General features: G+C 67.8%; 106 protein-coding genes (1 of these 106 cut by a window edge). 57 read left to right on the top strand and 49 right to left on the bottom strand.

Annotated features, from left to right (window positions below; translation table 11 throughout):
- Positions 1-144: 144 nt before the first annotated feature.
- Positions 145-1,041: an HhH-GPD family protein gene (locus AC4AMJ_RS01790; RefSeq protein ID WP_489916910.1), complete on the bottom strand. Its 897-nt coding sequence runs from the start codon at positions 1,039-1,041 to the stop codon at positions 145-147.
- On the opposite strand from AC4AMJ_RS01790, the gene AC4AMJ_RS01795 reads away from it, so the two are divergent.
- The gene (locus tag AC4AMJ_RS01795) at positions 1,040-1,684 is read left to right on the top strand and encodes a carbonic anhydrase (protein WP_489897290.1); all 645 of its coding nucleotides are present in this window, start codon (positions 1,040-1,042) and stop codon (positions 1,682-1,684) included. The two genes, AC4AMJ_RS01790 and AC4AMJ_RS01795, sit on opposite strands and share 2 nt — an antisense overlap.
- Positions 1,685-1,799: 115 nt before the next feature.
- Positions 1,800-2,573, top strand: a complete 774-nt coding sequence (locus AC4AMJ_RS01800) for a hypothetical protein (RefSeq protein WP_489897289.1) — start codon at positions 1,800-1,802, stop codon at positions 2,571-2,573.
- A 68-nt stretch (positions 2,574-2,641) separates the two neighbouring features.
- On the opposite strand, the gene AC4AMJ_RS01805 is transcribed toward AC4AMJ_RS01800, so the two are convergent.
- Entirely contained in the window at positions 2,642-3,649 is a 1,008-nt protein-coding gene (locus AC4AMJ_RS01805; RefSeq protein WP_489897288.1) for a LacI family DNA-binding transcriptional regulator, read from the bottom strand.
- A 117-nt stretch (positions 3,650-3,766) separates the two neighbouring features.
- Here AC4AMJ_RS01805 and AC4AMJ_RS01810 point away from each other — a divergent pair, with 117 nt between their 5' ends.
- Positions 3,767-4,954 carry an acyl-CoA dehydrogenase family protein gene (locus AC4AMJ_RS01810; protein ID WP_489897287.1) on the top strand — a complete coding sequence of 396 codons (1,188 nt, stop codon included), beginning with the start codon at positions 3,767-3,769 and terminating at the stop codon, positions 4,952-4,954.
- A complete protein-coding gene (locus AC4AMJ_RS01815) occupies positions 4,951-6,111 on the top strand; it encodes a CaiB/BaiF CoA transferase family protein (RefSeq protein ID WP_489897286.1) in 1,161 nt (386 codons plus the stop codon). Before AC4AMJ_RS01810 ends, AC4AMJ_RS01815 begins: the two co-directional genes overlap by 4 nt.
- 221 nt (positions 6,112-6,332) lie before the next feature.
- Here AC4AMJ_RS01815 and disA read toward each other — a convergent pair whose 3' ends face one another.
- Positions 6,333-7,415: a DNA integrity scanning diadenylate cyclase DisA gene (gene disA / locus AC4AMJ_RS01820; RefSeq protein ID WP_489901045.1), complete on the bottom strand. Its 1,083-nt coding sequence runs from the start codon at positions 7,413-7,415 to the stop codon at positions 6,333-6,335.
- A gap of 70 nt (positions 7,416-7,485) precedes the next feature.
- Here disA and AC4AMJ_RS01825 point away from each other — a divergent pair, with 70 nt between their 5' ends.
- Positions 7,486-8,034, top strand: a complete 549-nt coding sequence (locus AC4AMJ_RS01825) for a PaaI family thioesterase (RefSeq protein WP_489897285.1) — start codon at positions 7,486-7,488, stop codon at positions 8,032-8,034.
- Between the two features lie 6 nt (positions 8,035-8,040).
- Here the strand turns inward: AC4AMJ_RS01825 and radA are convergent, their stop codons facing one another.
- Complete coding sequence (gene radA / locus AC4AMJ_RS01830; RefSeq protein ID WP_489897284.1) at positions 8,041-9,417, bottom strand: DNA repair protein RadA; 1,377 nt, start codon at positions 9,415-9,417, stop codon at positions 8,041-8,043.
- A 158-nt stretch (positions 9,418-9,575) separates the two neighbouring features.
- Positions 9,576-10,178: a copper chaperone PCu(A)C domain-containing protein gene (locus AC4AMJ_RS01835; protein WP_489897283.1), complete on the bottom strand. Its 603-nt coding sequence runs from the start codon at positions 10,176-10,178 to the stop codon at positions 9,576-9,578.
- 367 nt (positions 10,179-10,545) lie between these two features.
- Between AC4AMJ_RS01835 and AC4AMJ_RS01840 the strand changes: the two genes are divergently transcribed.
- The 7 genes from AC4AMJ_RS01840 (at position 10,546) to AC4AMJ_RS01870 (ending at position 17,619) form a co-directional block, all read left to right on the top strand.
- Positions 10,546-11,034, top strand: coding sequence for a CarD family transcriptional regulator (locus tag AC4AMJ_RS01840; RefSeq protein ID WP_005169342.1), 489 nt, complete (start codon positions 10,546-10,548; stop codon positions 11,032-11,034).
- Between the two features lie 129 nt (positions 11,035-11,163).
- Positions 11,164-11,850 carry a 2-C-methyl-D-erythritol 4-phosphate cytidylyltransferase gene (gene ispD, locus AC4AMJ_RS01845; protein WP_489916912.1) on the top strand — a complete coding sequence of 229 codons (687 nt, stop codon included), beginning with the start codon at positions 11,164-11,166 and terminating at the stop codon, positions 11,848-11,850.
- Positions 11,847-12,314, top strand: a complete 468-nt coding sequence (gene ispF / locus AC4AMJ_RS01850) for a 2-C-methyl-D-erythritol 2,4-cyclodiphosphate synthase (protein ID WP_489916914.1) — start codon at positions 11,847-11,849, stop codon at positions 12,312-12,314. Before ispD ends, ispF begins: the two co-directional genes overlap by 4 nt.
- 135 nt (positions 12,315-12,449) lie before the next feature.
- A complete protein-coding gene (gene cysS / locus AC4AMJ_RS01855; RefSeq protein WP_489916916.1) occupies positions 12,450-13,844 on the top strand; it encodes a cysteine--tRNA ligase in 1,395 nt (464 codons plus the stop codon).
- Position 13,845: 1 nt separating this feature from the next.
- Complete coding sequence (rlmB, locus tag AC4AMJ_RS01860; RefSeq protein WP_489916919.1) at positions 13,846-14,802, top strand: 23S rRNA (guanosine(2251)-2'-O)-methyltransferase RlmB; 957 nt, start codon at positions 13,846-13,848, stop codon at positions 14,800-14,802.
- Positions 14,803-14,996: 194 nt separating this feature from the next.
- Positions 14,997-15,758, top strand: a complete 762-nt coding sequence (locus tag AC4AMJ_RS01865; RefSeq protein WP_489916921.1) for a LamB/YcsF family protein — start codon at positions 14,997-14,999, stop codon at positions 15,756-15,758.
- A 310-nt stretch (positions 15,759-16,068) separates the two neighbouring features.
- Positions 16,069-17,619, top strand: a complete 1,551-nt coding sequence (locus AC4AMJ_RS01870; protein WP_489916923.1) for a carboxylesterase/lipase family protein — start codon at positions 16,069-16,071, stop codon at positions 17,617-17,619.
- 17 nt (positions 17,620-17,636) lie between these two features.
- Here AC4AMJ_RS01870 and AC4AMJ_RS01875 read toward each other — a convergent pair whose 3' ends face one another.
- Positions 17,637-18,434 carry an alpha/beta fold hydrolase gene (locus AC4AMJ_RS01875; RefSeq protein WP_489916925.1) on the bottom strand — a complete coding sequence of 266 codons (798 nt, stop codon included), beginning with the start codon at positions 18,432-18,434 and terminating at the stop codon, positions 17,637-17,639.
- Positions 18,435-18,718: 284 nt separating this feature from the next.
- On the opposite strand from AC4AMJ_RS01875, the gene AC4AMJ_RS01880 reads away from it, so the two are divergent.
- From AC4AMJ_RS01880 to AC4AMJ_RS01895, 4 genes are read left to right on the top strand one after another with little or no spacing between them, the layout of a single operon-like run.
- On the top strand, positions 18,719-20,608 hold the full coding sequence (locus AC4AMJ_RS01880; RefSeq protein WP_489916927.1) for a hypothetical protein: 1,890 nt from the start codon (positions 18,719-18,721) through the stop codon (positions 20,606-20,608).
- Between the two features lie 30 nt (positions 20,609-20,638).
- Positions 20,639-22,162 carry a hypothetical protein gene (locus AC4AMJ_RS01885; protein WP_489916929.1) on the top strand — a complete coding sequence of 508 codons (1,524 nt, stop codon included), beginning with the start codon at positions 20,639-20,641 and terminating at the stop codon, positions 22,160-22,162.
- Positions 22,159-23,673, top strand: a complete 1,515-nt coding sequence (locus tag AC4AMJ_RS01890; RefSeq protein WP_489916931.1) for a glycosyltransferase — start codon at positions 22,159-22,161, stop codon at positions 23,671-23,673. Before AC4AMJ_RS01885 ends, AC4AMJ_RS01890 begins: the two co-directional genes overlap by 4 nt.
- Positions 23,670-25,391 (top strand): ArnT family glycosyltransferase, encoded by a 1,722-nt coding sequence (locus AC4AMJ_RS01895; RefSeq protein WP_489916933.1) that lies wholly within the window; start codon positions 23,670-23,672, stop codon positions 25,389-25,391. Before AC4AMJ_RS01890 ends, AC4AMJ_RS01895 begins: the two co-directional genes overlap by 4 nt.
- Here the strand turns inward: AC4AMJ_RS01895 and AC4AMJ_RS01900 are convergent.
- Complete coding sequence (locus AC4AMJ_RS01900; protein ID WP_489901044.1) at positions 25,384-26,463, bottom strand: beta-mannosidase; 1,080 nt, start codon at positions 26,461-26,463, stop codon at positions 25,384-25,386. The two genes, AC4AMJ_RS01895 and AC4AMJ_RS01900, sit on opposite strands and share 8 nt — an antisense overlap.
- 85 nt (positions 26,464-26,548) lie before the next feature.
- On the opposite strand from AC4AMJ_RS01900, the gene AC4AMJ_RS01905 reads away from it, so the two are divergent.
- Positions 26,549-27,085 (top strand): DUF2599 domain-containing protein, encoded by a 537-nt coding sequence (locus tag AC4AMJ_RS01905; protein WP_489897271.1) that lies wholly within the window; start codon positions 26,549-26,551, stop codon positions 27,083-27,085.
- A gap of 362 nt (positions 27,086-27,447) precedes the next feature.
- On the opposite strand, the gene AC4AMJ_RS01910 is transcribed toward AC4AMJ_RS01905, so the two are convergent.
- From AC4AMJ_RS01910 to AC4AMJ_RS01930, 5 genes are all read right to left on the bottom strand, one after another.
- The gene (locus AC4AMJ_RS01910; protein WP_489916935.1) at positions 27,448-28,323 is read right to left on the bottom strand and encodes a metal ABC transporter permease; all 876 of its coding nucleotides are present in this window, start codon (positions 28,321-28,323) and stop codon (positions 27,448-27,450) included.
- Positions 28,320-29,198 (bottom strand): metal ABC transporter ATP-binding protein, encoded by an 879-nt coding sequence (locus AC4AMJ_RS01915; RefSeq protein ID WP_489916937.1) that lies wholly within the window; start codon positions 29,196-29,198, stop codon positions 28,320-28,322. Before AC4AMJ_RS01915 ends, AC4AMJ_RS01910 begins: the two co-directional genes overlap by 4 nt.
- A gap of 4 nt (positions 29,199-29,202) precedes the next feature.
- Positions 29,203-30,180, bottom strand: coding sequence for a metal ABC transporter solute-binding protein, Zn/Mn family (locus AC4AMJ_RS01920; protein ID WP_489916939.1), 978 nt, complete (start codon positions 30,178-30,180; stop codon positions 29,203-29,205).
- Between the two features lie 99 nt (positions 30,181-30,279).
- The gene (locus AC4AMJ_RS01925) at positions 30,280-30,888 is read right to left on the bottom strand and encodes a TetR/AcrR family transcriptional regulator (RefSeq protein WP_489916941.1); all 609 of its coding nucleotides are present in this window, start codon (positions 30,886-30,888) and stop codon (positions 30,280-30,282) included.
- Complete coding sequence (locus tag AC4AMJ_RS01930) at positions 30,881-32,128, bottom strand: cytochrome P450 (RefSeq protein ID WP_489916943.1); 1,248 nt, start codon at positions 32,126-32,128, stop codon at positions 30,881-30,883. The genes AC4AMJ_RS01925 and AC4AMJ_RS01930 overlap by 8 nt, the downstream gene beginning before the upstream one ends.
- 236 nt (positions 32,129-32,364) lie before the next feature.
- Here AC4AMJ_RS01930 and mshA point away from each other — a divergent pair, with 236 nt between their 5' ends.
- From mshA to AC4AMJ_RS01945, 3 genes are all read left to right on the top strand, one after another.
- Entirely contained in the window at positions 32,365-33,714 is a 1,350-nt protein-coding gene (gene mshA / locus AC4AMJ_RS01935) for a D-inositol-3-phosphate glycosyltransferase (RefSeq protein ID WP_489916945.1), read from the top strand.
- Between the two features lie 97 nt (positions 33,715-33,811).
- Positions 33,812-34,426 carry a type III secretion system chaperone family protein gene (locus AC4AMJ_RS01940; protein ID WP_489897264.1) on the top strand — a complete coding sequence of 205 codons (615 nt, stop codon included), beginning with the start codon at positions 33,812-33,814 and terminating at the stop codon, positions 34,424-34,426.
- 197 nt (positions 34,427-34,623) lie between these two features.
- Positions 34,624-36,228, top strand: a complete 1,605-nt coding sequence (locus AC4AMJ_RS01945) for an AMP-binding protein (RefSeq protein WP_489916947.1) — start codon at positions 34,624-34,626, stop codon at positions 36,226-36,228.
- Between the two features lie 84 nt (positions 36,229-36,312).
- On the opposite strand, the gene AC4AMJ_RS01950 is transcribed toward AC4AMJ_RS01945, so the two are convergent.
- On the bottom strand, positions 36,313-37,746 hold the full coding sequence (locus AC4AMJ_RS01950) for an APC family permease (RefSeq protein WP_489897262.1): 1,434 nt from the start codon (positions 37,744-37,746) through the stop codon (positions 36,313-36,315).
- Between the two features lie 111 nt (positions 37,747-37,857).
- Between AC4AMJ_RS01950 and AC4AMJ_RS01955 the strand changes: the two genes are divergently transcribed.
- The 5 genes from AC4AMJ_RS01955 (at position 37,858) to AC4AMJ_RS01975 (ending at position 42,026) form a co-directional block, all read left to right on the top strand.
- Positions 37,858-38,517 carry a DUF1361 domain-containing protein gene (locus AC4AMJ_RS01955; RefSeq protein ID WP_489897261.1) on the top strand — a complete coding sequence of 220 codons (660 nt, stop codon included), beginning with the start codon at positions 37,858-37,860 and terminating at the stop codon, positions 38,515-38,517.
- A 70-nt stretch (positions 38,518-38,587) separates the two neighbouring features.
- Positions 38,588-39,334: a phosphoglyceromutase gene (locus AC4AMJ_RS01960; protein WP_489916949.1), complete on the top strand. Its 747-nt coding sequence runs from the start codon at positions 38,588-38,590 to the stop codon at positions 39,332-39,334.
- A 76-nt stretch (positions 39,335-39,410) separates the two neighbouring features.
- Positions 39,411-39,764: a GNAT family N-acetyltransferase gene (locus AC4AMJ_RS01965; protein ID WP_489897259.1), complete on the top strand. Its 354-nt coding sequence runs from the start codon at positions 39,411-39,413 to the stop codon at positions 39,762-39,764.
- Between the two features lie 139 nt (positions 39,765-39,903).
- Positions 39,904-41,343, top strand: coding sequence for a sensor histidine kinase (locus AC4AMJ_RS01970; protein ID WP_489916951.1), 1,440 nt, complete (start codon positions 39,904-39,906; stop codon positions 41,341-41,343).
- The gene (locus AC4AMJ_RS01975) at positions 41,340-42,026 is read left to right on the top strand and encodes a winged helix-turn-helix domain-containing protein (RefSeq protein WP_489916953.1); all 687 of its coding nucleotides are present in this window, start codon (positions 41,340-41,342) and stop codon (positions 42,024-42,026) included. Before AC4AMJ_RS01970 ends, AC4AMJ_RS01975 begins: the two co-directional genes overlap by 4 nt.
- A gap of 352 nt (positions 42,027-42,378) precedes the next feature.
- Here AC4AMJ_RS01975 and AC4AMJ_RS01980 read toward each other — a convergent pair whose 3' ends face one another.
- A complete protein-coding gene (locus AC4AMJ_RS01980; protein WP_489901043.1) occupies positions 42,379-43,206 on the bottom strand; it encodes a DUF3109 family protein in 828 nt (275 codons plus the stop codon).
- 161 nt (positions 43,207-43,367) lie between these two features.
- Between AC4AMJ_RS01980 and AC4AMJ_RS01985 the strand changes: the two genes are divergently transcribed.
- The 10 genes from AC4AMJ_RS01985 to AC4AMJ_RS02030 all read left to right on the top strand — a co-directional run bounded on the left by AC4AMJ_RS01985 (position 43,368) and on the right by AC4AMJ_RS02030 (position 53,794).
- Positions 43,368-44,357, top strand: coding sequence for a Ppx/GppA family phosphatase (locus AC4AMJ_RS01985; RefSeq protein ID WP_489916955.1), 990 nt, complete (start codon positions 43,368-43,370; stop codon positions 44,355-44,357).
- A 98-nt stretch (positions 44,358-44,455) separates the two neighbouring features.
- On the top strand, positions 44,456-46,168 hold the full coding sequence (locus AC4AMJ_RS01990) for an Rv0497 family membrane protein (protein ID WP_489916957.1): 1,713 nt from the start codon (positions 44,456-44,458) through the stop codon (positions 46,166-46,168).
- A gap of 6 nt (positions 46,169-46,174) precedes the next feature.
- Complete coding sequence (locus AC4AMJ_RS01995; protein WP_489897254.1) at positions 46,175-47,080, top strand: sugar phosphate isomerase/epimerase family protein; 906 nt, start codon at positions 46,175-46,177, stop codon at positions 47,078-47,080.
- Between the two features lie 41 nt (positions 47,081-47,121).
- On the top strand, positions 47,122-47,979 hold the full coding sequence (locus tag AC4AMJ_RS02000; protein ID WP_489916959.1) for a thioesterase family protein: 858 nt from the start codon (positions 47,122-47,124) through the stop codon (positions 47,977-47,979).
- 55 nt (positions 47,980-48,034) lie between these two features.
- A complete protein-coding gene (gene proC, locus AC4AMJ_RS02005) occupies positions 48,035-48,904 on the top strand; it encodes a pyrroline-5-carboxylate reductase (RefSeq protein ID WP_489916961.1) in 870 nt (289 codons plus the stop codon).
- Positions 48,905-49,093: 189 nt separating this feature from the next.
- Positions 49,094-49,324 (top strand): helix-turn-helix domain-containing protein, encoded by a 231-nt coding sequence (locus AC4AMJ_RS02010; RefSeq protein ID WP_489897251.1) that lies wholly within the window; start codon positions 49,094-49,096, stop codon positions 49,322-49,324.
- A gap of 236 nt (positions 49,325-49,560) precedes the next feature.
- Positions 49,561-49,662 carry a 30S ribosomal protein bS22 gene (locus AC4AMJ_RS02015; RefSeq protein WP_003402602.1) on the top strand — a complete coding sequence of 34 codons (102 nt, stop codon included), beginning with the start codon at positions 49,561-49,563 and terminating at the stop codon, positions 49,660-49,662.
- Positions 49,663-49,846: 184 nt separating this feature from the next.
- Positions 49,847-50,902: an NAD-dependent epimerase/dehydratase family protein gene (locus AC4AMJ_RS02020; RefSeq protein WP_489897250.1), complete on the top strand. Its 1,056-nt coding sequence runs from the start codon at positions 49,847-49,849 to the stop codon at positions 50,900-50,902.
- A 187-nt stretch (positions 50,903-51,089) separates the two neighbouring features.
- Positions 51,090-52,283 carry a lysophospholipid acyltransferase family protein gene (locus AC4AMJ_RS02025; protein ID WP_489916963.1) on the top strand — a complete coding sequence of 398 codons (1,194 nt, stop codon included), beginning with the start codon at positions 51,090-51,092 and terminating at the stop codon, positions 52,281-52,283.
- Between the two features lie 347 nt (positions 52,284-52,630).
- Positions 52,631-53,794 (top strand): zinc-binding dehydrogenase, encoded by a 1,164-nt coding sequence (locus tag AC4AMJ_RS02030; RefSeq protein ID WP_489916965.1) that lies wholly within the window; start codon positions 52,631-52,633, stop codon positions 53,792-53,794.
- 278 nt (positions 53,795-54,072) lie between these two features.
- On the opposite strand, the gene AC4AMJ_RS02035 is transcribed toward AC4AMJ_RS02030, so the two are convergent.
- Entirely contained in the window at positions 54,073-55,125 is a 1,053-nt protein-coding gene (locus AC4AMJ_RS02035) for an HAD family hydrolase (RefSeq protein WP_489918355.1), read from the bottom strand.
- Positions 55,126-55,460: 335 nt separating this feature from the next.
- Between AC4AMJ_RS02035 and AC4AMJ_RS02040 the strand changes: the two genes are divergently transcribed.
- From AC4AMJ_RS02040 to AC4AMJ_RS02080, 9 genes are all read left to right on the top strand, one after another.
- Positions 55,461-55,718 (top strand): glutaredoxin family protein, encoded by a 258-nt coding sequence (locus tag AC4AMJ_RS02040; RefSeq protein ID WP_489916967.1) that lies wholly within the window; start codon positions 55,461-55,463, stop codon positions 55,716-55,718.
- 121 nt (positions 55,719-55,839) lie between these two features.
- Entirely contained in the window at positions 55,840-56,637 is a 798-nt protein-coding gene (locus AC4AMJ_RS02045) for a redox-sensing transcriptional repressor Rex (protein WP_489897247.1), read from the top strand.
- Positions 56,634-58,007 carry a glutamyl-tRNA reductase gene (locus tag AC4AMJ_RS02050; protein WP_489916969.1) on the top strand — a complete coding sequence of 458 codons (1,374 nt, stop codon included), beginning with the start codon at positions 56,634-56,636 and terminating at the stop codon, positions 58,005-58,007. Before AC4AMJ_RS02045 ends, AC4AMJ_RS02050 begins: the two co-directional genes overlap by 4 nt.
- A complete protein-coding gene (gene hemC, locus AC4AMJ_RS02055; protein WP_489897245.1) occupies positions 58,004-58,957 on the top strand; it encodes a hydroxymethylbilane synthase in 954 nt (317 codons plus the stop codon). The genes AC4AMJ_RS02050 and hemC overlap by 4 nt, the downstream gene beginning before the upstream one ends.
- Positions 58,958-59,069: 112 nt before the next feature.
- On the top strand, positions 59,070-60,749 hold the full coding sequence (locus tag AC4AMJ_RS02060) for a bifunctional uroporphyrinogen-III C-methyltransferase/uroporphyrinogen-III synthase (protein WP_489916971.1): 1,680 nt from the start codon (positions 59,070-59,072) through the stop codon (positions 60,747-60,749).
- Positions 60,750-61,217: 468 nt separating this feature from the next.
- The gene (gene hemB / locus AC4AMJ_RS02065; RefSeq protein ID WP_489916973.1) at positions 61,218-62,195 is read left to right on the top strand and encodes a porphobilinogen synthase; all 978 of its coding nucleotides are present in this window, start codon (positions 61,218-61,220) and stop codon (positions 62,193-62,195) included.
- Between the two features lie 68 nt (positions 62,196-62,263).
- The gene (locus AC4AMJ_RS02070; protein WP_489897242.1) at positions 62,264-62,944 is read left to right on the top strand and encodes a hypothetical protein; all 681 of its coding nucleotides are present in this window, start codon (positions 62,264-62,266) and stop codon (positions 62,942-62,944) included.
- A complete protein-coding gene (locus AC4AMJ_RS02075) occupies positions 62,931-63,359 on the top strand; it encodes a hypothetical protein (RefSeq protein ID WP_489916975.1) in 429 nt (142 codons plus the stop codon). Before AC4AMJ_RS02070 ends, AC4AMJ_RS02075 begins: the two co-directional genes overlap by 14 nt.
- Positions 63,356-63,985, top strand: a complete 630-nt coding sequence (locus AC4AMJ_RS02080; protein ID WP_489916977.1) for a DUF3093 domain-containing protein — start codon at positions 63,356-63,358, stop codon at positions 63,983-63,985. The genes AC4AMJ_RS02075 and AC4AMJ_RS02080 overlap by 4 nt, the downstream gene beginning before the upstream one ends.
- A 62-nt stretch (positions 63,986-64,047) precedes the next feature.
- Here AC4AMJ_RS02080 and AC4AMJ_RS02085 read toward each other — a convergent pair whose 3' ends face one another.
- The 3 genes from AC4AMJ_RS02085 to AC4AMJ_RS02095 all read right to left on the bottom strand — a co-directional run bounded on the left by AC4AMJ_RS02085 (position 64,048) and on the right by AC4AMJ_RS02095 (position 69,034).
- Positions 64,048-66,081 carry an acyl-CoA dehydrogenase family protein gene (locus AC4AMJ_RS02085; RefSeq protein ID WP_489916979.1) on the bottom strand — a complete coding sequence of 678 codons (2,034 nt, stop codon included), beginning with the start codon at positions 66,079-66,081 and terminating at the stop codon, positions 64,048-64,050.
- Positions 66,082-66,133: 52 nt separating this feature from the next.
- Positions 66,134-67,765 (bottom strand): DUF222 domain-containing protein, encoded by a 1,632-nt coding sequence (locus AC4AMJ_RS02090; RefSeq protein ID WP_489916981.1) that lies wholly within the window; start codon positions 67,763-67,765, stop codon positions 66,134-66,136.
- Between the two features lie 210 nt (positions 67,766-67,975).
- Entirely contained in the window at positions 67,976-69,034 is a 1,059-nt protein-coding gene (locus AC4AMJ_RS02095; protein ID WP_489916983.1) for a hypothetical protein, read from the bottom strand.
- 150 nt (positions 69,035-69,184) lie between these two features.
- Between AC4AMJ_RS02095 and AC4AMJ_RS02100 the strand changes: the two genes are divergently transcribed.
- Positions 69,185-69,907: a TetR family transcriptional regulator gene (locus AC4AMJ_RS02100; protein WP_489897236.1), complete on the top strand. Its 723-nt coding sequence runs from the start codon at positions 69,185-69,187 to the stop codon at positions 69,905-69,907.
- Between the two features lie 123 nt (positions 69,908-70,030).
- Positions 70,031-71,194: an acyl-CoA dehydrogenase gene (locus AC4AMJ_RS02105; RefSeq protein ID WP_489897235.1), complete on the top strand. Its 1,164-nt coding sequence runs from the start codon at positions 70,031-70,033 to the stop codon at positions 71,192-71,194.
- Positions 71,195-71,256: 62 nt separating this feature from the next.
- Here the strand turns inward: AC4AMJ_RS02105 and AC4AMJ_RS02110 are convergent, their stop codons facing one another.
- The 12 genes from AC4AMJ_RS02110 to AC4AMJ_RS02165 form a co-directional block, all read right to left on the bottom strand.
- Positions 71,257-72,195, bottom strand: a complete 939-nt coding sequence (locus AC4AMJ_RS02110; RefSeq protein WP_489916985.1) for a type IV toxin-antitoxin system AbiEi family antitoxin — start codon at positions 72,193-72,195, stop codon at positions 71,257-71,259.
- 143 nt (positions 72,196-72,338) lie between these two features.
- A complete protein-coding gene (locus AC4AMJ_RS02115) occupies positions 72,339-73,352 on the bottom strand; it encodes a zinc-binding dehydrogenase (protein WP_489916987.1) in 1,014 nt (337 codons plus the stop codon).
- Positions 73,328-74,848 (bottom strand): phosphonate ABC transporter, permease protein PhnE, encoded by a 1,521-nt coding sequence (gene phnE / locus AC4AMJ_RS02120; RefSeq protein WP_489918356.1) that lies wholly within the window; start codon positions 74,846-74,848, stop codon positions 73,328-73,330. Before phnE ends, AC4AMJ_RS02115 begins: the two co-directional genes overlap by 25 nt.
- Positions 74,849-74,925: 77 nt before the next feature.
- Entirely contained in the window at positions 74,926-75,750 is an 825-nt protein-coding gene (gene phnC, locus AC4AMJ_RS02125) for a phosphonate ABC transporter ATP-binding protein (RefSeq protein ID WP_489916989.1), read from the bottom strand.
- A 1-nt stretch (position 75,751) separates the two neighbouring features.
- A complete protein-coding gene (locus AC4AMJ_RS02130; RefSeq protein WP_489916991.1) occupies positions 75,752-76,720 on the bottom strand; it encodes a phosphate/phosphite/phosphonate ABC transporter substrate-binding protein in 969 nt (322 codons plus the stop codon).
- A gap of 35 nt (positions 76,721-76,755) precedes the next feature.
- On the bottom strand, positions 76,756-77,424 hold the full coding sequence (locus AC4AMJ_RS02135; protein ID WP_489916993.1) for a phosphonatase-like hydrolase: 669 nt from the start codon (positions 77,422-77,424) through the stop codon (positions 76,756-76,758).
- 65 nt (positions 77,425-77,489) lie between these two features.
- On the bottom strand, positions 77,490-78,410 hold the full coding sequence (locus tag AC4AMJ_RS02140) for a universal stress protein (RefSeq protein WP_489916995.1): 921 nt from the start codon (positions 78,408-78,410) through the stop codon (positions 77,490-77,492).
- A gap of 116 nt (positions 78,411-78,526) precedes the next feature.
- Positions 78,527-79,279 carry an SDR family NAD(P)-dependent oxidoreductase gene (locus AC4AMJ_RS02145; protein WP_489916997.1) on the bottom strand — a complete coding sequence of 251 codons (753 nt, stop codon included), beginning with the start codon at positions 79,277-79,279 and terminating at the stop codon, positions 78,527-78,529.
- Complete coding sequence (locus AC4AMJ_RS02150; protein ID WP_489897227.1) at positions 79,276-79,584, bottom strand: YciI family protein; 309 nt, start codon at positions 79,582-79,584, stop codon at positions 79,276-79,278. The genes AC4AMJ_RS02145 and AC4AMJ_RS02150 overlap by 4 nt, the downstream gene beginning before the upstream one ends.
- Before the next feature lies 1 nt (position 79,585).
- Positions 79,586-81,319, bottom strand: a complete 1,734-nt coding sequence (gene chcC2, locus AC4AMJ_RS02155) for a 4-oxocyclohex-2-ene-1-carboxylate 5-dehydrogenase (RefSeq protein WP_489916998.1) — start codon at positions 81,317-81,319, stop codon at positions 79,586-79,588.
- Between the two features lie 168 nt (positions 81,320-81,487).
- Positions 81,488-82,249 (bottom strand): IclR family transcriptional regulator, encoded by a 762-nt coding sequence (locus AC4AMJ_RS02160; protein WP_489917000.1) that lies wholly within the window; start codon positions 82,247-82,249, stop codon positions 81,488-81,490.
- Positions 82,250-82,267: 18 nt separating this feature from the next.
- Positions 82,268-83,620 (bottom strand): MFS transporter, encoded by a 1,353-nt coding sequence (locus AC4AMJ_RS02165; RefSeq protein WP_489897224.1) that lies wholly within the window; start codon positions 83,618-83,620, stop codon positions 82,268-82,270.
- Between the two features lie 145 nt (positions 83,621-83,765).
- Here AC4AMJ_RS02165 and AC4AMJ_RS02170 point away from each other — a divergent pair, with 145 nt between their 5' ends.
- Positions 83,766-84,488 (top strand): GntR family transcriptional regulator, encoded by a 723-nt coding sequence (locus AC4AMJ_RS02170; protein ID WP_489897223.1) that lies wholly within the window; start codon positions 83,766-83,768, stop codon positions 84,486-84,488.
- A gap of 50 nt (positions 84,489-84,538) precedes the next feature.
- Here the strand turns inward: AC4AMJ_RS02170 and AC4AMJ_RS02175 are convergent, their stop codons facing one another.
- The 3 genes from AC4AMJ_RS02175 to gabT form a co-directional block, all read right to left on the bottom strand.
- Positions 84,539-85,096: a YdcF family protein gene (locus AC4AMJ_RS02175; protein ID WP_489897222.1), complete on the bottom strand. Its 558-nt coding sequence runs from the start codon at positions 85,094-85,096 to the stop codon at positions 84,539-84,541.
- Between the two features lie 356 nt (positions 85,097-85,452).
- Positions 85,453-86,916: an NAD-dependent succinate-semialdehyde dehydrogenase gene (locus tag AC4AMJ_RS02180; RefSeq protein ID WP_489917002.1), complete on the bottom strand. Its 1,464-nt coding sequence runs from the start codon at positions 86,914-86,916 to the stop codon at positions 85,453-85,455.
- 277 nt (positions 86,917-87,193) lie between these two features.
- Entirely contained in the window at positions 87,194-88,558 is a 1,365-nt protein-coding gene (gabT, locus tag AC4AMJ_RS02185; protein WP_489897220.1) for a 4-aminobutyrate--2-oxoglutarate transaminase, read from the bottom strand.
- A 143-nt stretch (positions 88,559-88,701) separates the two neighbouring features.
- Here gabT and AC4AMJ_RS02190 point away from each other — a divergent pair, with 143 nt between their 5' ends.
- Both AC4AMJ_RS02190 and AC4AMJ_RS02195 read left to right on the top strand, forming a co-directional pair.
- On the top strand, positions 88,702-90,207 hold the full coding sequence (locus AC4AMJ_RS02190) for a PucR family transcriptional regulator (protein WP_489917004.1): 1,506 nt from the start codon (positions 88,702-88,704) through the stop codon (positions 90,205-90,207).
- Positions 90,204-91,124, top strand: a complete 921-nt coding sequence (locus tag AC4AMJ_RS02195) for an SGNH/GDSL hydrolase family protein (protein WP_489917006.1) — start codon at positions 90,204-90,206, stop codon at positions 91,122-91,124. The genes AC4AMJ_RS02190 and AC4AMJ_RS02195 overlap by 4 nt, the downstream gene beginning before the upstream one ends.
- Before the next feature lie 22 nt (positions 91,125-91,146).
- On the opposite strand, the gene AC4AMJ_RS02200 is transcribed toward AC4AMJ_RS02195, so the two are convergent.
- The 4 genes from AC4AMJ_RS02200 to AC4AMJ_RS02215 form a co-directional block, all read right to left on the bottom strand.
- On the bottom strand, positions 91,147-91,674 hold the full coding sequence (locus AC4AMJ_RS02200; protein WP_489917008.1) for a class F sortase: 528 nt from the start codon (positions 91,672-91,674) through the stop codon (positions 91,147-91,149).
- 82 nt (positions 91,675-91,756) lie between these two features.
- On the bottom strand, positions 91,757-92,137 hold the full coding sequence (locus tag AC4AMJ_RS02205; protein WP_489917010.1) for a hypothetical protein: 381 nt from the start codon (positions 92,135-92,137) through the stop codon (positions 91,757-91,759).
- 969 nt (positions 92,138-93,106) lie between these two features.
- On the bottom strand, positions 93,107-94,315 hold the full coding sequence (locus AC4AMJ_RS02210; RefSeq protein ID WP_489917012.1) for a PrsW family intramembrane metalloprotease: 1,209 nt from the start codon (positions 94,313-94,315) through the stop codon (positions 93,107-93,109).
- Positions 94,312-94,977: a hypothetical protein gene (locus AC4AMJ_RS02215; RefSeq protein WP_489897214.1), complete on the bottom strand. Its 666-nt coding sequence runs from the start codon at positions 94,975-94,977 to the stop codon at positions 94,312-94,314. Before AC4AMJ_RS02215 ends, AC4AMJ_RS02210 begins: the two co-directional genes overlap by 4 nt.
- Positions 94,978-95,103: 126 nt before the next feature.
- Here AC4AMJ_RS02215 and hemL point away from each other — a divergent pair, with 126 nt between their 5' ends.
- The 6 genes from hemL to ccsB all read left to right on the top strand — a co-directional run bounded on the left by hemL (position 95,104) and on the right by ccsB (position 101,440).
- Positions 95,104-96,423: a glutamate-1-semialdehyde 2,1-aminomutase gene (gene hemL, locus AC4AMJ_RS02220; protein ID WP_489897213.1), complete on the top strand. Its 1,320-nt coding sequence runs from the start codon at positions 95,104-95,106 to the stop codon at positions 96,421-96,423.
- 14 nt (positions 96,424-96,437) lie between these two features.
- Positions 96,438-97,067: a histidine phosphatase family protein gene (locus AC4AMJ_RS02225; RefSeq protein WP_489897212.1), complete on the top strand. Its 630-nt coding sequence runs from the start codon at positions 96,438-96,440 to the stop codon at positions 97,065-97,067.
- A 24-nt stretch (positions 97,068-97,091) separates the two neighbouring features.
- A complete protein-coding gene (locus AC4AMJ_RS02230; protein WP_489897211.1) occupies positions 97,092-97,721 on the top strand; it encodes a TlpA family protein disulfide reductase in 630 nt (209 codons plus the stop codon).
- Positions 97,718-98,524: a cytochrome c biogenesis CcdA family protein gene (locus tag AC4AMJ_RS02235; RefSeq protein WP_489897210.1), complete on the top strand. Its 807-nt coding sequence runs from the start codon at positions 97,718-97,720 to the stop codon at positions 98,522-98,524. Before AC4AMJ_RS02230 ends, AC4AMJ_RS02235 begins: the two co-directional genes overlap by 4 nt.
- The gene (resB, locus tag AC4AMJ_RS02240; RefSeq protein WP_489917015.1) at positions 98,521-100,344 is read left to right on the top strand and encodes a cytochrome c biogenesis protein ResB; all 1,824 of its coding nucleotides are present in this window, start codon (positions 98,521-98,523) and stop codon (positions 100,342-100,344) included. Before AC4AMJ_RS02235 ends, resB begins: the two co-directional genes overlap by 4 nt.
- Positions 100,345-100,423: 79 nt before the next feature.
- The gene (gene ccsB / locus AC4AMJ_RS02245) at positions 100,424-101,440 is read left to right on the top strand and encodes a c-type cytochrome biogenesis protein CcsB (RefSeq protein WP_489897208.1); all 1,017 of its coding nucleotides are present in this window, start codon (positions 100,424-100,426) and stop codon (positions 101,438-101,440) included.
- Between the two features lie 42 nt (positions 101,441-101,482).
- Here the strand turns inward: ccsB and AC4AMJ_RS02250 are convergent, their stop codons facing one another.
- From AC4AMJ_RS02250 to AC4AMJ_RS02260, 3 genes are all read right to left on the bottom strand, one after another.
- Entirely contained in the window at positions 101,483-101,953 is a 471-nt protein-coding gene (locus AC4AMJ_RS02250; RefSeq protein ID WP_489897207.1) for a helix-turn-helix domain-containing protein, read from the bottom strand.
- A 136-nt stretch (positions 101,954-102,089) separates the two neighbouring features.
- Positions 102,090-102,302, bottom strand: a complete 213-nt coding sequence (locus AC4AMJ_RS02255) for a hypothetical protein (protein WP_489897206.1) — start codon at positions 102,300-102,302, stop codon at positions 102,090-102,092.
- A 95-nt stretch (positions 102,303-102,397) separates the two neighbouring features.
- Positions 102,398-102,613 carry a BldC family transcriptional regulator gene (locus AC4AMJ_RS02260; protein WP_489897205.1) on the bottom strand — a complete coding sequence of 72 codons (216 nt, stop codon included), beginning with the start codon at positions 102,611-102,613 and terminating at the stop codon, positions 102,398-102,400.
- A 218-nt stretch (positions 102,614-102,831) separates the two neighbouring features.
- Between AC4AMJ_RS02260 and AC4AMJ_RS02265 the strand changes: the two genes are divergently transcribed.
- Positions 102,832-103,140 (top strand): DUF4229 domain-containing protein, encoded by a 309-nt coding sequence (locus tag AC4AMJ_RS02265; protein WP_489917017.1) that lies wholly within the window; start codon positions 102,832-102,834, stop codon positions 103,138-103,140.
- A gap of 7 nt (positions 103,141-103,147) precedes the next feature.
- Entirely contained in the window at positions 103,148-104,287 is a 1,140-nt protein-coding gene (gene cds1 / locus AC4AMJ_RS02270) for an L-cysteine desulfhydrase Cds1 (RefSeq protein ID WP_489917019.1), read from the top strand.
- A gap of 96 nt (positions 104,288-104,383) precedes the next feature.
- Here cds1 and AC4AMJ_RS02275 read toward each other — a convergent pair whose 3' ends face one another.
- The 9 genes from AC4AMJ_RS02275 to AC4AMJ_RS02315 all read right to left on the bottom strand — a co-directional run.
- A complete protein-coding gene (locus AC4AMJ_RS02275; RefSeq protein ID WP_489917021.1) occupies positions 104,384-105,175 on the bottom strand; it encodes an alpha/beta hydrolase in 792 nt (263 codons plus the stop codon).
- On the bottom strand, positions 105,175-106,071 hold the full coding sequence (locus AC4AMJ_RS02280) for a glycoside hydrolase family 16 protein (protein ID WP_489917023.1): 897 nt from the start codon (positions 106,069-106,071) through the stop codon (positions 105,175-105,177). Before AC4AMJ_RS02280 ends, AC4AMJ_RS02275 begins: the two co-directional genes overlap by 1 nt.
- Positions 106,068-107,375 carry a hypothetical protein gene (locus tag AC4AMJ_RS02285; protein WP_489917025.1) on the bottom strand — a complete coding sequence of 436 codons (1,308 nt, stop codon included), beginning with the start codon at positions 107,373-107,375 and terminating at the stop codon, positions 106,068-106,070. Before AC4AMJ_RS02285 ends, AC4AMJ_RS02280 begins: the two co-directional genes overlap by 4 nt.
- Positions 107,369-109,459: a hypothetical protein gene (locus AC4AMJ_RS02290; RefSeq protein ID WP_489917027.1), complete on the bottom strand. Its 2,091-nt coding sequence runs from the start codon at positions 109,457-109,459 to the stop codon at positions 107,369-107,371. Before AC4AMJ_RS02290 ends, AC4AMJ_RS02285 begins: the two co-directional genes overlap by 7 nt.
- 92 nt (positions 109,460-109,551) lie before the next feature.
- The gene (locus tag AC4AMJ_RS02295; protein WP_489917029.1) at positions 109,552-110,868 is read right to left on the bottom strand and encodes a glycosyltransferase family 2 protein; all 1,317 of its coding nucleotides are present in this window, start codon (positions 110,866-110,868) and stop codon (positions 109,552-109,554) included.
- Positions 110,865-112,250: a polysaccharide pyruvyl transferase family protein gene (locus AC4AMJ_RS02300; RefSeq protein ID WP_489917031.1), complete on the bottom strand. Its 1,386-nt coding sequence runs from the start codon at positions 112,248-112,250 to the stop codon at positions 110,865-110,867. Before AC4AMJ_RS02300 ends, AC4AMJ_RS02295 begins: the two co-directional genes overlap by 4 nt.
- Positions 112,247-113,563, bottom strand: a complete 1,317-nt coding sequence (locus AC4AMJ_RS02305) for a lipopolysaccharide biosynthesis protein (RefSeq protein WP_489917033.1) — start codon at positions 113,561-113,563, stop codon at positions 112,247-112,249. The genes AC4AMJ_RS02300 and AC4AMJ_RS02305 overlap by 4 nt, the downstream gene beginning before the upstream one ends.
- Positions 113,560-114,777 (bottom strand): glycosyltransferase family 4 protein, encoded by a 1,218-nt coding sequence (locus AC4AMJ_RS02310; RefSeq protein ID WP_489917035.1) that lies wholly within the window; start codon positions 114,775-114,777, stop codon positions 113,560-113,562. The genes AC4AMJ_RS02305 and AC4AMJ_RS02310 overlap by 4 nt, the downstream gene beginning before the upstream one ends.
- A gap of 25 nt (positions 114,778-114,802) precedes the next feature.
- A protein-coding gene (locus AC4AMJ_RS02315; protein WP_489917037.1) for a glycosyltransferase family 2 protein crosses the window boundary here: on the bottom strand, positions 114,803-115,343 show its 3' portion. It continues 251 nt past the right edge of the window; 541 of the gene's 792 nt are visible here — the last part of the coding sequence; its start codon lies off the right edge, out of view; its stop codon occupies positions 114,803-114,805.

The following is a 115,343-nucleotide window of genomic DNA, read 5'->3' on the forward strand; positions in this document are numbered from 1 at the left end:
AGGCTCCTCAGGGACCGGGTGGACGCTTGCAGGCTCGTTTGCAGCTCAGGGACCGGGTGGACGTCGCGGGCTCGCTGCTCAGGGGCCCGGGTGCGTTGCGGGCTCGCTCGTCAGGGACCGGGTGGAAGTCGCGGGCTGCCGGGGTCAATCGGCCTCCCCGGCAAGGCAATAGCGGCCGTTGTCGGTGAGCTCGACGAGCCCGTCGACGAGGAGGGAGTCGAGTGCGCGGTCACGCTGTGCCGTGTCGGTGGTCCAGACGACGTCGAGTTGTGCGCGCGTGACCGGTTTGTCGGAGCCGCGCAGAACGTCGAGCAGCAGTCCCCGTACCTGCCGATCGGTGCCGGCGAACTTCTGCACCTTGCGTGGGGGGCCGGTGTGGGCGGGACGGCCGAGTCGTACCCAGGTGCAGTCGGTCAGTGGGCACGCGTCGCAGCCGGGGTTGCGAGCGGTGCAGACCAGCGCGCCCAACTCCATGAGCGCCGCCGAGAATCGTGGGGCGTTGTCGGCGGGGGTGCCGTCGGCGTTCTGGGGGAGGAGCACCTGCGCGTCGCCGAGGTCGGCACGTGCGGGGTTGCCCGGCTGTTCGCGACCGTGCACCGCGCGGGCGATGACCCGGCGCACGTTGGTGTCGACCACCGGGACCGGCTGCCCGTAGGCGAAACAGGCGACGGCGCGAGCGGTGTAGTCGCCGATGCCCGGCAGCGTCAGCATCACCGCCACATCCTCGGGGACACGGTCGTCGTGCTCGGCGGCCAGAACGGTCGCGCACTCGTGCAGGCGGAGCGCACGTCGCGGATAGCCCAGCTTGCCCCACGCCCGCAGCACCTCGCCTGCCGACGCCGCCGCCATCGCCGACGGCACCGGCCAGCGCGTCACCCACTCGCGCCACGGTCCGACCACCCGGGAGACCGGGGTCTGCTGCAACATGATCTCGCTGATCAGGATCTGCCAACCGGACAGTCCGGGCTCGCGCCACGGCAGGTCGCGCTCGTGGAGGTCGAACCAGCCGAGCAGGGCGGCCGATGGCACACTATTCGTCATGACTGACCTGACACCCACCGAGGCCTGGAAGATCCTGCAGGACGGGAACGATCGGTTCGTTGCCGGCGATTCTCAACATCCCAGTCAGGGTATCGAGGACCGCGAACGACTGACCTCGGGGCAGCATCCGCATGTCGTGTTGTTCGGTTGCTCGGATTCGCGGCTGTCCGCGGAGATCATCTTCGATCAGGGCCTCGGTGACATGTTCGTCGTTCGTACCGCCGGCCAGGTCATCGACGCGGCGGTGCTGGGTTCGCTCGAGTTCGCGGCCGAGGTGCTCGAGGTGCCGCTGATCGCGATCCTCGGTCACGACAGTTGTGGCGCGGTCAAGGCCACCCTCAACGCTCTGGACAATCTGCAGATCCCCGGCGGATACATCCGTGAGCTCGTGGAAAAGGTGAGCCCGAGCATCCTCGCCGGACGCAGTGAAGGGCTGACCCGGGTCGACGAGTTCGAGGCGCGGCACGTGCTAGAGACCGGGCAACAGCTGATGGAACGCAGCCGGATCATCGCCGACCGGGTCGCCGACGGCCGCCTCGCCATCGTGGGATTGACCTACCAGCTCGGCGAGGGACGTGCGCATGTCCGCGGTGTCCTCGGCCAGATCGACGGCGTGGAGATCGTCGACGTCGCGCGCGGCTGACCCTTCTCGTCGGGGCTGAACCCCTACTTGAGACTTTCCGCCGGTCAGGGCCGGTTTCGCGACACGCCGAGCAGGGTCGGACGGTCGTTTCACGGCTGCCGTTAGCGTGGGGGCCGTGATCGAACCGCACGGCCCTCTGCCACCCGAGATCTATTGGCGACGTCGAGTCGTCGCGGTGGGTGGCGCAGTCGTCGTGATCGGTCTGATCATCGGTCTGATCATATGGGCGACCAGCAGTGGCGGCGGCGAACCGAAGAGCGCCGCGGCGGCGTCATCGGTCGCATCCTCGACGGCCTATTCCACCGAGTCCTCCGAACCGTCGGCGAGCGCCGAGGTGTCCGGCGGTGGCTCTGGTGGCGGTGTGGCGGGTGGCAACAACGCGGCCGGGGGCCCGAACGACGCGTCGGCATCGGCGTCGGGATCTGCGGTACCGGAGGCCGGTGACGCCTCGAGCACACCCGGACCGGTGCCGGCGTCAGGTCTGTGCCCGGACGCGAACATCTCGGTGGTCCTCTACACCGACAAACCCACCTACACCACCGGTGACCAGCCGGTCTTCACCATCGTGACGACCAATGCGGGCCTCACCGAGTGCACCCGTGACGTCGGCAAGGCCGCCCAGGACGTGGTGGTCCGCAACCTCGACGGCACCCGGACGTTGTGGTCGGCGCGGGACTGCTCGCCCCTGCAGACGGTGAACAACGTGAACCTCAAGCCGTCGCAGCAGGTGCGCGACACCATCACCTGGTCGGGCACCACCAGCAACCCCGGCTGCGACAAGCCGCGCGTGCCGATCCCCGTCGGTGCCTACCAGGCCATCGGCAAGATCGGCGAAAAGGAATCCGCGCCGATCACGTTCAACGTGGTCGCTCCGGCGCAGCGTCCCTAGGCCGGCCGCACTGGTCTCCGGTTCAGTAGAAGGCCGGTCGGGAAGCGAGCTGTTCTTCCGAGACCGGGCTAGGTGGTCGCGCGTGCCATCAGCGTGACCGGCAGGCGCATCGTCTCGGCTTCGCGGCCGTCCACCAGATCCAGAAGTCGGCGCACCGCGGCGACGCCGATCTCGTGGGCAGGGGAGCGGACCGTGGTCAACGGCACCGGCAATTGCGCAGCGACCGGTATGTCGTTGTAGCCGATCAAGGCGACATCGTCGGGGATGTGCAGGCCGAGGTCGCGGGCCACGCCCATCACACCGATGGCGATCGTGTCCGACACGGTGAAGATCGCGCGTGGGCGGTCGGCCCGGTCGAGCAGGGTGCGGCCCGCCTCGATCCCACCGTCGACCTCGAACGACGAGTGGACAATGCGGTCGGGTGGCAGTCGCACGCCGACGTCGGCGGCGGCCGCGAGGAAGCCTGCGAGCCGGTCGGACGCCGTCGTGGCGTGGGTGGGTCCTGCGATGACGGCGACGTCGGTGTAGCCGCGATCGATCAGGTGCCGGGCCGCCAACTGGCCGCCGTACCGGTCGTCCCCACCGACGAACGGCAGCCCGGAATCGGCGTGCCGGGTGACCGTCATCATCGGAACCGACCCGATCGACAACGAGTCGATGAAGGGTCGGGCAGGCGCGTGCAAGCTGCTGATGAGCAACCCGTCCACCTGCCGTCCCACCAGCAGTTCGATCGCCCGGCGTTGGGCGTCGAGATCATCGGGCGGGCTCGACAGCAGGACCGAATAGCCGGCTCGTGACGCTGCCTCCTCGATGCCCTGATAGGTCGTGGCGACCACCCCGTCGGTCAGGCGGGTCATCACCACGCCGAGCGTCGTCGTCTTGCGGGTGCGCAGGCTCGCCGCCCACAGATTGGGCTGGTAGCCGAGCTGCTCGGCGACTGCGCGGACACGTAGCGCCGACGCCGACCAACCGTCGGCGGGTTCCGGCTGGCGCAGGACGCGGGATGCGGTCGAGACGTGGACACCGGCGCGCTCGGCAATCTCCTTGAGCGTCGGCGCCCTGTTGGTCTCACGCATCCTCGGTTTGCCTCCCCGCGTCGACGGCCGGTTGTCGCACGTTGACGAACCACATCCGTTGGACTTACCTTAGTCGATGCAAACGTTCTTGCAATCGTTCTCACCACGGAGGCACCGATGTCCCGACCGCAGACCCTGACCGAGCTGTTCGCGCTCGATTCGCTCCTCGACTCCGAGGAGATCGCGATCCGCGACACCGTCCGGAAGTTCGCCGACGAGCGGCTGCGGCCGCATGTGGCGGACTGGTTCGAGGCCGGTGCTCTGCCGGCCCGTGACATCGCCAAGGAGCTCGGGTCGCTCGGCGCGCTCGGTATGCACCTCGAGGGCTACGAGTGCCCGGGTACCAGCGCGACCGCCTATGGTCTCGCCTGCCTGGAACTCGAGGCGGTCGACTCCGGCATCCGCAGCCTGGTCTCGGTGCAGGGGTCGCTGGCCATGTTCTCGATCCATCATTGGGGCAGCGAGGAGCAGAAGCAGGAATGGCTGCCTCGGATGGCCGCCGGTGACGCCATCGGTTGCTTCGGGCTGACCGAGCCCGATTTCGGGTCCAACCCGGCCGGCATGCGGACCAACGCGAAGCGCGACGGTGACGACTGGGTGCTCAACGGCACGAAGATGTGGATCACCAACGGATCCATCGCCGACGTCGCGGTGGTGTGGGCGCAGACCGATCTCGCCGACTCACCGCGCGGCATCCGCGGCTTCGTCGTCCCAACCGACACGCCCGGCTTCTCCGCGCCGGAGATCAAGAAGAAGCTCTCGCTGCGTGCGTCGGTGACCTCCGAGCTGGTGCTCGAGGACGTCCGGCTGCCGGCGTCGGCGATGCTGCCGAAGGCGGAGGGTCTGCGCGGACCGCTGACCGCACTGGGCGAGGCGCGGTTCGGCATCATCTTCGGCGCGATGGGGGCCGCCCGCGACTGCCTCGAGGCCGCCATCGACTATTCCCAGTCGCGCCACGTCTTCGACAAACCGCTTGCGGGATACCAGATCACCCAGACGAAGATCGCCGACATGGCACTCGAGGTCGGCAAGGGACACCTGCTGGCGTATCACCTCGGCCGGCTCAAGGACCGTGGCGAGATCACCCCGGAGCAGGTCAGCACCGGCAAGCTCAACAACGTCCGCGAGGCCATCGCCATCGCACGCGAGTGCCGGACCATACTGGGCGCCAACGGCATCACGCTCGAATACCCGGTGATCCGTCATGCGAACAACCTGGAGTCCGTGCTCACCTACGAGGGCACCTCCGAGGTGCACCAGCTGACCATCGGCAAGGCGCTGACCGGTGAGGGTGCCTTCCGGTGAGCAACGTCGACGGTCGCGTCGGCGCGCTCGCCGGCCTGGTCATCGCCGACTTCGGTCGGGTGTTGGCGGGACCGTACGCGACGATGTTGCTCGCCGACCTCGGCGCCGAGGTGATCAAGGTCGAGCGGCCGGGTAGCGGTGACGACACCCGTGCCTGGGGACCGCCCTGGGTCGGAGATCCCGACGCCGCCGAGTCGTCGTATTTCCTGTCGGTCAACCGCAACAAGGAGTCGGTGGCCCTGGACCTGACCGATGACCACGGGCGCAAGGCCGCGCGACAGCTCGTGGCGCGCGCCGACGTCGTGGTGGAGAACTTCATGCCCGGCACGATGGATCGGCTGGGCCTCGGATACGACGCGGTGTGCGAGATCAATCCGGACGTCGTGTACTGCTCGGTCACGGGATTCGGGGGCAACAATCAGCTGCCCGGCTACGACCTGCTGATCCAGGCGGTCGGCGGCCTGATGAGCATCACCGGGCCCGACCCGGACACGCCGACGAAGGTCGGTGTCGCGATGGTCGACGTCATCACGGGACTGCATGCCGCCGTGGGCATCCTGGCCGCTCTGCGGCACCGGGACCGCACCGGCGAGGGGCAGCGGATCGAGGTCAATCTGCTCTCGTCGCTGCTGTCCGCATTGGTGAACCAGACGTCGGGTTACGTGGCGGCCGGCGTCGTGCCGCACGCGATGGGCAACCGTCACCCGAGCATCGCGCCGTATGAGGTCTTTGCCGCCGCGGACCGGCCACTCGTACTCGCCGTCGGCAATGACCGTCAGTTCACCGCGCTCGTCGATGTGCTGGGACGGCCGGAACTCGCTGTCGACGAACGGTTCTCGTCGAACAAGGCGCGGGTGGCCCACCGGGAAGAGCTGGGGGAGATCCTGAACTCGTTGCTCGCCACCGACACCGCCGACGCCTGGTTCGCGGTGCTCACCGAGCGGCGGGTGCCGTGCGGCCCGCTCAACGACATCGCCGACGCGATCGCGCTGGCCGAGCGACTGGGACTGGACCCGGTCATCACCATCGACGATCCGCGGCGGGAGACCCCGATCCGGCAGGTGGCCAACCCGATCCGGCTCTCGGCGACCCCGGCTGCATACCGGTCGGCACCGCCGCGGCTGGGGGAGCACAACCCGGCTGCGCAGGAGGCGTAGCCGCGCAGCTTCACCTCTGCTGGCGACCGCCCCTGCTGAAAACGCCCCCTGCTGCTGACCGCCCCTGCTGGAAACCGCCTTGCTCGCGAGCCACTCCTGCTGGAAACCACCCTCCAGCGGCCCGCTGTCGGCGGATCGCCGACACCGGCCCGCTCGAGGGTGGTTTTCGGGTGGTGGCGGTGGGGGCAGACCAGCCGACCAGCCGGCCCGGCGCGGTCGGCCTACTCGTACCGCTCGATGCTGCTCTCCGCCAGCCGCGAGAGCCCCTCGCGGATGTGGCGGGCCCAGATGCTGCCGATGCCCTCGACCGCCTGCAGGTCGGCGGCACTGGTCGCGAGCAGCGCCTGCAGGGTGCCGAAGCTGCGCACCAGCCGGTCGATGTGGGCGAACTGCAGGCGGGAGATGCGGGCGAGCAGTCGGTAGCCGCGCGGACTCATCGCGGTGTCCTGCGCCTCGATCGTCGTCGGATAGCCGAATGCGCCGGCCAGCAGGGTGATGTCGAGCAGGTCGGCGTCGGAGAGCTCTTCGACCGTCTCGAGCGCCTGCCGGACCTCCTCGGTGCTGGCCGGTTCCGGGCTCGCGTAGTAGTCGCGCACCAGCAGTTCACGCATGGTGTCGTTGTCGCTGATCAATTCCTCGAGCTGCAGACTGACCTGGCGGCCGTTGACGCCGAGCTCGAGCACGTACTCCTCGATCTCGACCGACACCCGGCGGACCATCTCCATGCGCTGCGCCGTCGACATCGCATCGCGCAGCAGCACATAGTCCTCGATCTCGGCGCGGGAAAGCGCGGCGATCACCTCGTCGAGGCGCATCTTGTAGCGCTCGAGGGTCGCCAGCGCGACGTTGGCGCGGGACAGGATGGGATCCGGACTCTCGACGACCCGTCGCTGGCCGTCGACGTAGACGCTGACGATCGACATCGACGCACTCACCGAGATGACCGGATGCCGCGTCTGGATGGCGGTGCGCTCGGCGGCGCGGTGGCGCGTACCGGATTCCTCGGTCGGGATCGAGGGGTCCGGCACCAGCTGCACATTGGCGCGGACGATGCGTTTGCCGTCGGTCGAGAGGACCACGGCCCCATCCATTTTCGCGAGCTCGCGCAGACGGGTGGGGGCGAACTCGACATCGAGGTGGAAGCCGCCGTCGCAGATCTTCTCGACGTCCGAGTCGTGGCCGAGCACGATCAGCGCACCGGTGCCGCCGCGCAAAATGCGTTCGAGGCCGTCGCGCAACCCGGTGCCGGGTGCCACCCTCGCCAGGGTCTCCCGGGTCAACTCGGACTTCGCGATCTCGGCCATCTCGCCCTCTCTGCGGTACACGACGATGCGCTCACCCCGCACTGAACTGCTCCGACTAGGGTAACGGGACGTGAAGAGCAGTTTTGTGGTGCCCACCGAGCTCGATCCCGTCGAGCGCCATCCGAAGGCCGTCGGACCGGGCGAGCGGATGCGGATGCACAACCCGATGTGCTTCGGCTGCGGCGAGGAGTCGCCCGGCGGTCTCCGTCTCGAGATGTACGCCGGTGAGGGCTTTACGGTCGACGCCTCGATGACGGTGCAGCCCGGATTCGAGGGGGGCCCGGGCGTCATCCACGGCGGCATCCTCTCGACGGCCTTCGACGATGTGATGGGCATGGTGCCGCTGCTGGTCGGACCGTCCGCGGTGACCGTCCATCTCGAGGTCGACTACCTGCGCCCGATCCCGGTCGGCTCGGTCCTGCAGATCCATGCCGCGTTGCTCGGGCGGCAGCGTCGGAAGATCTACACCGAGGGAGTGGCGCACATCGGCGATCCCGATGCCCCGGTCGCGATGGCGCACGCGATCTTCGTGACGATCAACGCCCGCGAACACTTCGCCGAGCACTTCGAGAACAGTCAGCTCGCCGACGAATACAAGCAGCGGCTGTCGCGGCCCTGACGGTTCTCAGAACGGCGCGTCGACGACGCTGCTGAAACCGGCATTGACGGCCTGGTTCAGATCACCCACACGGGTGACCTTGATTCCCGACGGCTGGTTCTCGTCGGTGCCGGCCGGGATGATCGCATGGCGGAACCCGAGACGTTTGGCCTCGGCCACCCGACGGGCCACCGCCGACACCCGCCGGACCTCACCGGCCAGTCCGACCTCGCCGATGGCGACCGTGTCATGCGGCATCGGCCGGTTGTTCACCACGGAGTACACCGAGAGGGCGATCGCCAGGTCGGCGGCCGGCTCGGTGACCTTCATCCCGCCGACGGTGGCGACGTAGACCTCCTGGTCGGCGACCTTGGTTCCGAGGCGGTTCTGCAGGACGGCCAGGACCATCGCCACACGCGCCGAGTCCAGTCCGGAGACCGCACGGCGCGGCGTCGCCATCGTGCTCTTGTTGGTCAGCGCCTGGATCTCACCGACCAGGGCACGTTTGCCGTCCATGGTGACCATCGTCGTCGAACCGGTGACGTCGGCGTCGCGTTGATGCAGGAAGATCCCCGACGGGTCGGGCACCTGGTGGATGCCGTCGTCGCGCTGCTCGAAACAGCCGACCTCATCGGACGCGCCGAAGCGGTTCTTGATGCCGCGCACCATCCGCAGGCTCGAGTGGCGGTCGCCTTCGAAGGAGAGGACGACGTCGACGAGATGCTCCAGCGACCGCGGGCCGGCCACGGCCCCGTCCTTGGTGACATGCCCGACGAGGACGACGGCGATACCGCGATTCTTGGCCATCGACACCAACGCGGTGGTGACCGCCCGGATCTGTGTGACCCCACCGGTGACGCCGTCGCTACCGGTCGCGACGACTGTCTGTACCGAATCGACGATGACCAGCGAAGGATTGACCGCGTCGACGTGACCGAGGATCGTCGCGAGATCGGATTCGGCTGCGAGATAGACGTTCTCGTGCACCGCATCGGTGCGCTCGGCACGCATGCGCACCTGGCCGGCGGATTCTTCGCCGGTCAGGTAGAGCGCTGTCTGACCACGCTGGGCCCAGTGTTTGACGGTCTCGAGCAGCAGGGTCGACTTGCCGACGCCGGGTTCACCGGCGAGCAGGATGACCGACCCGGGGACCACCCCGCGTCCGAGGACACGGTCGAGTTCGTCGATGCCGGTGGCGATCGCATGTGAGCTGTTCGCGTCGATCTCGGTGATCGGTCGGGCCGGGCTGGTGGGCGTGATGCCGCCGACGCCGTTCGGTCGCGCGGCGGCCGCGGCCACCTCGTCGACCGTGCCCCACTCGCCGCACTCGGGGCAGCGGCCGACCCATTTGGCGACGGTGTGCCCGCAGGCGCTGCAGCGGAACGACGACTTGGGTTTGGCCACGCGATCACAGTACTGGCGCGGCCCGACAGCGAGGGTTCGGCCTTACCGAGGCCGACACGAACGAATCCACCCCACCTGTCGCGAGTCGGTTTCCGCGTGCGGAAGGTGACCGACGACAGAGGGGGTGGATCGAAAAAGCGATGGAGACCCGGAACGGCTCAGTGGCCGCCGGTGTGCTCGTCGGCGGGTGCCTCGGCCTCGCGGATCTTGTCCTGACGTTCCATGTAGGTACCGGCGTCGACCGGGGTGTTGACCGTGCCCGTGCCGGAATGCTGGAAGCGGAAGATCAGCGGGGTCGTGAGTCCGGGGGCCACGGTGTCGCCCGCGCCGGACAGTGTCACGGTGAGCCGCTTCTCCTCGTCGGTGTTCTGGACGCCCTCGGGCTCGAGCAGACCGACCGGTTTCCCCGCCCGCAGGGCCTGGCCGGCGTCGATCGAGGTGTCGCCCACGATGGTCACCTTGCCGCCCTTGGGGGCCTCGATGGCCATCAGACGGTCGTTCTCGATCGGGTCGATGTTGCTGATCGTGAACGCGATCTCGAACGGTCCGCCGTTGCCGAACACCTCGTCGGACTTCTCGGTCGGATACATGATCTGCACATCGCGCAATTGCATCGCACCGATGTTCGCGGTGTTGCCGTTGACCGCGGGCTCCTGATTCGCCGTCTGCGAGATCTGGCCCGCCCCACAGGCTGTGGTGCCGAGAGCGAGTGCGATACCGAACGCGGCAACCGCGGTGGCCTTCACCGCTCGCCCACTCACCGAACGCCCATCGACATTTCGCACAGCCGAACGCCGAGCGGTTTTCCGAAGCACTGACACCCGTTCCTCCCAGGTAATCGAAGGCCGACACGCACGTGACGCGAACCCTGCACTACGCAGCGTAGTGGGCCATGCCCGCAAAAGTCCGATCGGGTGTCGGATTGGTGTCTTGTCGCAGGGTGGACCGGGGGCAACCGCGACGACCTCAACGGGTGTCCGTGGGGGCCGACATCGCCCGGTTTGTGCCGGTCCGTACACTCGGTCAGGGCCTGCTCGCAGGCTGTTTCAGGGCGTTGACCTGCACCGTTGGGTGTGCCCTCTCGGACGCCCGTGCTAGACTGGCTGTACTCGAAAGGGGCATGGAACATTGAACTTCAAAGTTGGCGACACCGTTGTCTACCCCCATCACGGTGCTGCCCGAGTCGAAGACATCGTGACTCGGACCATCAAGGGTGAACAGATCGAATACCTTGTTCTCAAAGTCGCCGATGGTGACATGACCGTTCAGATCCCTTCGACAAAGCTGGAATACGTCGGCGTGCGCGACGTGGTCGGTGAAGAGGGTCTTGATCAGGTTTTCCAGGTGCTTCGCGCCCCGCATACGGAGGAACCCACCAACTGGGCCCGCCGATTCAAGGCGAACCAGGAAAAGCTCATCTCCGGCGACATTATCAAGGTTGCCGAGATCGTTCGCGACCTGTGGCGTCGTGAGCAGGATCGTGGACTGTCGGCAGGAGAGAAGCGCATGCTGACCCGTGCGCGTCGTGTCCTCGTCGACGAACTGTCACTGGCGCAGAACACCGATGACGAGAAGGCGACCAGCATTCTCGACGAGGTGCTCGCTGCAGCGTCCTGACGCAACTTCTGTGACCGTCATCCCGGCCGACGGGGTTCGTCCCCCTGGTCTTTGCTCGTCCCCCGCAAGTGTGCGGACGACGAACCGAAATCAGGCGGACGGACCGCGCGTAGGCAGTGAGCTGCCGGCATGTCGGTGAGTGTGATCATCCCGGCCGCAGGGTCGGGAACCCGGCTCGGCGAGTCGGTTCCGAAAGCCTTTGTCGACCTCGGTGGTCGGACCATCCTGGAAATGTGTGTTTCCGGGGTGTTCGACGCCGAGGTCGCTCAGTCTGTGGTGGTCGTGGTACCCGCCGAACTGATCGACGACGCCCGACGACTCGTGCCCGACGCCATCGTGGTGGCCGGCGGCGACCACCGGTCGGATTCGGTACGGGCGGGGATCGACGCCGCAGATGCGACATCCGACATCGTCCTGGTGCATGATGCGGCCCGGCCCCTGACGCCGCCTGCGGTCTTCGCGCGCGTCGTCGACGCCGTGCGGGGCGGGCATCCGGTCGTCGTTCCGGGACTCCCGGTCGCCGACACCCTCAAGCAGGTCGAGCCGGCCACGTCCGGTCCGGAGGCCGTTGTCGCCACCGTCGACCGCGAACGACTTCGCGCCATCCAGACTCCGCAGGGCTTCACCCGAGACGCCCTTGCGCGCGCGCATGTGGACGATTCGGGTCTGGCCACCGACGACGCGGGTCTGGCCGAGCGTTGTGGAATCCCCGTGCATGTGGTGGCCGGCGATCCGCTGGCCATGAAGATCACCACGCAATGGGACCTACGCATCGCCCGCGACATCGTCGCGGAGTCGTCGGCGGGGCACTCATGAGAGTCGGGATCGGGAGCGACGCCCATCGCGTCGATGCGGACTCCCCGTGCTGGATGGTCGGTCTGTACTTCCCCGACACGCCCGGGTGTGAAGGCCATTCTGATGGTGACGTCGGCGCCCACGCGCTGTGCGACGCCGTGCTGTCGGCAGCGGGTCTCGGCGACGTCGGATCGGTCTTCGGGACCGGACGGCCGGAATGGGCCGGGGTATCCGGAGTGGTGATGCTCGAGCACGTCCGCAGATTGGTGACCGAGGCCGGCTTTCAGGTCGTCAACGCCGCCGTCCAGGTGATCGGCAACCAGCCGAAGATCGGCCCGCGCCGGGACGAGGCGCAGCAGGTCCTCGGCGCGGCACTCGGCGCCCCGGTATCGGTGTCGGCGACGACGACCGATGGACTCGGTATGACCGGTCGCGGCGAAGGCGTGGCCGCGGTGGCCACGGCACTGCTGGACACCGCAGAGTGACCACAATCGTCCCCCGGACGGCCTGCCGACGGAAATATCCCTCGGATGCCCGTGTGGGAGACGATCTCGACCATCGGTACGGGCGACTCGCGGCGAGGGCGGGCCCAGGGGGCCGACCAGGTAGGATTGCACGTCGTGACCCTGCGCCTGTATGACACCGCTGCCCGAGAGGTGCGCGACTTCGTGCCGCTTCGCCCCGGCCATGCCTCGGTGTACCTGTGTGGCGCGACTGTCCAGGGCATTCCCCACATCGGTCACGTGCGCAGCGGCATCGCCTTCGACGTGCTGCGCCGCTGGCTCGAGCACAAGGGTCTCGACGTGCTGTTCGTCCGCAACGTCACCGACATCGAGGACAAGATCCTGCGCAAGGCGGCCGAGGCCGGTCGCCCGTGGTGGGAGTGGGCGGCGACCCATGAACGCGCCTTCGATTCCGCGTACGACGCGCTCGGCGTTCTGCCCCCGTCCGGGGAACCGCGCGCCACCGGGTTCGTCACCCAGATGGTCGAGTACATGGAGCGCCTGATCGACCGCGGGCACGCCTACGAGTCCGACGGCAACGTCTACTTCGACGTGCTGAGCCTGCCCGACTACGGGTCGTTGTCGGGGCACAAGCTCGAGGATGTGCACCAGGGGGAGAGTGCCGGCACCGGCAAGCGGGACCCGCGCGACTTCACCCTGTGGAAGGCGGCCAAGCCCGACGAGCCGTCGTGGCCCACACCGTGGGGTCCGGGGCGACCCGGGTGGCATCTCGAATGCTCCGCCATGGCGACATCACTGCTCGGTGCGGAGTTCGACATCCACTGCGGTGGAATGGATCTCATCTTCCCGCACCATGAGAACGAGATCGCCCAGGCGCATGGCGCCGGTGATCCGTTCGCACGTTACTGGCTGCACAACGGCTGGGTGACGATGAGCGGCGAGAAGATGAGCAAGTCCCTCGGCAACGTCGTCTCGATCCCCGCGATGCTCGAGCGGGTGCGCGCCGTGGAGTTGCGCTATTACCTGGGCAGCGCCCACTACCGATCGATGCTCGAGTACTCCGAGGGTGCACTCACCGAGGCCGCGGCCGGATATCGCCGCGTCGAGTCCTTCGTGACGCGCGTGTCGTCGCGGGTCGGAGACGTGGCCGTCGGCGACATCCCGACCGACTTCGCCGCGGCACTCGACGACGATCTGGGTGTGCCTGCCGCGTTGGCGACCGTTCACAATGTGGTCCGCCAGGGCAACACCGCACTCGAGTCCGGCGACGGCGCGGCCGCGTTGACGGCTGCATCGTCGGTGCGCGCGATGATGGGCATCCTGGGCGTGGACCCGCTCGACGACCATTGGGTCGACGAAGGCGCAGACGAATCGGCCGCCACCACCGCGCTCGACGTACTCGTGCGTGCCGAGCTGGCCCGCCGCGCTCAGGCGCGTGCCGACAAGGACTGGGCGACAGCGGACTCGGTGCGGGACCGACTCGCCGAGGCCGGTATCGAGGTCACCGACACCCCCGATGGTGCTCAGTGGTCGCTGAAGGGAACCTCCTGACATGGCCGGAAACTCCAAACGTCGTGGCGCAGTTCGTAAATCAGGTACCAAGAAGGGGCAGACCACCGGGTCCGGCGGGCAGCGTCGTCGTGGCCTGGAAGCTCGCGGGGCCACTCCGAAGGCGGTGGATCGGCCCTACCATCCGGCTCACAAGCGCGCGAAGGCCGCGTCGAAGTCGGTCGCCGGACGCAGCGGTGGTGGCCGATCACGCAAGGAAGACGGTCCCGAGTACGTCCTCGGCCGCAATCCGGTGCTCGAGTGTCTGCGCGCCGGCGTGCCGTCGACGGCGCTGTACCTGGCGACCAACTCCGAACCCGACGAGCGGGTTGCCGAAGCGGTGAAGATCGCCGGCGACAAGGGCGTGGCAATCCTCGAGGTCGGCAAGCCCGAACTCGACCGCCTGTCGGCGAATGGACTGCATCAGGGCATCGCGCTGCAGGTGCCCGAATACCGTTACGCGCACCCCGATGATCTGATGCGCGACGCGATCGACAGCGGTACGCCGCCACTGCTCGTCGCGCTCGACAACATCACCGACCCGCGCAACCTCGGCGCCGTGATCCGCTCGGTCGCCGCGTTCGGTGGACACGGCGTGGTGATCCCGCAGCGCCGCAGTGCGAGCGTGACCGCGGTCGCGTGGCGCACCAGCGCGGGTGCCGCCGCTCGACTGCCGGTGGCGCAGGCGGCCAATCTGACCCGGACGCTGAAGGATTGGGCGGCGACGGGTGCTCAGCTGGTCGGGCTCGACACCGAGGGGGATGTGACCCTCGACGACTACGACGGCACTGGACCGACTGTCATCGTCGTCGGCTCCGAGGGCAAGGGGCTCTCGCGCCTGGTCCGGGAGAATTGCGACTCGATCCTGTCCATCCCGATGGCCGGTGACGTGGAGAGCCTGAACGCCTCGGTCGCTGCCGGCGTGGTGCTGGCCGAGTTCGCCCGCCAGCGCCGCAGCTAGTCGCCGACAGAACCCCGAATCGCGCCGACAGAACCCCGAATCGCGCCGACGGAACCGGCTTCGTCGCCGACAGAACCCCGAATCGCGCCGACGGAACCCGCTTCGTCGCCGACAGAACCCCGAATCGCGCCGACGGAACCCGCTTCGTCGCCGACGGAACCGTCCGCATTCGTATCGCCACTAGAATTCGGACCATGGGCGAATCAGGACGAACCGGGCTCGTCATCGATCTGAACGCCGACCTCGGCGAGGGTGTCGGCGACGATGACGCGATGCTCGAGGTCGTCAGCAGCGCCAACGTCGCGTGTGGCTTCCACGCGGGCACGCCCGCCGTGCTGCTCGCGACCTGTCGTGCGGCCGCCAAGGCCGGTGTCCGGATCGGCGCACAGGTCTCTTATCCCGACCTTGCCGGGTTCGGCCGACGATTCATGGACATCGCGCCCGCCGACCTCACCGCGGACATCATCTATCAGATCGGCGCGCTCGACGCCGTCGCACGCTCGGTGGGAACCTCGGTTTCTTATGTGAAGCCGCATGGCGCACTTTACAATTCGATCGTCCACCACGAAACCCAGGCTGCCGCCGTGGTGGCGGCCATCACCGAACTCGGTGCATCGTTGCCGCTGATGGGGCTGCCGGGTTCCCTGTCACTGCGACGAGCCGCCGACGCCGGTATCCCGGTGATCATCGAGGCGTTCGCGGATCGCGCCTACCAGCCCGACGGGACATTGGTCTCCCGCACCGAGGTGGGGGCTGTGCTGACCGACACCGACGAGGTCGCCCGCCGCGTGGTCGGGCTCGTCGTCGACGGCACGGTCACCGCGGTCGACGGTTCCGTCATACGGGTCGAGGCCGAGTCGGTGTGCTTGCACGGCGACACACCCGGGGCGGTTGCGCACGCGCGTGCCGTACGGGACGCACTGCGCGACGCAAGTGTTTCCGTCTCGGCGCACTGACAGACATAGCCCCTTGCCCCGGTCCCTGAGGAGCCTCCGAGCCTGCGAGGATGCGTCACGAAGGGCCCTTCGTGACGGCCCTCCGCTAGCGTTCCGGGCCTTCTCGGGGGCCGGGTGGTGGCGGTGGGCGGCTGGCGTTCCGGGTCTTCTCGGGGGCCGGGTGGTGGCGGTGGGCGGCTGGCGTTCCGGGTCTTCTCGGGGGCCGGGTGGTGGCGGTGGGCGGCTGGCGTTCCGGGCCTCCTCCGGGGGCCGAGTGGTGACGGTCACCGATCCTGTGGGAGGGAGAGGCGCTTCGTCTATGTTGGGTTACATGACATCGATCGATAGCAGGGTTACCACCTCCGATGGCATCGTCGAGGGGGCCCGCGGCAAGCGCACACGGCGCGGCACGATCAGCTGGAAGGGCATCCCGTTCGCGGCGCCGCCGGTGGCGGGACTCCGGTTCCGCGACCCCCAACCGGTGCACCCGTGGCCCGGGGTGCGCGACTGCACCCGTTTCGGGAAGGCGCCCATCCAGGAGAAGCGCTTCACCGCGGTGGCGCCGGGGAAGTATCAGCCGATGGGTGAAGACTGTCTGACCCTCAACGTCTTCGCGCCCGACCGGCCGTCGTCGCGTCCGCGGGCCGTGATGGTGTTCATCCACGGCGGCGCCTACATCCTCGGTACCGCTGCGACACCCCTCTACGACGGATCGCTGCTCGCGCGGGCCCAGGACGTCATCGTGGTGACCGTGCAGTACCGGTTCGGCCCGTTCGGCTTCCTCGACCTGGGCGCATACTCCACCGACGACCGCACCTTCGACTCGAACCTGGGTCTCAAGGATCACGTGGCCGCACTGTCCTGGGTGCAGCGCAACATCGCCGCATTCGGCGGAGACCCCGACAACGTCACCATTTTCGGTGAGAGCGCGGGCGGAACGTCGGTGCTCACGCTGCTGAGCACCCCGGCCGCCGACGGGCTGTTCGCGCGCGCCATCGCGGAGAGTCCGGCACCGGACCTGCTCATGTCGCAGAAGTCGGCACGGCTGCACGCCGACGAGTTCCTGCGAATCCTGCGCGACCCGCAGCGCCGCGCCACGCGGGTCGACCCCGACGCCGAGCCGATGCCCGCCGAGGAGGCGCAGGCCCTGATCGCGCGCTCATCCGCCCAGGACCTGCTGCACGCCGGCAACCGGCTGATGCGGTTCGCCGCGGCCGCGGAGACCGGTGACGCGATCCCGTTTGCCCCGGTCGTCGACGGTGACTATCTGCCCGCGAACCTGCTGGAGAGCGCAGCGACCGGAATCACCCTCCCGGTACCCCTGATCATCGGCAGCAACCACGACGAGGGTCAGCTGTTCACCAAATTGTGGAATGTGCTGCCGGACGCCGAGAGGTCATTGGTGCGCGTCAACGACGAGCAGGATCGGCGCGAGATCAAGGCGTTGTACGACGGCGGGGACCACGACCTCGTGCGTCTGGCCGCGGATTCGGTGTTCTGGGCCCCGATGGTCACGTTCGCCGAAGGCCACAGCGCAGTCGCGCCCACCTACGTCTACCGCTACGACTTCCGGACCCGCGTGCTGTCGGCCACCGGCATGGGGGCCACGCACGCGACCGAGCTCTTCGCCGTGTTCGGCGCGTACCGGTCGGCGCTCGGAGCGGGCCTCGCGGTCGGGGACTGGCGCTCCACCGGCCGGGTCATCGCCGATGTGCAGGATCGGTGGGGTGCATTCGCGACGGGCGGCGTACCCGGAGTCGGATGGCCGGCATACGCCGCGGACAGCCGCAAGGTCCTCGTCATCGACGACCCCGACCGGGTCCAGACCGACCCCGACGGCGCCCGCCGCGCCGCGTGGCGCAAGGTCCACGCCACCGCCTGAGCGGCGGTCAGGTCACCTCACTTGTACGGCGCCCAATGGTCGGGCGGGTCTGCGGCCAGGAACGAGATCACCAGCGGGTTGAACAGTTCCGGGGACTCGATCGGCAACAGATGCGTCCCGGGCAGGATGGCCACCCGGCCCTTGGGCAGCACGCGGGAGAGTTCGACCACGTGCTCGAGGCGCGCCACCCCGTGATCGGCAGCGAGAACGAGAGTCGGAGCCCTGACGCCCGCGAACTCGGTCAGGTCGTAGTCGGGTTCGCGTGCCAGCATCGCGAGGGTCTTCTCGTAGACGGTGTCGAAGTGTTCGGGACCGTCGGGTGACACGCCGACGTAACCGCTGCGCAGGAACTCTACGGTCTCGGCGTGATGCTCGTTGATCATCGCGAAGAAGTCGTTGGCGTCCTGACCCGCCTGGTTGACGTAGTAGCCGACCATGACGACGCGGTTGACGAGGTCCGGGCGCTCCCGCGCGACGAGCAGCGCGATCATCGCCCCGTCGCTCCACCCCACCAGGTGGGCGGGTGCTCGTACCGCCGTCTCGAGGTACCTGATCGTCTCGGCGACCATGTCGGCGTAATCGAACGGACCGTCGTGGTCGGGGCTGTGCCCGTGACCGCTGCGTTCCGGAGCGAAGATGGACAGGCCGGCGGCGGTGAAATCGGAGAACTGGGCGCCCCAGGTCGAGGCCGCCCCGAATGCGCCGTGCAGCAGCACGGTCGGCTGCCCCGACGGGTCGCCACCATGGAAATGCCACACACGTCGATCACCGAGGTCGACGTACACGCCGCCGTCGATCTGTTCACCTGAGGTCATGTGGGACACCCCGCCATGCTGTCAGACGTCCCGCGGCCGTCGGGAAACGATTGTGCCTCGAATCCACAACGACACGACCCGATCTGGCTCGGCGATTGGTGATGTCGATTTGTGCGATTTCGATTAGGTTCTCTTACGAAGAACTTCAGAGCAAATCCGGTCGAGGATGCGAACGAGCCGTTCTGGCCGTCGCGCGCAGAGAGGGTCTGATGGACGTTCGTCGCAAGCCGGTCCGGAGAGTCGGTGTCGTTCGGATCGTGGCGGTTGCGGGCATTCTCGCGGCCATGAGTTTCTTCGCTCCGAGCGTCTCCGCGGCACCTGGCGATCCGCCGCCTCCGATGGGGCTGGACGACCTCGGCGCGTCGTCGACGATCTCGTTGCCCGGCCAGCAGGGCGAGGCCAGCCTGAGCCTGCCGGTCCCTCGTGACCTCACGCCGTCCGTGCTGCGCGGCAACCTGCAATTGCCCGCCTTCGTCACCGGAGGCAGTCTCGACGTTCTGCAGTCGGGCCGGCTGCTCTCGCGGACACCGCTGCCGACGGCACCGAACGCGCCGATCGAGTTGCCGCTGCGAGGTGTTCAGGTGCAACAGAACGCCGCCGACATCACGTTGCGTGCCTATCTCCGCGCGGAGGGGTTCTGCCAGTTCGATCCCGACCACGCCCTGCGTCTGGTCAACACCACCGTCACCTACACGGGCCGGGAGGCCATCCCGGACGTCGTGTCGGACTTCCTGCCGCCGGTCCTGCGTGGCCTGACGATCTATATTCCCGAGGACGTGCAGCAGGCCGAGGGGGAGGCCGCGGTCAACCTCGCGACCGCGGTGGTGTCCAACTACGGCGCGGCCGCCGTGCCGGTCGACACCGTCGCGATACCCCGCGGCAGCAGCCCGCGTACGGTGCCCGGTCCCCTGGAGCGCCAGGTCGTGATCAACACCGACGCGCCGACGGGGCTGACGCTCAAGGACAATGCCGGCACCGCCTATCTGGAGATCGGCGGTTCGGCCGACGAACTGCTCGCGCAGACACAGCTCCTCACCTCCGCACTCGCGCCGATCGCGCTGAGCTCGTCGGCGGTCGCCGGTTCGCTGCACGACGCCCCGCAGGTCCCGCGTGACGTGCAAACCCTGGCCGACCTCGGGGTGTCGGACCAGAGCGTCACCTCCGCCGCGTGGCCGACGATCACCTTCGGTATCGACCAGACGCGGTTGGGACGCCCGTCCCAGGGCATTCGGGTGCAGCTGTCGGGCTCCTACAGCCCGGGCCCGGCCGACGCCGACGGGGTGATCTCGGTGCGCGTCGGTGACCGCGTCATCGCGACCATCCCCACCGATTCCAGCGGCGCCTACAACACCTGGATCGACGTTCCGGATGACGTCGTGAAGCGTTACACGGCACTGACACTCACCCTGGAACGCGGCAACCTCAGCGAGGCGTGTGGCACCGGATACCGCAGCACACTGAGCCTGAGTTCGGCCGGCGAGGTGCAGGCCGACGAGTCCAACCCACCACAGCCGGATGGCTTCCAGTCGCTGCCGCAGGCACTGATGCCGCGCACCCAACTCGCCTGGAGCAAGGGCGATGTCGGCGACGTCACCCGCGCCGTGTCGATAGCGGTCGGACTGCAGCGGCTGTCGGCCGTGCCGCTGGGCGTCGACGTCGTCTCGATGGACACCGCGGGTTCGTCGGAGCAGCCGGCGATCCTGATCTCCGGCGACGGTGAGGGGCTGCCGAATCTGAATCTGCCGCTGCAATCCGACGGTCGCACACTCAAAGTCGTGTCCCGGTCGGGAGACTCCGAGCAGACGTCGTCGGTGACGCTGAATCCGGGGGTGAACTTCGGTGCGCTCGAGGTGACCCGCGACAACGGCCGCAGCCTACTGGTCGCGACGTCCACGAACGACGCATCCGACCTGGATGCGCTGCTGGATTGGCTGTCGACGGAACCGCGGTGGTCGGCGGTCGACGGTGACGCGATCCTCCAGGTGTCCGGGCACGATCCGGTGACCGTGGCCGCGAACGAGGTGAACGCCCAGGAACCCACCGACGGTGGACTGTCCGGCGCCTGGTTGGCGGTCCTCGGCGTCGTGATCGGCGTGGCGGTGCTCGCCGGAATCGTGTACGTGCTGACGGTCCTGCTGCGCAGACGCCGGCGCGGGCCCACCACCGGGCAGTGATCGGACAGACGTGATGTGCATGGGGATGCCATGACCGTCGACACCGCCGAGGCGCCCGCAGGTCGCGGACCCACGCTGTCCGAACGGCTCGCCGCCAATCCCGCAGCCGTGGTCGCACTGCGCTGGGCGCTGGTGCTGATCGCGACGGTGGTGGCGTTCTGGGGGACGCTGGACGCACTCGCCACGGAGATGGCGGCACAGACGATCATCACCTACCTGCCGGTCGTCGTGGTCCTCGTGGTGATCGCCGCGACCGGTGTCTCCTGGCGGCGCGGCACCGAGTTGCCCATCTACGATCGCCAGACCGACGTGATCATCGGGGTCGTGCTGCTCCTCATCGCGATCTCCGTGAAGGCGATGAACCTGCGGTACGCCGGCAGCTATCTGACCGCTCACGTGGACTTGTTGGCGATGTGGGTGTTCCTTCTGGGCAGCTGCATCATGGTGTTCGGGCTGCGACCCGTCGCGCGGTATCGGTGGGTGTGGGTGCTGCTGCTGATGATCTTCCCGGTGCCGTACCGGTTGATTGTCCTGCCCCTTGGTGGCGGGCCGTTCGCGTCGGGCGCGGTGATGGTGATCTTCGGTGCGGTCGCGACCGGGGTGGCGACCGGGCGGACCACCCGGCGAGGAGTGGCGGGCGCCGTCATCTCGCTGGTGGTGGGCACGGCCGTGTTGATCCTGGTGCAGGTGTTCTTTCCGGCCGCGCCCCGAGTGGTGTTCCAGACGATCCCGGCGGTGGGTGCCGCACTCGTGGCGAGTGCGTGGCTCTACGTCGACTACCGTCGCCAACACGGCGCATCGTGGAGTCCGCTCGGCCGTCCCATGTACCCGGTGTCAGTGCGCAAGGTCGGCCGGCCGGGGTGGGCCCTAATCATCGTGGCGATCGGGATGTTCTTCATCCCGGTTCCCGCATACAACGATTGGCCCAACACCGAGGTGCCGGGTCTGGCGACCCGGCCACCGTTGATCGTGCCGGCCGGATGGACGCAGGGCCGGGTCACGCAGTACGACTGGGTGTCTCGGCTGTATGGCCGGGATGCGGTCATGGTCACCCAGGATCTGTACCAGGATCGTGGCAGCGCCGAGTTCGACAAGTTCGCCCGACCCCGAAAGGTGGTGGTCGACGCGATCGAGACCGCGCGACCGTTGAGTCTCGAGGTCTATCCGGTGATCTTCGTGGTGGACCTGGTCGGGGACCGGTTCAGCAAGTCGGTCCCGGTCGACCTCCCGCATGGCGTCACGGGGTATCTGCAGACTGTCGTCGACGACGACAACTACCTGACCTACAACCGGCTCTACTGGGACTGGAACAACGGCGAGCGGACCCAGCAAGTGACCTTGGTGTCGGTCGACAACCACGACCCCGACGCGCCGTTCCCGCCGCCGAACATGACCGTCGGCCGCAACCTGAACACCTTCTTCACCGTGCTGTTCCGGGGCAACTCGGTCACCGTCGACCTCCAACCGCAGTTCAAGGACCGCGATCTGCTCGTCGGATGCGCCGAGGACCTCATCAACGCACAGGTCGACGCGATCGGGGAGGGGACGCGATGAGCGCGCGCGACGGTCGCTCCGTCGACGAGCTGATGGCCGATCCGGATTACTGTCAGGCCGCACTGTACGACGCCGTCGAACGACTCCGGGACGAAGACGCGGAGATGACCGCGTCGGTCCCGTTCAACCGCGGCCAGAAGATCGGCGGGATCACACTGCTCGTCGCCGTCGTCGTGCTGCTGGTGCTGTTTCCGATCGCCACGATCGCCGCACTGGTGTCGGTGGCGACCATCGTCTACATCCTGTCGCTCATCGACCGTCTCGTCATCTTCCGTCGCGGCCTGGTGAACGGGGCCATCGAGATCACCGACGAACAGGCGCGTGCGATCCCCGCCGACGACCTGCCGCCCTATACGGTCCTGGTACCCGCGTACGGGGAGCCGGAGGTCGTCGGCGATCTGATCGGGGCGATGGAGTCGCTGGAATATCCACGCGAGAAGCTGCAGGTACTGCTGTTGCTCGAGGCCGACGACGACCCCACGATCGCGGCCGCACGCGACGTCGGCGACAACGACATGGTGACCGTCGTCCTCGTGCCGCCCGCTCAGCCGCGCACCAAACCCAAGGCGTGCAACTACGGCCTGCACTTCGCGACCGGCGACATCGTCACCATCTACGACGCCGAGGACCTGCCGGATCCGCTCCAATTGCGCAGGGCGGTCGCGGCTTTCCGGGCCTCCGACGACTCGGTGGTATGCGTGCAGGGAAAACTGAACTTCCACAACGCGTATGACAACATGCTCACCGAGTGGTTCACCGCCGACTACGGGATCTGGTTCAGCTACCTGCTGCCCGGTCTGATGGTGAGTCGTGCGCCGATCCCGCTGGGCGGCACCTCGAATCACTTCCTACGCGACGTGCTCGACGACATCGGTGCCTGGGATCCGTTCAACGTCACCGAGGACGCCGACCTGGGGGTGCGGATCGCAGGGCACGGATACCGCACCGCCGTGCTGGATTCGCTGACACTCGAGGAGGCGAACATCGATGCGATCAACTGGGTCCGGCAGCGATCTCGGTGGTACAAGGGCTACATGCAGACGTGGCTGGTGCACATGCGCCGGCCCGTCGCGCTCTGGCGCATCCTCGGCCCGATCGGGTGGTACCGCTTCACCCTGCTGATCGCGGGCACGCCGCTGATCGCATGCATGAACATGGTGTTCTGGCTGATCATGGTGATCTGGATCGCCGGGCAGCCCAAGGTGTTCGCCGACATCTTCCCCGGACCCATCTACTACCTGTCGCTCGTCTCGCTCATCTTCGGCAACGGGGCGGCCATCTACATGAACCTGATCGCGATCCGAGAGGACGACCGCAGCAGACTCGTCTGGTCGGCTCTGCTGGTGCCGGCCTACTGGGTCATGATGAGCGTCGCCGCCATCAAGGGCATGTGGCAGATGTTGTTCAACCCGTCGTATTGGGAGAAGACCTTTCACGGGCTCGCGTCCGGATCGGATGAGGCGGACACCGCCGAGGATACGGCCGGCACGTCGGCGAGCGGATCGTCATGAGCCGCAAGCAGGTCATCGCATTGTTCGCGGTCGTCTGGCTGATCTATCTGGCCGTCGGTGTGTTCCTCGCCGTCGACGCGCGGTTCTACGTGGGCGACTCCCTGTCCCGGGTCCAGGCCGCGCAGAGCGTCCTGTTCAGCAGGGACCCGCACGTCTCGGCCATCGGTTTCATCTTCACACCGCTGACGGCGCTGGTGCAGTTGCCGCTGACCGCGCTGACGCCGCTGTTCCCGGCGATGACCACCTCCGCGCTGTCGGCGGCGATCATGACGTCGGCCTTCATGGCCGGCTCGGTCGTCCAGGTGTCCGGTATCGCACGGGATCGTGGTGTCGCGCCGTGGATCTCGATCGCCATCACAGTGTGTTACGCGGCCAACCCGATGATCATCTTCTACGCCGCCAACGGCATGAGTGAGGCGCCGTACCTGTTCTTCCTGGCGTGGGCCGCCCGGCGCGGCATCCGATGGATCGATACCGATGATGTGCACGATCTGGTCACCGCCGGTATGGCCCTGGGCTTCGCGTATCTGACCCGATACGACGGTGCGGCAGCAGCGCTGTTCTCCGGAATCGCGGTCGGCATCGTGACTTTTCGCCGATCTCAGAGCGACCGCTGGACCAGGACGATCCTCGATGTCGGGATCTTCGCGCTGCCCAGTGCGGTGGCGTTCGTCGTCTGGGCGATCACCAGTTGGCTGATCACCGGCGACTTCTTCGCCCAGATCTCCTCGCAATACGGCAACACCGCGATCCTGGAGTTCTCCGGCGGGAGTGGCTCGGACAATGCGTTCCAGGCCTTGGGATTCTCGCTGGTCGAGGTCCTCATTCTCGCGCCGCTCTTCCCACTCCTGCTCGCCCTCGTCATCGTCGTCCGAAGGCGCCGAGGGCGATTGGCCCCACTGCTGTCTCCGCTGCCACTGATCGGCGCTGTGCTGTTCTTCCAGATCCTCAGCTATGCACGTGGCTCGACGTTCGGATTTCTGCGCTTCTACATCACCGTGGTCGTGTTGGCCTCGGTCGTCGCGCTGCTCGGGGTGCCGGCACGCAAAGTGTCGCCGTCGCGTCGGTTGGGCACGAACGCGAATTTGCCGACGGTCGTGGCGCGGCGCGGAAAGAGTTATGTGGCACTGGGGATGGCCGCGATCATGACAATGCTGGTGGCCGTACCGGTGACCGCGTGGGGGATGACGTCGACGAAGTACGCACCCCAGGAGTATGCGCTCGAGTCGGTCGTGTTCCCCGACCGCGATTCGGTCAACGAGAAGTATCTTGACGCGCAGCGAGTCGCCCGGACGTTCTCCACCGAACGCTACCTCGCGCAGTACCTCGATTCTCTGAATCTGCCCGACGGGAGCGTGCTGAGCGACACCGTCTACGGCTTTGCGGTGATCGCCCAGTCCGAGCATCCGAAGCAATTCGTGATCCCCTCCGACCAGGACTTCTCCGAAGTGCTCAATGACCCTGTGGCCCATCATGTCCGATACATGCTGGCAGTTCCGCTGGAAGGGCGCGGCGCATCGGACGCGCTGAACATCAGGTTCCCGACGCTGTACGAGAACGGTGGCGGAATAGGAGTTCTGGTGTTGGAGGCCCCGAATCAGGGTGCCGACATGCCGGACTGGCGAATCTATCGGGTCAGTGCGGCGGCAGAGCGTACCGAAATCCAACAGACACAGAGCGAGCGCGAAGACGAGGCGGTCGGCACCGGCGTCAGCTGACCGTACCCGCGATGACCTGCCACGCCGGGTCGTCCGGGCCGATGTCGTAGGTGCACATACTCGGACGCGGGTCCGGGACAAACGCCCACAACAGCGCGCCGGCGGTTCCCTCCGACCGTTGTTCGGAGATCGTGTCGCGGAATTGGTCCGCGCGGGCCGACGTCGACAGGCAGGACCCGGCTTTGATGCCGATCTCGTTCACCATGATGGGTTTGCCGAGACGCCGCGCCTGCGAGATGCGGGTTGGCAAGTCGCTACCCGCCGGTCCGTAATCGGTGGGGCCGCCACCGTAGTCATGGAAGTCGAGGACGTCGAGCTGGGGTGACGAGCCGACTTCGGCGTAGTCGTCGCCTCGAAAACCGCATTGGTCGCCGCCGATGAATCCGGCGAAGACGGGACGTCGTGGATCGACTGTCCGCAGGAGTGCGCCTGCGTCGTCGAAGAAGGTTTTCAGCACCTGGGCGGCGCCGGCCGGACAGTTGCGGACCTGCCAGTCGCACCCGCGATCCGAACAGACGCTTGCCTCCGGTTCGCCGACGATCTCCCAACCCGCGACGACGGGTTGGCTCTTCCAGCGCGCCACCGCGGTCCTCAGCCAGTCGGCGAAGGTCATGCCACCCAGCGACTTCCGGGTACGCCAGCCGTCCTCGTACCACGACCGGTCCTTGAACTCACCGTCTTCGCAGATTCCGGTGCTGCCGGTGAGGACCGGCAGCAGCATCTGTTGGTGGCGGGTGGCCGCGGCGAACACCGCGTCGAGCGGGCCGAAGTTCGGCAACCCGCTCTGTGTGTCGACGGCGAACATCGAGAAGAGGCTGATGCGTGTCAACGCGCGTGGTGGGAGTGCGGCGAAGTAGGCGTCGAGGTCGACCTCCGCACCGCAGCCTCGGTTGACCGACCAGTCCGTCCCGAGTTGGTAGGCGTTGAATCCGGTGGGCCACCAATCGCGCCCGTCGAGCCGCAGACCGGTGGCGGTGGTGGTGACCCGGCCGCCGAAATCGTGCGTGATCGACGAACCTGCCGACGAAGTGCGGCCCGGCGTTTCGCATCCGGTCGCCACCACCAGCGCCATGAGGCCGGCGGCACACAGAACGGCGACCACACGGAGCCGGGACACACGGGGAGACTACTCCGCCGACGCAAGTAGGGTCCGGTATATGGATGCCGACCGGAACCCGGGCCGACGGCGCACCCCGGCCGTCGTCGGAGCCCTGTGTTGTGTGATCGCGGGCGCAGCCCTGGTGAGCGCCTGTTCGGATACCGCCGACGATGCCGGGCCGTCCGCCCCGTCGTCGAGAGCGGTGTCGAGCACAACCTCGACGGCACCGGTGGTCTCGTCGTCGGAAGCAGCGCCGATGGCGAGCGGGCCGACGACACCGGTGCTGCCACCGCCCTACGTCGACCATGTCGACTGGGTGCAGACCGCGGTCGGGCCGAGTCTGCAGATCCATCCGACGCCGGCAGGCCGTCGCACCGAGAACCCCCGCGGCGCGGACATCGCGTGGTCGGAGGTGCTGGCACTCGCCCCCGACGCCGACACCCCGGGCATGCGGGCCCAATTCGACTGCCATTGGGACTTTGCCCGGGCCGTCGAACCGGACAAGCCCAGCTGGAACCTCGAACCGTCGCGGCCCGTGGTGAGCGACCAGGTGATGATCGAGACCCGCTGCAATCCCGGGGCGCCGGAGGAGTGAGTTGGGCTGGCGGGCGTCACCACCAGCCGATCCCTGCGGAGGCTCGCGAGGATCGCGCGCACCACCACCTGGTACGTGAGGAGCTTCGCGGGGAATGAGCGCACCACCACCTGGTACGTGAGGAGCTTCGCGGGGAATGAGCGCACCACCACCTGGTACGTGAGGAGCCTCGCGAGGAATGAGCGCACCACCACCGGGTCCGTGAGGAGGTCGGAACAAACGAGCGCACCACCACCCGGTCCCTGAGGAGCCTCGCGAGGAACGAGCGATGCGTCACGAAGGGCCCTTCGTGACGCACGCTCACTTCGTTCGCGGGCTCCTCAGGGACCGGGGTGACGAATCTTCGAAGGACTCGCCGGCTCTCAGCGGGTGACGAACTCCCGACGGTGCCCGACCCAACGGCAGACCAGGTAGATCACGAACGAGATGGTCGTGACGAACACCGACACCGGCAGGCCCGGGGCGAGCGACAGGATCATGCCGCCCACGGAGGCGAGTTCGGCGAACACCACGGCCAGGATCATCACCGTCGTCGGGTTGGCGGTGAGTCGTGCGGCCGCGGCGGCGGGCGTGATCATCAGTGACATCACCAGCAGGGCGCCGATGATCTGCACGCCCTGGGCGCACGCCATACCCATGAGCACGGCGAACACGACCGACAACGTCCGCATCGGCACTCCGGATGCGGCGGCCAGCCGAGGATCGAGCGACGCGAACAGCAACGGGCGGTAGATGATCGCCATCCCGACGACGACCACGACCGTGGTGATCGCGATGGCGGTCAGGCCGCCGGTGCCCACGCTGACGACCTGTCCGGTGAGCATCGCGAAACCCGTACGAGCACTGCCGTAGAGCGACAAGAACAGCACCGCGAGTCCCAGGCCGAACGCCATGACCACGCCGATCACCGAATCACGTTCGCGTACACGGTTTCCGAGGAATCCGAAGACGCTCGCCGCGATGACGGCACCGATCACCCCGCCGACGTTGACGCTGATCCCGATCAGCAACGCCGCCGCCGCGCCGGTCACCGACAACTCGCTCACCCCGTGAACGGCGAACGACATCTGGCGCGCCACGATCAGGGGGCCGAGGATTCCGCCGAGCAGACCCAGTAATGCGATCGCCAGCAGCGACTGCAGGACGAAGTCACGGCCGAGCAGGTCGGCGGTGGTGCTGAAGTCCCAGAACTTGCTGACATCTATCTGCTCGGCCGCCAACGGGATTCGGTCGGTCATCGGGCGGCACCCGGGTCGGGGTCGTGGCCGACGTGGGCCGGGTTCATGGGTGGCTCGGCGAGATGATCACAGTGGTGGCTGTCCTCGCCGCCGATCACCAACAGCCTGCCGTTGACCCGCAGGACCTCGACGTCGCTGCCGTAGAGGTTGGACAGGGTGGCGGTTGTCATCACCTCGTCCGGCGTCCCGATCCGGAAGCTGCCGCCGACCAGGTACAGGACCCTGTCGACGTAGGGCAGGATCGGGTTGATCTCGTGCGTCACGAACACGACGGCGGTGTGGGCATTGCGTCGACGCTCGTCGATGAGTTCGACGACCCGCTGCTGATTCGTGGGATCCAGGCTCGACAGTGGCTCGTCGCACAACAGCAGCGCCGGGTCGGAGGTGAGTGCCTGCGCCACCCGGAGGCGTTGCTGCTCACCACCGGACAGCAGACCCATCGGTGCATCCGCGTAGGCGGTGGCGCCGACTTCGGCGAGCGCGGCGTCGACCAGGCGACGCCGACGAATCCGTCCACGCACACCCAGGCCCCACCGGGAACCGTCGACGCCGAAACCGACGAGGTCGCGGCCGCGCAAGGCCATCGGGTCGGCCTCGTCGGCGTGCTGCTGAGGGATGTAGCCGATGGCGTCGGTGACTTCGAGGTGTCCGGCGTCGAGTTCGTACTGGCCGAGCAGACACCGCAGGAACGATGTCTTGCCGGAACCGTTGGGTCCCAGGACCGCGATGAACTCGCCGTGTGCGATTCGCAGGTTCAGATCGTCCCAGAGCACGCGGGAACCGAAGCCAAGCCGTGCCCCCTCGAACGTGGCAACCGGAGCGGTGGGGTCGTGTATCACCGCTCGATGGTCGGCGTGATGGTCTGGATCAGCCATGACGTCAGTGTGCGGCATCGGTACTCAGTGCCGCACGCAACGCCTCGATCTGACCGGACTGCCAGGTGATGTAGTCGGTGACACCTTCGGGCAGGGTCTCGGTGAACTTGACGACCGGGACGTGCGCGCCGTCCGCGGTTTTGAGTATCGCCGTGGTGACCTGATCAACGGCCTGGGTGTTGTAGATGAGTGCGGCGACGGACCGGGACGTCAGCAGGTCCTCCATCGCGGCACGGTCGGCGGCCGAGGGTGATTGGCCTTCTTCGACGGATTGCGTGAATCCGGCGGGCGCGGTGTCGGTCAGGCCGGCGTCGTCGAACAGGTATCCGGCGAGGGGCTCGGTCTGGGCGACCTTGGTCCCGTCGTGGGCGGCCTTGATGGTGGCGAGCTGGCTGCGCAGACCGTCGATGCGTTGATTGAAGGCGTCGGCATTCGCCCGGAACTCGTCGGCGTTGGCCGGATCCTTGTCGGCCAGGGTGTCGCCGATCTTGGTGGCCACCTGCCCGACGACGTCGAGGTCGTAGAAGACGTGCTCGTTCATCGTTCCGTGGTCGTGATCGGTGCTGTCGTGATCGGCGCTGTCGTGATCCGAGGTGTCGTGACTGTCGTCGTCGCCGTGGCTGTCGCCCGAGATGAGGTCATAGGCGTTGATCGTCGTGACACCGGTGTCGCCGGCGGCGTCTTCCATGTACTGGTCGTAGTGCCCGCCGTTGACGACGGCGAGGTCGGCGTCGGCGACCTCGGCCGTGTCCGCTGCCGACGGCTCGAACTCATGGGGATCGCCCTCGGCGTTCGCGTAGAGCGCGGTCACTGTCGCTTTGTCGCCGGCCACCGCGGAGGCGACCGCGGCCCACACATTGGTGGAGGTGACCACTGTCGTCTCCCCGGATGCCGAGCTGCCGCCGCTACCGTCCGAACATCCGGCCAACACCAGCGCTCCCGCGCCGATCAATGCCAGGGTCGTCGTCAGTGTTCGCCTCATCGCCTCGCCCTCACGCAAATGACAATCGTTTCCGAAAGCAGTGTAGGGCACCGGCGTGATGAGCCGAAATCTCCGCCCTCGGCGGCGTCGGGTTCGACCTCAGGACGGGCCGAGTACCACCGGGACCACGAACCGCTCCAGGAGCTTCCGCTCGTCGTCGGCCGACGCTCCGGGACTCGTCAGCAGCGACGTGATGACGCGGACCAGCCAGCGCGCCCGGTCGCTCGGGTCCGGCGCGTTCGGCGCGATCTCGCCCAGGAGACCGACGGTGATCCGTTCGATCGCCGGTGACAGCAGCGCGAGATCGCTGGCCTGCCCGGCGGTGTTCGGCGCGAACCAGGCCGAGAGCGCCGGATTCGACCGGACCCCACTCACGGCCGTCATGACCGCGTCCACCAGACGCGCGCCCGGGTCGGACCGGTGTCGCACCGATGCCGACACCACGGCGCCCAGTTCGGCCGCCGAACGATCGACGTAGGCGGCGAGCACCTCGGCCTTGCCCGGGTAGTACCGGTACAGCGTGGCGCGGGAACACCCGACCGCGGCGGCCAGTCCGCGCATCGTCACCGCCGGCACCCCGTGCTCGACGAACAGTTCCTCGGCGACGTCGAGGATGCGCTGGGCACCGAGTTCGGCGCGCTCGGGCCCCAGCCAGTCGGCGGATCTCGGCGCCGGGTCCGCCCCCGCAGAGGGCGCTGCGTCAGACATGGAACGGGACATAGGTGGGGCGCCGCACATAGTTGCCGTCGGCCCACTCGATGCCGTCGACATCCACCGTGAACTCGGGATGCCGTGCGAGCAGCTCGGTGAGTGCGACCCGGGCCTGCATCCGTGCGGCGGCCGCGCCCAGGCAGTGATGGTTGCCGTGGCTGAACGTGAGGATGTTCCGCGGCCGTCGGGTGACGTCGAGGTCGTCGGCATCGGGACCGAACGCCGCCGGGTCGCGGTTGGCCGAGGCGTAGCCGAGCAGCACCTTGCGGCCGGCCGGGATGGTGACCGGACCGTCGGGGCAGTCGGTGTAGACGACATCGCGGGTCGTCGTGCGCGCCAAACCCTGGACCGGGGACGTGAGCCGGAGTAGTTCGTCGACGGCCCCGGCGATCAGGCCGGGCTCGGCGACGAGGCGCCGGCGTTGGTCGGGGAATCGATGCAGCAGGGCTACGCTGCCGCCGAGCATGCCGGTGGTGGTGTCGTTGCCGCCGGCGACCATCGTGAACGTGAACGCCAGGATCGACAGCAGTCCGCGCGGGTCGTCGGGGTCGTCGGCCAGCCCGGCCGCGACGAGTTGCGAGACGGTGTCCTCGGCCGGGTGGGACCTGCGGAACTCGATGAGTTCGGTGAAGTAGGCGAGCATCTCCATCGTCGCGGCGCCGGCCGACTGTGCGGCCGCGGCCATCCCGCCAACGCCCGACGTCGCGCCGACGACCGCCTGCGTCCAGCCGTCGAACCGGGCCCGGTCCTCCTCGGGGACACCGAGGTAGTGGGCGACGACCATGCTGGGCAGCGGCTTGAACAGCTCGCCGACGATGTCGGCCGGACCGTCGGCGGACAGGCGCTCGAGACGATCGACGACGAACTCGCGGACCTTCGGTTCGACCTCGACGACCTGCCGCGGGGTGAACCCGCGCGCCACGAGTTTGCGGAACTCCGTGTGGGTCGGCGGGTCCTGCATGACCATCGGCGGATGGTCGGCCATGCCGATGGCCTCCAGTTCGCCGTAGGTGACCGTCAGCCCGTGTGCGGAGGAGAAAGTCTGCGCGTCGTTCGCCGCGGCCAGCACGTCGGCGTGGCGGGTGAGCACCCAGAAGTCGGCATCCGGATCGCCTGGCGGTCGGACCCGGTGAACGGGTGAGTGCCTGCGTAGTGCCGCATACATCGGATAGGGGTCAGCCCACGTCGGTCCCGAGCGCAGTTCGAAGACAGCGCGCTCGGACACATCTGTCGTCATGTTGTGATGGTGAGACACTTTTGGGTAAGTGTCAATCACGTCGGCTCGTGTTCGGGCGCCCTTCGTGACGCATCCTCGCGAGCTCGGAGGCTCCTCAGGGGGCGGGTAGGTCGCGAGCTCGGAGGCTTCTCCGGGAGCGGGGGTGGAAGTCGCTCCGCGGCGAACACCTGGCGACGTTCGTGCACCTCGTGAAGGGCGGGGGCGGTGCGGTCGGCGACTTTCTCTAAGCTGGTGGGATGACCAGTTCCCCGATGCCGCGGCGCGTCGCACTCGTCTCCGTGCACACGTCACCGCTGGCCCAGCCGGGAACCGGCGACGCCGGTGGCATGAACGTGTACGTGTGGCAGACCGCGACGCGCCTCGCCCGACGCGGTGTGGAGGTGGAGATCTTCACGCGCGCCACGTCGTCGTCGGACGCGCCGGTCGTCGACGCGGCCCCCGGAGTGACCGTCCGCAACGTCGTGGCGGGCCCCTTCGAGGGCCTCGACAAACGCGACCTGCCGGCCCAGCTGTGTGCCTTCACCGCAGGCGTACTGCGTGCCGAGGCGATGCACAAACCCGGCTACTACGACCTGATCCATTCGCATTATTGGCTGTCGGGTCAGGTCGGCTGGCTGGCGCGCGATCGTTGGGGTGTGCCGCTGGTGCACACGGCGCACACGCTGGCGGCGGTGAAGAACGCGTCACTGGCCAAGGGCGACACCGCCGAACCGATGCTGCGGGTCATCGGCGAGCAGCAGGTCGTCGACGAGGCCGACCGTATGGTGGTCAACACCGAAACCGAAGCGAGCGAGCTGGTTTCGATGTACAACGCCGATCGGTCGCGCATCGACGTGGTGACCCCCGGGGCGGATCTCGACGTCTACTCGCCGGGGTCGCGGGAGGCGGCACGTGCCGAGCTCGGACTGCGACCCGACGAGACCGTGCTGACCTTCGTCGGCCGCATTCAGCCACTCAAGGCTCCCGACGTCCTGCTGGCTGCCGCCGCCCCGATCATCGAGCGATCCCGGCGTGACGGTCGCCCGGTGCGGGTGCTGATCGTCGGCGGACCATCGGGATCCGGGCTCGCGCAGCCGACCGCGCTGATCGACCTGGCCGACGAACTCGATATCTCCGATTCGGTCACCTTCCTGCCGCCCCAGCCGTCCGATCGGCTCGCACAGGTGTACCGCGCGTCGGATCTGGTTGCGGTACCGAGCTACTCGGAGAGCTTCGGCCTGGTCGCCATCGAGGCCCAGGCGTGCGGGACCCCGGTTGTGGCCGCCGACGTCGGTGGCCTCAGTGTGGCAGTGGCCGATGGTCGCACCGGTGTGCTCGTCGACGGCCACGACGTGGAGGATTGGACCGACGCCCTCGCCGGGATTCTCGCGCAACCCGACCGGCTGGCCGCGATGCGGGGCAACGCCCGCGCCCATGCCGAGCAGTTCTCCTGGGAGCACACCTCGACCCGACTGCTGAACAGCTACGCGGAGGCGATGCAGTCATTCGCGGCGCGCAATCCGGGCGCCGTCGGTGCCGCGTCGGTTCGTCGCGCGTCGCGACGGTGGCGTCGGCGCCGTCCGAGGGTGATCGTCGGTCAGGGCTGACCGGCGTTCGGACCAGCGACACTCCAACAGACAGCGACACTCCACCAGACAGCGACACTCCACCAGACAGTGACACTCCAACAGGCAAGGTGATCGGGTGAATCAGACCGAGATCGTCGAACTGCTCGAGTCAACGCTGAACGAGCGCGAGATCTCGTTCAGCCGCAAGGACTCCGGAGGTGCGCAGGCCGATCATCTCGTGCTCGAACTCCCCGGTGAGCGCAAGCTGAAGACCGTCGTGCTGCTGACTGCGGGCCCGCACGGTGTGCGTGTCGAGGCATTCGTCTGCCGGCGTCCCGACGAGAACCATGAAGGCGTCTACCGCTACCTGCTGCGACGCAACCGGCGGCTCTACGGCGTCGCCTACACCATCGACAACACCGGCGACATCTACCTGGTGGGCCGGATCTCCGCGGATGCGATCGGCGCCGACGAGATCGATCGCGTGCTTGGCCAGGTGCTCGAGGCGGCCGACGGCGACTTCAACACACTTCTCGAGATCGGCTTCCTGACGTCGATCCAACGAGAGTGGGCGTGGCGGGTGTCGCGCGGCGAATCGCTGCGCAATCTGCTCGCGTTCGAGCACCTCATCGACAAGGAGTCGCTGCCCGAACCCGGTGAGCCGCTGCCGGACCGATACGTACCGGGGGAGACCACGTCGTTGGATGCCGCCGGGGACGGGTCGGGCACAAGCTTTTCCGACGACGACTGACCGGTTCCTCGGGTACGACCGGTCACCGATGGGGTGGCACATGTCACACCTGATCGGGCGCCGTCGTAGAGTTGTGCGGTGCCGGACGTCGGACCTCCCGGTCCGCCGAAACCGGACTATGCGGACATTGCGCGCCGGACCGACCGTGACAACGAATGTTGTTACGATTACGTCCGGTATTCCCCAACGGAGGTGTCATGAGTTTCCAGAGCCCCTTTCCCGACGTCGAGATCCCGAACCTGAGCGTCTATGACTTCCTGTTCGGTTCGATAGCCGACGAGGACCTCGCCCGCGTCGCCCTGGTGGACCCGAAGACCGGCGACGAGACGACGTATGGGCGGCTGATCGGCCAGATCGACGCTGCGGCGGGAGCCTTGGCGGCGCGGGGGATCGCCGTCGGCGACGTGGTGGGCATCCTCTCGCCGAACATCCCGGCATTCGCCACCGTCTTCCACGGCATCCTGCGGGCCGGCGGCACGGCGACGACGATCAACGCGCTGTTCACTGCGCCGGAGATCGCCAAGCAGCTCAAGGACTCGCAGGCGAAGATGCTCGTCACGATCTCGCTGATGGCCGAGCAGGCCGCGATCGCGGCGAAGGAAGTCGGGATCGCCGACGAGAACCTGATCATCCTGGACGGCGACGGTGAGCAACAGTCCGGGCATCCGAACGCCGTCGACCTCCTCGGACCCAACCTGCCGGCTCCGGACGTCACCATCGACCCGGCCACACATGTCGCGGCCCTGCCCTACAGCTCCGGCACCACCGGCAATCCAAAGGGTGTCGCGCTCAGTCACCGCAACCTGGTGGCCAACGTCGCCCAGATCAAACCTCTGCAGGGCATGGGCGCCGACGACGTCGTGATCGCGGTGCTGCCGTTCTTCCACATCTACGGGATGACCGTGCTGCTCAACGCGGCGCTGTACAACCGGGGGCGGCTGGTGATCATGCCACGCTTCGACCTTCCCGAGTTCCTCGAGAACATCCAGAATCAGAAGGTCACGACCGCCTTCATCGCGCCGCCGGTCGCGGTCGCGCTCGCCAAGCATCCGATCATCGACAACTACGACCTGTCCTCGCTCGAGGTCATGATGTCGGGCGCGGCGCCTCTCGACGACGAGCTCGGCAAGGCGGTCGCCAAGCGACTCGATCTGCACATGCTGCAGGGCTACGGCATGAGTGAACTGTCCCCGGTCAGTCACCTGATACCGATCGACACCAAGGCCGTATTGGGTTACGACGAACCGCCGCTGTCGTCGACCGGTTGGGCGATCCCGAACACCGAGAACAAGCTCGTCGACCCGGCCACCGGTGACGAGATCGGTCTGCCGGCCGAGGGCCTGTCCGAGCCCGGAGAGCTCTGGGTGAAGGGTCCCAACGTCATGCTGGGCTACCTGAACAACGAGCAGGCCACGGCCGACACCATCGACGCCGACGGGTACCTGCACACCGGCGACATGGCGCGGGTGGACCCGACCGGCTGCGTCTACATCGTCGACCGGCTCAAGGAGCTGATCAAGTACAAGGGCTATCAGGTCCCGCCGGCCGAGCTCGAAGCGCTCCTGCTGACCAATCCGAAGATCGCCGACACCGCCGTCATCGGTGTCAATGACGCCGACGGGGAGGAGATCCCGAAGGCGTTCGTCGTCAAGCAACCCGACGCGGAACTGACCGAGGACGAGGTGATCGAGTTCGTCGCGGCAAAGGTGGCGCCGCACAAGAAGGTTCGCGCGGTCGAGTTCATCGACGCCATTCCGAAGTCGGCCTCGGGCAAGATCCTGCGGAAAGACCTGCGCAAGTAAGAGTTCACCCGGAGATGTCGACCCGGCGATGAAGCGGATCGTGCCGGAAACCGGCACGATCCGCTTCATCTGTCCCGAGTTCGGTCAGTTCACGTCTTCGAGGTGCCGGTCCCCGGCGATGTGACGGCGCCGTTGATGCCAATAGGTGATGGCCCACAGGATCACGCCGAGGAGCAGGAGCCAGCCGGCGATCACGTACTGCTCCGGGTCGCGGCCGGTGACCGGCAACGTCAAGTAGCCACATGTCACGGCGCCGAGCACGGCGACCGGTGTCCAGGTGCGGAAATGATTGTGCTGCACCGGCTTGCGGCGAAGCGCCAACACCGAGATGTTCACCACGGTGAACACGGCCAGGAGTAGCAGTGCGGTGGTGCCGCCGAGCAAGCCGACCACCGAGCTCTCCGGATCCGCGCTGACGTACACCAGCAGGCACAGGGCGATGACGGTGGTGAAGATGATCGCCGCGACCGGTGTCCGACGACCCGGATGCACGTAGGAGAGGAACGTCGGCAGCACTCCCTGCTTGGACATGCCGTAGAGCAACCGACTGGCCATCATCATGTTGATGAGTGCGGTGTTGGCGACCGCGAACATCGAGATCCAGGGCAGTAGTTCGCCGATCGGGAAGTCGGGGGCCGCGGCCTGGACCACGTCGACCAGCGGGGTCTCACTCTCGGCGAGGACGCCGACCGGAACGATCGCCACCGCGCAGATCGAGATCAGCACGTACACCACCGCGGTGATCGCCAGGCCGCTGAGCATCACCTTGGGGAAGATGCGGACCGGCTCCTTGCACTCCTCGGCCATGTTCACCGAGTCCTCGAATCCGACGAGCGCGAAGAACGCCAGTGACGTCGCCGCCGTGATGGCGATGAAGACGTTCTTGTCGTCGGGGGTCTCGAAGGCCACCACCGCATCCCAGTGCTCGGCGTTGCCGCCGACGATGAACCAGTAGCCGATGAAGATCACCATCAGCAGGCCCGACAGCTCGACCAGGGTCAGCACGACGTTGGTGCCCACGCCCTCGGCGACGCCGCGGAAGTTGATGAACATGACCACCAGCAGGAAGGCGATCGCGAAGAAGAGCAGCGCCGGACTGGCGGTGTCGGGCTTGTCGCCGCCGCTGAACGCGGTCAGCATGTTGACCGCGAACGCGCGAGACGCCGTCGTGGCCGATGTGATGCCCGAGCACATCACCGTGAACAGCACGATGAACGTGATGAAATGCACCCCGAATGCTTTGTGGACATAGAGCGCAGCGCCCGCGGCTTGCGGATATTTCGTCACCAGCTCGAGATAGGAGAAAGCGGTCAGCGTGGCCACGACGAACGCGATCAGGAAAGGCAGCCAGGCGGCACCGCCGACCTCGCCGGCCACCTGACCGGTGAGCGCGTAGACGCCGGTGCCCAGGATATCGCCGATGATGAAGAGCAGGAGTAACTTCCACCCGAGTACACGTTTGAGTTCGGGCTCGGGAGTGTCGGTGCCGGTGGCGCCGGCATCTGCGCTGGCGGTCATGACAGTGAAGTTAGACCCGTTTTGTCCGATTCGCGGGCCATTGGTCGCACGTCGACGGGTTCGTGACCTCATCGTGCGTCTCGATTCCGCGCCGCCGGGCAGACTGGTCCGATGACCCACGTGCACCGGGTGGTGCTCGCTGTCGCTTTGCTCGCGACGACCGCGCTCACCGTCGTGCTCGGCATCACCGATCCGGCATCACCGGAGTTCTACCCGACCCGGTTCCTGGTGTGGAACCTCTTCCTCGCCTGGTTGCCGATGATCTTCGCGCTCGGCTTCATCGCTGTCCGGCAACGAATCTGGCTGATCCCTCTCGGTCTCGGCTGGCTGGCCTTCCTGCCCAACGCGCCCTACCTGGTGACCGATCTCGTCCATCTGGCCGACGGCTACGACCTCTGGCGGCATGTGCTGCAGTACGGATTCGCCGCGTGGACGGGAATAATCCTCGGCGTGGTGTCGATGCTGATGGTGCATCGCCGGGTGGAGCGCGAGGTGGGTCCGGCCGCCGGGTGGGCGACCGTGATCGTCTCGGTGGGGTTGTGTGCGATCGGCATCGTGATCGGCCGTTTCCAGCGATGGAACTCCTGGGACCTGGTGACCCGGCCCGACGCCGTGGTGGCGTCCGCCCTGGAATGGGTGCGCTCTCCGTTCGCCCAGGTCGAATCCACCGGAGTGGCAATGGCTGTCGCCGCGTTCTTCGGCCTCGCCTATCTGACGGTGTGGGCCATCGGCGGCTCGACCGGTCGCTCCGGTGCGCGCCCGGATCGGTAGCCGCAAAGTCGGCGCCGCGGATGGGCCCGACGCCGAGACCGGCGCGGTCCCATGTGGGAAACTGACTGCCATGAGCAACGGCACCCTGATTCTGATGCGGCACGGCGAGAGCGAGTGGAATGCGTCCAACCAGTTCACCGGCTGGGTCGACGTGGCGCTCACCGAGAAGGGCGAAGCCGAGGCGGTGCGCGCCGGTGAACTCCTCATCGAGCACGACCTGTTGCCCGACATCCTGTACACATCTGTGCTGCGTCGGGCGATCCAGACCGCCCAGATCGCCCTCGATCGGTGCGATCGGCACTGGATTCCGGTGAAGCGTGACTGGCGGCTCAACGAACGGCACTACGGCAAGCTCCAGGGTCTGAACAAGACCGAGATCAAGGAAGAGTTCGGTGACGAGCAGTTCATGCTGTGGCGTCGCAGCTACGACACCCCGCCGCCGCCGATCGACCCCGACGCGGAGTACAGCCAGACCAAGGACCCGCGGTACGCCGATCTGGCCGAGGTGCCCCTGACCGAGTGCCTCAAGGACGTCGTCGAGCGCATGGTGCCGTATTTCCTCGACACCATCGCGGCCGACATCAAGGCAGGCAAGACGGTGCTGATCGCGGCTCACGGCAATTCTCTGCGTGCGCTCGTCAAGTACCTCGACGAGATCTCCGACGCCGACATCGCCGAACTGAACATCCCCACCGGCAACCCGTTGCGTTACGACCTCGACGACGACCTGAAGCCCCTCAACCCAGGCGGCACCTACCTCGACCCGGAAGCGGCGGCGGCCGGTGCCGCGGCCGTGGCGGCGCAGGGCCAGAAGTGAGCGAGAGCTCGTCTGTGAGCAGCCGTAATGAAAACTTCATGGTCCCGATGATGTGCGGCGCGCTACATTGGATGCCATGGCGAATGTCGGGACTCTCCGGATCAACCATTCCCCAGCTCAGGAGCGTTACGAAGCAATTCTGAGCCCGGGCCCCGCCGCAGACGCGACCGGCCAAGGGGATTACGGCAACGACGACGAACGGGTTGTCGGCTATCTCGACTATGTCTCTGAGCCGTATCAGGTGGTGTTGACGCACACCGTGATCCACGAACAGTTCAGTGGTCATGGATATGCCGGTGAGCTGGTCAAGGTGGTGCTCGACGACATCCGTGACACCGGCAAGCAGGTGGTGCCGGTGTGCTCGTATGTGCAGCGGTTCATCGCCCAGCATCCGGAGTATGCGGACATGGCGGTGCCGGTTCCGCAGTGAGCTCGGTGACGGCGGTCACCGGCCCGGATTAGCACTGTCGCGACAGTGGCGCGTGGGCTTGATCGAACAGTGCGTGAACAGCGGCCGAACAGTGACGATGGATGTGCGAAAGGCGTTCGTCGCGCCGTAAGCTGCGATGGTGACCGTTGCACTGCTATTCGCGGCGATCGCCATTGCATTGGTCGGTGGGGTCCTGCTGGGACTCAATCGACACGTGCGTGGCTGGGTCGAGCGGGCGATGCGTCGGTCCGGTACCGACGCATCCGGCTCCGACTCTGTCGCCGTGACCGAAGTCGTGGAGCAGCGGCCGATCACCGCCAACGCACCCCGAGAGGTGGCCGACACCGCCCGGCTCCGCGACTCCGACGTGTCGCTGACCACCGACGACGGCCGGATGACCAAGGCCGGGTTGCTCAGCCTCATCGTGCGTAACAGCGAGAATGCGGTGGCGGTCGTGGACCGCTTCCGCGACGTCGTGCTCTACAACAGCCAGGCCGTCGAGCTCGGGGTGGTGCGTGATCGCCTTCTGGCCGACGAGGTCTGGGATGCGGCAAAAGAGGTCCTCGACACCGCTGTGGAATCGCGCTTCGAATTCAGCCCCCCGCAGTCGGCTCTGGGTTTCGTCTCCACCGGGCGTGCGACGGCCCGCCACGTCGAATCGGTCCGCTGCCTGGTGCGTCTGGTGGCCCACGAGGACGAGCGGTACGCCGTCGTCTATGGCACCGACGACACCGAACACCGCCGCGTGGAGGCGACCCGTCGCGACTTCGTCGCCAATGTCTCCCATGAACTGAAGACCCCGGTCGGCGCGATCGGTCTACTGACCGAGGCGCTGCTGGAATCGTCGGATGACGAGGAATCGGTCCAGCATTTCGGTCGTCGGGTGCTCACCGAGGCCGATCGCCTGGGCAACATGGTCAGCGAGCTCATCGCGCTGTCACGGTTGCAGGGCGGTGAGACGCCGGCATTCACCACCGTCGACATCGACGAACTCATCTCCGAGGCCATCGACACCGCGACCACGACGGCCGAGGCCGCCTCGATCACGCTGCAGGCGGATGAACCCACCGGGCTGACGGTGCGCGGTGACCGGATGCTGTTGCTGACCGCGATCAGCAATCTCGTCGTCAACGCGATCGCCTATTCGCCTGCCGGCACCACCGTCTCCATCAGTCGTCGGATCACTCCGATCGACGGCCGTCCGATGGTCGCGATCGCCGTGACCGACCGCGGCATCGGCATCGCCGCGGATGACCAGGAGCGGGTGTTCGAACGTTTCTTCCGGGTGGACAAGGCGCGGTCGCGGCTGACCGGCGGTACCGGCCTGGGTCTGGCCATCGTCAAGCACGTCGCGGCCAATCACGGCGGGTCGATCGGCCTGTGGAGCAAGCCCGGCACGGGATCGACCTTCACTCTGTGCATTCCGCAGGATCTGACCGTCGACGTCGTCGAGTCCGGCGATTTCCCCAGTCTGGCCGCCGATCCTGCCGAGTCGCGCGAAACCGCAGTTTCCCCCCAGACCATTGATTCGGTGCGACGCACCGATCATCCATACGCGAAAGAGGAAATGCATCGGTGACCCACGTACTGATCGTCGAGGACGAGGAATCTCTGGCCGACCCGTTGGCCTTCCTGCTCCGCAAGGAGGGATTCGAGGCCAGTGTCGTCAACGACGGCGCGCACGCACTCACGGTGTTCGACCGGGTGAGTCCCGACATCGTCCTACTCGATCTGATGCTGCCGGGCATGTCCGGCACCGAGATCTGTAAGGCGCTGCGCGCTCGCTCCGGGGTTCCGGTGATCATGGTGACGGCCCGCGACAGCGAGATCGACAAGGTCGTGGGCCTCGAACTCGGCGCCGACGACTATGTGACCAAGCCCTACTCGGCGCGTGAGCTCATCGCGCGCATCCGCGCGGTGCTGCGGCGCGGTGGCGAGACCGGTGAGGAGGAACTCGCGATCGGCGTGATCGAGGAGGGGCCGGTCCGCATAAATGTGGAACGCCACACCGTCGCCGTCAACGGCGAGGCGATCACCCTGCCACTCAAGGAGTTCGACCTTCTCGAGTATCTGCTTCGCAACGCCGGCCGGGTGCTGACCCGGGGTCAGCTCATCGATCGGGTCTGGGGCGCCGACTACGTCGGGGACACCAAGACCCTCGACGTCCACGTCAAGCGGTTGCGCTCCAAGATCGAACCCGATCCGAGCAACCCGAAGCATCTCGTCACCGTCCGCGGCCTGGGCTACAAGTTCGAGCCGTAGGGGCCCGACGCTGGTTTCTTGCCGATGCGCCAGGGACCGGGCATGGAGCTCGTAGGCAACTTGACCACCGGTCCCTGAGGTCGTAGGCAACTTGACCACCGGTCCCTGAGGAGCGAGCTTGCGAGCGTCACGAAGGGCGCCCCTTCGTGACGCTTCCTCGCAGGCTCGGAGGCTCCTCAGGGAGCGGCGGGCAGGGCTCGCAGGTTCTGAGGTTGATCGGGGGCGGGTGCAGAGCTCGCAGGTTCTGAGGTTGATCGGGGGCGGGTGCAGAGCTCGCAGGCTCGGAGGTTGCTCGGGCGGGTGCAGAGCTCGCAAGCTCGCTGGCTCCTCAGGAACCGGGAAAGCGAGGCCCTCACTCCTCGATCAGATTGTATTTCTGATCCGTTTCGCGCCTGGTCGTGGCGGCGGCCGTCGCGGGGTGAATGGCGATGAGGCCCAAGCCGTTTCGGCGGCGGCAGGCCGCGGCCAGGGCGTCGTAGGCCGGCTTGCCGATCAGTTCGGTGAGCTCCGGGGCGTAGGACTCCCACACCTGCGTGGCGCCGACGTGGGCGTCGGGGGAGCCCGAGCAGTACCACTTGAGGTCGTGGCCACCCTCGCCCCAACCACGGCGGTCGTATTCGGTGATCGTGGTGCGCAGCACCTCGGTGCCGTCGGGGCGTTCCACCCAGTCCTGTTCGCGGCGGATCGGCAGCTGCCAGCAGACCTCGGGTTTGACTGTCAAGGGTTCGAGTCCGCGTCGCAGTGCCATCGAGTGCAGGGCGCAGCCGGGGCCGCCGGCGAAGCCAGGACGGTTCAGAAAGATGCAGGCGCCCTTGTGCTTTCGGGTCTTGAGCGCCGGTTCGTCGTCGAGGTCGCTCTCCTCGAGGTAGCCGCGTGGCCCGAGCGGATCCTTGCCCGATCCTTTCTTGTAGAACTGCCAATCGTCCTCGGTGAGCATCGCCATGGCCTTGGCCAGGTTCTTGCGGTCGTCCTTGTCGGAGAGGTACGCACCGTGGCTGCAGCAGCCGTCGTCCTCGCGGCCCTCGATGATGCCCTGGCAGGCCGGGGTGCCGAAGACACACGTCCAGTAGGAGAGCAGCCACGTCATATCGGCTCGGATCACCTGATCGGGATCGTCCGGATCCGCGAACTCATACCACTCGCGCGGAAAATCCAGATCGACCTCGGGTGCGGGGGTCATCCGCTTGCGCGCCGGCGCGGAGGCCTCGGTGCGCGATGCTTCGGTGCGTGTCACATATCAACGGTAACCGCCGTCGACGATCTCCGGCGGTCTCGGGCGGGTCGGCCGGATTTCCCCGCCGGGTCCCGGGCCTCAGGGCCGACGCAGTAGGGTTTGAGAGCGTGCGTCTAGGAGTGCTCGACGTGGGCAGCAACACGGTCCACCTGCTGGTGGTCGATGCCCATCGCGGTGGCCATCCCACCCCCATGAGTTCCACCAAATCAGTCCTGCGGCTCGCCGAGCAGATCGACGACCGCGGGCGCCTGTCCGACCGTGCGGCCGCCAAGCTCATCGAGTCGGTCGACGAGTTCACCCACATCGCCTCCACATCGGGCTGTGAACAGATCATGGCGTTCGCGACGTCGGCGGTGCGGGATGCGAGCAACAGCGACGAGGTGCTCGCCGAGGTCGCGAACAAGACCGGAGTCGCTGTGACGGTCCTGACCGGCCCCGACGAGGCGCGCCTGACCTCGCTGGCCGTGCGGCGCTGGAACGGCTGGAGCGCCGGCCGCATCCTCGCCCTCGACATCGGTGGCGGATCGCTCGAGATGTCCAACGGCGTCGACGAGGAGCCGGATGTCGCGCTGTCATTGCCGCTGGGCGCCGGCCGACTCACCCGGGAATGGTTGCCCGGCGACCCGCCCGATCGCCGTCGGGTGTCGGTGCTGCGCGACTGGCTCGACGCGGAGCTGCGACCCGCGGCGAAAGAACTGCTCGCGCCGGGCAAACCCGATCTCGCGGTCGGGACGTCGAAGACCTTCCGCAGCCTCGCCCGCCTGACCGGCGCCGCGCCGTCGAGCGCAGGCCCGCGAGTGAAACGCCAGCTCACCTCGAGCGGTCTGCGTCAGCTGATCTCGTTCATCTCCCGGATGACCCGTGACGACCGTGCCGAACTCGAAGGCGTCAGCGCCGATCGAGCCGGTCAGCTGGTGGCGGGAGCGCTCGTCGCCGAGGCGGCCATGCGAGCGATGTCAGTCGATACACTTGAGATCTGTCCGTGGGCGCTGCGTGAGGGGGTCATCCTGCGGCGGCTCGACGCCGAGCCGGTGCAGGTGGGGGCCCGCGGCACCGAGACGCGGGGAACTGCAGTCGCGGATCTCGGCGTTGGCTGATCGGTGCGCCGGTCCGTCGGCTGTCGGATGGGTGGACACTGCAAGCGAAGACGTCCGACGTGCGGGCGCGATGAACTCGAGGACGGAGAGCTCACTGTATGTCTGACGAATCGGGTTCCGGGAGCGGAGCGAACGGGCCGGAGAACACCGATTCCCGGCCGATCTCGGTCTCGGAGTTGCTGGCACGCAGCCGGGCCGAGGGCGGTCCGGCCGGCAGCGGTACCCGTGAGTCGAGGGGACGTCGGCGGGTCGGGCGCGAGGGATCGGTGTCGGTCTCGGAACTGACCGGCGAGATCCCGCGGATCGGCTCCGCCGACGCAGACAACACTTCTCCCAGGTCCGGCGGCAGGCGCTCGGACACCGGTTCCTTCCCGAGGTCGGCGACCCCGGTCGCCCGTCGGTACGCCGAGGATCAGCCGGTTCCCGACCGCGCGGCGCCACCACGCCGACCGGCCGCGACCCCGCCCACACCGGATCGCCCCACGCCGACGTCGGCGAGCGGGATGCCCGGATACGCCCAGCCCGCCACGCGCGACTTCCACGCCTCCGAGGTGGCTCGGCGTGCGGCGAAGGCCGAGGAGGCCGAGAACGCGAACGCCGTCACCGGCATCATCCCCGTCGTCGGTGACAACCGCGAGCGGCTCGTCGTGGTCGAACAAGACGATGTCGACGTCGTCGATCTCGCGTCGCCGGCGTCCGAGGATTCCCCCACCGAGGGAACCCCCACCGAGGAGCCATCGACCGCGGGGATGCGGGCTGGTTCGGGGGACAAGCGTTTCGCCGAGGTCGTGGACGGCGACGCCGCGGAAGACTTCGAGGCGTACCGAGCATTCGCCGACGTCGAGGAGGACGAGCCCGCGCCCCGCAAAGGCCTCTTCGGACGATTCAAGAAAAAGAACGTGGACCGCTCCGCCCGGCCGGCCGCCGCGCGGGAACGCGCCGCCCAAGCCGGCGGCGACTCCGCTGCGGCCGCCGAGACCGAGTCGCGCTCGGAGGTCGCCGACGTCGAGCCCGGCACCCCGGCGGACCGGCTCGACGACCGGATCGACGAGTCCGACACGCTCACCGCATCCGACCGCGGCGCGGCCGACGAGCCGTCGACGGGACAGACCGACGGTGATTCGGCGCGTCCGATGGGCGCCGGGATCGCGGTGACCGCAGCCGCCGGGGCCGCCATCGCCGCGGCCGCGAACGCCCGAACAGAGGCGATCGACACGGTGGAGACCGACCCGGTGGACACGGACGATGCGACGGATGTCGCGCCCGACGAGGTCACGCAGGTGCTCCCGGCCACTGCCGACTCGGGGGTCACCGCCGACATCGAGCGCGATGACCTCGACCACCACGATGTCGATGACCGCGACCTTCACGACCACGGCCTCGACGACCACGACCTTCACGACACCGACCTTCACGACGACCTTCACCACCACGACGATCATGAGCGCGACGTCGATGCCCGTGTCGATGACCGCGACGGGGGCGACAGCGGCGCCGTCGACCACACCGACACCGCCGAGGCACCCGCGACGGAGACCGCGAAGGGCGAGCACTCGCCGGCGCTGGCGTGGGCGCTGATCATCGGGCAGGCACTCGCCGGTCTGGCCGTCGGGATCGGCCTGTTCTGGGGCTTCACCGAGCTGTGGAAATGGAACGTCTATTTCGCGCTGGTGCTCGCGGTCCTGGTGATCTTCGGGATCGTCACGTTCGCGCACCTCGTGCGACGGACAAAGGACCTGACGACCACATTGCTGGCGATGGGCGTGGGTCTGATCGTCACGATCGGCCCGCTCGTCCTGTTGGCCACCTGAGGGACCGTGAATCCACCTCCGCAGATCCGCGACATCCCGATCGGACTCTCGACCGCCTCGGTGTACCCGCAGAACACCGAGGCCGCATTCGCCTACGCCGCGGAACTCGGTTTCGACGGAGTCGAACTGATGGTCTGGGGTGAACCGGTCAGCCAGGACATCGGGCACGTGGAGTATCTGTCGGAGCGTTATCAGATGCCGGTGCTCTCGGTGCACGCCCCGTGCCTGCTCATCTCCCAGCGCGTCTGGGGTCGTGACCCGCTGGTGAAGCTCGGGCGATCGATCCAGGCGGCCGAGGACCTCGGCGCGCAGACCGTCGTCGTACACCCGCCGTTCCGCTGGCAACGCTCCTATGTCGACGGGTTCGACGATCTGGTGGCCGAGCTCGAGGACGACAGCGGGATCGCGATCGCCGTGGAGAACATGTTCCCGATGCGGGCGGATCGACTGTTCGGTGCCGGACAGCGATCGGCCAAGCGTCTGCGCCATCGGGGCGGCGGGCCCGGGATATCGGCATCGGCGTTCGGCAAGTCGATCGATCCCACCGACGACGGCTATGCCCACTACACGCTCGATCTGTCCCACACCGCGACCGCCGGTGCCGACGCGATGGCGATGTACGAGCGGATGGGGTCGGCGCTGACCCACCTCCATCTCGCCGACGGCGACGGCGCCGCGACCGATGAGCACCTGTTGCCCGGCGACGGCAATCAGCCGTGCGCCGAGGTGTGCCGCCGACTCGCGGCCAGCGATTTCGCCGGCGCGGTTGTGCTGGAGGTCACAACGAGTTCGGCCCGCACCAAACCCGAACGCAGTGCGCTGCTGGCCCGTTCGCTAGATTTTGCGCGGCGGCATCTTGCCAGGGGGCTGCCGGCCGACGAGCCAGGGCGGGTCCGTTCCGAACGGAGTTGAGCCGACCGGTGCTCGACCCGACGACATCAACGAGCGGAACGATGAACCAGAAGCTTGCCGAGGTGCTGACCCTCACCGAGGTCGCCCGAGCCGGTGCCGACCGGATCACCTATCGGGGCGCCATCGATCCCGTCTTCACCATCGGGCCCAAGGTGCACGGCGGGAGTCTGCAGATGGTCGTCGCGCATGCCGCGCAGCGCGCCCTCACCGAACTCGCGACCGACGGTGAGTCGGGCGGGGACTTCGAGACCGACAAGATCCCGGTGGCGATCACCAGTGACTACCTCACGGCTCCCAACGCCGCGGAGATCGATCTCGAGGTGCTGGTCCGCAAACGCGGTCGTACCGTCACGGTCATGACCGTGGACGCGGTCCAGGGTGGTCGCACGATGGTGTCGTCGTCGATCACCTGTGCCCGCGCCGACACCGGCACCCCGCACCACTCCGGCCCGACGGCGCTCGACGGCACGCCCGCTGAGCCGCCGGCCGACGGCATCGGCCTGGACAACTCGCCGATCGCCGACGTCAATCATCTCGGTCCGGCTCTCGACCTGGTCCTCGATCACGAGACCTTCCCCGTGGCGCGCGGTGAGACCGGCGCCCCCGTCGTCCGGGGATGGGCCCGCCCGAAAGGCGGCGAGCCCGACACGAACTTCGCGGTGCTCGTGTGCGACATCTCGCCGCCGGTGGTGATGAATCTGGCGCTGTTCGGGTGGGCGCCGACCGTCCAGCTGACGACCTATGTCCGCCGGCACCCCGCGACGGGCTGGCTGCGATTCGCCGCCACGAGCACCGAGGTGGGACCCGGCATGTTCGAGGAGGACCACGTCGTGGTGGACTCGACCGGGACAGTTGTCGCCCAGTCGCGGCAACTCGCCCTCATCCCGCAACGTAGATAGCAACTCCGGACCCACCGCTGCGGGTCCGGCAAAGCAAGTCAGGAAGGCATCACACGTGACCGAACGCATCGCCATCGTCGGTGGCGGAAAGATCGGCGAAGCACTGCTGGCCGGCCTGATCCAGTCGGGCAAGCCGACCAAGGATCTCGTCGTCGCCGAGAAGATGCCGAAACGCGCCAAGGAGATCGCCGACGAATACGGTGTACTCGTCACCGACGTCGCCACCGCAGCCGAGGGCGCGCAGTACGTGTTCCTCGCGACCAAGCCCGACGACGTCGATTCGGTGCTGCGTCAGCTCGCGAGCACCGAGGACGCCGGTGAGTCCGAACGCGTCACGGTGACGTTGGTGGCCGGACTGCCGCTCAGCCGATACGAGAACGCGCTGCAGGCCGGTTCGCCGGTGATCCGCGTCATGCCGAACACCCCGATGCTCGTCAACGAGGCGATGTCGGCGGTGTCGGTGGGCCGCTACGTGGGCGACGACCAGCTCGCCGCCGTCGTCCGGCTGCTCGAGTCGGTCGGCAAGGTGTCGGTGGTCCCGGAGAAGCAGATGGACGCGGTGACCGCGGTGTCCGGATCCGGGCCCGCGTACGTGTTCCTCATGGCCGAGGCCATGATCGATGCGGGGGTCGCGCTCGGCCTCAGCCGCGTGCAGGCATCCGAGTTGACCGTCCAGACCATTCGCGGCGCGGGCCTGCTGCTCAGCGAGTCGGGACTGTCGCCGGTCGATCTGCGTGCCGCCGTGACGTCGCCGGGCGGCACCACCGCCGCGGCGATCCGGCAGTTCGAGGCCAACGGCTTCCGGCATGGCGTTTACGAGGCCACACGAGCCTCTGCAGCCGTCAGTGCCAAGGCCGGACATCGACCAGAGATTGAGGGTTTGAGCGGCCCGAACGCCGGGCGCGTCGAAGTCGACGCCCCATGATTTAGGGGTAATTCGCAGAGAAACCCCAGGATGTAGGGGTGCGACGTCACATCCGGCGCAATAACCACACAACTCACGTCGCTTTTTTCACATCAGCCACGCTAAGCTCCTTTAAGCACGTGCGTGTCTGGTGTCCGCCGGAGGGGAAGCCGGCGGCCGCGACGCGTGCTCCGGAGGTATGAGTAATTCATGGCTGCAGAAAAGCCTGGTGACAGGACCGGTGCGGTAAACAATGCGACCTCGGGTTCGCAGTTCCTCACGGTCGCCGAGGTTGCGTCGCTGATGCGCGTGTCGAAGATGACCGTGTATCGCCTCGTGCACAGTGGTGAGCTGCCCGCCGTTCGTGTGGGCCGATCGTTCCGTGTGCACGCCAAGGCTGTGCACGATTATCTCGAGACCTCGTATTTCGACGTCGGCTAGTCCGACTCATCGCAGCTGCAGGTTTCGGCCTGCTCGCTCTGCTCCCGACTCCCTCGGCGGGTCACACAACTGGTGTGATCGGCCGAGGGAGTCGTGGCTTTTGGCGACCGGATTTTTCCTGATCATCACCGACCGGTAATGTGGGAGGTCGCGTGCTGATGCCCGCGCGTGTGCGTCACGCCGGTTGGCACATCAGACCGTCAGAACAACCGCGTCAACCGTGAGGAAGCACCCCGATGGGTTCAGTGATCAAGAAGCGTCGCAAGCGCATGTCGAAGAAGAAGCACCGCAAGTTGCTGCGGCGGACCCGGGTGCAGCGCCGCAAACTCGGTAAATAGTCGGTGGGGGTCACAGACCCCTTCCGGCATTACCGAGAAGAACCCGCCGAGTGCGGGTTCTTCGTCTTTGTGGACCGGCCGACAATCGCACGGGCCACGGGGCCGATGATGCGCCACCAAGTTCGGTCGCCTGAGTTTCGCGACCGAACAGGCGGGTCTCAGAATGCCCCGTTAGCCTGTGAGGATGACCGACGAGTCGCCCGCATCGCCGCCCCGGACCGTCCTGGTGACCGGCGCATCCACCTTTCTCGGTGGCTACCTGGTCGCCCGCCTCGCGGCCAACCCGGCGATCGAACGGGTGCTCGCCGTCGATTCGCGCCTTCCTCGTAAGGACCTGATGCGGCGGATGGGCCGGGCGGAGTTCCTGCGGCTGGACATTCGTCGCCCGGCGATCGCCAAGGCGATCGCCGGCTACGAGGTCGACACCGTCGTGCACGCCGCGACGTCGATCATGGAGACGGCGCCGCATTCGTCGGCGATCAAGGAGTTCAACGTCGTGGGCGCCATGCAGGTGTGCGCCGCCTGCCAGCGCAGCCCGTCGGTGAAGCGACTGATCCTGCGGTCGACGGCGATGGTCTACGGTGCGAGTGCCCACGATCCGTCGCACTTCTCCGAGGAGACGCCGGCGCGCCGCGAACCCAAGCGCGGTTACGGTCGCGACCTCCTCGACATCGAGGGGTACGTCCGTGGGCTCGGGCGACGTCGCCAGGACATCGACGTGACCATCGTGCGACCCCAGGCGATCCTCGGGCCGCGCATCAACACGCGGATGGGGTCCTACCTCTCGCTACCCATCGTGCCCACGGTCATCGGCTATCAGCCCCGACTGCAGTTCCTGCACGAGGAGGACGCGTTGGCGGCGATGGAGCACGTGACGCTGGCCGGCAAGACCGGCACCTTCAACGTGTCGGGGGAGGGCGTGGTGACGCTGACCCAGGCGATCCGTCGTATCGGGCACGTCGAGTTACCGGTGCCGAGCAGTTTGATGGCGCCGATCACCGGGGTCTTCCAAGACCTTCGTTCGGCGAAATTACGGTCGAGCCAGACCGAGTACCTCACCTACGGGCGCGTTCTGGACACCACGCGCATGCGCAAGGAACTCGGCTTCGCACCCAGGTTTACGACGATCGAAACGGTTGACGACTTCATCGAACGAGGTGCCTCGACCGCGGTGATCGCACCGGATTCGTGGCGTTCGCTGGAGCGACGTGTGGTTTCGGCAGCGCATCAGCTGCAATGAAATCCACGGAAGTGAATCGCGATAAGGTTGGCGGTCGGCAACATGGCCTACAAGTGGGCACGAAGTCGATCAAGGCTCTAGACTTGGACAACAGACCCACTCCGATATACGCGTACCATGAATGCAGATTGCCAGCGTGGTCATCGGATGTGATCTTCAAATCAATTGTGACCCAGGGGTGAGAAGCTTGGCAGGTGGCGTGAGCGACGCACGTACCGCGAAGGTGATTCAGCTCTACGCATCCCCCGGAAACAGTGCCGAGGCACGTGGGGGAGCGCGTATGGCCCGTGAACAGGTACGTCAGCGACATCCCAGTCAGCAGCCCGCCGGGACCGCCACGCCCACGAAATCCACACCTGCGCAACGCAAGTCCCGGCAAAAGGCGCAAGTCGGACACCCGAACACCGACGATTTCGGCCAGCCTGCGGCGCCGGTGACCCCGATCAACGACGATGTGCGCCTCCCCGCGGAGTCCCTCGGCGTCGAACATCTCGGACCCTCACGTTCAAGTCCACTGTTCTCTCTGTCCGGTATCCGTGGAGCGGTCGCCGACTCGTTGACCGCAACCGCCGGGTTCATCAGGGAGCGGATGACCGGCGAGTACGAGGTCGACGAGTTCGGCTTCGATCCGCACTTCACCGAGTCGGTGTGGTTGCCTGCGGTACGTCAGGTGTACGAGAAGTGGTTCCGGGTCGAGGTGACCGGCATCGAGAATCTGCCCGTCGAGGGTGGTGCGTTGCTGGTCGCCAACCATGCGGGCACCATCCCCATCGACGCGATCATGACCTCGGTTGCCGTCCGGGACAATCATCCGACCGGCCGGTATCTCCGACTTCTCGCTGCCGACATGGCTTTTGACGCTCCGGGTGTGGGTGAGGTGGCGCGCCGCGTCGGTGCGACCCTGGCATGCAACCACGATGCGGACCGACTGCTGCGGGCAGGTGAGCTGACCGCGGTGTGGCCCGAAGGGTACAAGGGGATCGGGAAGCTCTACAAGGACCGCTACAAGCTGCAACGCTTCGGCCGCGGCGGGTTCGTCACCACCGCGCTGCGCAACGCGGCACCGATCATCCCGGTCTCGATCGTCGGTTCCGAGGAGATCTACCCGATGCTCGCCGACCTCAAGCCGCTCGCCAAGATCCTTGGGCTGCCGTACTTTCCGGTCACGCCTATCTTCCCGTGGCTCGGTCCGCTCGGGGTGGTCCCGCTGCCCTCGAAGTGGCACATCCACTTTGGGCGCCCGATTGAGACCGGGTCGTTCGACGAGGCCTCCGCCGACGACCCGATGGTGGTCTTCGACCTCACCGATCACGTCCGCGAGGAAATCCAGCAGACCTTGTTCCGGATGCTGAGCCGTCGCGGTAGCGTCTACTTCGGCTGACAGGGCGCGGGCGTCCTCGCCCCCGAGGAGCGAACTTCACCACCCGCTCCTGAGGAGCGAGCTTGCGAGCGCACCTCTCGGTCCCTGAGGAGCGAGCTTGCGAGCGCACCTCTCGGTCCCTGAGGAGCGAGCTTGTGAGCGTCACGAAGGGCGACCCTTCGTGACGCATCCTCGCAGGCTCGGAGGCTCCTCAGGGATCGGGGGACGCTTCCTCGCAGGCTCGGAGGCTCCTCAGGGATCGGGGGACGCTTCCTCGCAGGCTCGGAGGCTCCTCCGGGATCATGGGCACGTCACCACCCGCTCCCTGAGGAGCGAGCGTAGCGAGCGTCACGAAGGGGGACAACAACGTGAAAGCAGTGGCGTGTCAGGGCGGCGAGCTCTCGATCGTCGATCTACCCACACCCACGCCGGGGACCGGGCAGGTCCTCATCAGGGTCATCCGGGCGGGTATCTGCGGATCTGACCTACACGCGCGGACCTACGCGGATGCCAGCGCCGACGTCGCCGACGAGGTCGGCTATCACGCTTTCATGCGTTCGGGCGACTCGGTGGTCATGGGACACGAATTCACCGGCGACGTGGTCTCCTACGGCCCGGGATGCCGCCGCCGGTGGGCGCCCGGGACGTCGGTGGTGTCGGTGCCGATGATCAAGCACGGCGACGTCGCGCACCTGACCGGACTGTCGGCGCAGGCACCGGGTGCGTACGCCGATCTGATGCTCGTCGCCGAAGACATGACGATGCCGGTCCCCGACGGCGTGTCCGCGGAACTCGCCGCACTGACCGAGCCGATGGCGGTGGCCCGGCACGCGGTCCGGCGCGGCGAGGTGGGCAAACGCGACGTCGCCGTGGTCATCGGGTGCGGTCCGATCGGGCTGGCCGTCATCCTGATGCTCAAGGCCGCGGGCGTGCGAACGGTGGTGGCCAGCGACCTGTCGGCGGGTCGGCGCGACCTCGCTCGCCGCTGCGGCGCCGACGTCGTCGTCGACCCGCTCTCGGACTCGCCGTGGCAGGCGGGCAACCAGAAACACAAGTATCTGACAAGCGCCTCCGACCTGTTCGGCACCGCGTTCTCCGCGATGCACGACCTGCAACGCATTCCCGGCGTGCCCTGGGCGAAGGTGATGCGGGTGGCCGAACGCGTCGGCGCGACCCCGCAGGGACCGGTGGTGTTCGAATGCGTCGGCGTGCCCGGCATCATCGAGGACATCGTGTCGCACGCCCCGTTCCGCTCGCGGGTCGTGGTGGTGGGTGTGTGCATGCAGCCCGACACCTTCCGGCCGGCGATGCCGATCAACAAGGAGATCGAGCTACGGTTCGTCTTCGCCTACGACCCGGGCGAGTTCTACGAGACGTTGCACATGATCGCGGATGGCAAGGTGGACCCGAGTCCGTTGGTCACCGCGACGGTCGGTCTCGGCGGTGTGCCGGCGGCCTTCGACGCGCTGGGTAGCGCCGAACACCATGCCAAGGTCCTGATCGATCCGACGTCGGACGTCGTGACGCTGTAGCGCCCACAGCGCGACAGCACCCGGGATCGCGCCGACAGCACCCGGGACACCGCCGACAGAACCCGGGATCGCGCCGACAGAACCCGGGATCGCGCCGACGGAACCTCGAATCGCGCCGACAGAACCCGGGATCGCGCCGACCGCACCCAGGCTAGTGGCGATTCACTCTGCCCCAAAGACGGTCGGTACAACGGCCGTTGAGGGATCGGCGACCCGTGCAGTCGCGCAGTCGCGCGCCGCCAAGAGCTCTCGTCGAGTCGACCTCAAGGCAAGATGCCTCAGCCCCAGCGCTGCCGGATCAGCCGGGTGGCGGTCGCCGCGCCGACTCCGGCGGCACCGATCACCAGCGCCGACGTCGCCCCGTACTTGGCGGCCTTGCGGGCGGTGCGGAAGTCGTAGATCTCCCAGTCGCGAACCTTCGCGACGTCGCGAAGGTCGGCGTCCGGGTTGATCGCGACGGCGGTGCCGACCAGCGACAGCATCGGCACGTCGTTGTGCGAATCCGAGTATGCGGTGCAGCGCTTGAGGTTCAGGCCTTCGCGGATGGCCAGTGCCCGCACCGCGTGCGCCTTGCCGGGACCGTGCAGGATGTCGCCGACGAGACGGCCTGTGAACACCCCGTCGACGCTCTCGGCCACCGTGCCCAACGCCCCCGTCAGGCCGAGACGCTCGGCAATGGTCTGTGCGAGTTCCACCGGTGTCGCGGTCACCAGCCACACCTGCTGGCCGGCGTCGAGGTGCCGCTGGGCCAGCGCCCGGGTCCCCGGCCAGATCTTGTCGGCGATGTACTCGTCGTAGATCTCCTCGCCGAGTTGCACCAGTTCAGACGTCTGACGGCCCGCGATGAACGACAGTGCCTTCTCGCGCCCCTCGGCGACGTCCTCGGCGTTCTCCTTGCCGGTGATCTGGAACTTTGCCTGGGTCCACGCGAAATCGAGGATGTCGCCGTAGGAGAAGTACTTGTGCGCGGCCAGGCCGCGGGCGAAGTGGATGATCGAGGCGCCCTGGACCAGGGTGTTGTCGACGTCGAAGAATGCGGCGGCGGTCAGGTCGCGGGGTGCCTGCGTCTCCTCGTCGTCGGTGGGTGGGCGCGATCGCAGGGTGTCCACGGCGACTCGCGCGCTGGCCTCGCCGGCGAGTGATTGCCGCAGCTCCTGTGCGGTCTGTCGGAAACGCCCGCTGGTCGCCCTGGCCCGCTCGGAGATCCACGTCGCGACCCGGGAGGCGTCCTCGTCCTCGTCGTCGGTGTCGTCGGAATCCTCGTCCTCGTCGTCGGCGTGGTCCGGGCCGAGCGCGTCGGCGTGGGTCTCCCAGTCCTCGGCGTCGGTCACGTCGTCGTCGGCGATCGCACCGGCGACGACCTCGTCGGCGGAGACCGTCTCGTCGGCGACGATCCCGTCGTCGCCGACGGGCGCGCCCGTACTCTCGACGTTCGGTGCGTCGCCGTGCGTCGGGTCGACTCCGTCGGTATCACCGGAGCCCGAGACCTCCTCGGCCACGGCTCACCTCCACTCGCTCAGAACGTACCGGGCTCATGGAGTCCGGAACCCCACAGTAGCCACTCGAGGGCCACGAGCCAGCCTAGTGTGCGCCGATTGCGAGGGGTGACACACTGATGCCGGTGACACCGCCCGGCGAGGCGCACCACCGACCGAGGGAGGCCGACATGTCATTGACGCTGCTGACGCGAGCCGGATGCTCGGCCTGTGCCACGGCTCGCAGCGAATTGAGAAGTATCTGTGCGGATTTCGGTGTCGGGTTCGACGAGGTTGACGTCGATCGGGCCGCCGACGACGGCGATGTGGCACTGCGTGCCGAGTTCGGCGACCGCTTGCCGGTCGTCCTGCTCGACGGCGAGGAGCACAGCTACTGGGAGGTCGACACGACCCGGCTGCGTCAAGACCTCGAATCGCGCCGCGGTTGACGCGATCTGATGGGGGTAGTGAGAACCTGTTATCGCGCGGTATACGCTGAGATCGGGTATGGGGGTTCGCCAATGGGGCGATGGGTGGGACCCTTGACGGCCGGAAGAAGGTGACCAGGGCGTGAGCGGCGGTTCGGCGTCGGACGACTCCGAGATACCCGACGCGTCCGAGATTCCCGAGCCCACCGTCACACGTTTGGCGACCTATCTGTACATCCTGCGGTCCTTCAGCGAACGCGGCATCCTGGTGGCCTCAAGCGGCCAACTCGCCACCGCGGCCGGGGTCAATCCCTCCATCTTGCGCAAAGACCTGTCCCATGTGGGCGCCAACGGAGTGCGCGGAGTGGGCTACGACGTCGGGCGCCTGACCGCCCGGATCGCCATGGTCCTGCACACCGACAGCACCCACACCGTCGCGCTCGCCGGCGCCGGTCGACTCGGTCGGGCGCTGCTCGCTCACGCCGGGTTCGGTCGCGGATTTCGCGTGTCGGCCATGTTCGACTCCGATCCCGACGTGATCGGCACGGTCGTCGAACCCGGCGGGCCGCAGGTGGCGCCGCTGTCCGCGATCCATGATGTCTGCGCAGGTCACGGCGCTGAGCCGATCGAGATCGCGGTGATCGCGACGGCCGAGGCGGACGCCCAGGCGGCCTGTGACGCATTCGTCGGGGCAGGGGTACGTCAGTTGTTGAATGTAACGCCGACGACACTGAGCACGGACTCCGATGTTGTCGTGCGGCAGGTTGATCTAGCCTTGGAGTTACAGGTGTTGGCGTTCAATGCGTCGCGCTCGCGTCCCGGCACGGCCTCGGCCGGCCGCGCGGCGGGTGCGATCGCCACGAAGAGAGAACCCGGGATGCGGCCGACCGGCATGGATTCGGCATGGTCGGCGACGGGTGAGGAAACGGTGACGGCGTGAGTGTTTTGTTGTTCGGGGTCTCGCACCGAAGTGCACCCGTGGAGGTGCTCGAACGGTTGGCGGTCTCCGACCACGATCGACCCAAGCTCGTCGACGAACTGCTGTCGTCGCGGGCGATCTCCGAGGCGATGCTCGTGTCGACCTGCAACCGCGTGGAGATCTACGCGGTCGTCGACGCGTTCCACCCCGCGTTGGAGGCCGTCGGCAGCGTCCTGGGGGAGCACTCCGGGATGACCGTCAACGAGCTGACCCGCCACGCGTACGTCCGCTACTCGGAGGCGGCCGTGGAACATCTGTTCACCGTCGCCGCCGGTCTCGACTCACTGGTCGTCGGCGAGCAGCAGATCCTCGGACAGATCCGCAACGCCTACCTCAACGCCGACGCCAACGACTCGGCGGGTCGTGTGCTGCACGAGCTCGCGCAGCAGGCATTGCGTGTCGGCAAGCGGGTACACACCGAAACCGGCATCGACCGGGCCGGCGCCTCGGTGGTGTCGGTGGCGCTGCACCGCGCCCAGGCCCTGCTGGCGGCCGAGCAGCGCGGCGGACTGCGTTCGGCCGTGGTCGTCGGCGCCGGCGCGATGGGTGGCCTGGCCACGGCGCAACTGGCTCGTGAAGGCGTGCGCGACCTGGTCGTCGTCAATCGCACGGTCGCCAACGCCGAGCACCTGGCGGGCAACATCGCCGCCAACCACGGGATCGCGGTACGCGGTATGGGTCTGGCCCAACTGCCCGAGGCCATGGCGGCCGCCGACGTCGTCGTCACCTGCACCGGCTCGGTCGGCACGGTGGTCAGCGTGGGCGAGGTGCACTCGGCGCTCGCCGCCCGCAGCGACGGCAGCCCGCTGGTCATCTGCGACCTCGGCCTGCCACGCAACGTCGATCCGGCGGCGGGACGGCTGCCGGGCGTGCACATCGTCGACATCGAGGGTCTGCGTGGCGATTCCGAGACCCAGGCGGCGGAGAACGACGCGTCGGCCGCGCGGTCGATCGTCGCCACCGAACTCGCCGACTATCTCACTCACCAGCGGCAGGCCGAGGTCACACCGACCGTCGCGGCACTGCGTCAGCGCGCCGCCGACGTCGTGGAGGCGGAGATCCTGCGGCTCGATGCCCGGCTTCCCGACCTCGACGACCCGCAACGCGACGAGGTGGCGAAAACCGTGCGTCGCGTCGTCGACAAATTGCTGCACGCACCGACGGTCCGCGTCAAACAGCTCGCGTCGACCCCGAACGGCGACCACTACGCCGAAGCGCTGCGCGAACTGTTCGAGCTCAAGCCGGGCGCTGCCGAGTCGGTGTCGGCGCCGGAAGCGGCGACCGGACTCGGGGGCACACCCGATGCCGGCACCGGCCGGAACGACAAGTGAGCGCCCCCGGACGCGACGTGATCCGCATCGGCACCCGCGGGTCGCTGCTGGCCAGGACCCAGTCGCAGAAAGTCGCCGACGCGCTGACCGCCGCCGGGCATCCCGCCGAGCTCGTCATCATCCGCACGGCCGGTGACAACTCGCAGGCGCCCGTCGCCGAGATCGGGGTCGGGGTGTTCACCACGGCCATCCGCGTGGCGCTGCAGAACGACGAGGTCGACGTCGCCGTCCACTCCTACAAAGACCTGCCCACCGCACCGGAACCGGGCCTGGTGATCGCGGCCGTCCCGCCCCGGGAGGATTCGCGAGATGCCCTGGTCAGCAGGGGTGGGATGGTGCTCGGCGAGCTGCCGCCGGGGTCGACTGTCGGGACGTCGGCGCCGCGACGGGCGGCACAGCTTAGAGCATTGGGTCTCGGTTTGGAAATCCGCCCCCTACGAGGCAACCTTGATTCTCGGTTGGGCAAAGTCGCCAGCGGTGAACTCGACGCGGTCGTGGTCGCCAGGGCCGGATTGGTACGCATCGGGAGAGCCGATGAGGTCACCGAGGCATTGGACCCCGTGGTCCTGCTACCGGCACCGGCACAGGGCGCCTTGGCCGTGGAGTGCCGCTCCGACGATGCCGAACTGGTGAGAATACTCGCCGAGTTGGACGACGCGTCCACACGTGCGTCGATCGATGCCGAGCGCGCGGTGCTCGCGGCCCTCGAGGCCGGATGTACCGCACCGGTCGGAGCGATCGCCGAGGTGGTCGAGTCGATCGACGACGATGGACGGATCTTCGCCGAGCTGTCGCTGCGAGCGGCGGTGGCGGCCGAAGACGGATCGGATGTGATCCGCGCTTCGGTGGTGGGACCGATCGATCGTGCGGAGCAACTCGGCAAGAATCTCGCCGCCGAACTGCTGGAGCTGGGAGCGAACGAGCTCGTCGGCCGCGGTTCGCAAGCCTAGCGGCGCCCTCGGCGCCCGTGGTGAGCGGGTCGCGACTTCGGGTGCAGGCCGCCTCGCAACTCCGGTAGCAGAAGGAACTGCAGCTCCGACAGGGGCAGGAGAGTGCGAACTCATGAGCCGTGCGAAGAAGGTCAATCCGGGACGGATCCTGTTCGTCGGGTCGGGACCCGGTGACCCCGATCTGTTGACCGTCCGAGCCCGCACTGCGATCGAGAAGGCCACCACGGCCTACATCGATCCCGACGTCCCGGCCGGTGTGGTCGAGATGATCGGTGCGGCCAACCGAGACGAGGCCGCGGAGACTTCCCGATCGGGGAAGTCCGCCAGGAACGCCAAGAAGACGAAAGACGACGGTGCGACCGACGACACCGCCGTAGAGGCGACATCGACCGAGGGTGATGCCGCCGAGGCCGAGGAACCGTCGGTGGTCCACCCGGCCCTCGGCGATCCCGCCGAGGTCGCCAAGACCCTGGTCGCCGCAGCTCGCGGTGGCGAGGACGTGGTGCGCGTGGTGTCGGGCGATCCGCTCACCACCGATTCGGTACTGAGCGAGGTCAACGCGGTTGCGCGATCGTCGGTGCATTTCGAGGTGCTGCCCGGCCTGCCCGCCGCGTCGGTGGTGCCGAGCTACGCCGGCATGCCACTCGGGTCCACCCATACCGAGGCCGATGTCCGCGCCGAAGGTGTGGACTGGGCCGCGCTGGCCGCTGCGCCGGGACCGCTGGTCCTGCACGCCACGGCCGCCCATCTCGCCGAGACCGCGAGTGCGCTGACCGAGAACGGCATGGCCGCGCAGACCCCGGTCGCGATCACCGTCAACGGCACCACCTGTGCACAGCGGACCATCGAGGCGACGCTGGCCAGCCTCAACGAGCAGGGCAACGCCCTCGTCGGGCCGCTGATCCTGACCATCGGCAAGGTGGTCGCTCATCGCAGCAAGCTGTCGTGGTGGGAATCGCGTGCGTTGTACGGCTGGACCGTGCTGGTGCCGCGCACCAAGGACCAGGCCGGCGACATGAGCGAACGACTACGCAGCCACGGTGCCATCCCCAAGGAGGTGCCGACGATCGCGGTCGAACCGCCGCGCAGCCCCGCCCAGATGGAAAGGGCCGTCAAGGGTTTGGTCGACGGTCGCTACCAGTGGGTGGTGTTCACCTCCACCAACGCGGTGCGTGCGGTGTGGGAGAAGTTCGCGGAGTTCGGTCTCGACGCCCGCGCGTTCTCCGGGGTCAAGATCGCCTGTGTGGGTGAGGCGACCGCGGAGAAGGTGCGCACCTTCGGCATCGAGCCGGAGCTGGTGCCGTCGGGTGAGCAGAGCTCACACGGACTGCTCGACGACTTCCCGCCGTACGACGATGTCTTCGACCCGGTGAACCGAATCCTGTTGCCGCGAGCCGACATCGCCACCGAGACGCTGTCCGAGGGGCTGCGTGAGCGCGGCTGGGAGATCGACGACGTCACCGCCTACCGCACCGTGCGTGCCGCCCCGCCGCCCGCGGAGACCCGCGAGATGATCAAGACCGGTGGCTTCGACGCCGTCTGCTTCACCTCGAGCTCCACGGTCCGGAACCTGGTCGGCATCGCCGGAAAGCCGCACGCCCGCACCATCGTTGCGTGTATCGGTCCCAAGACCGCCGAGACGGCAACCGAATTCGGCCTGCGCGTGGATGTGCAGCCGGAGTCGGCGTCGGTGCCCGAGTTGATCGACGCACTCGCCGAGCACGCCGCCCGTCTGCGTGCCGAGGGCGCGCTGCCTCCGCCGCGCAAGAAGTCGCGACGGTCGCGGTCCTGACGGTCCCCGGTCGCCGAGGCGTGACCCCTCGGTCCCTGAGGAGCGAGCGATGCGTGACCACCCACGGTCCCTGAGGAGCGAGCTTGCGAGCGTCACCTCTCGGTCCCTGAGGAGCGAGCTTGCGAGCGTCACCACTCGGTCCCTGAGGAGCGAGCTTGCGAGCGTCACCACTCGGTCCCTGAGGAGCGAGCTTGCGAGCGTCACGAAGGGCGACCCTTCGTGACGGTCCTCCGCTAGCGCTCCGGACCTCCTCAGGGATCGGGGGGACGGCCGCTAGCGCTCCGGACCTCCTCCGGGAGCGGGGGACGGACGCCAGCGCTACCCGCTTGCGGTGCGTGACCACCCGGTCTCTGAGGAGACGCGAGGACGGTCACCACCCCGGTCCCTGAGGAGCCTCGCGAGGTACGAGCGATGCGTCACGAAGGGCCACACACACGCACAACCGAACACGTCCTGAGGAGAATGCAGATGGCACCCGTGATCCGTCCCCGTCGCCTGCGGTCCACCCCGGCGTTGCGCCGACTCGTCGCCGAGACGCACGTCGCGCCGCAGGACCTGGTGCTGCCGATGTTCGTCGCCGACGGCATCGACGAGCCGCGTGCGATCTCGTCGATGCCCGGTGTCGTGCAGCACACGTTCGATTCGCTGCGCAAGGCCGCCGACGAGGCGGTGCGCGCCGGAGTCGGTGGGCTGATGCTGTTCGGTGTCCCGGCGCCCGCCGACAAGGACGCCGTCGGGTCCGGCGCCGATGACGACGCCGGGATTCTCAACCGCGCATTGCGGGCGCTGTCGGACGATCTCGGCGACACGACCGTGCTGATGGCCGACACCTGCCTCGACGAGTTCACCGACCACGGGCACTGCGGAGTCGTCGACGCGCGTGGATGCATCGACAACGACGCGACGCTGGACCGGTATGTATCCATGTCGCTGGCACAGGCTCGTGCGGGTGCGCATCTGTTGGGGCCGAGCGGGATGATGGACGGCCAGGTCGCCGCGATCCGTGCCGGTCTGGACGCCGAGGGCTTCACCGACACGGGAATCCTCGCCTATGCCGCGAAGTACGCGTCGGCGTTCTACGGTCCGTTCCGCGAAGCGGTCGGGTCGTCGCTCGAAGGGGATCGGCGCACCTATCAGCAGGACGCCTCGAATCGTGTCGAGGCACTGCGGGAGATCCGCCTCGATCTCGACGAGGGTGCTGACGTGGTGATGGTGAAGCCCGCGATGAGCTACCTCGACATCGTCCGCGACGCCGCCGAGATCGCCGACGTCCCGGTCGCCGCGTATCAGATCAGCGGCGAGTACTCGATGATCACGGCCGCCGCCGAGCGCGGCTGGATCGACCGTGACGCCGCGATCCTGGAGTCGCTCACCTCGATCAAACGCGCCGGAGCGTCGATCATCCTCACCTACTGGGCCACCGAGGTCGCAGGTCGGCTCGGCTGAGCAACGGTCCGGATGGACGGCGCGGGCGGGGAGGCCGGTGCGGCGCGACCATTCACTAGGCTGGAGGCATGACCGCACCGATCCACGAGGCGCCGGCTGACCCGGGTGCCCGCCCCAAGCGGCCCGACGCCGTCTCCATCGCCACCGAACTGTGGGTGGTGGTCATCCTCGGTCAGATCGTCGCCTACATCGGCCAGTACCCGACGTTGCGTGACTCCTGGGATCGACAGATCGCCGGCCTACCGTCCGACACCCCGAGAGAGCAGGTCGATCTCCTCACCTCCAGTGCCACCCTGGTCATCGTGCTGGGGCTGTTCGGTCTGTTCCTGACGGTGGTCTCTGCCGGTCTGGTCCTGTTCACCCGCAGCGGTTACAACTGGGCGCGCCTCATCGTCGCCGCCATGGGTGTGTTCCTCGCGGTCAATCTGGTCTTCTCTCTGTTCGGTCACATCGAACCGCAGTGGGTGATGATCCCGATGGTGATCAGTGGTGTGGCCGCGATCGGCGCCTCGGTCCTGCTGCTCCGCCGTGAGAGCGAACAGTACTGCCGGGAGATGACCGCACATCGTCGCAGACCGCACCAGCCGCCCACCCCGCCACCCGGGCCGCCACCGTGGTCAGGGGGTTCGGGCTACCACCAGGGCACACCCCAGAGTTGGCCGTATGGTGGCGGGCAGCAGAATCGTCCGCGGTCTGAGCACGACCGTGGCCAGTCGAACGAAGGAAGCGAAACCCGTGGTGAGCCCTGACCCCGCCCGGCGGCCGAAACAGGTTGTGTGGGCCTACCGGTGCTGGACCGTTTCCGGCGGTCTCCTCGTTGCACTGGGAGTGCTGTTCATCGTGCTGGGCATCTTCACGTCCGGGCCGACGCTGCTCCCCATCGGGATCGGCGTGATCGTCGCCGCGATCGGTGCCGGGTTCATCGTCATGGGCAGCAAGGCCTTCGTCGGCGATGCACGGTGGCGATCCTCATTGGCCGCTCTCACGCTGGTCGTGGTGATCATGCTGCTCATCGTGAGCTTCGGCATCCCCATCCTGGCGTTCGCCCTGGTGGCCTCGCTGTTCGGCCTCTTCGGGTCACTGATGGCCTACCGTCCCGAGGCCGACGAGTGGTACTCGACGGCCGAACCCGAGAAGCCGACGAAGAACAGTCGCCGGAAGTGACGGTTCCGGACGGGCCGAAGGGCCCCGACGACGACGAGCTCGCGCCCTCCGACACCGACGACGCGACGCCACAGCCGAGCACCGACGATGCCGGTGACGAGCAGGCGGCCGAGCCCGACAAGGAGCCTGTCGACGAGGGCGAACTCCTGTTCTATGAACCGGGCGGAAGCTGGTGGGTCGTCGCCATCGGTCCGGTACTGATCGGCGCCGTCCTGGCCACCGAGATCGCCGGTCCCGGCCAGGTCCACTGGCCGGTGATGCTGATCTTCGCGGTCATCCTGATCGGCTTCTCACTCGTCCAGGTCCACGCCGCCCGCACGCACGTCAGCGTCCGCCTCACCGAGACCACCCTGCGTCAGGGTACCGGGAGAATCCCGCTTTCCGAGATCGCCACGATCTACCCGCCCAACAACGGACCCGAGCACCAGGCGTGGGAGAGCGCCCGTGCGCTAGGTGAGCTCCCCGCGGTCCCGCGGCGCCGCAAGGGTGTCGGCGTGAAGCTCGCCGACGGCACCCTCAGACAGGCCTGGGCCCGCGACGTCGACCGGTTCCGCCGCGAACTCACCGAGGCCCAGCAGGCAGTGGCGATGGGACTACCGCCGCGCGGCCACACCGACGACGACTGAGCGACGACGACTGAGCGACGACGACTGAGCGACGACGACTGGGCGACGACGGTCGGCCCACCTCAGCCGTTCTGCAGCATCGGCGCCGTCATCAACTCCTCGGGGATACCGAAAGCGTCGACGAGAGTGCGTACGTGCGGCCGTAGCTCCAGGCACAGTTCGTTCACGCCGCGTCGGATGGCCTTGGCCCGTTCCACCGACACGTGTCGATGCATCAGGAACCACGAGATGTCGTCCTCGAGCGCGGAGTAGACGAACAGGTCGCACACCTTGCCGAGCAGATCCGCCGCCGACCGCGAGTCGCAGTCGTTGATGGCCTGGACAAAGGCCTCCAGCACGATCCGTTCGGTGTGTGCCTGCCCCACCTTCAACAGGTGATCCTGGGCGTTGTTGAACACCTCGAACGGGTCGTTCGCGTCGTCGGTGGCCCGGCGCAACCGCTGTGCACAGGTGCGGACCAGGTGATCCTCGCGGTTACGGAACAGGCGTAGCTGCGTTCCGCGGTTGGTGAGGTTCGACTTCTCGGTGTCCTCGTCAGAGCTCTCCAGCAGCGTCTGGACCACCTGCCGCACGGCGGTCTTCTCGACGACGACGTCGCGGGCCATGCTCGCTATGAACTTCACCCAGCCACCCGCGGACAGCCCCTGCACATCCTCGGCATAGGCGGAGAGCAGTTCCTTGGCGACGAGCTGTGTCAGCACCGTGTTGTCGCCCTCGAAGGTGGTGAAGACGTCGATGTCGCCACGCATGATCGAGATCTGGTTCTCGTCCAGATAGCCTGCACCGCCGCAGGCCTCGCGGCTGACGTTGATGGCGTGCGACGCATGCCAGGTGGCATAGGCCTTCAGACCGGCTGCCGCCCCTTCCAACTCGCGCTGACGCCCCGCGTCGCTGTCATCCGGCGCCGACGACTGCACCTCGTGCAGCTCCTCGATGATCTCGTTCTGCGCGAACGCGATCGCGTACGACTTCGCGATGAGCGGGAGCAGTTTCCGCTGATGGCCGAGATAGTCCATCACGGTGATCTCGTTGTCGGCATCGGGCGCCTCGAACTGTTTACGGATCAACCCGTAGCGGCTCGCCAACGCCAGGGCCTTGCGGCCGGCCGCGCCCGCCGTGGCCGCGACGCTGACCCGGCCGCGGATGAGTGTGCCGAGCATGGTGAAGAACCGTCGGTTGGGATTCTCGATCGGCGACGTGTAGGTGCCGTCGGCCTCGACGTCCGCGTAGCGGTTGAGCAGGTTCTCCGCCGGGATGCGGACGTGGTCGAACATGAGGCGACCGTTGTCGACACCGGCCAGGCCGCCCTTGTAGCCGCAGTCGCTGGTGGTGACACCGGGCAGGTCGTCGCCGTTGTCATCGCGGATCGGGACGACGAAACAGTGCACGCCCTGGCTCGACGGCTCCTCGCCCGGTCCACCCGTGATCAGCTGCGCGAACACCGCCGCCACCCGGGCATGTTGGGCGGCGCCGCCGATGTAGTCCTTGCGCGACGACGGGGTGGGGGAGTCGATGATGAACTCCCGCGACTCCGGGTCGTAGGTGGCGGTGGTCTCCAGCGCCTGCACATTCGAGCCATGACCCGTCTCGGTCATGGCGAAGCATCCCAGTAGGTCGAGGCCTATGATGTCGGCGACATAGCGGTCGTGGTGCCGCGCGGTGCCGAGGTTCTCTACGGCGCCACCGAACAGACCCCACTGCACTCCGGCCTTCACCATCAGCGACAGGTCGGCGTAGCCGAGCATCTCGATCGCGGTGATCGACGCGCCGACGTCACCCGTCCCGCCGTGATCGGCCGCGAAACCGGCAGCCGAGAACCCGCTCTTGCCCAGCTCGGCCATCTCCTCGAGCACACGTGCACGCGCCTCGTCGAGGGTGCGCGACGGGTCCGGGAGCAGATCGGCGCGGTTGGCGTTCTCCCGAACCATGTCCCGGGTGGCCCGCCATCGACCGTCCAGGGAGTACCGGAGATTGTCGACGAGGAGCGCACGTTCGTCGTCGGACAAGTCATCCGAGGGCGGGGTGACGGTCTCGGGATCGTCGGTGACGGCGTCGGCCGCGGTGGTGGTCGTCGGACTCTCGGTCGGAGTTGCCATGTCTCCACGTTACGTACTCGACGGGTGTCAGTTGAGCGATTTGTGGTGCCTCCTACGCCTCGTCGACGGTGTCGGATCGATCACCGTCGACGCCCGGATCGTCGGTCACAGTCTCTGTGTCGCTTTCACGTCGTTTGCGGTTGCGCTCCCGTTCTTGTTGTCGGCGGGCGTGTTTGGCTGCCACCCGGCCGATCGAGCGGGTGGGGTGGGTGGGTTTCTCGGCGGTAGGGGTGGTCGGTGGGGCGTGGGTGGGGGCGGTGAAACGTATGCGGAGCAGCCCGGGAAAGAGGACTTCGAGGTTTTCCGGGTCTCCCGGGATCTCCAGGCCTTCGGGGGTGGTGAACACGGTGCGCAGTTCGGCGCTGTAGGGGTCGCGGTATTGCTCGTCGACCCAGGCGCCGAATGTCTTGAGCAGATGTCCGAAACGGTCCTTGGCGTTGAGGTTGTCCGGAAGGGTCTGCCCACCTGCGCCCGGGTTCGTGTGGTCGTATTCGCGGACGTGCTCGAGGTCGGCGTCAAACGACGACGTCGGGGTGCCGGGCATGACGCTGTAGCCGTCACGTACCCGCACGTAGGTGTCCAACGCGGTCGATGCCCGATACGGGTCGGCCGGTTGGGTGGCGGGCAGGGTGAACGACCCGTCCGGATTCTGCGGGGTGCCCTTGGGGACGAGGGGTTTGATGACCGCGTCGGGTCGGGCGGCCAGCTCACGCACGTGTTCGTCGGAGATGACGCCGTGTCCGGCCATGAAACCCGCATGCTCGGCGGTGCCCGCGAGGGTGGATTCGTCACAAACGACGTTGATGACGATTTTCGGGTCCACAGCGGCGATCTCGGTGGACGGCTCGACAACCTCGGCGGCGCAGTCGTCGCGGCCGCACTGGCAGCCGAACGCGGTGCGGGTCAACAGGGCGAACAGGGCATCGGAGGCGCGTTGCTGTTTGGTGCGTCCGTCGTACTCGCACACCAGGGCAGCGAGCTTGCGGACCGCGGCCACCGCGATCCGAACGTTTTCGGCCGACATGATGGCCGACAGCTTCGCGGTGCCGTCGTTCTTCGGTTCGGTCCACACCCCGCGCGCATCCAACGCCTTGCGGCGCTGCTCACGCACCGCATCCGGGTCATGGCGGAACACGATCCGGTCGACGGTGTCGCGCAGCCGGTGCAGCGACCACGCCCCGGCATGACGGTCCAGGGCCTCGGCGATCTCGGTGTCGATATCGGCGGCACAGTCGTGGCCGTCGACCAGATCGGTGCGGGCGATGACCGTCTTGACCAGCTGCTCGGATATGCGGCCATCCCGCAGCCGCACTGCCACCTGGGGGAGGCGGTCGCGCAGGGCGAGAGCCCGCTGGATCAGTTGTTCGGCGGCGGGTTGGCCGATCCCCAGGGTCATGGCCAGCCGGGCGGCACAGTCGGCCAGGCCGTCCTTGAGGAACAGGGCGTGGGGATCGTCGGTGCTGCTGCCGACGATCCGATGATGTAGTTCGGCGGCGATCTGATAGTCCTGCCAGGCCAAGAAGGAGCGGCCGCGTTGTGTGGCGGTCAGCGCGCCGAGCAACTCGTTGATATCGGTGTCGGAGATCTCCTCGGCCGACACTCCGCCGAGGAACTGTGGTGCGATGTCGGGCCAGGGTGAGGCGTCGCGATACCACGACGCCACTGACCACGACAGACCCGACATCACGGGTGTCCTTTCTCGAGAAACGGATGTACCGGGAGGGTCTGCCCGCATCACATTTCGCAAGAAACGACCGGACCCGCCAGCACACTGTCCAACAACACACACTGGGAGCCAGGTCGGGTTCAAAGTGTTCACATCGACCCTGCACGAATCAATCTACGACACGGGTCCGACAAGAATCGGCGGCGCACATATGGCCAGGTCAGGGGGTTATCTGAATCTGCGCAGAAGTTGGTTGCGGACGTGGAGCGGTACCAGTTCCACCGGGATGATCAGTGCGCCCGACGGATTGTCGAGCCGCAGCATCAGGGCCGCGTCGACCCGCCGCACGCTGCAGATCCGCTCCACCGGTGCCGACTCGACCAGTCCGCCCAGGCCCACGGTGATCCAATCGGCTCCGAACTCGGCGAAGATCGTCGTCCCTGCCGGCACGAGGTTGCGGAATCGCGACGCTCCGCCGAACCACAGGACGTGGCCGAGGATGACCACGATCGCGGCGACGGTCATGCCGGTGATCAGCCAATCGGTGCTGGTCTGCATTCCATCGAGCAGGAACACCATGGTGAGCATCAACGCGAGGAGCGTGACCAGCAAGGCGAGCCGGGTCGCCGGGATGCGTCGCATCGTCGCCGACAGCCGGGCGGCCAGGCCTTCATCGGCGACGGTCTGCGTCCGGATGGTTCCGTCCACATCCGGCGATGACGCCGTGGGGCGTGGCGACGGCAGTACCCGCGTCGGCGGGGTGCCCGACGTCGGTGCGCGCCGACGCCCGAACCGGCGCAGGAGGTCGGCCGCGATGGGCTCGGGCACCAGGTCGACCGGGATGACGAGGCTGGTCCCGCCGCCGCTGACATTCAGTGCCGCGCCGAACCGCCGCACCTGGGTGATCTGGGACACAGCCACCGCGGTGTAGGTGTCCTGCCATCCGACACCGATCCACTCCGAACCGAAATCCGCGAAGATCGGGGTGTCCTCCGGAAGTGCCCGCCGCCAGTTCCACGACGCTGTTGCGCGCAGCACGATGACGGCCAGAATCGCGAGGACGACGGCGCCGACAACCACCGGCAGCGCGATGTCGGAAAGCTCGACTGCGGTACCGGCCGAATGCCACTCGACGAGCGCGATCAGGACCGGCCCGATGATCAGCGCGGGTACCAGGACCAGCCGGATCGGCCGCTTGCCCAGGTGGTCGGCACGGGCCATCGAGCCGACCACCGACGATGTGGCGACCGTATGCGTCCGATGGATGCCGTTCTGCGGGAGCGTCACACCGTCATTGCACCGCACCTGGGCGTCGGCGGCAGTCCGAGACGCGCATGGTTCGCCTGCCCGTAACCTTCTCCTCCGAGGTCCTGTGCGGTATCCCCGGGTCGCCGACCTCCCGGCGCAGCGGGCGTGTCGTCGGTGATACTGAGTGCCATGTCGATCGCATCGGACACGGGCTCCCCCGACTCGGCGGCCTTCCGGGTCCACGTGGTCGCCGAGTCGATCCGACTGTTCGCCGAGCGCGGATACGAATCCACTACGGTCGAACAGATCGCGGCGGCCGCGGGGATCTCGCGGCGTACGTTCTTCCGACAGTTCGGGGCCAAGGAAGACGTGATCTTCGCCGACCACGAGTCGCTGCTCGGCCAGGTCAGGTCGCATCTCGACGCAGCTCACGACGATCCGTGGACCGCCGTCTGCACCGGGGCCGAGCTGGTCTTCGTGCACTTCCGTGATGCTCGTGAGATGGCGGTGCGGCGCATCCGGGTCGTTCAGGAGGTCCCGGCCCTACGCGATCGGGAGCTGGTCACCACCTATCGGTATCAACGGCTCTTCGAGGATTTCCTGCGTCTGCGACTGCCCGATGAATCGCCCGTGCGGATCGTCAGCTACGCCGCCGCGGTCACCAGCGCCCACAACTTCCTGCTCCGCGCGATGATCCGTGGCGACGAGGACGCGACGCTCGAGCGGTTGCGCACCGAACTCGACCACGTGCGGACGGCTTTCCGCGGCTGGGCCACGGGCGGTGGTGCACAGCCAGGAGGGGTCGCCGACACCGTCGTCTCTGTCGTCACCTACCCCGCGGGGACCTCGCCGGCGGAGATCGCACGCCGGGTCGGCGAACAACTGCGCGCCGACCACCCCGAGCGCGAATAATGAAAGTGTCGTCGAACGAGATTGACATGGCACTCAGTGCCGTGCTGCACTACACTGGAACAGGACATTGGCACGCAGTGTCGTCGAAGCGCTTGCGTAGCCATCTTGCCGATAGGAGTGATCATGGCGTTCGGTAACCCCGACTTTTCCGTCTTCGAACTTCCCGAGGAGCACGTCGCGCTGCGTGAGGCGATCCGCGCGCTCTCCGAGAAGGAGATCGAGCCCCACGCCGCCGACGTCGACGAGAAGTCGAGGTTCCCGCAGGAGGCGCTCGATGCCCTCGTGGCGTCGGGGTTCAACGCGATCCACGTGCCCGAGGAGTACGACGGCCAGGGAGCCGACTCCGTCGCCGCGTGCATCGTCATCGAAGAGGTCGCCCGCGTGTGTGCCTCGTCGTCGCTGATCCCGGCCGTCAACAAGCTCGGCACGATGGGACTGATCCTCAACGGCTCCGACGAGCTCAAGAAGCAGGTGCTGCCCTCGATCGCCTCCGGCGAGGCGATGGCGTCGTACGCGCTCTCCGAGCGTGAGGCCGGCTCCGACGCCGGGTCGATGAAGACCCGCGCCCGCAAGGACGGCAGCAACTGGGTCATCAACGGCTCCAAGTGCTGGATCACCAACGGCGGCAAGTCGACCTGGTACACCGTCATGGCGGTCACCGATCCGGAGAAGGGTGCCAACGGCATCTCGTCGTTCATGGTTCACAAGGACGACCCGGGCTTCACGGTCGGCCCGCTGGAGAAGAAGCTCGGCATCAAGGGCTCGCCCACCGCCGAACTCTACTTCGAGGACTGCACCATCCCCGAGGACCGCATCGTCGGCGACGAGGGCACCGGCTTCAAGACCGCGCTGCAGACCCTCGACCACACCCGCCCGACGATCGGTGCGCAGGCCGTCGGCATCGCGCAGGGTGCGCTCGACAAGGCGATCGAATACGTGAAGGACCGCAAGCAGTTCGGCCAGTCGATCAGCAAGTTCCAGGGTGTCGAGTTCATGATCGCCGACATGGCGATGAAGGTCGAGGCCGCCCGCCTGATGGTCTACACCTCGGCCGCCCGCGCCGAGCGGGGTGAGAAGAACCTCGGGTTCATCTCCGCCGCGTCGAAGTGCTTCGCCTCCGACGTCGCGATGGAGGTCACCACCGACGCCGTGCAGCTGTTCGGCGGTGCCGGCTACACCCGCGACTTCCCGGTCGAGCGGATGATGCGTGACGCCAAGATCACCCAGATCTACGAGGGCACCAACCAGATCCAGCGCGTCGTGATGAGCCGCGCGTTGCTGCGCTGATCGGCTGGGCGCCGGCCGCCTGAATCCAGATACAACGCCTGTCGTCAGACACACGTGCCGCGTCACATGTGTTCGGCGACAGGCGTTGTGTCTGTCTCGGGCAGCATCGCGCGGAGTCGGGCGATGAGCCGCTCCGGCTTGTCCAGGTCGGTCCAGCCCCAGTTGATGGGCCGGTCCCCGTGCTCGACCAGCGCGTCGGCCCGGGCCTTTTCGTGCAGCACCCGGCCGATGCCGTCGTCGCCGGAATACTTCATCAAGCCGTTGCACTCGCCGACCACCCGATGACTGCGCCAATAGAAGTCCACGCGCGCAATGAATCTCCCGAACGTGTCGTAGATTTCGACCTGCAGTTCGGGAACGGGGAGGCCGGCATCGATGATCGTGATGCGACTCCGCGACTCGAGTACCGACTCCGCCAGGCCGTTGAACTCGCCGACGATGCGACGTGCCCGCGCGATGCCCTTCATCCCGGCAGCCAGATCCAGCTCGTTCCCCAGATCGTCGACGGTGCAGAGCCCCTGGTGGAGTGCCGCGTCGCCGACGGCGATCGTGGCAACCCGCGGCGCGGTCCGCGCGAGGTCGACGACGACGCGCGCGGGGGACTGGACCGACAGTCCGTTCACCACCGTGAGCGACGGTGGGCGCGTGTCGCTCACCAGGCGTACGAGCTTCGTCGACCGTGATCCGGGGCCCAGGCCGGGATCGGCGAGCACCACCCGGGAGGTGTTCAGACCCCACACCGGTAATCCGAGCACGGCCAGTGCCGAGACGTCGGTCAGGGCGCGCCCGGGTTTCGATGATCGGCGCAGCCAGGCCTTGACGAGCTCGCGATGGCGTTGCTCGCGCGTGCCGTCGAGGAGCTCGGGGCGGATCAGGACTCCCGGCGCCAACGTGTCGAGGACGCCTGCGCGCACCGCGGCGCGAACCTCGTGGTCGGCGAAGCCGTTGGCAAGGAGCTCGGCGCGATTCACCGCGCCGTCGAGCGTTGCGAAGCTGGTCATGGGTCTTGGACGCGGGATCGGCGCAACCGGTTCCCCGGGGCGCGCGCACTCACGGTTCGCCGGCTGATCGCACGCAGCCACAACGCCTGTCGTCGGATACACGTGGCGCGTCACGTGTACCTGGCGACAGGCGTTGTGGCTGTTCAGGGCGCGACGGCAACCCGCAGCTTGCCGGGTGGCGGCGGCGTGAGCGCGGCGGCGATGTCGGCGAGCGCCACCGGCTCGGTCACCAGCGACATCCACGGGTAGACGTCGAGGGTGCGGTGCAGGAAGTCGACGGCCTGCTGCAGGTGCCGGGGTTCGTAATTGTGCACCCCACGCATGGTGAGCCAGTTGCGCACCACCCGTTCGGGATCGACGTGCAGCGCGGGCCCGGGTGTCACCGACCCGGCGATCACCAACGTGCCGCCGACGTCGAGCCGCTCGAACGCCTCGCAGACCGCATCACTCGACCCGGTGAAATCGATCGCGACATCGACCCGACCGCCGTGATCCGCACTCGCACCGAAGGACTCGGCCAGGGAGAGGCGGTCGGCGTGTCGGTCGGTGATGACGACGTCGGCGCCCAGGTCGGCGCAGACGGCGGCCGCCGTGACCCCGAGCATGCCGGCGCCCCCGATCCGCACGCGTCGGTCCCGCACGTCACCGGCCGCCTCGACCGCGGCCATCACGGTCGCGGTCGCACACGCGGCGGGCGCGGCGACGGCATCTGGCACGTTGTCGGGAACCGACACGACGGCGGTGCCCCGCGGCAGCAGGATGTGCTCGGCGTAGCCGCCCGAGAGCGGCCAGTCGCCGTCGTAGGACTCATGTCCCACCTTGCGCACACGCAGACACTTGGCAGTGAAACCGACACGGCACCGGTCACAGTCGCCGCACGCCACGGTGACCGACCAGATCACGCGTGCCCCGGGCGCCGCGGGTGCGCCGTCGCCGACCGCGATCACCTCGCCGACGGATTCGTGGCCGAGGATCGACGGGACCGGTGCGCTCCTCCGGCCGGCCACGGTGTGCAGGTCACTCCCGCACACCGTGGCCAACCGCACTCGCACGAGTACCTCGCCGTCGCCGACACGCGGGACGGGGACGCTCTCGACGCCGACGGAGGTACCCCGCCAGATCGCGGCCCGGGTCAGACGAGGCGTGAGCGTATCCAACCGGACAACCTTTCGATGGTGAAGACGATGACGAACACGACGATGACGATGGCGCCGGCGACGTCGAAGTTGAGGGTACGGATCGACTCGAACAGCAGGAAGCCGATACCGCCTGCGCCGACGATGCCGAGCACCGTCGAGGTGCGGATGTTGACGTCGAGCAGGTAGAGGCCCGAACCGATGATGGAGGGCATCGCCTGCGGAAGAACCGCGGCGAACAGCGTCTTCCACCAACCACATCCGACGGATCGGGCGGCCTCCATCGGGCCGGGGTCGATCTCTTCGACGGCATCGGCGACGAGCTTGGCGAGGAATCCGATCGACCCGATCGCCAGTGCACAGGTGCCGGCGACGGGGCCCAGGCCGAGTGCCGCCACGAACACCACCGCGAGGATCAGTTCGGGGACCGACCGGACCACCAGAATCCAGGCCCGGGCCAACCAGTAGACCGTGACGTGCGGCGTCACGTTGCGGGCCGCACAGATGCCCGCCGGTATCGACAGCACCGCACCGATGGCGGTGGAGACGATGCCGATCGCGACGGTCTGGGTTGCCGCGGTGAATAATTGGCCGTCGAGAGCGCCGAAGTTCGGCGGGATCATCTTGCCGAACACTTCGAAGCACGGACCGACCCAGGTCACCAACGACCACGGTGAGATGTGCAGGACGACCAGCGATGCCACCGTCGATGCGGCGATGCCGACGGAGAACGTCGTGCGTGCGATCCGCTCGCGTCTCGGGTTCGCGCCGTCGGGACTGAGCAGCATCCGCCGCACCGCGATCGCGATCAGTTCCATGGCCGTGATGATCGCCAGGATGACCAGCACGATGCCCAGTGCGCGTGGATAGATGAGTCCGCGCAACGCATCCTGCAATGCGAATCCGATGCCACCGGCGCCGACGAAGCCGAGGACCACCGACATCCGCAGGTTGATGTCGATGCGGTAGACGAATGCCCCGATCCAGGACGGCACGCATTGCGGTGCAACCGCATTGATCATCTCCCGGAGGTATCCGCCGCCGACGGAGCGCACCGCCTCCCGCGGTCCGACGTCGGTCTCCTCGATGGCGTCGGCGAACAGCTTGCCGAGCATGCCGATCGAGTGCAGTGCCAGGGCGAGCACGCCGGGGAGTATGCCGATCCCGAGCGCCCGCACGAACAACACCGCGAACAGCAGGTCGGGCATCGCCCGGCAGAACGTGATGCTCCCACGGGCGATCGCCTGGACAATCGGATGGTGAGAGGTGTTGCGGGCGGCGAGAAATGCCAACGGCAGTGAGGCGATCGCGGCCAGTACCGTCCCCAACAACGCCATCAGCAAGGTCTCGAAGGCGAGTTCCCCGATCCGGCCCGGATCGTCCATGCGCGGCGGGATCATTCGCTCGAGCAGGTTCGCGATGTCGTCGAGCCCGGCGAACAGCGTGCCGGGTGCGAAGTCGATGTACCAGGCCGAGAGGGCGGTGACCACGAGAGCGCCCACCGCCAGGCCCGGCATCAGCAGCCGGGAGCGCCGACCGCGGCCTCTGGCCCGGTTCTGCTCGTCCTCGTAGGGGCGGTCGGTCAGCAGCGTGTTCACCACGGTCGGGTCGCCTTGCTCGCCGCCGGCTCGGACAACGGGTCGACGCGCTCATAGATCGACATCACGTCGTCGCGGCCGAGTCCCACGGTCGGGCGGTCGAGCACCTTGAGACCCGAACGGAGCCCGACGATCCGGTGCGCCCACCCTATCGCGAGGTCGACCTGGTGCAGGGTGCAGATGACGGTCAGCTTCTCCTCCATGCACACCTGGAACAGCAGATCCATCACCACGCCCGCATTCTCCGGGTCCAGCGAGGCCACCGGCTCGTCGGCGAGCAGCAGTTTGGGCCGCTGCATCAATGTCCGGGCGATGCCCACCCGCTGCTGCTGGCCGCCGGACAGGGTGTCGGCGCGACGTTCGGCGAGGTCGGCGAGTCCGACCCGGTCCAGATGCCCGAGCGCCTCGGCCCGCATCCGTGTGGGGTAGGTCAGAGAGCCATAGCGCGGGAACCGAAGTCGTCCGAGGCCGCCGATGAGCACGTTCTCGATACAGCTCAGTCGGCCGACGAGATTGAAGTGCTGGAAGACGAAGCCGACCTCGCGGCGCAACGCCCGCACATCCCGTCCACCGGCGAGATCGACGCGCACCCCACGCACTTCGACGCTGCCCGAGGTCACCGGGTGTAACCCGTTGAGGCATCGGAGGAACGTCGACTTTCCCGACCCGGACAGTCCGAGCAACACGACGAGCTCGCTGCGGTGGACGTCGAGCGACACATCCTCGAGCGCCGCCGTGCCGTCGAACTTCTTCGTCAGGTGCCGGACGTGGACCACACGGTCGTCGCCGGCCACGTGCGGGGGTGTCTGCGTCGGTGTCATGTCAGCCCTGGCACTTCTCGGATTTGGTGACGTCACAGACGTGCCGGACCCCGTCGTAGTCGGAGTCCTGGGCGGGCACCACGCCCCACGCGCGTTCGTCGGTGAACAGGCACTGCTCGCCCGAACAGTAACCGGCCGCCGTCATCGCATCGACGTTGACGTCCTCGGTGAAGACCTTCTTCAGCTTGTCGATGGCCTCGGTTCCGAGGGAGTCGTTGGCCGCGAACACCGAACCCGCGATCGTGTCGGATTTCCACACGGTCTTCAGCTGACCGGGCTTCAGGTCGCCCTTCTCGATCATGGTCTTGTCGACCATCGTGTCGAAGGCGAAGCCCGCGTCGCACTGGCCTGACGCGATGGCCAGTGCCGACGCGTCGTGTGCGCCCGCGTAGATGGGGGTGACGCCGGCCGAGACATCCTGCTCGCTACCGGATTTGATGACGCCGGCCTCGATCAGCCCGGCGGTCGGGTAGAGGAATCCCGACGTCGAGCTGGGATCGACGAAGCAGACCTTCTTGCCGCCAAAGTCGGTGAGCCCGTTGACCGAGGTGTTGTTCGCCTGGGTGAGGCCATAGGACTTGTACCCGGGTTCGCCGCCCTTCTCCTTGATGACCGCGCCGAGCGGGGTCATGTGGGCGCCGTTGATGCCGGCCACGACGTAGGCGAACGGCCCGAAGAATGCGAGGTCGACCTTGTCGGCGATCATGCCCTCGACGACGCCGGCGTAGTCGGAGGCCTGCACGAAGTCGACCTTCGATCCGGTCTGGGCCTCGATCGTCCTGATCACCGGCTCGTAGCTGGCCTTCATGTCGGTCGAGTTCTCGGCGGGGACGGCCGCCAGCGTGATGGTGTCGGGGAATCCCTCGGCGTTGGTGGAGTCGTCATCGGAACCGGAGCATCCGGAGGCGACCAGGGCGAGCGACGCGGCGAGGGCTGCGGCGGCGACGATACGGCGGGAGCGAATTCTCATGGGAACAAGCCTTTCTCGACGATTCGGTAGGCGGGTCAGAGGACGATCTCGGAGAGTTCTGCGACAGAGGGGAGCACGTGTGTGGCTCCCGCGGTGCGCAGGGCATGTTCGTCGTGGGCGCCGGTGAGGACGCCGACGACCACGCCGGCGCCGGCCCGGCGGCCGGTCACCATGTCGCTGGCGGTGTCGCCGACGACCACGATGTCGGCGACGTCGGTGACCTGCGCCGCGAGGGCCGCCCGCAGCACCAGGTCGGGGTAGGGGCGGCCGCGGGTGCCGTCGCCCGGTGACAGCACGATGTCGACCAGATCTGTCCAGCCGAGTTCGTCGAGGACTCGTTGCTGGGTGGAGGGGCTGAAGCCGGTGGTGAACGCGGTCGCGATTCCCGCGGCCCGCAGGCGGGTGATCAATTCGGCAGCGCCCGGCACCGCCTTCACGCCTCCCGGGATGGCGTCGGTGTAGGCGCGCTCGAAGGCGGCGTTGGCGGTGGCGGCGCGTTCGTCGGACTCGAAGAGCGCGCGGAACACCTCGATCTTCGACTGACCCATGGTGTCGTGCACATACTGTCGTGCCCGGTCGCGCTCGGGACCCGCGGCGGGTACACCGACCGCGGTTGCGGCGGCCTCGAACGCGGCGACCACGAGTCCGTCGTCGGTGACTGTCGTTCCGGCCATGTCGAACACGACCAATGTTGCTGTCTGCATGAGGACAGCGTGCGGTTTGGTATAGACCAAAAGGTGCCGTCAGGACGAACGGCGGGTTAACAGTGTCAGACCATTTGGTCTAGACCAGAACGGACGACGATCACGGGGACCTCGGCCGCGTTGACGACCTCACCGCTGACCGAGCCCAGCACCATCGCCGCGAATCCGCTGTGTCGATGGCTTCCCACCACCACGAGCTGGGCGTTCAGGGCGACCTCGAGCAATCGGTGAGCCGCCCGGTCGGGGGCGACGACCAGGCGGACGTCGACGTCGGGATACATCTGCCGGTAGGGGGCCACACGCTCGGCGAGCACCTGTTCCTCGGCGGCCTTGATGTTGCGGTACTCGATCGGTGCCCAGTTGAGGGAGCCGAAATTGATCGGACCCATGTCGCTGAACGCGTGCATCGCGACGACGCCCACACCACGACGCGACGCCTCGGCGAATGCCAGCTCGGCCGCTCGCTGCGACTCGGGTGTCCCGTCGACGCCGACCACCACCGGCGCCTCGGCCGAGCGTTGCTTGTGCGGGGCCTCGTCGTGGATCACGGCCACCGGGCAGTGCGCGTGATGCACCAGCTCGGAACTGACCGACCCCAGTATGGCCCGCGCAGCCGCGGTCTGACCCCGACAGCCCACCACGAACATGGCGGCCTTGCGCGACAGCTCGACCATGGTCGGCACGATGTGCCCACCGATCACCTCCGTGGCGATCGGTGGCGTCCGATCGGACGACATCGATTCGACCGCGACCTGGTGGGCGGCGTCGATCATCCGGTTGGCCTCATCGTTCACCCGCTCCGCGAAGTCCTCGGGTTTCAGTTCCTCGGGCCACGCCGAGAGCACCAGCGGGGACACCACGTGAACCAACCGGAGCGGAATGTCCCACGCCTCGGCGTCGTGCGCGGCCCACTCCGTCGCGGCGAGGGAGAACGATGAGCCATCGACGCCCACCATGATTTCGAGTTGCTCGTCGGGTGATGACATCGAAGCGTCCTCGATTCCGGATCGCCGCGAATCCGGAGGGTCCAGCGGTGTGGGCCCAGCTGTGTGCCGGGTCTGTCATCGAGGGTAGTCCGCCTTCGGTGCCCGGGGTAGGGCCCTCAGTGCGCCGTATAGCCTCCGTCGACGACGAGCTCGGTGCCGGTGGTGAACCCCGACTCGTCTGATGCGAGATAGAGAACTCCATAGGCGATCTCGTCGGGCTCTCCCTGTCGCGGGAGCGGATTTCCCGACACCAGGCGCCGGTAGTACTCCTCGGCGCCCAGCGGGCTGCCCTCGGCCGATCGTCTGCTCATCGCCGTGCGCATCGAACCGGGATGGATGGAGTTGACGCGGATCCCGGCCGGCCCGTAGGTGACGGCGTCCGATTTGCTCAGCAGCCGCACCGCGCCTTTCGACGCGTGGTAGAGCGGGACGTTGGATCCGCCGGTCAGCCCGTGGATCGACGAGAAGTTGATGATGCTGCCCCGTTGTCGATCGATCATGTGCCCCACCACGTGTTTGGTCATCAGCCAGACGCCTTTGACGTTGACGTCGAAGATCTGATCGAACTCGCCCACGGAGGCCTCGTGCGACGGGGCGGGACGCCCGATGATGCCTGCGCAGTTGACCAGGATGTCCGGTACACCCATGGTCTGACTCACGACCGCGACCGTCTCGGCGACGCTGGACTCGTCGGTGACGTCCACGGCGAACGAGGTGATGTCCGTGGAGTCGAACGGTGCGTCCGGCACTTTGAGGTCAAAGGCCGCGACCCGGGCTCCTTCTCGGGCGAGCATTCGCGCGGTGGCACCGCCCAAGTCGCCGTTGGCCCCGGTGACGATGGCGATCTTGCCGGCCACTCGACCTGTCATGACCGACCTCCTGCTGCTGCGACGGCCCACCGGCCGATCATCGGAATCCATTCGGTGACCTCATACGACGCGATGAGCCCGTGAACGTGGAACGGGTCGCCTTCGACGACGTCGATCACGGCCTGGCGTGTGGCCGACGCATAGATCATGGCTGCGCCCGGCTGCTCGTCCGGTGCGAACGGTCCCGACCCGAGGATCAGCCCCCGGTCGGCCGCGTCGGCCAGGTGGCGCTTGTGGTCGGGCCGGTGCGTGTCGCGGCCGGCGCTGTCATCGGTATAGCGGTATCGGACAAGGAAGAACGTCATGTCAGACCTCTTCCAGGACAGCCGGTGTGGCGGTTTCGCCGCGCAGCGAGGCGAGAACCTCGGCGTCGCGTCCGATGGTGTAGCCGAAGACGAGGGCAGGCCCGATGTTGGCGCCGTAGCCGGGGTAGCCGCCGCCGAAGATGCTGACGGCGGCCGAACCCGCCGCGTACAGGCCCGGGATCGGCTGGTTGTCGTCGTCGAGCACCTGACTGTGCCGGTCGACGGCCAGGCCGGAGTAGGCCCCGAGATCGCCCATCTCGATCTTGGCCGCGTAGTACGGGCCCCGGTCGAGCGGTTCGAGGTTCGGGTTCGGCTTGTGCTCCATGTCGCCCTTGAAGTGGTGAAACCAGTTGGATCCGCGGTTGAACTTGGGGTCCCCGCCCTTGGCCGCGCCGGAGTTGAACTCTGCCAGTGTCTGTTTCAGTCCGGTGGCGTCGACACCGATGGTGCGGGCGAGTTCCTCGACGGTGTCGGCCTTGTGCAGGAAGCCGGTCTTCTTGAAATATCCCTGGGGGATGGGCCAGGGCTTCGCGTAGCCGATACCGTACTTCTTCATGGCCTTCGAGTCGGCGATGATGTAGCCGAATGTCTCGTCCTGGCCGGCGTTCTCCTGGATCATCGCCATGCCGAAGTCGTGGTACGAGCTCGATTCGTTGGCGAAGCGCTCGCCCTTGCGGTTCACTGCGATGAGGCCCGGCAATCCGAATGCGCGCAGATGCGGGAAGATGCGCTGGTGTCCGCGCAGTCCGGTGAACACGGTCACCGGAGCCCAGGCGGCCGGCTCGTGGACATCGGTGTCCACGTGCCCGCCGAGCGGTGCGGCCAGGCGCACATTGTCGCCGTCGTGGCCGACCGTGGGTGTGAAGTGGTTGTCGCCGTGGGGATCGTGGCGCCAGAACTCGGCGCGCATGGCTGCGTCGGAGGAGTACCCACCGGCCGCGATCACCACACCCAGACGTGCCTGCACCGTTGCCGCGTGCGCGCCGCCGAGCACGGCGCCGGTGACGATCCCGTTCTCCGACTGCACGATCTTCGTCACGGGCGTCTCGGTCCACATGCGGATACCGAGCTTGGCGGCCGACGCCACCATCCGCACCATCAGTGAATTGCCGTTGGTCCGGTCGAACGAACGGCGGCACACCACCGTCTCGGCCCATGTCTTGAGCAGCTTCTTCGACACGTAGGCAAAGGATTTCAGTGACCGGTTGGCATGGAGGAACTCCGCGATGTCCGGGCCGACCTCGGGCATGTAGCCGAAGACCGTGTAGGTGTCGAGGTAGGGCCGCAGCCGCAGCCGGTTCTCGCCGAGGATGCGTGCGTCGACGACCTTGCCCGAGATCGCGCGCCCCGACGGCTTCGCTCCCGGCGCATCCATCTGATAGTCGGGAGCCATTTCCGGATAGACGAATTCGACGTCTGTCTCGGTTTCGAGCCAGTCGATCGCCTCGGGCACCTCGTCGAGAAAGGTGTCGACCATCTCGGCCTTGTAGCAGTCCTTGGCGAGTGCGCGGATGTAGGTTTCGATCTCGGCACGGGTATCGCCCTGCGCGACACCCTGCTTGTTGCCGGGAACCCAGGCCCAGCCGCCGGAGATGGCGGTGGTCCCGCCGAGCCAGGTCGACTTCTCCGCGACTATCACGCTGTGGCCGTCGGCGGCCGCCTTGAGGGCGGCAGCCATGCCGGCAGCTCCGGAGCCGATGACCAGCAGGTCACACTTGACCGTTTTCGAGCTCATCTGTTTTCACCTTTCTGAGGGCGGAACACGGTCAGAATGTGCGAAAGCGTTGATATACAGCTGATTCCGACTGCCGGCTTCGCGACCGTTGTCCTTGGGTGGTGACACCCACTCTGGCCGACCCGAGACCGGGGTCACAGCCGGACTCCAATGGATGGAAAGGTTTGTTCAGGGTCGCGATCCGCGCGACATCGCGCGGGTGATGCCGCGCGCCGCGGTGGTCAGCGCCGCGACGACCGCCTGCGGGTTCGCCTGATCATTCGGGATCACGACGGACAGTGCGGCGATCACCGCGCCGCCGGTGCTGTCGCGGACGGGGACGGCGACTCCGGTGGCCCCCGGCGTGATCAGCCCCCGGGCGACGGCGAAGTGCTGGCTGCGGACCTCGCCGAGCAGACGTCGCATCTGTGCGGGGTCGGTGATGGTCGCGTCGGTGTAGCGCTCAAGCGGCTGTGACAACAACTGATTCTGGACGTCGGCGGGGGCACTGGCCAACAAGACCAGTCCGGACGAGCAGGCGTGGACCGGGAGACGTCCGGCGATCTTGGTGACATTGACGACGGACCCGCGCGTGGAGAGGCGTTCGAGGAAGAGGACCTCGTTGCCGTCCAGGATGCCGAGCTGGGTGTGCTGCTTGATCGCGGCGTTCACGTCTTCCATGAACGGCAAGGCGGCCTCGCGCAAGCTCAAGGTGTGCGAGCCGCGGGCGCCCAGCTCCCACATCCGCACACCGACGCTGATCCGCGTGTCATTGCGCTCGAGAAGGCGGTACTTCACCAGCTCGCCGACGATGCGGTGTGCGGTCGCGACGGGGAGGTCGGACCGGCGCGCGATGTCGGACACCGACAGGGACGGTGTGTCCGCGTCGAACGAGGACAACACCCTCACGACGCGGGCAGTGACCGATTCTCCTGTCGGTGTCCGAGACATCGCCTCATTGTCCTCCGGCTACTCGCGCGGAGTCGACGGATTCCCGAGCTCGGCGAGCGGCACCCGGTAGGTCTCGCGGGCGGTGAACGCCGCGACCGAGGAGATGAGCATGCAGATGGCGGTGAACACCGCCACCGGCACCCACGCGTTGGTGCCCGTCCCCAGCAATGCCCAGCCGATCGCGGGGGCGAAGCCGGCGATGAGGAAGCCGATCTGCGTGCCAACGGCAAAGCCGGAGTAGCGCACGGGCGCGGCGAACATCTCGGTGAAGAAGCTCGGCCACAGGCCGTTGACCATCGAGTAGAACAGCGTCATCGTCAGCAGCGCGGCACCGAAGATCAGCGGCGTCGACCCGACCGAGATGGCCCAGAAGTACGCGAACATCGTCACGGCGCAGCCGAGAGCGCCGACGATCCACACCGGACGTCGACCAACGCGGTCGGACAACCTGGCCAGCAACGGAATCGCGATGATGGAGCCGGCGATCGATACCGACGACGCCCACAGCATCGTGCTGCGGCCGATGCCGGCGTCCGGCCCGGTGGCGTAGGCCAGCCCGAAGACGGTGAACACGGTCTGGCCGACGGCGAACAGCGAACACAGCGCGATCCGCAGGACGTCGCGCCACTGTGTCGTCAGGACGGTCACCACGGGCAGCTTCTGGACCTCGGCATGCTCGCGTGACTGCTCGAACACCGGGGTTTCGTCGAGCCTGGTGCGGACGAAATAGGCAACCATCAACACGACGGCGCTGCACCAGAACGGGATTCGCCAACCCCAGGCGTCGAGCTGGTCCTTCGGCAATGCCGCGACGGGGATGAACACAAGCGTGGCGAGCACCATTCCGGCGGCGTAGCCGGTCATCGTGAAGCTGGTGAAGAACGCACGACGTCCTTCCGGGGAGTGTTCGAGCGTCAACGTGCTGGCACCGGCCGCCTCACCGCCGGCGGAGAAGCCCTGGGCGAGACGGCAGAGCACCAGCAGGACCGGCGCAGCGATGCCGATCTGGTCGTAGGTGGGCAAGAATCCGATGGCCAGGCTCGACAGACCCATGATGAGTAGCGTCAACAGGAGGATCCTCTTGCGGCCCAGCCGGTCACCGAAGTGGCCCAGCACGATACCGCCGATCGGCCGGGCCACATAGCCCACGCCGAAGGTCGCGAGTGCGGCGACCGTTCCGATCGCGTCGTTGCCCTCGGGGAAGAAGGTGTGCCCGAAGACGAGGGCGGCTGCCGAACCGTAGATGAAGAAGTCGTAGTACTCGAGCGCACTTCCGAGAAACGACGCGAGGGCCGCCTTCGTGGGTGTCTTCGCGACGTCGGTCGGTTGGGCTGTGGTCGGGTTGTCGTGCGTCACGACGGTAACGTTCATCGGCTCTCCTGAGGTCGGCCTGGGTGGTGTGACACAACCTCCCAATCCGCACCGCGGGTGCACAACGTCACATCCATCCATTGGAAAAGCTGACGCCCGCCGCATGTCGAGTTGGTCTAGACCGGCACCCCGGTATCGTCGGGGTATGACCTTCGCCGCCGAGCCCCGGGTTCTCAAACACCAGGTCGTGCGCGCGCAGCTCGAGACGGTGCTCGACGGCATGGCCGAGGGTGACCCGGTGCCGGCCGAACGCGACCTCGCCGAACAGTATTCGGTGGCCCGGGAAACCGTCCGCCAGGCGCTGCGGGAACTCCTCCTCGCCGGGCGCATCGAGCGCCGCGGGCGTGCCACGGTCGTCGCGGGCCCGAAGATCCTGCAACCCCTGATGATCGGGTCCTATACCGAGGCCGCCCGCGACCGAGGACGTCCGGCCAGCCGCATCCTCGTCGGGTGGAGCCATCTGGAGGCAGATGACGAGCTCGCCGGGCATCTCGCGATCGCCCCCGGCGATCCGATCCTGCAGCTCGAACGCGTCCTGACCACCGACAATGTGCGCGTCGGTCTGGAATGCACCCGGCTACCGGCGGCGCGGTATCCGGGTCTCGAGGAATCCTTCGAGACCACCTCGTCGTTGTATGCGGCGATCATCGAGCGCGGCATCGAGTTCCGACGCACCGAGGACACCATCGACTCGACACTGCCCGACGCGCGTGAGGCCGCGCTGCTCACCGTCGACGCCCGAACGCCGATGTTCCTGCTCAACCGGGTGTCCTACGACCAGGACGGCATCCCCATCGAACACCGTCGATCGCTCTACCGCGGCGACCGGATGACCTTCACCACCACGATGGTCGCGCCGCACGACTGAGTGGCGACTGGCTCGTCGGCCGGATCAGGCGGCTGCGTCAGGCGGCTGCATCAGGCGTAGGCCGGGCGGAACTCGAGACGCGCGTGCTGTTTCGCGGCGGCCGTCCGGAAGTCCTTCATGGCCCGCGGCATGTGAAAACCGTTGGTCACGATCAAGGCGCCGGTCGCGCCCATCCGCTTGAGCATCGCGACGGTGTTGGTGGCGTTCTGGACCGTGCTGGTCGACGCGCCCTCGTTGACCATCTGCCACACCGGCACGCCCCGCCGCATCAGGCCGAGGTTCATGAACTGCGCCTCGGACACCGGCAGCCACCAGGTGTTGCCGCCGGACACGACCATCCGGTTGAAAGGGTGGGATCGGGCAAGTCCGGCAGCGACATTCATCCGCTGTTCGAGGATGCCCGGGGTCTGCCCGAACGTGCCCATCTTGGCGCCCAGGACCACGATGTAGCGCGATGGCGGGTTCTGCCATAAGAAGACACTGTTGGGCGACAGCAGATCAGAGCTGCCCGCACCCACCGGCGCGGCCTCGGACCGGGCCGGCGCGGCCACGATCACGGTTAGGGCGGTGAAGACGGCGATGAGTACTGCGGCAACCCGAATACGCATGTGCACGAGTGTACGGAAATCGCCGAAAGTCGCACGCGTGTCGACGCACCCGGCGAATGGTGATCTTCGCCTACCCCGCTCCTCAGGGGCCGGGGGCGCCGGGCCCGGCCTAGGTCAGCGCGCCGGGCACTTCGACCGGTCACCGAAAACCGCCCGGCAGGGGCCGGTGGTCGGCGCATCGCCGACGGCTCGTCTGTCGAGGGTGGCTTTCAGCGGCGGCGCAGACCCCGGCCTAGGTCAGGGCGCCCGGCATTTCGACGCGTCACCGAAAACCGCCCGGCAGGGGCCGGTGGTCGGCGCATCGCCGACGGCTGGCCTGTCGAGGGCGGCTTTCAGCGGCGGGTCGGGCCCCGTTCTCAGGTCAGCGCAATGTACTTGACCGACAGGTACTCCTCGATGCCCTCGCTGCCGCCTTCGCGGCCTATGCCGGATTGCTTGACCCCGCCGAACGGTGCTGCAGGGTCGGAGATGACACCGCGGTTCACCCCGACCATCCCGGAATCGAGCGCGGCGGAGACCCGCATACAGCGCTCGAGATCGCGGCTGAAGAAGTAGGACGCGAGTCCGTACTCGGTGGAGTTGGCGGCCTTGATGGCGTCGGCCTCCGAATCGAAACTGCTGATCACCGCGACCGGACCGAAGATCTCGTCGCGCGTGACCGGGGCGTAGGGGTCGACCCGATCGAGCACCGTGGCCGGATAGAAGAATCCCTTACCCTCGGGTGTCTTGCCGCCCAGTCGAACTCGTGCACCGTCGGCGATGGCGGCGTCCACCATCTCGGCGACCTTGTCGCGCTGCTTGGCACTGACCAGCGGACCGAGGTCCACACCCTGCTCATATCCGGGGCCGAGCCGGGCCGCGGCCATCTTCTCGGTGAGCTTCTCGGTGAACTCCTCGACCACACCGGACTGCACCAGAAAACGGTTGGCCGCGGTGCAGGCCTCGCCGCCGTTGCGCATCTTGGCGAGGTAGGCGCCGTCGACGGCCGCGTCGACGTCGGCGTCGTCGAACACCAGGAACGGTGCGTTGCCGCCGAGTTCCATCGAGGTGCGTTGCACGCGTTCTGCGGCCTGCGCCATCAGGTTTCGGCCCACCGGGGTGGAACCGGTGAAGCTGATCTTGCGGATTCGGTCATCGGTGATGATCGCGGTGGAGACGTCGCCGGCATTGCTGGTCGGCAGCACCGAGAGCACACCGGGCGGCAGGCCCGCCTCGGCGAAGACCTCGGCCAGCGCAAGCATCGTCAGCGGCGTCTCGTGGGCGGGCTTGACCAGCATCACGTTTCCCGCCGCCAGTGCGGGGCCGATCTTGCGCGTGCCCATCGCCAGCGGGAAATTCCACGGGGTGATGGCCAGGGACGGGCCGACGGGCTGGTGCGAGACGAGGACTCGTCCGGTGCCCGCGGGCGCGGCGGTGAAGCGGCCGCTGATCCGGACCGCTTCCTCGGCGAACCAGCGCAGGAACTCGGTACCGTATTTGGTCTCGGCCTGGCTGTCGGGCAGTGCGCGCCCGAGCTCGAGGGTCATCAGCATCGCGAAATGATCGGCGCGGTCGGTGAGCAGTTCGAAGGCGCGACGCAGGATCTCGCCGCGTTCGCGCGGTGCGGTCGAGGCCCAGTCGTCGGAGGCGGCGACGGCCTTGTCCAGTGCGAGCCCGGCGTCGTCGACGGTTGCGTCGGCAACCGAGATCAACGCCTCTTCGGTGGCCGGGTCGTACACGTCGAAGGTGCCGCCGGACTTCGACGGAACCGATTCACCATCGATCCAGAGTCCGGTGGGCACCGAGTCGAGAACTGTTCGCGGGTCCGGGTTGTCGGTCATGTGATTGCACAGCCTTTCTGGTTGGTTTTCGGTTTTGTGGTCTCGATACGCTTCTGTGGTCTCGATACGCTCGCTCGCCCTAGGGGCTCGCGGGCTACTCGACCAGCGAGGGGGCCGGGCGGGCGACTCGACCAGCGGGGCCGGGCGGGCTGCTCGACCAGCGGGGCCGGGCGGGCTGCTCGACCAGCGAGGGGGCCGGGCGGGCTGCTCGACCAGCGGGGGCCGGGCTACTCGACGACCGGCGGGGTTCGGGCTGCGCCACCGGCGCGGGGTTCGGCTAGTGGACCGGTTGGTTCGATGTCAGGGCGTCGGCGAGGATGTCGAGGCCCTCGCGCAGGAGGTCGTCGTCGATCACCAGAGGCGGGAGCAACCGCAGGATGTTGCCGTAGGTGCCGCAGGTCAGCACCAGAACCCCGCGTGAGAGTGCTTGGGCGGCGACGGCTTTGGCAAGCTCTGGATCGGGTTCGGTGGTGCCGGGCCGGACCAGTTCGACGGCGACCATCGCGCCACGCCCGCGAACCTCGCCGATCACACCGTGGCCGTCCGCGGCCAGTTTCTCGGCCGTCGACGACAACGCCGATATCGCGATCTCGCCGATGTGTCGCGCCCGGGCGGCCAGATCAAGCGTGGTCATCTGGTCGATCGCGGCCAGCGCGGCCGCGCAGGCCACCGGATTACCGCCATAGGTGCCGCCCAGACCGCCAGGGTGCACCGCATCCATCAGGTCGGCGCGGCCCGTGACCGCCGACAGCGGCATCCCTCCGGCGATGCCCTTGGCCATCGTGATCAGGTCGGGGATCACACCCTCGTGGTCGCAGGCGAACCAGTCGCCGGTTCGGCAGAAGCCGCTCTGCACCTCGTCGGCGATGAACACGACCCCGTTGCGTCGGCACCAGGCGGCCAGCGTCGGCAGGAAACCCGGTGCCGGAACGATGAATCCGCCCTCACCCTGAATGGGCTCGACGAGCACCGCGGCCAGGCTGTCGACGGTGATCTGTGTGCTCATCATGCTGATCGCCCGGTTCGCCGCCGCCACACCGTCGGTGCCGAGCGGATCGCGGAACGGGTAGCTCATCGGCATTCGGTAGACCTCCGGCGCGAACGGGCCGAAGTTGTGCTTGTACGGGATCGACTTGGCGGTCAGTGCCATCGTGAGGTTGGTGCGTCCGTGATAGGCGTGGTCGAAGGCGACGACGGCGTTGCGCCCGGTGGCCAGACGGGCGATCTTGACCGCGTTCTCCACCGCCTCGGCGCCCGAGTTGAACAAGGCGGTCCGCTTCTCGTGATCGCCGGGTGTCAGGTGGTTCAGCTTCTCCGCGACCGCCACGTAGCCTTCGTACGGCGTCACCATGAAGCAGGTGTGGGTCAGGTGATGTGCCTGCGTGGCAACGGCATCGGCGACCGCCGGATTGCTGGCGCCGACGGTGGTCACGGCGATCCCCGAGCCGAGATCGATCAGCGAGTTGCCGTCCACGTCCACGATGACGCCACCGTCGGCGTCGGCCGCGTAGACCGGCGCCACCGACCCCAGTCCGGCGGCGACCGCGGTGCGGCGACGTTCGGTCAGCGCGACGGACCGCGGGCCGGGAAGCTCGGTGACGAGGTGGCGCTTCTGGGGCAGTCGATGGGTGATGGTGGTCATCTCGTCCTCGCTCGTTCTGTGCTGGCTCCTCGAATGGGCACGTTCCCAGTCTTCGCCTCTGTCGCCCGGAGGTGTCCTGCCAACTTGTACAAGATATCGGCGAACGCACTCCATTGTGTCCATCGGATGGGTAGGCTGCCCCCATGGCGACGGTGCGGTGGTTGATGGCCCAGCGGCGTCTGCAGTTGGCCCTGCGGGGCGGGGCCGCGGGGTTGGACCGGTTGCTCGACTGTGCCGTGTCCAGCGAGCTGATCGACGCCGCCGAATGGCTGTCGGGCGGCGAGGTGCTGCTCACCACGGGTTTGCGGCTCGGCGACGACCCGGCCGTGTGGCGCGATTACCTCAAGAACCTCGACGATGTGGGCGTCGCGGCCGTGGGTCTCGGCCTCGGTTTCGGGTTCGATGCGATTCCGGTCGAGATGGCCGACGAGGCCGACGCCCTGGGCTTGCCGCTGTTCGAGGTGCCGCTGCCGGTGCCGTTCTCAGCCATCGCCCGGACCGTCCTCGATCAGATCGCCGCGCAGCGGTCCTCCCGCCTGGTCGCCGCGACCAAGGCGCAGCCCCGGATGACTCGTGCTGCCGCGTCGGGTGGGTCGGCCGCGGTGGTTCGCGTGCTCGCGGAGGCGGTCGACCAGCATGTCGTGCTGCTCGACAACGGTCTCGCGGTGGTTGCCGTGGCGCCGGGTGCGCTCCCGCCGGTCGACCTCGAGCGGGTCCGTGATCTGGTGGTGCGTGATCCCGCGTCGGCTGGCGCGGTGTGGGTGACCGACGACGCCACGATGACGGTCGCGCGAGTCGGGTCGGGCGGTCGCACCTACGGGCACCTCGGTGTCCTCGGCCCCTCGGCGCTCGACGATGTCGCGCGCATGCTGGTCGGTCACGCGATCTCCCTACTGGCGATCGAACATGCGAAACCGCGGCAGGTCAGCCGCGACGTCGCGGAACTCCATGACGACGTCCTCGCGATGGTGATCGACGGGATCGCGCCGGCCGGGCCGGGCATCGACCGCATCCTCGGGCGCGCCGCAGACCCGACGGGACAGGTGCGGGCGGTGGCCTTCACCTTCGCCGATGAGGAGACCGCGACCCGCGGCCGCCGACGTCTCGTCGAGGAGATCGAACATCGATGGCGGTCGGTGTTCGTGCATCGCGACGGCCCCGTCCTGTTCGTCCTCCTCCGTGGTGACGACCGGGTCGATTTCGCCGACGGCCTGCTCACCATGCTCAACACGATCGGGCCCGTGTCCGGTGGTATCGGCCCGGTGACCGGTCTGCGTGAGGCGTCCGAGTCGGTGCGGCAGGCGCGGTTGGCGTGCCGGTCCGCGCCGGTGGGCAGGCTTGTCGATCTGTACGGCAGCCGGTCGCTGCTGACGAGCGATCCGATCCGGCAGGCGCTGACCGATGCGTTCGAGCAGCGCTTGGCACCGGTCCTCGACCACGACGCCGAGCACGGCACGGATCTGCGATCGACCCTGCTGGCCTACCTCGAGGCCAACGGGAACTGGGGTGTCGCGGCGGCGGCGGCCGGTGTGCATCGACACACCCTGCGGCACCGGATCGAACGGATCGAAGACCTGCTCGAGGTGGACCTCACGGACGCCCGGACCAGAGCGGAGCTGTTGCTGATGATGTTGGGAGCCGGCGCATGAGCACTGTGACACATAGAGTGCGGACCCGGGGAACGGTCCGCCGCGCCGTGGCGGCAGCGTTCGTCGCGACGATGGTGGTGGTCGTGAACGGTTGCGGCGGCAACGATGACAACGGCACCGGGCCCGGGGCCATGCCGACGTCGGCCTCCGCGACGGAGACCCAGATGGTCAACCTCGGCGACAGCTACAGTGCCGCAGCCGGTGTGGAGCCGCTCGTCGAGGGCTCGCCGGTCATGTGCCTGCGGTCGTCGCGCAACTTCGCCCACGTGGTGGCGTCCGCGGAGTACTACCAGCTGACCGATGTGAGCTGTAGTGGCGCCGACACCGCAGACCTGACCACGTCCCAGTACGACGGTGTGCCGGCGCAATTGGATGCGCTGTCGTCAGACGCGGACGTGGTCACGGTGATGATCGGCGGCAACGACAGCGACTTGTACACGACCGCGATCAGTGCGTGTTCTCAGGTCGCGGAGTCGGACCTGCAGGGGGCGCCATGCCAGGCGGCCCACGGCAGTGAGTACTCCGACATCGTCGAACGGCGAACCTCGCCCGCGCTGGTGAAGTCCTTCGCCGCGGTCCGCGAGAAGGCCCCGAAGGCAAAGGTCCTCGCGATCGGCTATCCGTGGATTCTCCCCGAGACCGGCGGCTGTTATCCGACCATGCGGATCGCCGCGGGCGATGTCGCGTATCTGCATGAGCTGCAGGCAACCCTCAATGACGCCATCCGGAACGCCGCGGAACGGGCGAGTGCCACGTTCGTGGACATGTCGGACGTCTCTGCGGGCCACGACGCCTGCGCACCGGTCGGTCAGCGGTGGATCGAGCCGCAGAACGGCGCCACGGGTGCATCGCCGGTCCATCCGAATGCTGCTGGGCAACAAGGGATCGCCGATCAGATCGCCGGTCTGCTGCACTGAGCGGCCGCCACTGGTCCACAGGCTACCCGTGCACGGCAACTGCGCTGACGAGGTCGGCCTGCACGACGAGATTGTCGTCGGTGAGTTGGCCCGCGGGACCGAGCCGGCAGGTGACCAACAGGAGTCGGCCGGGAACGCGTTCACGAAGTTGCCGGGCGCGCTGGATCTCTCCGTCGCGGCGATAGGCCGTCAGGGATGAGACGCGGTAGGTCAGCTCGGCGCGGACAGTGGTGAGGATGATCGGGGCGCCGACGGTCAGCCGGCCGAGGTCGTTGAACACGCCGTGGCCATGCGCGACCGCATGACCGACGATGAATGTCGTGCCGTCCGAATGGGTCCCGGGCGCCGACCGGCACTGCAGCCAGTACGGATCGTCAAGTGTCGGCGGGTCGATGGTGGGGCAGCTCTCGGCGGGCAGCGTTCGGATCGACTTGTCGAGTCCCAGCGTCGGGACAGTGAGATGCGTCGGCACACCGGCCGGGACTGCGCTCGGGTTGATCAGCGTCGAGGCCACCGGCAGCGAGGGCGCGGGCGTCACAATGGGATTCACGCCCACGGAATCGTCCGCCGTTGCGCCGCAGCCGGCGGCTGCCACGATCAACAAGGCAGCCGATCCCGCCGAAAGAAGCGCTCTACGCACCGCGAACACGCCGGCGCCACACGCCGACGGCGCCGGCCGATGCTGCTGCGCCGACGAGGCCACCGAGAGCAACCCAGGCAACGCCAGGGCCGCGGGCGGAATCTGTCCGGGGACCGGGTGCCGCGAGACCGACGCCGGTGTCGAACGTGAGGGCGTCGCGATAGCCCATCGGCACGAAGCCTCCGCCGTGGGAATCGGTGTAGCCGTAGACGACATCCCCTCGCGAGCCGGTGACGGCGATGATCGACTCACCCGTGGGGCCCGACCCGGGTTGGGTGATGCCGCCTCCGCCGATCTGTGGGAGATCGACCTTCGGGAAGCTGATGCTCGAATGGCCGATAATGATCTCGATGGTCGGCCACTGCGGGAGCACGATCTCCGGCTGCTCCGGCTGCGGGGGCGCGGGTATCTCGGTCTCGACCTCGGTGGTCGGGGGAGCCTCGGTGACGGGTGGGACCTCGCTGGTTGGAGGTGCTTCCGTGGTCGGCGGTGCTTCCGTGGCGGGCGGTACCTCGGTGGTCGGGGGAGCCTCGGTGGTGGGCGGAGCCTCGGTAGTTGGAGGCGCCTCAGTAGTTGGCGGTGCTTCGGTAGTCGGCGGTGCCGGTGGCGTCTCGGTGGTCGGCGGTGTCCCGGCGCCGCCCTCGTCGCAATCGCCCTTGTCGCCCCGGTCGCCCCGGTCACCCTTCGATCCTCCGTTGGGGCCGGAACCCTTGTCGGAGTGATCCTTTCCGTGGGGCGACTGCTCGCCGGAACGCTTGTGGCCGGGCGTGGTGCCCTCGGAACCTGAGCCTCCAGATGTCGAGGTCCCGGGACCCGAGCCCCCGGGGCCCGAGCCGGCTGACCCGTCCTTCCCGTGCGACGAATTCTCGGAGTCCGACGAGCCACCCGAACCCGAACTCGACGATCCCGAATGCGACGATCCCGAATGCGACGAACCAGAGGGCGACGAACCAGAGTGCGACGAACCCGAATGCGACGATCCCGAACTCGAGTGCCCCCCAACGGTTCCCGTCGAACCGCCACCTGATTCTGCGCCACCGGTCGCGCCCGCGACGGCAGGAACGCTCAACGATGCTGACAACAAGACTGCAGACACGCCCGCGACCAATGTGACGCGCGCACGACCAAGAAAACCATCCACCCCGACGACCCCCGACGTTCCAGGAGGGAAGTCCCTCCGGGACAAGTCTTTACCGGACGGGCGTGAAGGGGAAGTCGGCGACCGCGAACGTGGCGGAGATCACGCGATCACGGCCCGTCAACTCGAGAAAAACCTCCGCCGGCGCGGATGGCGCCGACGGAGGCTTTGACTCGGTGGATCAGACGGTCACACGGGCAGCGATCACACCGTGGCGTCGACGCCTCGCAGCCGGGTCACCTCCGACCGTGCGAACTCCACCTCGGGAGTCGCCGCACCTCGGGACTGCGCCAGCGCGTCGGCGAGGTCGCCGGCGGCGTCGGTCACCCAACTCTCCCGGCGGCGCCCCGCACGCCCTCCGGCCACCTTGCGCAGGTGTCGACGCTGCTTCCAGTCGCCGGAGACCGCCATCAGCTCGTCCTCCGTGAGCACGCCATTGGCGGCCTCGGGGGCGAGAATCGCACGCAGATAGGTTCGTTCGCGTCCGACGACGAGGTGGAACACCCAGACCACGATCGCGAGGTAGATCAACACGACGATCAGCAGTTCGACGATGACGACGGCATCGGACGGCGCCGGCAGGAACGCGCCCATCGAATCCCAGAACCAGTGCATCGCCATCGGCAGCACCATCAGCCCGAGTCCTCGGGCCACGTTGCGCGGCTCACCGGGCCGCCCGAGCAGATAGACGATGCCTGCGCCGAAGATGGCGGAGAACAGGATGTGTCCCGAGAGGCCAGTCAGCATGCGTTGTACGGCGACACCGAACCCGATCTCACCCGCATCAGCACCGAAATGCGACCCGGCCAGGTTGAACGAATAGAGCACGTCCTCGAGGATCTGGAAACCCAGACCGCAGAACGCGCCCACGATGAAGCCATCGAACGCGGTGCGGATCACCTTGGGTGCCAAGTAGATCAACAGCACAACACCGAGCCCCTTGGAGATCTCCTCGGTCAGGGGAGCGGTGAGGCCGGCGGACCACTCCGCGCTGAACTGCTGCCCGAAACCCTTGGCCCACAAGGCACGGATCGGGTCGTTGGCGTTGATGGCGATCGCCATCGTCGCGCCGATCGCCCCCCACACCAGTGCGGTCAGCACCAGCTTCCCCGGCACCGGCGAGTAGCGATCGATGTAGCGGGTGAACCACCACAGCAGGGCCCCGTAGACGATGAGCACGAAGACGGTCCTGCCGAGTTCGCCCGCATACGCGTGCCAGGGTGCGGCGAACATGGTCACCGTGAGCATCGCGCCGTAGGCGACGATCGCGATGTACACCCACCAGCACAGGTTGCGCGGCTGGATGAACGTGAAGCTCTCACCACGACCCGACTTGGTGATGGCCTCGTAGCGGTTGCGTTGGAGGTCGACCGACTCGCTCTGCGGTGTGTCGTCACCGATGGTGGTGGTCACTGCGATCCCTCCTTGATGGTGATGCTCTGGATCATCCGGGCGATGTCCTCGGCGGATTCGCGCTCGTACTCCGGCGGCACGGCGGCCACGACCTCGACACCGAGTCCGTTGTCGACGAATGCCGCGACAACGCCGTCGCCGGTCGGGACCTGATAGTCGGCGATGACGCCACGATGGCCGTCGGTGGTGGTGATCGACGCGGCCTTCTCACCGATGTCCGGGGCGAGGTCCCCGAGGTCTTCGTTGTTGTCCCGGATCTGATCGAGCAGCTCCTCGGCGGTGCCGTCGAACGGTGCGGTCCGGATCTGCAGGACGACGCCCGAATCAGACACGGTTGCCGTCGACGGATACTCGCCGCCGGGCAGTGGCTCGTCCTGGCGCAGGCCGGCGGTCACATTCCAGCCGACCGTCGGCGTGAACGTCACCCGGTCGCCGACCGCCATCACGTCACCCGCGGCGACCGGATCGTCGTAGTCGACGGCGGCGTTGATCATGGCCGGCACGAACGACAGGATCAGGGCGATGACCAGGACGATGAAGCCGGGCAGCAGGGTCCGGCCGTCCATCCCCAATCGCCGCTTGTCGACGGGGATGAACGATTCGGGTGGTTCATACGGCGGCGACGCTTCGGGAGCTGGATCGTCGACGGCATGTGTGGGCACACGTTCCTCCGGGGCAGCGAATTGGGACGAAGCTCGCCTTAGGCGGAGACCGATCGCCGCGCGCGATGCGGTTCGGGTCCGCAACAGGATTTGGGACGCGCCGACGCGTTTGGAACACTGGAGGCCGTGACCCGATCCGCTGATGTCGCCGCGAAGTCCGCAGCGCTGTTCCGCCGCGCTGAACAGGCCATCCCGGGAGGGGTCAATTCCCCGGTCCGCGCGTTCTCCGCGGTCGGCGGCGACCCCCGGTTCATCGCCTCCGCGAGTGGCTGCCATCTGACGGATGTCGACGGCAACGACTACGTCGACCTGGTCTGTTCCTGGGGTCCGATGATCCTCGGACACGCCCACCCCGCCGTCGTCGAGGCGGTGCAACAGGCCGCGGTCGGCGGATTGTCGTTCGGCGCGCCCACCGAGGCGGAGATCGAACTGGCCGAGGAGATCATCGACCGCGTCGACCCCGTCGAGCGCGTGCGACTGGTCAACTCCGGGACCGAGGCCACCATGTCGGCGATCCGGCTGGCCCGCGGATTCACCGAACGGCCCAAGATCATCAAGTTCTCCGGCTGTTATCACGGTCACGTCGACGCGCTGCTCGCCGACGCCGGGTCCGGTGTCGCGACGCTCGGACTGCCCACCTCGCCCGGGGTGACCGGCGCCGCCGCCCACGACACCATCGTGCTGCCCTACAACGACCTCAAGGCCGTCGCGAAGGCGTTCGAGGAGTTCGGCCACGAGATCGCCGCCGTGATCACCGAGGCCGCCGCCGGCAACATGGGTGCGGTCGCACCGCACGACGGATTCAACGCCGGCCTGCGTGAACTCACCCGACGACACGGCGCCCTGCTGATCATCGACGAGGTCATGACCGGTTTCCGGGTCAGCCCCGCCGGCTGGTACGGCCTCGAGGGCGTCGGCGGCGACCTCTACACGTTCGGCAAGGTGATGAGCGGCGGCCTGCCCGCCGCGGCGTTCGGCGGGCGCGCCGACGTCATGGAGCGCCTCGCCCCCACCGGACCCGTCTATCAGGCGGGCACCCTGTCGGGGAATCCGGTCGCCGTCGCGGCCGGGCTGGCCACCCTGCGCCACGCCGACGCCGACACCTACCGGGCCCTCGACGCCAACGCCGACCGTCTGGAGACGCTGATCGCCGACGCCCTCACCACGGCCGGTGTCGCGCACCGGGTCCAGCGGGCCGGCAACATGCTCAGCGTCTTCTTCACCGACCGGACCGACCCGATCGCCGACTACGCGGGCGTCAAGGCGACCGAGACCTGGCGTTTCGCCCCGTTCTTCCACGCTCTGCTGGACCGCGGTGTGTACGCACCACCGAGCGCGTTCGAGGCGTGGTTTGTGTCTGCCGCGTTGGACGAGGATGCTTTCGCACGAATCGCGGACGCGCTGCCGGCCGCCGCCGACGCCGCAGCAGCGGCAACCAAGAGCTGACCGGGGGAGACTCGATGACGAACACGATCGTCCACATGATGCGACACGGCGAGGTCAACAACCCCGACGGCATCCTCTACGGTCGCCTGCCCGGGTTCCGGCTGTCCTCCGATGGGCGGGCACAGGCGCAGAAGGTCGCCGACACCCTCGCCGACCACGACATCACCGCGGTGTTCGCGTCGCCGTTGCAGCGCGCCCAGGAGACGGCGACCCCGATCGCCGCCGCCCACGGCCTGTCGATCGTCACCAACGAGGAACTCATCGAGGCCGACAACGTCTTCGAGGGCCTCAAGGTCTCGGTCGGCGACGGTGCTCTGAGCAAGCCACGGCACTGGCCGAAGCTGCGTGACCCGTTCACCCCGTCGTGGGGCGAGCCCTACATCCAGCTGGCCCATCGCATGCTCGCCGCCGCCAACAAGGCGCGCGACGCCGCCCGCGGCCACGAGGCGGTGTGCGTCAGCCACCAGCTGCCCGTCTACACGCTGCGGCGTTTCCTCGAGGGGCAGCGTCTGTGGCACGATCCGCGTCGTCGGCAGTGTTCGCTGGCGTCGTTGACCAGCCTGATCTACGAGGGCGATGCGCTCGTCGACATCATCTACTCCGAGCCCGCCGGGTCCTCGGACCCGTTGGCCACGGGGGCATGATCCGGCCGGTGCGATAGGACGAGTGTGCGTAAGTTTTCCCTGCTGCTGGCGGTGTTGGCGGTCCTGGTCGGTGTGACCAGCGGCTGCGGCACCGGCGACGACGCGGTGGCGCAGGGCGACACCTTCCAGTTCGTCTCGCCCGGCGGGCAGACCGTCATCACCTACCCGCCGGCACAGCGCAAGCGGGTCGCCGAACTGTCCGGGCCCGACCTGGTCACCGACACACCGCTCGCACTCGGTGACGAGCAGTTCCGCGATGAGGTCGTCGTCATCAACGTGTGGGGCTCGTGGTGCGGTCCGTGCCGCGGCGAGGCCGACGATCTGGAACGCGTCTACGAGCAGACCAAGGACCTGGGCGTCGGTTTCCTCGGCATCAACCTGCGCGACGACCGGCAGTCGGCCAAGGACTTCGTCGCCGACCGCAGCGTCGGCTACCCGTCCATCTACGACTTCGACGGCATGACCCTGGCCGCGCTCACCACCCCGACCGCCGTCGTGCCGACCACCGTCATCCTCGACCGGCAGCACCGTCCGGCCGTGGTGTTCCTCAAGGCGCTCACCGCCGACGAACTCGACGCCGAGGTCCGCAAGGTCGCCGCCGAGGAGCCTCGTGACTCCGCGTCTGCGACGACCCCCGCGGCGGGTGCCCCATGATCGACCTCGCTCCGCAGGCCGCCATCGGCGACACCTTCGCCACCACCGTGTCCAGCGGCCCGCTGCTCCTCGCGCTGGCCGCGTGCGTGATCGCCGGCCTCGTCTCGTTCGCGTCCCCGTGCGTCGTGCCCCTGGTGCCCGGCTACCTGTCGTATCTGGCGGGCCTGGTGGGCGCCGAGGCGCCCGCGGTCACCGTCGGCGAACCGGCCAAACAAGGCCGATCCCGAGTGGCGATCGCAGCCGCACTGTTCGTCCTCGGCTTCACCGTCATCTTCGTCGCCGCCACCGCCAGCGTGCTCGGCATCACCAGCACCTTCGTGGTGAATCGTGAACTGCTGCAACGTATCGGCGGGGTCATCACCATCGTGATGGGTCTGGTCTTCATCGGTCTCGTGCCGATGCTGCAACACGAGTTCCGGTTCGCGCCGCGGCGGATGTCGAACATCGTCGGCGCCCCGCTGCTCGGTGCCGTGTTCGCGCTCGGGTGGACACCGTGCCTCGGCCCGACGCTGGCCGCGGTGATCGCCACCGCCAGCGGAACCGAGGGCGCCACCGCCGCCAAGGGCGTGGCGCTGATCGTCGCCTACTGCGCAGGCCTGGGTATCCCGTTCGTCGTCCTGGCCTTCTCGTCGGCCTGGGCGTTGCGCAGCCTCGGATGGCTGCGTAACCATGCGCGGCTGATCCAGATCTTCGGCGGCATCATGCTCATCGCCGTCGGTATCGCGCTGGTGACCGGGGCGTGGGATCAGTTCATCGTCTGGGTGCGCGACGCCTTCATCACCGACACGGAGCTACCGGTATGACAGACGTCGACCTGACCCCCGCAACGCAGCCGCAGACCCCCGGTCCGACGCCGCCACACTGGCTGCGCCGCCGTGTGCTGTGGCCGGCCCGTAACCTGTGGCGCTCGCTCACCTCGATGCGTACCGCACTGATCCTGCTGTTCCTGCTGGCGCTGGCCGCCATCCCCGGGGCGCTCCTGCCGCAGCGGTCGCTCAACGAGCAGAAGACGCTGGCCTACATCGACGACCACGGCTGGGTCGGGCAGACGATGGACCGCCTGCAGCTGTTCGACGTCTTCTCCAGCACCTGGTTCACCGCCATCTACGTCCTGCTGTTCATCTCGCTGGTCGGCTGCCTCACCCCGCGGATGATCGAGCACTTCCACAGCCTGCGCGGCAAGCCGGTCGCCGCGCCTCGCAATCTCGGGCGACTGCCGCGCCACGTCACCATCGAGGTCGACGGTGACCCGGAGGAGATCGCGGAGCGGATCTCGCGGAATCTGCGTGGGTGGCGACGGGTGATCTCGATACGCCCCTCCGCAAGCTCCGGGGCTACTCGATCAGCGGAGGGACGCCCGTCGGCAAGCTCCGGGGCTACTCGATCAGCGGAGGGACGCCCGTCGGCAAGCTCCGGGGCTACTCGATCAGCGGAGGGACGCCTGTCGGCGGAGGGCGACGTCGTCGAGGTCTCCGCAGAGAAGGGCTATCTGCGGGAGTTCGGCAACCTCGTGTTCCACTTCGCTCTGCTGGCGCTGCTGGTGGCGATCGCGGTCGGCAAGCTCTACGGCTACGAGGGCACGCGGAGCCTCGTCGCCGACGGCGAGCAGGGCCTGTGCAACACCTCCACCGCGGTCTACGACTCGTTCCGGGCCGGCAACCTCGTCGACGGCACCGACCTGGCGCCGTTCTGCTTCCGCGTCGACAGTTTCGACGCGACGTTCCTGCCCAACGGGCAGCCCAGCATGTACACCGCCAAGGTCCGCTACACCGAGAACACCACCGCCTCCGACCCGTCGACCTGGTCGTCGACGACGGTCAAGGTGAACGACCCGCTGCGCGTCGCCGGTGACCGTGTCTATGTGCTCGGCAACGGCTTTGCGCCCACCTTCACGGTCACCTTCCCGAACGGTGAGCAGCGCACCCAGACGGTGCTGTTCATCCCGGAGGAGATGCAGACGATGTTGTCGTCGGGGGCGGCGCGGTTCGACACCCCGGCCGGGCTGTACCCGAACGAGGACGAACGGCGATCGCATCAGGTCGCGCTGGAGGGCTTGTTCGCGCCGACGGCCAACTATCACGGCACGCTGCTGAACTCGTCATCTCCGGTGCCGTCGGATCCGGCGGTCGCCATCCGCATCTACGAGGGCGACACCGGGCTGGACACCGGTAAACCGCAGAACGCCTACTCGTTGGACCAGTCGTTGATCGAACAGGGACGCCTGCAACGAAAGGCGCAGGTGAACCTGTCGCAGGGACAGACGCACACCCTGCCCGACGGGACGTCGGTGCGGTTCGACGGCTATCAGCGCTGGGTATCGGTACAGGTGTCCCACGATCCGACGCAGGTGTGGGTCCTGGTGTCGGCGATCGTGATGCTCGGCGGACTGCTGGTCTCGTTGTTGATCCGGCGTCGTCGGATCTGGGCCCGATTGGTGCCGGTCGACGCATCGGTTTCCGGCGGCAGCGGCGAACGACGTACTGTAGTAGAAATCGCGGGACTGGCACGGACCGATCAGGCGGGCTGGGGCGAAGGCTTCGAGGATCAGGCGCACGGCCTGGTGATCGACCCCGACGACCCGGCCGCCGCACGCAGATCACGGTGGCAGCGGCGACGGCTGTAGCGCAGCAGACCAGAAGCGCAGGCGACCGGTGACACGGTCAGACCTGTAGCGCACGCAAACGAGCGGGAGGACGAGTGCCATGAACACGGGCTCGGTGCATGTCGACGAGACATTGGCGCGATACTCGGATCTGTTGTTCGGCACCGCGATCACGATCTACGTGCTCGCGATGCTGCTGTTCCTCGCCGCGCTCGCGAGCGCCCGCGGTCGCAAGCTCGCCCCGGCGGCGCAGCTGGTCGGCGCGGGTGGCTCGACGATTGCCGTCGACGACCGCGCCCCGGGCCGGGTCGACGAGGCGCCGCGCCGCAGTTTCGGTGAACGCCTCGGCGCCATGGCCTATCCGGTCGTCATCGTCGGCGTGATCGCCCACATCGCCTCGATCGTGCTGCGCGGGTTCGCGACCGATCGCGCGCCGTGGGGCAACATGTACGAGTTCATCTCGCTGACCTGCGCGGCGTGCGTGCTGGCGGCGCTCGTGGTGCTGCGCAAGCCGGAGCATCGTCCGCTGCTGTCGTTCGTGCTGCTGCCGGTGTCGCTGCTGATGTTCATCGGCGGCCGCTGGCTCTACACGCAGGCCGCACCGGTCGTGCCGGCGCTGAAGTCCTACTGGCTGGCCATCCACGTCTCGATCATCTCGGTGTCGTCCGGCGTCCTGCTCGTGTCGGGCGTCGCCAGCATGCTGTACCTGATCAAGATGCGGTGGGGTCGTCCGGACGGCGACGACCTGGCCGCTGCCGGCAAGGGGTTGGCCGCCGGGACGCGCCGCGTCATCGATCGCATCCCGAGCGCCGACGCGCTGGACCGGCTCGCCTACAAATGTGTGGTCTTCGGTTTCCCGCTGTTCGGTCTCGGCGTGATCTGCGGCGCCATCTGGGCCGAGTCGGCGTGGGGCCGGTTCTGGGGCTGGGACCCCAAGGAGACGGTGTCGTTCATCGCCTGGGTCATCTACGCGGCCTATCTGCACGCACGTGCGACGGCCGGCTGGCGCAGCAACGCCGCGGCGTGGATCAACGTCGCCGGCTTCATCGCGCTGCTGTTCAACCTGTTCATCATCAACCTGGTGGTCTCCGGCCTGCATTCCTACGCCGGCCTGTAGACCCGGTCGTCACGCCCGGCGAGCCCGGTCGGGAACTCGCCGCTATGCGGTACCCTGATCGTCTTCGCGGTCGATGTTCTCCTGCGCCTGCGCCTTGACCACCTTCAGCAGGTCGATCAGGACGTCGATGGTGTCCGGGCAGATCCGGCGCACGTCGATGCCGGACAGATGGGTGCCGGTGGTGGCCAGCATCTGCACGTAGTCGCGTTGCTGGCGGACACGTTCGAGATCCTCGTCCGGATTGGACAGGAAGTACGTGACGCTCACCTCGAAGGCCCTCGAGATCGCTTCGACGGTGCGGAACGACGGAGTCCGGGCCTTGCCGGTGCGGAGCTGGGAGATGTAGGCGTCCGACAGTGAGTAGCCGAGCAGGTTGGCGCGCTCGGCGATCTTCTTGCCGGTGTAGGGCACGCCGTTCTCGTCGCGCGAATGTTCGAAGAGGTAGCCGAGCTTCTCCGCGAAACTGGAGTCGTCGTCCTGCGCCGAGTCGGCGCGTGTGTCACCGGATGTCAACGCTGATCATCCCCGAATGATTGGTTGATCTCGTGCACCTTTCGCGAGTCGCATCCCCCACTGCGGAATGAGAAGGAGATTACCCTACCTCAGGGTAGGGTTCGCGGCGTGCGACGGTGGTCGGTGAAAGTGCAGGTCAGGTGTCGTCGCCGTCGGCCCCGTTGCCACCGCGGGTCCGGTGGTCGAGGTCGCGGAGAAAGTCGGGATCGTCGTCGGGTCCGACCGGGCCGGAAGGCCGGCGCTGGGGTCGTTCGTCGCGATGCTCCGAGTCGTTGAGCTGGGGGCCGAAGGCACGCCACAACAGAAAAGCAATCGCGGCGATGCCGATCATGGCGAACAGAAACGTCATGGCAACCTCCCGTAAACCAGACTACGTGAGGTTGCCACGATGCGGGTAAGCCCCGCCTGAGTAGATGCCGCCGGGCGTCCCTGGGTGCGTACCGCTCAGTGAGTGCGGCGGTTCAGCAGTTCGACGACGTCGGCCTCGCGGAATCGACGGTGCCCGCCGGGAGTGCGGATCGAGCCGAGCAGACCCGAGCTGGCCCATCGGGCGACCGTCTTCGGGTTGACGTTGAACATGGATGCGACTTGACCGGGGGTCAGGGTGTGCTGACTGGCAAGTCCGGGAGTGATGATGCCGGCTGTGTCGGTGATGGTCACTGTTGTTCCTCTCATCTCCGCCTGCACCCGAGATTCGGGTGGGATGTCTCATGGATACACGGCCAACACCCGGGTACTCGAACAGTCAGCAATTGGTAAAGAGAGTGCAAAACCGACATTTCGGGTGACGCAAGTGGTGCAAAAGCGGCGCAGAGTCGCCGGTCACCCCCTGCGGACGGCCTGGTCATCGCACATCGAACGCGCAGTACCCTGTACCCGTGACGGAAGACAAACCAGCCAACGCATCTGTCGGCAGCGTGGCGCTCGCGGTGGCGCTCTACACCCTGGCGCGGCTGGCGCTCGTCGTGGTGGTGGCCGCGATCATCGTGGGTATCGGCGCGATCGCCGGGGTGAAGGTGCCGCTGCTCGTGGCGGCCGTGTTCGGTGTGCTGATCGCTCTTCCGCTGGGCATGGTGCTGTTCAAGAAGCTCCGTCTGCGCGTCAACTCGCAGATCGCCGCCGTCGACGACGCCCGCCGCAGCCGGCACGACGACCTGCAGTCGCGGCTGCGCGGACCGTCCGACTGACCGCCCGGTGAAGCCCACCAAGATCGTCGACCACCGCGGCGACCGGGCGTGGTCGGAGAATGCGGTCCGGCTGATCGAGGCCGACGGACGGCGCAGCGCCGACACACACCTGCATCGGCTGAACCTGCCGGAGTGGTCGCGCTGGACCGACGACGACGGCCACGAGACCGGCATCGAGCTCTACCTCAAGGACGAGAGCACCCACCCGACCGGTTCGCTCAAGCACCGGCTGGCCCGATCGCTGTTCCTGTATGCGATCTGCAACGGCTGGGTCACCGAGGGCACCCCGGTCATCGAGGCGTCGTCGGGCTCTACGGCGGTCAGTGAGGCCTACTTCGCGAAACTGATCGGTGTCCCGTTCATCGCGGTGATGGCGTCGAGCACGTCGCCGTCGAAGACCGCTCTCATCGAGCGCGAGGGCGGCGAATGTCACCTCGTCGAGCGTGCCGGCGACGTCTACGCCGAGGCGCTGCGACTCGAGGCGGAGCTGGGCGGGCATTTCATCGACCAGTTCACGATGGCCGAACGTGCCACCGACTGGCGCGGCAACAACAACATCGCCGAGTCGATCTTCGCGCAGATGTCCGACGAGGATCACCCGATCCCGACCTGGATCGTCGTGGGCGCGGGCACGGGCGGAACGTCGGCGACGCTGGGACGCTACGTGCGGTATCGCCGCCATCCCACCTGGCTGGCCGTGGTGGACCCGGAGAACTCGGTGTTCCTGCCCGCCTACCGCACCGCCGACGGAACACTGACATCCGAGCTCGGGTCCCGCATCGAGGGCATCGGCCGTCCGCGGGTGGAACCCTCGTTCGTCTCCCAGGTCATCGACCGGATGATCGGCGTCCCCGACGACGCCTCCATCGCGACCGCCCGCTACTTCAGTGACCGCCTCGGCCGGCGCGTCGGCGGATCGACCGGCACCAACCTGTGGGGAGCGTTGCAGCTCGTCGCCGAGATGGCCGCCGGTCGGCGCGCCGGCAGCGTCGTCACCCTGCTCTGCGACTCGGGAGACCGTTACGGGAACACCTATTTCGACGACGACTGGCTCGACGCACAGGGGTTCGACCTGACCGAGGCGACCGCCGTGCTCGACGAATTCCTCGCGACCGGACGGTGGACCGGCGCGGTGGCCACCGACTGACCGCGCGAGCGTTCTTCCGCTGGTTCTTCGATCATCCGTCTGAAATACCCTGCGGAGGAACAGAATTGCGCAGGAAGAACCCGTGTTCGACCGGCGTCAGTCGGCATGGTCGGCGAACGCCAGCGCGGCGTCGCCGCCGTAGCAACTGGGATCGACATGATCGCCCCGGCAGGTGACCACGGTGACGGTGGCCGCCGCGTGGAATCGGATCGCGAAGGCCCGGGCACCGGCGCCGGCCGGCACCACGGTGTCTCCGGTGGAGTAGAAGAACAGGAAGCGCCGCCCGGCGTAGCTCGACGCCGCCGCCGACAGCGGGTCGGCGCGTTGCGGAACCCTGCCGTCCCACGCGCCGGCGATGAAGTCGACGGTTCGGATGGTCGAGGGCAGTCCGGTCAGCGGCGACACCCCGACCAGGCCGTCGATGCCGGCGTAGGTGGGTTCGGCGTAGAGACGTAGCGCGGCCAGGACGCCCATCGACTCCCCGGCGAACAGCAGTCGGGTGGTTCGGTATTCGGTCTCGGCCCGCTCGATCAACCTACGGTAGTCGGCAACTGCGGCGTCGTTGCCGAACGAGTTGCCGCCGGCAGTCGCGGACGCGATCACCCAACCGTTGCGCAGGAACGGCTCGGCGAAATGCCGATGCCTCGGATCGTGTGCGAACTCCGTTCCGTCGGAGTCCATCCCATGGAACCAGACGACGACGCCGACCGGTGTGGTGTTGTCCTGCCGGTAGGCCCGCCCCTCGGGCCCGAGCTGCTCGGTCACGATGCCGGAACCCGCATCGTCGGTCGGTTGCGCCGTGCGGCCGCATCCGGACAGCACGCCGACCGACATCGTCAGCGCGACGATCAGTGACCCGTGCAGCAGCCGATGTACGACCGGCCGCATCAGCCGTACATCCTCACCCAGTCGACGTCCATCTGGGCGGGCAATGCTCCCGGGCCCACCGGGCCCGGCCAGTCACCGCCGACCGCGACGTTGAGCACCAGGAAGAACGGATCGTCCATCACCCAGACCGATTTCGGCGGCAGATCTTCGGGCGTGATCTGCATGACCGTCCGTCCGTCGAGCCCGATCTGGATCACCCCCGGCGTGCGGTGGACCCAGTAGGTGTGAAAGCCCCCCGATGCGCCGGTCTCGTCGGCGGACAACTGCCGCTGCACTTTCCAGGGGGTCTTGTCGGACAGGTCGGTGTGGGGTCCGATCGCACCGACCGAGTTGTCGCGCACCGAGTTCACGTGCTCGTAGATGTCGATCTCGCCGGATTCGGGATAGCCGACGACGTCGAGGCTCGACCCGAGCATCCAGATGGCGGGATGGACGCCCTGGCCCTCCGGCATCCGCGCGCGGACCGCGAGCAGGCCCGTGGAGGTGTCCAACTTGCCCAGCGTGTCGATCCGCGCCGACGTCACCCGCCCGCCGTCGGCGCGCGCCACGATGCGCAGGTGCCCGTTGCCGTCGAGCGAAACATTCTGCGGCGAGCCGGTATACACCTGCTTCTCGTCATTGCCCCAGCCGCCGGCGCCGGTGCGGATGTTCCACATGCGCTTGCTCGGCAGCGAATCCGCCGGGCCGGTGAAGTCGTCGGATGCGACGAGGCCCATGTCGGACTGCAGTGCGAGCAGGTCGTCGGAGCGCAACTTGCCGTTCGCGGCGGCATCGAGGCCGGTGAAGACGAGTAATGCGGTCACGGCGACCGTGCCGGCGACCACCCAGGCCGACACGCGTTGTAGTCCGTTCGGCGACTGGCCGAGCGCGCGCAGATAGTTGGATCGTGGATTCATGTGTGTTCTCCGACGTCGGGCGCGCTGACAGTCGTCAACAGCGCCAGGGGATTGGTGGTAGCGAGGTCGAGAGCTGCTCGCACCCGGTCGGGTGGATGACAGCGGGCATCGAAGGACGCCGAGATGTCGTAGCGGTCGCCCATCCTCGGTGTCAGGATCGCGATACCGCGCGCGCCGACCGGATCGGTCATCGCGGTGAACCGGTGGGCGTCGAACCCGCCGATCCAGTCGCCACCCGGCATGCTGTCCAGTCCGAGTAGATGGCTGAACGACAGCACGGTCGCCGGGCCGGGGTCGGCGGCGATGCCGGCGGGCCGCCCCACCCGGCGCCGAACGGTGCCGACGACCTCTCCTGCGGAGATGGCGAGCATCGCGGCCAGCGGCCGACCACAGGCCATCGCTTCGCCCAATTCCCGCTGGAGCACGGCCGGATCGTGCGGCGCGGCGAACGCAAGATTCAGTCCCACCGCAGCGTTGCCCAGGTACTGCGCCAGCGCGGCATCGTAGCGTCCGGTGTCGACGACGACGTGCACGACCGGCGCCAGCTCGACTCCCACCGCGGCGAAGGCGCGCGTCAGCACGGTCATCAGCAGTACCGCCATCGAACAGTCGGGGGCATGGGCGTCGCGCCACTCCTGCAGAACGGCCCGTCGTGGGGCGTCGAGATATCCGGTCGCGGTGGTGGGCAATGGCGCATGCATCATCTGAGCGGCCGGCGACACGACGGGCGACGACGGTGCACCGGTGACCGCGGCCGCCGGTGGTGTCCGGCGGCGGACGGCCGCGGCCAGGTCCCCGATGTGCCGCGGTCGTGTCGCCAGATGGCGGGCCAGGATCGATGCGACGTGCGGCCGCTTCGACGGTGTCGTCACCCACGCCGGCGTCGGTCGGGAAGCGCAGCGCGACAGATAGACCCAGAGCGCCACCACCATGGTGCCGCCGAAGACGGCGTGCGGCAGGTCCGTGATCAGATGGTCGCCGGCGAGGTAGAGCCGCAAGCCATCGGGCGTCGCGGTGGTGCGGCGCAACAGGATCACCTTGTCGGTGATGTCGAGCTGATCGGTGCCGGGGAAGTCGTCGGACCAGTTCCGCACCGCCGCCCCGAGGCGGTCCGGGTCGTAGCGCCAGCGGCCGCCGCCCACCGGCCGTTCGCGGGTCAACCCCAGACGGTTACCGGCCGAGATCCGTGCCAGGCGGCTGAGTTCGGTGGCGAGTTGAGCGCGCGACGGCAACACGAGCGGACCCATGGACACGATGACCCGAGCATCGCCGGCGGCCCGGTCGACCAGGGTCGGCCTCACCATGGTTCCTTCTCGGTGGGCGCGTGCTCGTAGCGGAAGATGATGGTGTCGGGGTCGGAATGCACCCGCCGCCAGTTCGGTTCGCGGTCGAGCCGACCGATCAGTGACTCGATGGCCCCTTTCCGGAAGTAGCCGAAGTAGTCGCTGTACACCGACATCTGGCGCGGCAGGACGATATAGAAGCCACCTCCGGCGAAACGTCCCAGATTATTGAGGAACTCGAGGTCCTCGTCGGTGGGGAAGCCCCGCGACAGGGAGTTCTTGAGGAACACCAGCGGACGGTCATAGCCCGGGTTGGCCTCGGCGATGCGCACGTAGTCGCTGCTCGGACGTTCCGGCCATCCGGCCGGTGCCATACGTACGATCACGGTGGACGGCTGAGCCTCGGCGAGCATCTGACGGCTCAGCGCAACTTGCGACGGCGTGATCACGTTGTAGGCCCACCCGCTGTAGTAGCCGTGAAAGGCCCCGACGGCCACACCTGCGACGGCCGTCGTCACCAGCGTCGTCCGCAGTCGCCGCGACCAGCCCGAGGCGGCCGGGTCATCTGGTGATCGGGTCGGCAGGATCTCGGCCAGCGCCGCGCCCACCAGGATCGAAGACCCGACCAGCGAGTACAGGAACACCCGGAAGATCGCCTCGCCGCCGTAGCTCTGCCCGGCCAGCAACAGGATCGGCGAGAACGCCACCACCGGCAGCGCCCAATCCGGTTGCCCCGACCCGCCGGTGGCCGGCCGCGCCGATCTGCGCGCCCGCCGCCACAGATAGCAGAATGCGGCGATCGCCGACAGCCACACCGCGAAGGCGACGCCGCGGTCGACGGCCTCGGTGAACGCGCGGGCCGCCGAGTCGCCGGTCGCGCCGCCGATGTTCGTCTTCGCGTTCTTCAGTGGATTCGAACCGGTGAACAGCCCGTACTTCAGCACCGACGACAGCCGCGGCAACACGTAGGCGAACCAGATCGCGGCACACGCGGCGATCAGCCAGATCGGGCGCACCCGGTTGAGGAGGGTGAGCAGCCCACCGCAGGCGAGCACCCAGACCGGGGTCAGCTGGTGGGTCACGGTGATCACGCCGAACAGCGGCATCACGAAATACGCTGCGCCCGTATCGGTCCGCGACCCGGCGAACAATGCGATCACCATCACGGCCAGGACCAGCGCGATGGCCTGCGGCGAGTAGTAGTCCTGCCCGACCCAGTTGACCAGTTCGGCGCACATCACCGCGATCAACGCCGCACGCACCGACACCCCCAGCGCACGTGACAGCGCCCAGATCGCCACGGCCAGCAGCACGTGGATCGACGGCGCGAACCAGTGCGCGACATCGACCGGATCGACACCCGTCGTACTGCTGAACCAGGCGGCGCCGGCGAAGAAACCCGGCCAGCGGGTGTAGATGTCGACGAACGAGGGCGGCAACGCCCCGTTGGTCTGTACGAAGTCGACCAGGCCGATGTGCTTGTAGGTCCACGCATAGATCGGCACCTGCGTCAGCAACGACACCGGCAGGCGGATGACCACGATGGTGACCGCGATGGCGACCGCCGCGCCGGTGGTGTCGTCGGCGACGATGCATGCCACGAAGATGATCACCGTCGCCACCAGTGCCGCGGCGATCAGTACCCCGCCGGGCGTGAAGAGCAACCCGAACAACCCGACATCTGAGTTCGTCGGCAACGCCACGCCCACACCCCAGACGACCAGCACAGCGGCCAACGCACGGACCCGCCCGGACAACCCCGCCACGCCCAGCGCGAGCCGGGACATCCCACGGCGCAGATCCTCTCGGATGTCCGCGGTGGCGGACGCGCGTAGGCCGACTGCGCCCGACACCAGGCAGATCGTCGCGAAGGTCGCGGTCACCCCGGCCGCGGAATAGCTGCGCAACCACAGCAGGCACGTCGCCAGCCCGATGGGCCCCGCGATGCCCAGCGCCGGATACAGGGCCGGCCGCAGGTGGGTGGCGATCGGTACCGGGCACGTCACCGCGACGCCGAGTCCCGCGATCATCATCGGTGCGAGCAGCAGCAGCCGGAGGACGGGCGGCGCCGGCAGCAGCGACGCGAACGCCGCGAGTCCGCTCACCGCAGCCACCGCCGGCCCGATGCGCGTGTCGCGGACCGGCGCCTGCGGTGCGGTGGGCGCGTCCGACCCGGCCGTGGTGGTCCAGGACAGCGCTACGATGACGCGCCTCCCGGTTCGGTGACGGCCGCCGCGCTCGCCGGGTAACGGTTGAACGGCGCCGACTTGCGACCCTGTGAGCGAGCGGTGAGCAGCGCCCGTGGGCCACCCAGCAGGCCCCTGATCTCGTCGCGGGCGGCCCCGGACACCACGGCGTACCCCGGTGGGCCCGGTACCGTACCCACCGACCGACTCCCGACCGACCGCACGAGATGCGCCACCGCGTGCCCCGTCCGGGACAGCGCCAGCGGGGCGAGATGGCGGTCGAACGCGACCTTGGCCATCCACGCACCCAGTCCCAGGCCGTACCCGTGGGCCTGTGACCGCAGGGCGGCGTCGTCGTCGCGATGCTGATGCCAGGTGATCGCATCAGGCTCGAACACGAGCGCGTACCCGCCGATCAGGGTGCGGACGAACCAGTCGATGTCTTCACCACCGCAGGTGGGTGACCCCGCGCCCAGCGCCTCGTCGAAACCACCGAGATCGAACGCGACCGTGCGTCGCACCGCGAAATTCGCCCCGGTGCCGTAGTCGGCCACCCGGAACGGGAACAGCGCCCCGTGACACCGTTCGTCGGTGATGCGGTACACCCTTCGCCGGGTGCTCGACGACCAGCCCACCCGCTGCTCGAACACGAGCTGGGCCGGCGTCCGCAACTGCGCTGCGGGCACCAGACCGGTGACACAACCGACGGCCGGGTCGGCGAACGGCCTGGTCAGACAGGTCAGCCAGTGCCGGTCCACGACGACGTCGTCGTCGGTGAACGCCACGATCTCATGACGGGCGGCCTCGATCCCACGGTTGCGTGCCGCCGCCAGACCGGGCACCGACGCGTGGATCACCCGGACCCGGGGATCGTCGTGCGTGTCGACGTAACGCCATGTGTCCAGGGAGGTCGCCGCGTTGTCGACGATGACGATCTCGAACGACGAATAGTTCATCTGCAGAAGCGAATCGACCACCCGCTTGACCTCGGCGGTACGGTCGCGGGTGCAGACCACCACCGACACCGCCGGCTCGTCGACAGATGGAACGGGCCCCGCGATGTCGGGGTTCGTGGCGGGCAGGCGGGAGGCCTCCCGGGTCAGCTCACGGCCCAGGACGGTGCCGGATTCGACGCCCACATCGATGAACCCGCGCACCGACGTCCCGTCGCGGACGAGCAGCCGGGCACGTTGATAGCCGTCGGCGTGACGGAGGGTGATCGTCTCGGCGAAGGTGTCGCCGCAGTCGATCGTGCCCACCCACCGCGCCCCGGCGGGGTCGGTGGGTGCATCCGCCGGTAGCACCGGGAACAGCTCGTCGATCGTCATGATGTCGTTCCCGCCGTGCGGTCGTGTCCGTTTGCCTTGTGTGTCATGTCATTCCCCGTTTCGTGAGTGCTGTCGTGGTTGTTCGTGCCGACGCCGCCCGGAGGTGGTGCGCGGAGCCAGTCGGTCGCACGGGCGGTCAGGTGTTCGCGATGTCGGCGACTGATTGCGGCGAGCCGATTGCGGCAGTCGGGTTCTCCGATCCGCGGGGCGAGGGCCGCCACGATCATCTGGGCGGTGACCTCGCCGAACTCGGCGACACTGTCGGACAGGCCGGCCGAGGTCATCACGCCCGTCGACTTGGTGGAGAAGTAGCCGATCGCGAACGTGGGTGTGCCGGAGAGCAGGGCGAGGACGGCGGCGTGCAACCGCACCGCGATCATCGCGGCCGCGCCACCGTACAGCCCGGCGAGCTCGGTGGGTCCCAGGTCGGCGTCGACATAGGTCGCCGGCATCCCGTTGTGCACCAGCAGTTCTGCCAGGCTTCGCGAGATCGGTCGGTCGTCCTCGATGGCGGTCGGCCCGAGGGTGTGGGCGACCACGAGGACGTGGTCGATCAGACCCCGGTCACGCAGCATCCGGGTCGCGACCACCAGTTCATGGCACACCCGTCGATCTGCGTCGTTCCCGAGCGACGGGTGTGCACGCATCGCGATGACCGCGGTGCGGCCCAGCTCGGGTCCGAGGTCATCGACGATCGCCGAAACACGTTCGGACAATACCGGTTCGATGGCGTAGGCCATGTCGGGCGCGAGTTCTGCTCCGGTGAGACCCAGCGCGTCCGCGACCTCGCGCGACGCGTCGTCGCGGACGACGGTGACCTGCGCCGAGCGCACCATGTGCCGTGCCAGGCGCAGTGACCGCGGCCGCGAGGTGGGGAACGGACCCAACGTGTGCCCCAGCAGGACGGTCGGGATGTCCAACAGCTGCGCGGTGCGGATCGGCGCGGTCAGGGTGAACAGCCGCGCCGCGCTCACCAGTGGATTGACCGCGGCGTCGCTGTACAGGTTGGAGCCGCCGACCCCGACGACGAGGTCGGCGTCGGCGAACTCGCGTGCATATCCCGGAAGCGGGCGCCCGCTCGCCATCACGGCGGCCGGTACGGCCAGGCGCGCCAACCAGATCGGCACGTCGATCGCCGGCACGGCATCTCGTCGGCCGCGAAGCTCGGTCGGGATCGGCATCGGCGCGATCCTGACCTCGGGGTGTGTGCGGGCGACGTGCCGCATGCCGCGGGCGGTAGGCTGGGCCCCCTCGGTCAGGCCGACGACGGTGATCTCGGCGTCCGGCCAGGTGGTCTCGACGAGACGGATGACGCCGGCGGTGATCGCCGAATCTCCCTTGTTGTCATCGTGCCAGGCGTTGACCAGAACGACGTGTCTCATTGCAGCGCTCCCACTTCGGTGCCGGGCTGTGTCGGGGCCCGCCGGATGTGACGCCCGCGCACCAGCCCCGTACAGCCGATGACACCGAGCAGGGCCGAGCCGACGGCCAGCCCACCTGCGGCCCCGATTGCACCCCACCGCACGGTGAACACCACCAGGATCGGCACCGAGGCAGTGCTCACCGTCAGGTTCGTGACCAGCAGGGTGCGCGTGGCCAGGGTGGCCCGTAACACCGCCGCCCACGTCACGAAGCCCACCCGGCTGACCGAGCCCAGACACAGCAACGCCAGCGTCACCCACAGGGTCCGGCGATCGTAGTCGTCGCCGAAGAACCGGAACAGCAATGGCGACAAGCCGAACAGCACGATCACCGCGACGCCGACGACCGCGGCCTGCGTGGTCCGCCAGATCCGGGTCACCGTCGCCGCCGGATCGGACGCGGTCGGCAGATGCTTGGTGAGCGCGGTCGCCGTGCCGATCGACACGTAGTCCAGGCCCTGCGAGATGGGCAGCATCAGGGCGAGGGCGGCGCCCTCGACGGGGCCGGCGAGCCAGGTGACCAGGAACGGAGCGCCCAGCAGCGGACCCATCGAGATGAGACCGGCGGAGCCGTCTCGCAGGGCGAATCCGACGAGTTGCCGCCGGTCATGCTCGCGGACGCACGCGGCGTCGGGGACCTCGCGGTCGATGGTGCGCCGGATGATCATCCACGCCGCGACGCAGGTGAGCACCGCAGCGCCCACGGTGGCGGCCACCGCGGGGGAGGGCAGCGCACACGCCAGCAACGCGGGGACCAGCACGATCTTGACCAGCGCACCGGCCACGTTGAGCGCGGGGAGATGGCGTGCGACCGACAGGGATGTGAGGACCGTGTCCTTGAAGGCGAAGAACGCCATGATGAGCGCCCCGACCGTGATGACCGCCGGCACCGCCGCCGGAGAAGGTGCGTCGATTGTCGCGGCCCCCACCGCCCCGGCGATCAAACCGGCGGTGCCCGCGCCGATGCTCGTCACCACCGCCGCCTGCCGCAGCAGCGTCGGCCGCCCGGCGGCCGGCGTCGCCGGGATCATTGCGGTCAGAGCGTTGCCCGGACCGGACGCGGCCACCGTCCCGGCCATGGTCATCAACGACAGCAACGCAGTCTGGATGCCCAGTTCGTGCGGCGGGATGAGCCGTGCCACCACCGTCCAGAACGCGATGCCGGTGACCGCGGTCAGCGCCGACGTGATGATCAGCGCGACGGAGTCGATCGCGATCGCGCCCGGCGCGACCAGCCGCGGCGCCACGTCGCGCAACCGACGTGGCCGGTTCACACTGCTCCGGCCCGGCTGGGCTGCTCTGACCAGCAGATCGTCCGCAGCAACCTGGCGGTCGTGGCGGCCTGCCCGTCGAGGCGATGATGATCGAGCACATGTGCGCGGGCCGCCACGCCGAACTCGGCACGCAGATCGTCGTCGGACAGGAGACGGCAGACGCCGTCGACGAGTCCGTCGATGTCACGGGGACCGACGACGTAACCGGTTCGCCCGTCGCACACCGACTCCCGGACTCCGGCCGCCTCGTAGGCCACCACCGGCACCCCGGCCGATTGGGCCTCGATCAGGCCCAGCGGCATGCCCTCGATCAGACCTGTGTGCACGAACAGGTCGGCGGCACCGAGCAGCCGGGAGATGTCGTCGCGGGCGCCGAGGAACCGCAGCCGGCCGGGCGGCAACACATCCGCCTCGGCACGCATCGTCCGTTCGTAGGCGTGATGTGCGCTGCTGGCGCCGGCCACGATCACCGACGTCTTCGCATCGAGTTCGGCGGCGAGCGCGATGATGTCCTCGATGTGCTTGCTCGGATCGATGCGGGTGGCCGCCAGCACCAGCCGATCGTCGTCGGCGACGCCGAGCTCGCGTCTGGTCGCGCCACGGCTCGCGGCGCCCGAGGGCGTGAACGCAGTGGTGTCGACCCCGTTGGGGATCACCGTGACCTGTTGCCGCACTGATGATCCGACGTCGGCGGCTACGGACTCGCTGACCGCGACGGCGTGTCCGGCGAGCCGGATCGCCAGATCACGCAACCCTCGCCCGAGGCCGGGCACCGACGTCTCGTGCAGCGTCAACACCGTCGGCACGCGCCACACACGGGCGGCGAGCGCGGCGTCGAGATGAGTCCAGTGTGAGTTCGCCAGTACCAGGTCGTAGCGTCCGCGGATCGCGGTCTGCGCGATGAGCCGTGGGATCGACGCGGAGCGTCGCGCCTCGGCGACGAGTTGTCTTGGACTGATGCGGGATTCGTTTCTGATCGATCGGGCGGTCGGCAGGCTCAGTCCGATCACCGGCATTCCGGCCGACCGCCAGTGATCGTACTGCTCAAGTTCCGGCGGGCAGGCCAGCGTGAGTTCGACGCCGTGCCCGGCCAGAAGCGGATACAGGCGCAGCAGATATCGCTGGGCGCCCCACAGGCCCGGTCCCTGATCGAGGACCAGGACCCGTAGCGTGGTGTGCTTCCGGCCGGGCAGCGTCGTGGTGGTGTGGGCCACGAACGTTGCTCCTTGTGGACGAGTGTCAGCTCGCCGATGCGGTGAGGTCGGGTGCGTTGAGGCCCCGCGCGATCGGCCCGCGGATGAGTTCGACCCGGTCGGTGTCGATCCGGCGTGCCCGCTCATCGAAGATCGTTCGCAGCACCCGGATTCCGTCACTGACGGCGTTGAGGTTGCTCTCGCCGTGGATGCGGTCGCGTTCGTAGCTGGCGACCTCGACGATGTTCAGCCCCGCCTGTGCGACGCGGATGTTCATCAGTGTCTCCACCTCGAATCCGTCGCCCCACTGTGGTTCCGCCAGAGCAGGATCGGGTAGACCGATCGAGGGTAGGCAGTGCCGCCAGAAGGCGTTGTAGCCGTAGCAGAGGTCGGTGAACTCGGCCGCGTACATCCGGTTCACGATGGTGTTGAGCCCCAGGTTGCCGAGTCTGCGCAGTCGGGTGATGTCCGAGCTGCCACCGCGATAGGTGAAGCGGGAGCCTTTGGCGAAATCAGCTCCATCGCAGAGTGATTGGACGAACATCGGAATCTCCGCGGCATCGGTCGAGCCATCCGCGTCGATCATG

This window comes from Gordonia sp. LMA484 (assembly GCF_058129505.1).

What these genes read in the sequence shown, in the direction of transcription:
- AC4AMJ_RS01880 (WP_489916927.1), top strand. Translation starts at nt 18,719, where the DNA reads ATGAGTTTCTTCGCTCCGAGCGTCTCCGCGGCACCTGGCGATCCGCCG.
- AC4AMJ_RS02090 (WP_489916981.1), bottom strand. Translation starts at nt 67,765, where the DNA reads ATGTCGGGTCTGTCGTGGTCAGTGGCGTCGTGGTATCGCGACGCCTCA.
- ispF (WP_489916914.1), top strand. Translation starts at nt 11,847, where the DNA reads ATGAGAGTCGGGATCGGGAGCGACGCCCATCGCGTCGATGCGGACTCC.
- AC4AMJ_RS01980 (WP_489901043.1), bottom strand. Translation starts at nt 43,206, where the DNA reads ATGACCCCCGCACCCGAGGTCGATCTGGATTTTCCGCGCGAGTGGTAT.
- AC4AMJ_RS02170 (WP_489897223.1), top strand. Translation starts at nt 83,766, where the DNA reads ATGACCTTCGCCGCCGAGCCCCGGGTTCTCAAACACCAGGTCGTGCGC.
- AC4AMJ_RS02145 (WP_489916997.1), bottom strand. Translation starts at nt 79,279, where the DNA reads ATGACAGGTCGAGTGGCCGGCAAGATCGCCATCGTCACCGGGGCCAAC.
- AC4AMJ_RS02285 (WP_489917025.1), bottom strand. Translation starts at nt 107,375, where the DNA reads ATGGTGAGGCCGACCCTGGTCGACCGGGCCGCCGGCGATGCTCGGGTC.
- AC4AMJ_RS01920 (WP_489916939.1), bottom strand. Translation starts at nt 30,180, where the DNA reads ATGAGGCGAACACTGACGACGACCCTGGCATTGATCGGCGCGGGAGCG.
- AC4AMJ_RS02130 (WP_489916991.1), bottom strand. Translation starts at nt 76,720, where the DNA reads ATGAGAATTCGCTCCCGCCGTATCGTCGCCGCCGCAGCCCTCGCCGCG.
- AC4AMJ_RS01870 (WP_489916923.1), top strand. Translation starts at nt 16,069, where the DNA reads ATGACATCGATCGATAGCAGGGTTACCACCTCCGATGGCATCGTCGAG.
- AC4AMJ_RS02015 (WP_003402602.1), top strand. Translation starts at nt 49,561, where the DNA reads ATGGGTTCAGTGATCAAGAAGCGTCGCAAGCGCATGTCGAAGAAGAAG.
- AC4AMJ_RS02135 (WP_489916993.1), bottom strand. Translation starts at nt 77,424, where the DNA reads ATGCAGACAGCAACATTGGTCGTGTTCGACATGGCCGGAACGACAGTC.
- gabT (WP_489897220.1), bottom strand. Translation starts at nt 88,558, where the DNA reads ATGACCACCATCACCCATCGACTGCCCCAGAAGCGCCACCTCGTCACC.
- disA (WP_489901045.1), bottom strand. Translation starts at nt 7,415, where the DNA reads ATGGCCGAGATCGCGAAGTCCGAGTTGACCCGGGAGACCCTGGCGAGG.
- ispD (WP_489916912.1), top strand. Translation starts at nt 11,164, where the DNA reads ATGTCGGTGAGTGTGATCATCCCGGCCGCAGGGTCGGGAACCCGGCTC.
- mshA (WP_489916945.1), top strand. Translation starts at nt 32,365, where the DNA reads ATGACCAGTTCCCCGATGCCGCGGCGCGTCGCACTCGTCTCCGTGCAC.
- AC4AMJ_RS01805 (WP_489897288.1), bottom strand. Translation starts at nt 3,649, where the DNA reads ATGCGTGAGACCAACAGGGCGCCGACGCTCAAGGAGATTGCCGAGCGC.
- AC4AMJ_RS01885 (WP_489916929.1), top strand. Translation starts at nt 20,639, where the DNA reads ATGACCGTCGACACCGCCGAGGCGCCCGCAGGTCGCGGACCCACGCTG.
- AC4AMJ_RS02225 (WP_489897212.1), top strand. Translation starts at nt 96,438, where the DNA reads ATGACGAACACGATCGTCCACATGATGCGACACGGCGAGGTCAACAAC.
- AC4AMJ_RS02070 (WP_489897242.1), top strand. Translation starts at nt 62,264, where the DNA reads ATGACCGCACCGATCCACGAGGCGCCGGCTGACCCGGGTGCCCGCCCC.
- AC4AMJ_RS01960 (WP_489916949.1), top strand. Translation starts at nt 38,588, where the DNA reads ATGAGCAACGGCACCCTGATTCTGATGCGGCACGGCGAGAGCGAGTGG.
- AC4AMJ_RS01875 (WP_489916925.1), bottom strand. Translation starts at nt 18,434, where the DNA reads ATGACCTCAGGTGAACAGATCGACGGCGGCGTGTACGTCGACCTCGGT.
- AC4AMJ_RS02165 (WP_489897224.1), bottom strand. Translation starts at nt 83,620, where the DNA reads ATGAACGTTACCGTCGTGACGCACGACAACCCGACCACAGCCCAACCG.
- AC4AMJ_RS02040 (WP_489916967.1), top strand. Translation starts at nt 55,461, where the DNA reads ATGTCATTGACGCTGCTGACGCGAGCCGGATGCTCGGCCTGTGCCACG.
- AC4AMJ_RS01925 (WP_489916941.1), bottom strand. Translation starts at nt 30,888, where the DNA reads ATGTCTGACGCAGCGCCCTCTGCGGGGGCGGACCCGGCGCCGAGATCC.
- AC4AMJ_RS01890 (WP_489916931.1), top strand. Translation starts at nt 22,159, where the DNA reads ATGAGCGCGCGCGACGGTCGCTCCGTCGACGAGCTGATGGCCGATCCG.
- AC4AMJ_RS01990 (WP_489916957.1), top strand. Translation starts at nt 44,456, where the DNA reads ATGTCTGACGAATCGGGTTCCGGGAGCGGAGCGAACGGGCCGGAGAAC.
- AC4AMJ_RS02140 (WP_489916995.1), bottom strand. Translation starts at nt 78,410, where the DNA reads ATGTCATCACCCGACGAGCAACTCGAAATCATGGTGGGCGTCGATGGC.
- AC4AMJ_RS02160 (WP_489917000.1), bottom strand. Translation starts at nt 82,249, where the DNA reads ATGTCTCGGACACCGACAGGAGAATCGGTCACTGCCCGCGTCGTGAGG.
- AC4AMJ_RS02175 (WP_489897222.1), bottom strand. Translation starts at nt 85,096, where the DNA reads ATGCGTATTCGGGTTGCCGCAGTACTCATCGCCGTCTTCACCGCCCTA.
- AC4AMJ_RS02190 (WP_489917004.1), top strand. Translation starts at nt 88,702, where the DNA reads ATGGCGACGGTGCGGTGGTTGATGGCCCAGCGGCGTCTGCAGTTGGCC.
- AC4AMJ_RS02105 (WP_489897235.1), top strand. Translation starts at nt 70,031, where the DNA reads ATGGCGTTCGGTAACCCCGACTTTTCCGTCTTCGAACTTCCCGAGGAG.
- AC4AMJ_RS02235 (WP_489897210.1), top strand. Translation starts at nt 97,718, where the DNA reads ATGATCGACCTCGCTCCGCAGGCCGCCATCGGCGACACCTTCGCCACC.
- AC4AMJ_RS02085 (WP_489916979.1), bottom strand. Translation starts at nt 66,081, where the DNA reads ATGGCAACTCCGACCGAGAGTCCGACGACCACCACCGCGGCCGACGCC.
- AC4AMJ_RS01795 (WP_489897290.1), top strand. Translation starts at nt 1,040, where the DNA reads ATGACTGACCTGACACCCACCGAGGCCTGGAAGATCCTGCAGGACGGG.
- AC4AMJ_RS02300 (WP_489917031.1), bottom strand. Translation starts at nt 112,250, where the DNA reads ATGAGACACGTCGTTCTGGTCAACGCCTGGCACGATGACAACAAGGGA.
- AC4AMJ_RS02020 (WP_489897250.1), top strand. Translation starts at nt 49,847, where the DNA reads ATGACCGACGAGTCGCCCGCATCGCCGCCCCGGACCGTCCTGGTGACC.
- AC4AMJ_RS01905 (WP_489897271.1), top strand. Translation starts at nt 26,549, where the DNA reads ATGGATGCCGACCGGAACCCGGGCCGACGGCGCACCCCGGCCGTCGTC.
- AC4AMJ_RS01895 (WP_489916933.1), top strand. Translation starts at nt 23,670, where the DNA reads ATGAGCCGCAAGCAGGTCATCGCATTGTTCGCGGTCGTCTGGCTGATC.
- AC4AMJ_RS02110 (WP_489916985.1), bottom strand. Translation starts at nt 72,195, where the DNA reads ATGACCAGCTTCGCAACGCTCGACGGCGCGGTGAATCGCGCCGAGCTC.
- hemB (WP_489916973.1), top strand. Translation starts at nt 61,218, where the DNA reads ATGGCACCCGTGATCCGTCCCCGTCGCCTGCGGTCCACCCCGGCGTTG.
- chcC2 (WP_489916998.1), bottom strand. Translation starts at nt 81,319, where the DNA reads ATGAGCTCGAAAACGGTCAAGTGTGACCTGCTGGTCATCGGCTCCGGA.
- resB (WP_489917015.1), top strand. Translation starts at nt 98,521, where the DNA reads ATGACAGACGTCGACCTGACCCCCGCAACGCAGCCGCAGACCCCCGGT.
- AC4AMJ_RS01865 (WP_489916921.1), top strand. Translation starts at nt 14,997, where the DNA reads ATGGGCGAATCAGGACGAACCGGGCTCGTCATCGATCTGAACGCCGAC.
- ccsB (WP_489897208.1), top strand. Translation starts at nt 100,424, where the DNA reads ATGAACACGGGCTCGGTGCATGTCGACGAGACATTGGCGCGATACTCG.
- AC4AMJ_RS02060 (WP_489916971.1), top strand. Translation starts at nt 59,070, where the DNA reads ATGAGCCGTGCGAAGAAGGTCAATCCGGGACGGATCCTGTTCGTCGGG.
- phnC (WP_489916989.1), bottom strand. Translation starts at nt 75,750, where the DNA reads ATGACACCGACGCAGACACCCCCGCACGTGGCCGGCGACGACCGTGTG.
- AC4AMJ_RS02180 (WP_489917002.1), bottom strand. Translation starts at nt 86,916, where the DNA reads ATGACCGACAACCCGGACCCGCGAACAGTTCTCGACTCGGTGCCCACC.
- rlmB (WP_489916919.1), top strand. Translation starts at nt 13,846, where the DNA reads ATGGCCGGAAACTCCAAACGTCGTGGCGCAGTTCGTAAATCAGGTACC.
- AC4AMJ_RS02275 (WP_489917021.1), bottom strand. Translation starts at nt 105,175, where the DNA reads ATGCGGCCGGTCGTACATCGGCTGCTGCACGGGTCACTGATCGTCGCG.
- AC4AMJ_RS02280 (WP_489917023.1), bottom strand. Translation starts at nt 106,071, where the DNA reads ATGAATCCACGATCCAACTATCTGCGCGCGCTCGGCCAGTCGCCGAAC.
- AC4AMJ_RS01950 (WP_489897262.1), bottom strand. Translation starts at nt 37,746, where the DNA reads ATGACCGCCAGCGCAGATGCCGGCGCCACCGGCACCGACACTCCCGAG.
- AC4AMJ_RS02010 (WP_489897251.1), top strand. Translation starts at nt 49,094, where the DNA reads ATGGCTGCAGAAAAGCCTGGTGACAGGACCGGTGCGGTAAACAATGCG.
- AC4AMJ_RS01900 (WP_489901044.1), bottom strand. Translation starts at nt 26,463, where the DNA reads ATGGCGCTGGTGGTGGCGACCGGATGCGAAACGCCGGGCCGCACTTCG.
- AC4AMJ_RS02295 (WP_489917029.1), bottom strand. Translation starts at nt 110,868, where the DNA reads ATGACGATCGACGAGCTGTTCCCGGTGCTACCGGCGGATGCACCCACC.
- AC4AMJ_RS02100 (WP_489897236.1), top strand. Translation starts at nt 69,185, where the DNA reads ATGTCGATCGCATCGGACACGGGCTCCCCCGACTCGGCGGCCTTCCGG.
- AC4AMJ_RS01790 (WP_489916910.1), bottom strand. Translation starts at nt 1,041, where the DNA reads ATGACGAATAGTGTGCCATCGGCCGCCCTGCTCGGCTGGTTCGACCTC.
- AC4AMJ_RS01945 (WP_489916947.1), top strand. Translation starts at nt 34,624, where the DNA reads ATGAGTTTCCAGAGCCCCTTTCCCGACGTCGAGATCCCGAACCTGAGC.
- AC4AMJ_RS01930 (WP_489916943.1), bottom strand. Translation starts at nt 32,128, where the DNA reads ATGACGACAGATGTGTCCGAGCGCGCTGTCTTCGAACTGCGCTCGGGA.
- AC4AMJ_RS02150 (WP_489897227.1), bottom strand. Translation starts at nt 79,584, where the DNA reads ATGACGTTCTTCCTTGTCCGATACCGCTATACCGATGACAGCGCCGGC.
- AC4AMJ_RS02000 (WP_489916959.1), top strand. Translation starts at nt 47,122, where the DNA reads ATGAACCAGAAGCTTGCCGAGGTGCTGACCCTCACCGAGGTCGCCCGA.
- AC4AMJ_RS02195 (WP_489917006.1), top strand. Translation starts at nt 90,204, where the DNA reads ATGAGCACTGTGACACATAGAGTGCGGACCCGGGGAACGGTCCGCCGC.
- AC4AMJ_RS01910 (WP_489916935.1), bottom strand. Translation starts at nt 28,323, where the DNA reads ATGACCGACCGAATCCCGTTGGCGGCCGAGCAGATAGATGTCAGCAAG.
- AC4AMJ_RS01955 (WP_489897261.1), top strand. Translation starts at nt 37,858, where the DNA reads ATGACCCACGTGCACCGGGTGGTGCTCGCTGTCGCTTTGCTCGCGACG.
- phnE (WP_489918356.1), bottom strand. Translation starts at nt 74,848, where the DNA reads ATGCCGGGCCTGGCGGTGGGCGCTCTCGTGGTCACCGCCCTCTCGGCC.
- AC4AMJ_RS02255 (WP_489897206.1), bottom strand. Translation starts at nt 102,302, where the DNA reads ATGACGTTTCTGTTCGCCATGATCGGCATCGCCGCGATTGCTTTTCTG.
- AC4AMJ_RS01810 (WP_489897287.1), top strand. Translation starts at nt 3,767, where the DNA reads ATGTCCCGACCGCAGACCCTGACCGAGCTGTTCGCGCTCGATTCGCTC.
- AC4AMJ_RS01965 (WP_489897259.1), top strand. Translation starts at nt 39,411, where the DNA reads ATGGCGAATGTCGGGACTCTCCGGATCAACCATTCCCCAGCTCAGGAG.
- AC4AMJ_RS01915 (WP_489916937.1), bottom strand. Translation starts at nt 29,198, where the DNA reads ATGGCTGATCCAGACCATCACGCCGACCATCGAGCGGTGATACACGAC.